The sequence below is a fragment of the Streptomyces aculeolatus genome (assembly GCF_020400605.1).
Lineage (GTDB): Bacteria > Actinomycetota > Actinomycetes > Streptomycetales > Streptomycetaceae > Streptomyces > Streptomyces aculeolatus.
Genome location: NZ_JAINRD010000017.1, coordinates 55,565 through 167,201, shown reverse-complemented (window position 1 = coordinate 167,201; position 111,637 = coordinate 55,565). Strand labels below are relative to the sequence as shown.

The 111,637-nt window shown below is 71.5% G+C and carries 115 protein-coding genes and 2 pseudogenes (2 of these 117 cut by a window edge); 74 read left to right on the top strand and 43 right to left on the bottom strand.

Features of this window, described 5'->3' with window-relative positions:
* The 4 genes from LG396_RS25775 to LG396_RS25760 form a co-directional block, all read left to right on the top strand.
* Positions 1-364, top strand: partial view of an MFS transporter gene (locus tag LG396_RS25775; RefSeq protein ID WP_225796582.1) — the end only. It extends 974 nt beyond the left edge of the window; 364 of the gene's 1,338 nt are visible here — the last part of the coding sequence; its start codon lies off the left edge, out of view; it ends in the stop codon at positions 362-364.
* A 131-nt stretch (positions 365-495) separates the two neighbouring features.
* Positions 496-1,329: an NAD(P)H-binding protein gene (locus LG396_RS25770; RefSeq protein WP_018840250.1), complete on the top strand. Its 834-nt coding sequence runs from the start codon at positions 496-498 to the stop codon at positions 1,327-1,329.
* 120 nt (positions 1,330-1,449) lie between these two features.
* Complete coding sequence (locus LG396_RS25765) at positions 1,450-2,460, top strand: sigma-70 family RNA polymerase sigma factor (RefSeq protein WP_225796581.1); 1,011 nt, start codon at positions 1,450-1,452, stop codon at positions 2,458-2,460.
* Positions 2,457-3,062, top strand: coding sequence for a TIGR03086 family metal-binding protein (locus LG396_RS25760; protein WP_225796580.1), 606 nt, complete (start codon positions 2,457-2,459; stop codon positions 3,060-3,062). Before LG396_RS25765 ends, LG396_RS25760 begins: the two co-directional genes overlap by 4 nt.
* A 48-nt stretch (positions 3,063-3,110) precedes the next feature.
* Here the strand turns inward: LG396_RS25760 and LG396_RS25755 are convergent, their stop codons facing one another.
* Positions 3,111-3,920 (bottom strand): AraC family transcriptional regulator, encoded by an 810-nt coding sequence (locus tag LG396_RS25755; RefSeq protein ID WP_225796579.1) that lies wholly within the window; start codon positions 3,918-3,920, stop codon positions 3,111-3,113.
* Between the two features lie 64 nt (positions 3,921-3,984).
* Here LG396_RS25755 and LG396_RS25750 point away from each other — a divergent pair, with 64 nt between their 5' ends.
* On the top strand, positions 3,985-4,599 hold the full coding sequence (locus LG396_RS25750) for a TIGR03086 family metal-binding protein (protein ID WP_225796578.1): 615 nt from the start codon (positions 3,985-3,987) through the stop codon (positions 4,597-4,599).
* Between the two features lie 13 nt (positions 4,600-4,612).
* Here the strand turns inward: LG396_RS25750 and LG396_RS25745 are convergent, their stop codons facing one another.
* Positions 4,613-5,014, bottom strand: coding sequence for a cupin domain-containing protein (locus LG396_RS25745; protein ID WP_225796577.1), 402 nt, complete (start codon positions 5,012-5,014; stop codon positions 4,613-4,615).
* A gap of 97 nt (positions 5,015-5,111) precedes the next feature.
* Between LG396_RS25745 and LG396_RS25740 the strand changes: the two genes are divergently transcribed.
* Both LG396_RS25740 and thrS read left to right on the top strand, forming a co-directional pair.
* Positions 5,112-6,257: a helix-turn-helix domain-containing protein gene (locus LG396_RS25740; protein WP_225796576.1), complete on the top strand. Its 1,146-nt coding sequence runs from the start codon at positions 5,112-5,114 to the stop codon at positions 6,255-6,257.
* 158 nt (positions 6,258-6,415) lie between these two features.
* The gene (thrS, locus tag LG396_RS25735) at positions 6,416-7,693 is read left to right on the top strand and encodes a threonine--tRNA ligase (RefSeq protein WP_225796575.1); all 1,278 of its coding nucleotides are present in this window, start codon (positions 6,416-6,418) and stop codon (positions 7,691-7,693) included.
* 107 nt (positions 7,694-7,800) lie between these two features.
* On the opposite strand, the gene LG396_RS25730 is transcribed toward thrS, so the two are convergent.
* From LG396_RS25730 to hemL, 9 genes are all read right to left on the bottom strand, one after another.
* Positions 7,801-8,592, bottom strand: coding sequence for a phytanoyl-CoA dioxygenase family protein (locus LG396_RS25730; RefSeq protein WP_225796574.1), 792 nt, complete (start codon positions 8,590-8,592; stop codon positions 7,801-7,803).
* A 101-nt stretch (positions 8,593-8,693) separates the two neighbouring features.
* A complete protein-coding gene (locus tag LG396_RS25725; RefSeq protein ID WP_037748797.1) occupies positions 8,694-8,987 on the bottom strand; it encodes a hypothetical protein in 294 nt (97 codons plus the stop codon).
* Positions 8,988-8,992: 5 nt separating this feature from the next.
* Entirely contained in the window at positions 8,993-9,352 is a 360-nt protein-coding gene (locus tag LG396_RS25720) for a cupin domain-containing protein (RefSeq protein ID WP_100299408.1), read from the bottom strand.
* An 87-nt stretch (positions 9,353-9,439) separates the two neighbouring features.
* Positions 9,440-10,537, bottom strand: coding sequence for a c-type cytochrome biogenesis protein CcsB (gene ccsB, locus LG396_RS25715; protein ID WP_100299407.1), 1,098 nt, complete (start codon positions 10,535-10,537; stop codon positions 9,440-9,442).
* Positions 10,534-12,417, bottom strand: a complete 1,884-nt coding sequence (gene resB / locus LG396_RS25710; RefSeq protein ID WP_225796573.1) for a cytochrome c biogenesis protein ResB — start codon at positions 12,415-12,417, stop codon at positions 10,534-10,536. The genes ccsB and resB overlap by 4 nt, the downstream gene beginning before the upstream one ends.
* A gap of 4 nt (positions 12,418-12,421) precedes the next feature.
* Positions 12,422-13,177, bottom strand: coding sequence for a cytochrome c biogenesis CcdA family protein (locus LG396_RS25705; protein WP_037748803.1), 756 nt, complete (start codon positions 13,175-13,177; stop codon positions 12,422-12,424).
* A 9-nt stretch (positions 13,178-13,186) separates the two neighbouring features.
* Positions 13,187-13,786, bottom strand: a complete 600-nt coding sequence (locus LG396_RS25700; protein WP_037748805.1) for a TlpA family protein disulfide reductase — start codon at positions 13,784-13,786, stop codon at positions 13,187-13,189.
* Positions 13,787-13,904: 118 nt separating this feature from the next.
* Positions 13,905-14,615 (bottom strand): histidine phosphatase family protein, encoded by a 711-nt coding sequence (locus LG396_RS25695; RefSeq protein WP_051103126.1) that lies wholly within the window; start codon positions 14,613-14,615, stop codon positions 13,905-13,907.
* Position 14,616: 1 nt separating this feature from the next.
* The gene (gene hemL / locus LG396_RS25690; RefSeq protein ID WP_225796572.1) at positions 14,617-15,975 is read right to left on the bottom strand and encodes a glutamate-1-semialdehyde 2,1-aminomutase; all 1,359 of its coding nucleotides are present in this window, start codon (positions 15,973-15,975) and stop codon (positions 14,617-14,619) included.
* 204 nt (positions 15,976-16,179) lie between these two features.
* On the opposite strand from hemL, the gene LG396_RS25685 reads away from it, so the two are divergent.
* The 3 genes and pseudogenes from LG396_RS25685 to LG396_RS39950 all read left to right on the top strand — a co-directional run.
* Positions 16,180-16,662 (top strand): hypothetical protein, encoded by a 483-nt coding sequence (locus LG396_RS25685; RefSeq protein WP_018841948.1) that lies wholly within the window; start codon positions 16,180-16,182, stop codon positions 16,660-16,662.
* A 106-nt stretch (positions 16,663-16,768) separates the two neighbouring features.
* Entirely contained in the window at positions 16,769-17,083 is a 315-nt protein-coding gene (locus LG396_RS25680) for a MazG-like family protein (RefSeq protein WP_225796571.1), read from the top strand.
* A gap of 38 nt (positions 17,084-17,121) precedes the next feature.
* Positions 17,122-17,223 (top strand): annotated as a pseudogene (locus tag LG396_RS39950) (phosphorothioated DNA-binding restriction endonuclease); the annotation flags it as partial.
* Between the two features lie 92 nt (positions 17,224-17,315).
* Here LG396_RS39950 and LG396_RS25675 read toward each other — a convergent pair.
* A complete protein-coding gene (locus tag LG396_RS25675) occupies positions 17,316-18,782 on the bottom strand; it encodes a DEAD/DEAH box helicase (protein WP_225796570.1) in 1,467 nt (488 codons plus the stop codon).
* A 194-nt stretch (positions 18,783-18,976) separates the two neighbouring features.
* Positions 18,977-19,180: a cold-shock protein gene (locus LG396_RS25670; protein WP_018840231.1), complete on the bottom strand. Its 204-nt coding sequence runs from the start codon at positions 19,178-19,180 to the stop codon at positions 18,977-18,979.
* 303 nt (positions 19,181-19,483) lie between these two features.
* On the opposite strand from LG396_RS25670, the gene LG396_RS25665 reads away from it, so the two are divergent.
* Both LG396_RS25665 and LG396_RS25660 read left to right on the top strand, forming a co-directional pair.
* Positions 19,484-20,377, top strand: a complete 894-nt coding sequence (locus LG396_RS25665; protein ID WP_225796569.1) for a phosphorothioated DNA-binding restriction endonuclease — start codon at positions 19,484-19,486, stop codon at positions 20,375-20,377.
* 107 nt (positions 20,378-20,484) lie between these two features.
* Positions 20,485-21,276 carry a DUF5995 family protein gene (locus LG396_RS25660; protein WP_225796568.1) on the top strand — a complete coding sequence of 264 codons (792 nt, stop codon included), beginning with the start codon at positions 20,485-20,487 and terminating at the stop codon, positions 21,274-21,276.
* A 100-nt stretch (positions 21,277-21,376) separates the two neighbouring features.
* On the opposite strand, the gene LG396_RS25655 is transcribed toward LG396_RS25660, so the two are convergent.
* From LG396_RS25655 to LG396_RS25625, 7 genes are all read right to left on the bottom strand, one after another.
* Positions 21,377-22,189 carry an SAM-dependent methyltransferase gene (locus LG396_RS25655; RefSeq protein WP_037748827.1) on the bottom strand — a complete coding sequence of 271 codons (813 nt, stop codon included), beginning with the start codon at positions 22,187-22,189 and terminating at the stop codon, positions 21,377-21,379.
* Complete coding sequence (locus LG396_RS25650) at positions 22,186-22,356, bottom strand: hypothetical protein (protein WP_225796567.1); 171 nt, start codon at positions 22,354-22,356, stop codon at positions 22,186-22,188. The genes LG396_RS25655 and LG396_RS25650 overlap by 4 nt, the downstream gene beginning before the upstream one ends.
* A 43-nt stretch (positions 22,357-22,399) precedes the next feature.
* On the bottom strand, positions 22,400-22,750 hold the full coding sequence (locus tag LG396_RS25645; RefSeq protein WP_225796566.1) for a hypothetical protein: 351 nt from the start codon (positions 22,748-22,750) through the stop codon (positions 22,400-22,402).
* Positions 22,751-22,870: 120 nt separating this feature from the next.
* Positions 22,871-23,872 (bottom strand): RNA polymerase sigma-70 factor, encoded by a 1,002-nt coding sequence (locus tag LG396_RS25640; protein WP_225796565.1) that lies wholly within the window; start codon positions 23,870-23,872, stop codon positions 22,871-22,873.
* Positions 23,869-25,161 (bottom strand): NAD(P)/FAD-dependent oxidoreductase, encoded by a 1,293-nt coding sequence (locus tag LG396_RS25635; protein WP_225796564.1) that lies wholly within the window; start codon positions 25,159-25,161, stop codon positions 23,869-23,871. The genes LG396_RS25640 and LG396_RS25635 overlap by 4 nt, the downstream gene beginning before the upstream one ends.
* A gap of 203 nt (positions 25,162-25,364) precedes the next feature.
* Positions 25,365-25,787: a PLD nuclease N-terminal domain-containing protein gene (locus LG396_RS25630; protein ID WP_225796563.1), complete on the bottom strand. Its 423-nt coding sequence runs from the start codon at positions 25,785-25,787 to the stop codon at positions 25,365-25,367.
* A gap of 71 nt (positions 25,788-25,858) precedes the next feature.
* Entirely contained in the window at positions 25,859-26,296 is a 438-nt protein-coding gene (locus LG396_RS25625) for a PLD nuclease N-terminal domain-containing protein (protein WP_225796562.1), read from the bottom strand.
* 189 nt (positions 26,297-26,485) lie between these two features.
* On the opposite strand from LG396_RS25625, the gene LG396_RS25620 reads away from it, so the two are divergent.
* Both LG396_RS25620 and mqnP read left to right on the top strand, forming a co-directional pair.
* On the top strand, positions 26,486-27,931 hold the full coding sequence (locus LG396_RS25620; RefSeq protein ID WP_225796561.1) for a menaquinone biosynthesis decarboxylase: 1,446 nt from the start codon (positions 26,486-26,488) through the stop codon (positions 27,929-27,931).
* A complete protein-coding gene (mqnP, locus tag LG396_RS25615; protein ID WP_225796560.1) occupies positions 27,928-28,848 on the top strand; it encodes a menaquinone biosynthesis prenyltransferase MqnP in 921 nt (306 codons plus the stop codon). The genes LG396_RS25620 and mqnP overlap by 4 nt, the downstream gene beginning before the upstream one ends.
* An 11-nt stretch (positions 28,849-28,859) precedes the next feature.
* Here the strand turns inward: mqnP and LG396_RS25610 are convergent, their stop codons facing one another.
* From LG396_RS25610 to LG396_RS25600, 3 genes are read right to left on the bottom strand one after another with little or no spacing between them, the layout of a single operon-like run.
* A complete protein-coding gene (locus LG396_RS25610; RefSeq protein WP_037748843.1) occupies positions 28,860-29,111 on the bottom strand; it encodes a type II toxin-antitoxin system RelE family toxin in 252 nt (83 codons plus the stop codon).
* Positions 29,108-29,359: a type II toxin-antitoxin system Phd/YefM family antitoxin gene (locus tag LG396_RS25605; protein WP_018841952.1), complete on the bottom strand. Its 252-nt coding sequence runs from the start codon at positions 29,357-29,359 to the stop codon at positions 29,108-29,110. Before LG396_RS25605 ends, LG396_RS25610 begins: the two co-directional genes overlap by 4 nt.
* 32 nt (positions 29,360-29,391) lie before the next feature.
* On the bottom strand, positions 29,392-29,964 hold the full coding sequence (locus LG396_RS25600; RefSeq protein WP_372483566.1) for a rhomboid family intramembrane serine protease: 573 nt from the start codon (positions 29,962-29,964) through the stop codon (positions 29,392-29,394).
* A gap of 168 nt (positions 29,965-30,132) precedes the next feature.
* Between LG396_RS25600 and LG396_RS25595 the strand changes: the two genes are divergently transcribed.
* From LG396_RS25595 to LG396_RS25555, 9 genes are all read left to right on the top strand, one after another.
* Positions 30,133-30,867, top strand: a complete 735-nt coding sequence (locus LG396_RS25595) for a UbiX family flavin prenyltransferase (protein WP_018840219.1) — start codon at positions 30,133-30,135, stop codon at positions 30,865-30,867.
* 83 nt (positions 30,868-30,950) lie between these two features.
* Entirely contained in the window at positions 30,951-31,403 is a 453-nt protein-coding gene (locus LG396_RS25590) for an Lrp/AsnC family transcriptional regulator (protein WP_018840218.1), read from the top strand.
* Positions 31,404-31,466: 63 nt separating this feature from the next.
* A complete protein-coding gene (locus tag LG396_RS25585) occupies positions 31,467-32,081 on the top strand; it encodes a hypothetical protein (RefSeq protein WP_372483561.1) in 615 nt (204 codons plus the stop codon).
* A 7-nt stretch (positions 32,082-32,088) separates the two neighbouring features.
* Entirely contained in the window at positions 32,089-32,616 is a 528-nt protein-coding gene (locus LG396_RS25580) for a GNAT family N-acetyltransferase (RefSeq protein WP_037748849.1), read from the top strand.
* Positions 32,617-32,704: 88 nt separating this feature from the next.
* Positions 32,705-33,016: a DUF4229 domain-containing protein gene (locus tag LG396_RS25575; RefSeq protein WP_018840215.1), complete on the top strand. Its 312-nt coding sequence runs from the start codon at positions 32,705-32,707 to the stop codon at positions 33,014-33,016.
* A 307-nt stretch (positions 33,017-33,323) separates the two neighbouring features.
* Positions 33,324-34,685, top strand: coding sequence for a dicarboxylate/amino acid:cation symporter (locus LG396_RS25570; RefSeq protein ID WP_225796559.1), 1,362 nt, complete (start codon positions 33,324-33,326; stop codon positions 34,683-34,685).
* 189 nt (positions 34,686-34,874) lie between these two features.
* The gene (locus LG396_RS25565) at positions 34,875-35,792 is read left to right on the top strand and encodes a phosphotransferase enzyme family protein (RefSeq protein WP_225796558.1); all 918 of its coding nucleotides are present in this window, start codon (positions 34,875-34,877) and stop codon (positions 35,790-35,792) included.
* Positions 35,793-35,902: 110 nt separating this feature from the next.
* Positions 35,903-37,405, top strand: coding sequence for an RNA-directed DNA polymerase (locus tag LG396_RS25560; RefSeq protein ID WP_225796557.1), 1,503 nt, complete (start codon positions 35,903-35,905; stop codon positions 37,403-37,405).
* On the top strand, positions 37,402-38,004 hold the full coding sequence (locus tag LG396_RS25555) for a hypothetical protein (RefSeq protein ID WP_225796556.1): 603 nt from the start codon (positions 37,402-37,404) through the stop codon (positions 38,002-38,004). Before LG396_RS25560 ends, LG396_RS25555 begins: the two co-directional genes overlap by 4 nt.
* A gap of 19 nt (positions 38,005-38,023) precedes the next feature.
* On the opposite strand, the gene LG396_RS25550 is transcribed toward LG396_RS25555, so the two are convergent.
* Positions 38,024-39,388: an NsdA family TPR-like regulatory protein gene (locus tag LG396_RS25550; RefSeq protein WP_225796555.1), complete on the bottom strand. Its 1,365-nt coding sequence runs from the start codon at positions 39,386-39,388 to the stop codon at positions 38,024-38,026.
* Between the two features lie 244 nt (positions 39,389-39,632).
* Here LG396_RS25550 and LG396_RS25545 point away from each other — a divergent pair, with 244 nt between their 5' ends.
* Together LG396_RS25545 and LG396_RS25540 are read left to right on the top strand one after the other, a co-directional pair.
* Positions 39,633-40,145, top strand: a complete 513-nt coding sequence (locus tag LG396_RS25545; protein ID WP_225796554.1) for an ATP-binding protein — start codon at positions 39,633-39,635, stop codon at positions 40,143-40,145.
* Positions 40,146-40,465: 320 nt separating this feature from the next.
* Complete coding sequence (locus LG396_RS25540) at positions 40,466-40,762, top strand: hypothetical protein (RefSeq protein WP_372483560.1); 297 nt, start codon at positions 40,466-40,468, stop codon at positions 40,760-40,762.
* A 407-nt stretch (positions 40,763-41,169) separates the two neighbouring features.
* On the opposite strand, the gene LG396_RS25535 is transcribed toward LG396_RS25540, so the two are convergent.
* Entirely contained in the window at positions 41,170-41,955 is a 786-nt protein-coding gene (locus LG396_RS25535; protein WP_225796552.1) for a GntR family transcriptional regulator, read from the bottom strand.
* Positions 41,956-42,126: 171 nt separating this feature from the next.
* Here LG396_RS25535 and LG396_RS25530 point away from each other — a divergent pair, with 171 nt between their 5' ends.
* From LG396_RS25530 to LG396_RS25515, 4 genes are all read left to right on the top strand, one after another.
* A complete protein-coding gene (locus tag LG396_RS25530) occupies positions 42,127-42,471 on the top strand; it encodes an SCO3933 family regulatory protein (protein WP_225796551.1) in 345 nt (114 codons plus the stop codon).
* Complete coding sequence (locus LG396_RS25525; RefSeq protein ID WP_225796550.1) at positions 42,468-43,769, top strand: FtsK/SpoIIIE domain-containing protein; 1,302 nt, start codon at positions 42,468-42,470, stop codon at positions 43,767-43,769. The genes LG396_RS25530 and LG396_RS25525 overlap by 4 nt, the downstream gene beginning before the upstream one ends.
* Positions 43,766-43,963 carry a hypothetical protein gene (locus tag LG396_RS25520; RefSeq protein WP_225796549.1) on the top strand — a complete coding sequence of 66 codons (198 nt, stop codon included), beginning with the start codon at positions 43,766-43,768 and terminating at the stop codon, positions 43,961-43,963. The genes LG396_RS25525 and LG396_RS25520 overlap by 4 nt, the downstream gene beginning before the upstream one ends.
* Before the next feature lie 269 nt (positions 43,964-44,232).
* Positions 44,233-45,627, top strand: a complete 1,395-nt coding sequence (locus LG396_RS25515) for a replication initiator (RefSeq protein ID WP_225796548.1) — start codon at positions 44,233-44,235, stop codon at positions 45,625-45,627.
* A gap of 608 nt (positions 45,628-46,235) precedes the next feature.
* Here LG396_RS25515 and LG396_RS25510 read toward each other — a convergent pair.
* The gene (locus LG396_RS25510; RefSeq protein ID WP_225796547.1) at positions 46,236-47,663 is read right to left on the bottom strand and encodes a recombinase family protein; all 1,428 of its coding nucleotides are present in this window, start codon (positions 47,661-47,663) and stop codon (positions 46,236-46,238) included.
* A 73-nt stretch (positions 47,664-47,736) separates the two neighbouring features.
* Here LG396_RS25510 and LG396_RS25505 point away from each other — a divergent pair, with 73 nt between their 5' ends.
* Positions 47,737-47,877 carry a hypothetical protein gene (locus tag LG396_RS25505; protein ID WP_225796546.1) on the top strand — a complete coding sequence of 47 codons (141 nt, stop codon included), beginning with the start codon at positions 47,737-47,739 and terminating at the stop codon, positions 47,875-47,877.
* Between the two features lie 135 nt (positions 47,878-48,012).
* A pseudogene (locus LG396_RS39945) lies at positions 48,013-48,270 on the top strand (transposase); the annotation flags it as partial.
* Positions 48,271-48,297: 27 nt separating this feature from the next.
* Here LG396_RS39945 and LG396_RS25495 read toward each other — a convergent pair.
* A complete protein-coding gene (locus tag LG396_RS25495) occupies positions 48,298-49,023 on the bottom strand; it encodes a hypothetical protein (protein ID WP_225796606.1) in 726 nt (241 codons plus the stop codon).
* Positions 49,024-49,818: 795 nt separating this feature from the next.
* Between LG396_RS25495 and LG396_RS39405 the strand changes: the two genes are divergently transcribed.
* Positions 49,819-49,947, top strand: a complete 129-nt coding sequence (locus tag LG396_RS39405; protein WP_263979585.1) for a hypothetical protein — start codon at positions 49,819-49,821, stop codon at positions 49,945-49,947.
* A gap of 277 nt (positions 49,948-50,224) precedes the next feature.
* Positions 50,225-51,961 (top strand): AIPR family protein, encoded by a 1,737-nt coding sequence (locus LG396_RS25490; RefSeq protein ID WP_225796545.1) that lies wholly within the window; start codon positions 50,225-50,227, stop codon positions 51,959-51,961.
* Between the two features lie 167 nt (positions 51,962-52,128).
* Here LG396_RS25490 and LG396_RS25485 read toward each other — a convergent pair whose 3' ends face one another.
* Positions 52,129-52,497, bottom strand: a complete 369-nt coding sequence (locus LG396_RS25485) for a PIN domain-containing protein (RefSeq protein ID WP_263979608.1) — start codon at positions 52,495-52,497, stop codon at positions 52,129-52,131.
* A 5-nt stretch (positions 52,498-52,502) separates the two neighbouring features.
* Positions 52,503-52,760 carry an Arc family DNA-binding protein gene (locus tag LG396_RS25480; protein ID WP_225796543.1) on the bottom strand — a complete coding sequence of 86 codons (258 nt, stop codon included), beginning with the start codon at positions 52,758-52,760 and terminating at the stop codon, positions 52,503-52,505.
* A gap of 183 nt (positions 52,761-52,943) precedes the next feature.
* Between LG396_RS25480 and LG396_RS25475 the strand changes: the two genes are divergently transcribed.
* The 4 genes from LG396_RS25475 to LG396_RS25460 all read left to right on the top strand — a co-directional run bounded on the left by LG396_RS25475 (position 52,944) and on the right by LG396_RS25460 (position 56,498).
* Entirely contained in the window at positions 52,944-53,369 is a 426-nt protein-coding gene (locus LG396_RS25475; RefSeq protein ID WP_225796542.1) for a hypothetical protein, read from the top strand.
* 46 nt (positions 53,370-53,415) lie between these two features.
* Positions 53,416-53,886 (top strand): GNAT family N-acetyltransferase, encoded by a 471-nt coding sequence (locus LG396_RS25470; RefSeq protein ID WP_225796541.1) that lies wholly within the window; start codon positions 53,416-53,418, stop codon positions 53,884-53,886.
* 76 nt (positions 53,887-53,962) lie between these two features.
* Positions 53,963-54,391 carry a hypothetical protein gene (locus LG396_RS25465; protein WP_225796540.1) on the top strand — a complete coding sequence of 143 codons (429 nt, stop codon included), beginning with the start codon at positions 53,963-53,965 and terminating at the stop codon, positions 54,389-54,391.
* Between the two features lie 130 nt (positions 54,392-54,521).
* Positions 54,522-56,498, top strand: coding sequence for an AMP-dependent synthetase/ligase (locus LG396_RS25460; RefSeq protein ID WP_225796539.1), 1,977 nt, complete (start codon positions 54,522-54,524; stop codon positions 56,496-56,498).
* Positions 56,499-56,640: 142 nt separating this feature from the next.
* Here LG396_RS25460 and LG396_RS25455 read toward each other — a convergent pair whose 3' ends face one another.
* Together LG396_RS25455 and LG396_RS25450 are read right to left on the bottom strand one after the other, a co-directional pair.
* Positions 56,641-57,699 carry a phosphotransferase gene (locus LG396_RS25455; protein WP_225796538.1) on the bottom strand — a complete coding sequence of 353 codons (1,059 nt, stop codon included), beginning with the start codon at positions 57,697-57,699 and terminating at the stop codon, positions 56,641-56,643.
* A 93-nt stretch (positions 57,700-57,792) separates the two neighbouring features.
* Entirely contained in the window at positions 57,793-57,996 is a 204-nt protein-coding gene (locus LG396_RS25450) for a cold-shock protein (RefSeq protein ID WP_018840208.1), read from the bottom strand.
* A gap of 228 nt (positions 57,997-58,224) precedes the next feature.
* Here LG396_RS25450 and LG396_RS25445 point away from each other — a divergent pair, with 228 nt between their 5' ends.
* The 5 genes from LG396_RS25445 to LG396_RS25425 all read left to right on the top strand — a co-directional run bounded on the left by LG396_RS25445 (position 58,225) and on the right by LG396_RS25425 (position 64,342).
* A complete protein-coding gene (locus LG396_RS25445) occupies positions 58,225-59,091 on the top strand; it encodes a menaquinone biosynthetic enzyme MqnA/MqnD family protein (protein ID WP_018840207.1) in 867 nt (288 codons plus the stop codon).
* A gap of 119 nt (positions 59,092-59,210) precedes the next feature.
* Positions 59,211-60,998 (top strand): serine/threonine-protein kinase, encoded by a 1,788-nt coding sequence (locus LG396_RS25440; RefSeq protein ID WP_225796537.1) that lies wholly within the window; start codon positions 59,211-59,213, stop codon positions 60,996-60,998.
* Positions 60,999-61,084: 86 nt separating this feature from the next.
* Positions 61,085-62,281: a cyclic dehypoxanthinyl futalosine synthase gene (gene mqnC / locus LG396_RS25435; protein WP_225796536.1), complete on the top strand. Its 1,197-nt coding sequence runs from the start codon at positions 61,085-61,087 to the stop codon at positions 62,279-62,281.
* A complete protein-coding gene (locus tag LG396_RS25430; RefSeq protein WP_018840722.1) occupies positions 62,278-62,973 on the top strand; it encodes a demethylmenaquinone methyltransferase in 696 nt (231 codons plus the stop codon). Before mqnC ends, LG396_RS25430 begins: the two co-directional genes overlap by 4 nt.
* 82 nt (positions 62,974-63,055) lie before the next feature.
* A complete protein-coding gene (locus LG396_RS25425; protein ID WP_018840721.1) occupies positions 63,056-64,342 on the top strand; it encodes a geranylgeranyl reductase family protein in 1,287 nt (428 codons plus the stop codon).
* A 263-nt stretch (positions 64,343-64,605) separates the two neighbouring features.
* Here the strand turns inward: LG396_RS25425 and LG396_RS25420 are convergent, their stop codons facing one another.
* Positions 64,606-65,373: a C40 family peptidase gene (locus LG396_RS25420; protein WP_225796602.1), complete on the bottom strand. Its 768-nt coding sequence runs from the start codon at positions 65,371-65,373 to the stop codon at positions 64,606-64,608.
* Between the two features lie 812 nt (positions 65,374-66,185).
* Here LG396_RS25420 and LG396_RS25415 point away from each other — a divergent pair.
* The 14 genes from LG396_RS25415 to nuoN are packed head-to-tail and all read left to right on the top strand — an operon-like array spanning position 66,186 to position 82,259.
* Positions 66,186-66,545, top strand: a complete 360-nt coding sequence (locus tag LG396_RS25415) for an NADH-quinone oxidoreductase subunit A (protein WP_018840719.1) — start codon at positions 66,186-66,188, stop codon at positions 66,543-66,545.
* A gap of 12 nt (positions 66,546-66,557) precedes the next feature.
* Entirely contained in the window at positions 66,558-67,112 is a 555-nt protein-coding gene (locus LG396_RS25410; protein ID WP_018840718.1) for a NuoB/complex I 20 kDa subunit family protein, read from the top strand.
* A gap of 20 nt (positions 67,113-67,132) precedes the next feature.
* Positions 67,133-67,849: an NADH-quinone oxidoreductase subunit C gene (locus LG396_RS25405; protein WP_372483565.1), complete on the top strand. Its 717-nt coding sequence runs from the start codon at positions 67,133-67,135 to the stop codon at positions 67,847-67,849.
* Positions 67,846-69,174, top strand: coding sequence for an NADH-quinone oxidoreductase subunit D (locus tag LG396_RS25400; RefSeq protein WP_225796534.1), 1,329 nt, complete (start codon positions 67,846-67,848; stop codon positions 69,172-69,174). The genes LG396_RS25405 and LG396_RS25400 overlap by 4 nt, the downstream gene beginning before the upstream one ends.
* Positions 69,175-69,221: 47 nt before the next feature.
* The gene (nuoE, locus tag LG396_RS25395; protein WP_372483564.1) at positions 69,222-70,070 is read left to right on the top strand and encodes an NADH-quinone oxidoreductase subunit NuoE; all 849 of its coding nucleotides are present in this window, start codon (positions 69,222-69,224) and stop codon (positions 70,068-70,070) included.
* On the top strand, positions 70,070-71,416 hold the full coding sequence (gene nuoF, locus LG396_RS25390; protein WP_018840714.1) for an NADH-quinone oxidoreductase subunit NuoF: 1,347 nt from the start codon (positions 70,070-70,072) through the stop codon (positions 71,414-71,416). The genes nuoE and nuoF overlap by 1 nt, the downstream gene beginning before the upstream one ends.
* The gene (locus LG396_RS25385; protein ID WP_225796532.1) at positions 71,413-73,872 is read left to right on the top strand and encodes an NADH-quinone oxidoreductase subunit G; all 2,460 of its coding nucleotides are present in this window, start codon (positions 71,413-71,415) and stop codon (positions 73,870-73,872) included. The genes nuoF and LG396_RS25385 overlap by 4 nt, the downstream gene beginning before the upstream one ends.
* Before the next feature lie 52 nt (positions 73,873-73,924).
* On the top strand, positions 73,925-75,307 hold the full coding sequence (gene nuoH, locus LG396_RS25380; RefSeq protein ID WP_018841963.1) for an NADH-quinone oxidoreductase subunit NuoH: 1,383 nt from the start codon (positions 73,925-73,927) through the stop codon (positions 75,305-75,307).
* A complete protein-coding gene (gene nuoI, locus LG396_RS25375) occupies positions 75,300-75,914 on the top strand; it encodes an NADH-quinone oxidoreductase subunit NuoI (protein WP_018840711.1) in 615 nt (204 codons plus the stop codon). The genes nuoH and nuoI overlap by 8 nt, the downstream gene beginning before the upstream one ends.
* Positions 75,911-76,798 (top strand): NADH-quinone oxidoreductase subunit J, encoded by an 888-nt coding sequence (locus LG396_RS25370; protein ID WP_225796531.1) that lies wholly within the window; start codon positions 75,911-75,913, stop codon positions 76,796-76,798. Before nuoI ends, LG396_RS25370 begins: the two co-directional genes overlap by 4 nt.
* Positions 76,795-77,094, top strand: coding sequence for an NADH-quinone oxidoreductase subunit NuoK (gene nuoK / locus LG396_RS25365; protein WP_018840709.1), 300 nt, complete (start codon positions 76,795-76,797; stop codon positions 77,092-77,094). Before LG396_RS25370 ends, nuoK (LG396_RS25365) begins: the two co-directional genes overlap by 4 nt.
* Positions 77,095-77,106: 12 nt before the next feature.
* The gene (nuoL, locus tag LG396_RS25360) at positions 77,107-79,008 is read left to right on the top strand and encodes an NADH-quinone oxidoreductase subunit L (protein ID WP_100299367.1); all 1,902 of its coding nucleotides are present in this window, start codon (positions 77,107-77,109) and stop codon (positions 79,006-79,008) included.
* A gap of 4 nt (positions 79,009-79,012) precedes the next feature.
* On the top strand, positions 79,013-80,623 hold the full coding sequence (locus LG396_RS25355; protein ID WP_225796530.1) for an NADH-quinone oxidoreductase subunit M: 1,611 nt from the start codon (positions 79,013-79,015) through the stop codon (positions 80,621-80,623).
* On the top strand, positions 80,616-82,259 hold the full coding sequence (gene nuoN / locus LG396_RS25350; protein ID WP_037748886.1) for an NADH-quinone oxidoreductase subunit NuoN: 1,644 nt from the start codon (positions 80,616-80,618) through the stop codon (positions 82,257-82,259). The genes LG396_RS25355 and nuoN overlap by 8 nt, the downstream gene beginning before the upstream one ends.
* A gap of 47 nt (positions 82,260-82,306) precedes the next feature.
* Here nuoN and LG396_RS25345 read toward each other — a convergent pair whose 3' ends face one another.
* Entirely contained in the window at positions 82,307-83,533 is a 1,227-nt protein-coding gene (locus tag LG396_RS25345) for a fumarylacetoacetate hydrolase family protein (protein ID WP_225796529.1), read from the bottom strand.
* Positions 83,534-83,722: 189 nt separating this feature from the next.
* On the opposite strand from LG396_RS25345, the gene LG396_RS25340 reads away from it, so the two are divergent.
* The 4 genes from LG396_RS25340 (at position 83,723) to LG396_RS25325 (ending at position 87,392) form a co-directional block, all read left to right on the top strand.
* Positions 83,723-84,733, top strand: coding sequence for a polyprenyl synthetase family protein (locus LG396_RS25340; RefSeq protein WP_027744680.1), 1,011 nt, complete (start codon positions 83,723-83,725; stop codon positions 84,731-84,733).
* A 222-nt stretch (positions 84,734-84,955) separates the two neighbouring features.
* Positions 84,956-86,173 carry a LolA family protein gene (locus LG396_RS25335; protein WP_225796528.1) on the top strand — a complete coding sequence of 406 codons (1,218 nt, stop codon included), beginning with the start codon at positions 84,956-84,958 and terminating at the stop codon, positions 86,171-86,173.
* A 141-nt stretch (positions 86,174-86,314) separates the two neighbouring features.
* Positions 86,315-86,884, top strand: coding sequence for a TetR/AcrR family transcriptional regulator (locus LG396_RS25330; protein WP_225796527.1), 570 nt, complete (start codon positions 86,315-86,317; stop codon positions 86,882-86,884).
* Between the two features lie 115 nt (positions 86,885-86,999).
* Complete coding sequence (locus LG396_RS25325) at positions 87,000-87,392, top strand: ester cyclase (protein ID WP_225796526.1); 393 nt, start codon at positions 87,000-87,002, stop codon at positions 87,390-87,392.
* A 65-nt stretch (positions 87,393-87,457) separates the two neighbouring features.
* Here LG396_RS25325 and LG396_RS25320 read toward each other — a convergent pair whose 3' ends face one another.
* Complete coding sequence (locus tag LG396_RS25320; RefSeq protein ID WP_225796525.1) at positions 87,458-87,913, bottom strand: VOC family protein; 456 nt, start codon at positions 87,911-87,913, stop codon at positions 87,458-87,460.
* A 20-nt stretch (positions 87,914-87,933) separates the two neighbouring features.
* Here LG396_RS25320 and LG396_RS25315 point away from each other — a divergent pair, with 20 nt between their 5' ends.
* On the top strand, positions 87,934-88,551 hold the full coding sequence (locus LG396_RS25315) for a CGNR zinc finger domain-containing protein (RefSeq protein WP_225796524.1): 618 nt from the start codon (positions 87,934-87,936) through the stop codon (positions 88,549-88,551).
* 13 nt (positions 88,552-88,564) lie between these two features.
* Positions 88,565-89,020: an NUDIX domain-containing protein gene (locus tag LG396_RS25310; protein ID WP_225796523.1), complete on the top strand. Its 456-nt coding sequence runs from the start codon at positions 88,565-88,567 to the stop codon at positions 89,018-89,020.
* A 4-nt stretch (positions 89,021-89,024) separates the two neighbouring features.
* Here LG396_RS25310 and LG396_RS25305 read toward each other — a convergent pair whose 3' ends face one another.
* From LG396_RS25305 to LG396_RS25290, 4 genes are all read right to left on the bottom strand, one after another.
* The gene (locus LG396_RS25305; RefSeq protein ID WP_225796522.1) at positions 89,025-89,834 is read right to left on the bottom strand and encodes an APH(3'') family aminoglycoside O-phosphotransferase; all 810 of its coding nucleotides are present in this window, start codon (positions 89,832-89,834) and stop codon (positions 89,025-89,027) included.
* On the bottom strand, positions 89,831-91,297 hold the full coding sequence (locus LG396_RS25300) for a hypothetical protein (RefSeq protein WP_225796521.1): 1,467 nt from the start codon (positions 91,295-91,297) through the stop codon (positions 89,831-89,833). The genes LG396_RS25305 and LG396_RS25300 overlap by 4 nt, the downstream gene beginning before the upstream one ends.
* A 29-nt stretch (positions 91,298-91,326) precedes the next feature.
* Entirely contained in the window at positions 91,327-92,367 is a 1,041-nt protein-coding gene (gene rarD / locus LG396_RS25295; protein ID WP_018840696.1) for an EamA family transporter RarD, read from the bottom strand.
* Positions 92,368-92,462: 95 nt separating this feature from the next.
* Positions 92,463-93,353: an NAD(P)H-binding protein gene (locus LG396_RS25290; RefSeq protein ID WP_225796520.1), complete on the bottom strand. Its 891-nt coding sequence runs from the start codon at positions 93,351-93,353 to the stop codon at positions 92,463-92,465.
* A gap of 75 nt (positions 93,354-93,428) precedes the next feature.
* Between LG396_RS25290 and LG396_RS25285 the strand changes: the two genes are divergently transcribed.
* Positions 93,429-93,842 (top strand): winged helix-turn-helix transcriptional regulator, encoded by a 414-nt coding sequence (locus LG396_RS25285; protein WP_225796519.1) that lies wholly within the window; start codon positions 93,429-93,431, stop codon positions 93,840-93,842.
* Between the two features lie 80 nt (positions 93,843-93,922).
* Here the strand turns inward: LG396_RS25285 and LG396_RS25280 are convergent, their stop codons facing one another.
* The 5 genes from LG396_RS25280 to LG396_RS25260 form a co-directional block, all read right to left on the bottom strand.
* Positions 93,923-94,999, bottom strand: coding sequence for a 2-oxoacid:ferredoxin oxidoreductase subunit beta (locus LG396_RS25280; RefSeq protein WP_225796518.1), 1,077 nt, complete (start codon positions 94,997-94,999; stop codon positions 93,923-93,925).
* Entirely contained in the window at positions 94,992-96,869 is a 1,878-nt protein-coding gene (locus LG396_RS25275) for a 2-oxoacid:acceptor oxidoreductase subunit alpha (RefSeq protein ID WP_225796517.1), read from the bottom strand. Before LG396_RS25275 ends, LG396_RS25280 begins: the two co-directional genes overlap by 8 nt.
* Positions 96,870-97,128: 259 nt before the next feature.
* A complete protein-coding gene (locus tag LG396_RS25270; protein ID WP_026276710.1) occupies positions 97,129-97,788 on the bottom strand; it encodes a response regulator transcription factor in 660 nt (219 codons plus the stop codon).
* A gap of 247 nt (positions 97,789-98,035) precedes the next feature.
* Positions 98,036-99,352, bottom strand: coding sequence for a sensor histidine kinase (locus tag LG396_RS25265; protein ID WP_018853504.1), 1,317 nt, complete (start codon positions 99,350-99,352; stop codon positions 98,036-98,038).
* A gap of 138 nt (positions 99,353-99,490) precedes the next feature.
* On the bottom strand, positions 99,491-100,699 hold the full coding sequence (locus LG396_RS25260) for a sensor histidine kinase (RefSeq protein ID WP_037748908.1): 1,209 nt from the start codon (positions 100,697-100,699) through the stop codon (positions 99,491-99,493).
* A 291-nt stretch (positions 100,700-100,990) separates the two neighbouring features.
* Between LG396_RS25260 and LG396_RS25255 the strand changes: the two genes are divergently transcribed.
* The 11 genes from LG396_RS25255 to htpX form a co-directional block, all read left to right on the top strand.
* Positions 100,991-101,383: an NADH-quinone oxidoreductase subunit A gene (locus tag LG396_RS25255; RefSeq protein ID WP_037729848.1), complete on the top strand. Its 393-nt coding sequence runs from the start codon at positions 100,991-100,993 to the stop codon at positions 101,381-101,383.
* Positions 101,374-101,958, top strand: a complete 585-nt coding sequence (locus LG396_RS25250; protein ID WP_225796516.1) for an NADH-quinone oxidoreductase subunit B — start codon at positions 101,374-101,376, stop codon at positions 101,956-101,958. The genes LG396_RS25255 and LG396_RS25250 overlap by 10 nt, the downstream gene beginning before the upstream one ends.
* Entirely contained in the window at positions 101,955-103,217 is a 1,263-nt protein-coding gene (locus tag LG396_RS25245) for an NADH-quinone oxidoreductase subunit C (RefSeq protein WP_225796515.1), read from the top strand. The genes LG396_RS25250 and LG396_RS25245 overlap by 4 nt, the downstream gene beginning before the upstream one ends.
* A complete protein-coding gene (locus tag LG396_RS25240; RefSeq protein ID WP_225796514.1) occupies positions 103,214-104,173 on the top strand; it encodes a complex I subunit 1/NuoH family protein in 960 nt (319 codons plus the stop codon). Before LG396_RS25245 ends, LG396_RS25240 begins: the two co-directional genes overlap by 4 nt.
* 44 nt (positions 104,174-104,217) lie before the next feature.
* Positions 104,218-104,727 carry a 4Fe-4S binding protein gene (locus LG396_RS25235; RefSeq protein ID WP_186543223.1) on the top strand — a complete coding sequence of 170 codons (510 nt, stop codon included), beginning with the start codon at positions 104,218-104,220 and terminating at the stop codon, positions 104,725-104,727.
* Positions 104,724-105,314, top strand: coding sequence for an NADH-quinone oxidoreductase subunit J family protein (locus tag LG396_RS25230; RefSeq protein ID WP_018841977.1), 591 nt, complete (start codon positions 104,724-104,726; stop codon positions 105,312-105,314). The genes LG396_RS25235 and LG396_RS25230 overlap by 4 nt, the downstream gene beginning before the upstream one ends.
* The gene (nuoK, locus tag LG396_RS25225) at positions 105,314-105,745 is read left to right on the top strand and encodes an NADH-quinone oxidoreductase subunit NuoK (RefSeq protein WP_225796513.1); all 432 of its coding nucleotides are present in this window, start codon (positions 105,314-105,316) and stop codon (positions 105,743-105,745) included. The genes LG396_RS25230 and nuoK (LG396_RS25225) overlap by 1 nt, the downstream gene beginning before the upstream one ends.
* Positions 105,742-107,787 (top strand): NADH-quinone oxidoreductase subunit 5 family protein, encoded by a 2,046-nt coding sequence (locus tag LG396_RS25220; protein WP_225796512.1) that lies wholly within the window; start codon positions 105,742-105,744, stop codon positions 107,785-107,787. The genes nuoK (LG396_RS25225) and LG396_RS25220 overlap by 4 nt, the downstream gene beginning before the upstream one ends.
* An 8-nt stretch (positions 107,788-107,795) precedes the next feature.
* Entirely contained in the window at positions 107,796-109,364 is a 1,569-nt protein-coding gene (locus tag LG396_RS25215; RefSeq protein ID WP_225796511.1) for a complex I subunit 4 family protein, read from the top strand.
* Positions 109,364-110,911: an NADH-quinone oxidoreductase subunit N gene (locus tag LG396_RS25210; RefSeq protein ID WP_225796510.1), complete on the top strand. Its 1,548-nt coding sequence runs from the start codon at positions 109,364-109,366 to the stop codon at positions 110,909-110,911. The genes LG396_RS25215 and LG396_RS25210 overlap by 1 nt, the downstream gene beginning before the upstream one ends.
* A gap of 140 nt (positions 110,912-111,051) precedes the next feature.
* A protein-coding gene (gene htpX, locus LG396_RS25205) for a zinc metalloprotease HtpX (RefSeq protein WP_018834937.1) crosses the window boundary here: on the top strand, positions 111,052-111,637 show its 5' portion. 284 nt of this gene lie beyond the right edge of the window; 586 of the gene's 870 nt are visible here — the first part of the coding sequence; its start codon is at positions 111,052-111,054; its stop codon lies off the right edge, out of view.

Genomic DNA, 111,637 nt, shown 5'->3' with positions numbered 1-111,637 from the left:
CTCCCAGTTCGCGTGCGGCTGCGGCGTCGCGGTGATGGACATCTCCGCGAACAGCTACCTGATCGCCGTCATCCCGCCCACGCTGCGCTCGCGCGTGATGGGCGTGATCCAGACGTCGAACTTCGGCGTACGGCCCGTGGGCGCCGTCCTCGCCGGCACCCTGGGCGCGGCCCTCGGCCTGCGGCCGACGATGTGGATCGGCACGGTCGGCGCCGTGCTGAGCGTGCTGTGGGTCCTGCCGTCCGGACTGCGGTACGTCACGGCCCTGCCGACGGCGTCCGGCGCCCCGCCGCCCGACGCCACCCCGGCCGACACCCCGGCAGACAACCCGGCCGGCAACCCGGCGAAGGTGCCCGCGGAGTGACGCCGGTGCGCCCGCACGCTGCCCCCGCGCGCCCGGCCGTGCACCTGTCCACGGCGTAGGACATGCTGCACAGCGGGGGTACCGGCGTGCAACGCTGTGGGCCTGCGGACATCGGCCGGAAGGGGTGCCGGATGTATCTGGTGGCGGGTGCGGGCGGCAACGTCGGGTCCGAGGTGGTCAGGGCGCTGGCCGAGCAGGGCGCAGAGGTCCGCGCGCTCAGCCGCGGCGGCGAGTTGCCCGGGCTGCCCCCGCGCGCCACCGCCGTGGCCGGCGACCTCGACGACCCCGAGTCGCTCGCCGGGCCCCTCGCCGGCGTCGACGGCGTCTTCCTGCTGCCCGGCTACCGCGACATGCCCGGCCTCCTCGCCCAGGTCGTCCGCGCCGGGGTGGCCCGCGTCGCGCTGCTCTCCGGCCGCTCCGCCGCCAGCGGCGACATGGGCAACGCCGTCACCGCGTACATGGTCCGCTCCGAGGAGGCCGTCCGCGCCGCCGGCATCCCCTGGACCGTCGTCCGCCCCAGCGCGTTCGCCGCCAACGCCCTGCGCTGGCTGCCGCAGCTGCGCTCCGGAGACCTCGTGCGCGGCCCCTTCGCCGACGTGCCGGTCGCCTGCATCGACCCGTACGACGTGGGCGAGGTCGTCGCCGACACGCTCCTCGGCGACGGCCACGAGGGCAGGGTCTACGAGCTGTCAGGGCCCGAGCCGCTGCTGCCCGGCGAGCAGGTCGCCGTCCTCGGCGACGTGCTGGACCGGCCGCTGCGCTTCGAGGCGCTGGACGACGTGGCCGCGCGCGCGGAGATGGCGGCGGCCATGCCCGAGGAGTACGTGGACGCCTTCTTCGACTTCTACCGCGGCGGCGCGCTGGACGAGTCGCCGGTGCTCCCCGCGGTGTATGACATCACGGGGCGCGAGCCCCGTACGTTCGAGCAGTGGGCGCAGGCCCACGCCGACGCCTTCGCCGCCTGACCCGGCGCCGCCCGGTCCCCAACGCCCCGTAACGCGGCGGCCGGCGATGAGTTTTCGTGCATCACGCAGTCAGTACTCGTAGCGGGTGCCGCGGAAGCGACCAGAGAGGGCGGATCGGCGATGGCTACGGTGAACACGGAGGCCGGGGAGGACTTCCTCCGGCTGTCCGACCCCTACCGGCGCGAGCTGCTGGCGCACTGTTACCGCATGCTCGGCTCCGTGCACGACGCCGAGGACCTGGTGCAGGAGACGTATCTGCGCGCCTGGCGCTCGTACGGGACCTTCGAGGGCCGCTCCTCGCTGCGCACCTGGCTGCACACCATCGCCACCCGGGCCTGCCTCACCGCCCTGGAGCGGCGGCAGCGCCGCCCCCTGCCCACCGGCCTCGGCGGCCCCGGCGACGACCCGGCCGGGCAGCTCACCGAGCGGCCCGAGGTGCCGTGGCTGGAGCCGGTGCCGGACGCGCTGGTCGAGACGGAGGGGGCGGACCCGGCGGCGGTCGTCGGGTCGCGGGAGTCCGTGCGGCTCGCCTTCGTCGCCGCCCTGCAGCACCTGCCGCCCCGGCAGCGCGCGGTGCTGCTGATGCGCGACGTGCTGCGCTGGAAGGCGGCGGAGGTCGCCGAGCTGCTGGATACGTCGACGGCGTCCGTCAACAGCGCATTGCAGCGCGCCCGGGCGCAGTTGGAGAAGGCCGCGCCGAGCGAGGAGTCGGTCGAAGAACCGGCCGACGCGGCACGGCGCGAGTTGCTGGACCGCTACGTCGAGGCGTTCGTGACCAAGGACGTGACGGAGATCGTGCGCCTCTTCACAGAGGACGTGGTCTGGGAGATGCCGCCGATCCCCGAGTGGTTCCGCGGGCCGGAGCAGGTGGCGACGCTCGTCACCGTGCAGTGCCCGTACGCGCCCGGGGACGCCCGGCTGCTGCCCGTGGGCCTCAACGGGCAGCCGGGCTACGCCCTTTACACCCGCGGCGCGGACGACGCCCCCGGCGTCCACCGGCCGTTCGCGCTGCACGTGCTGACCCTCGCGCCCGGCGGGGGCGCCGTCTCGCACGTCGGCTGCTTCTTCGACACGTCGCTGTTCGCCGTCGCCGGCCTGCCGGCGGTCCTGACCGACGGGGGGCGCCGATGAGGCCCGACGGGAGCGCGCCCACGGCGCTGCTCGGCGGCGTGGCGCTGCTGGAGCGGTCGGTGACGTACGCCCTGGGCGTGCTGCACCGGCTCGGCCCCGGCGACCTGCGGCGGCCCACGCCGTGCGCGCAGTGGGACCTCGGGCAGCTCCTCGCACACGTCGGCGACTCCCTCGCGGCGCTCAACGAGGCCGCGGACACCGGCCACGTCGCCCTCAAGCCGCAGGCCGCGTACAGCCTCGCCGACCCGGTCAAAGCGGTACGGGACCGGGCCACCCGGCTGCTCGGCGCATGGGCGGCGGTGCGGCGGCGGGAGCTGGTGACGGTCGGCAAGCTGCCGCTGGCGGCGGCGGTGGTGACGTGCACGGGCGCGCTGGAGGTTGCGGTGCACTCCTGGGACCTGGCCCGCGCCAGCGGGCAGCGCGAACAGGTGCCGGCGGCGCTGGCGGAGGAACTGCTGCAGCTGGCACCGCTGTTCGTGGCGGACGAGGACAGGCCGCTGCGGTTCGCGGCGGTGCAGTGGGTGCGGGAGGGCGCGGAGCCGGGGGAGCGGCTGGTGGCGTACCTGGGCCGCAGGCCGGACTGGGCGGGCTTAGAAGGCTGAGGGGGCCGCGAGGGCGGACGGGACAGGGCGGGCTCAGGGGGCCCGCCCTCAGTCCTGCGTGCCCTCCGCGTACCGCGACGGCGGGGCGCCCACCGTCGCGGTGAAGTCCCGCGTCAGATGGGCCTGGTCCGCGTACCCCAGGTCCGCCGCCAGCGCCGCGAGGTCCAGCGCCGCCCCCGCATCGGCCCGCGCCGCCGCCTCCTGGAGCCGGGCCCGCCGCAGCACCCACTTCGGGCTCGCCCCGACGTACTCCGCGAACAGCCGCTGCAGCCGCCGTACGGACATCCCCGCCCCCGCCGCGACCTGGTCCACCCGCAGCAGCCCCGGCTCCGCCGCGATCCGCTCCACCGCGGCCGCGGCCTCCTCGGCGGCCGGGTCCGGCGCGACGGGCAGCAGCGGCCGGAGGAACTCCTCCGCGAGGGCGCACATCGCCGCCGCGCCGTCCGCCCGCAGCACCGCCCGGCCCATCTCCGCCACCCCCGGCCCGAACAGCTCCGCCGCCGGCACCCGCCGGTCCGCCAGCTCCGCGACGGGGCCCGCCGCCAGCGCCCGGAAGCCGCCCGGCCGGAACCGCACCCCGAGCACCTGCCCGGCGCCCGCCAGCCGGCGCTCGAACAGGTCGCGCTGCACCCCGTACACCAGCGGTTCCGGCTCCTCGAAGACCAGGTGCACGTTCGGGTGCGTGAGCACCTTCGTGTCGTACGTGGCCGCGCCCGGCAACCGCCAGCACACATGCCAGTACCAGTCGACGAACGGCGCCACCGCGGCGCCGGGGTCGTGGCGGTCCAGCGAGGCGAGCCGGGCGTGCTCGCCGGGGTGCAGGACCCCGCGGGCGTCGTCGAATCCGGAGCCGGGCATACGCGCAGCGTAGCTGTCGCGTTTGTTCAAGACCGGTCGCGCCGCCCGCCGTACGTTCGCCCCTATGAGCAGCGAGAACAGCCGGAACACAGCCACCGACGCCGACGTGTACGCGCTGATGGAGGAGTGCGCCGCCGAGGCGGCGCGCGTCGCCCGCGGCGTACGTCCCGAGCAGCTGGCGGGGCCCACGCCCTGCGCGGACTGGGACGTACGCGCCCTCGTCAACCACTGGGTCTGCTTCACCTCCCACGGCCTGGAGCACCGCGCCCACCGCACCCCGCTCCCCGAAGAGCTGCCGAAGCGCGACTTCGCCGCGGAGCCCGGCTGGGCGGAGGCGTACGCCGCGCAGCTCGACCGCGCCCTCGCCGCCTGGGCGGCGCCCGCGGCCTGGGAGGGCGACGTCGACCTGGGCTTCCTGGCGATGCCGGCGCCGGAGGTGGCGGCGGTGATCGTCAAGGAGATGGCGGTGCACGGCTGGGACGTGGCGCGGGCGACCGGGCAGGAGTTCCGCGCGTCGGCCGGGATCGCGGCGCTGGTGCTGCGGGTCGCGGAGGACCACGGCGAGATGTACCGGCAGTACGACGGCTTCGCCGACCCTGTGCCCGTACCGCCGGACGTCCCGGACTTCGACCGCGCACTGGCCGCGACGGGACGCGACCCGCGGCGCCCGGCCGCCTGACCCCGGGCCGCCGCTACGCCAGTTCGAAGCCGGTCGTCGACGGGATGTGCGCCGGCACCGCCTCGTGGCGGTCGCCGACGTTCACCGTGCCGGCCGGCTCGAACATCATGATCGCCGTCCCGGGCGCGGCCACCGGCCGGTGCTCGACGCCGCGCGGCACGGTGAACACCGTCCCCTTCGGCAGCGTGACCGTGCGCTCGCCGCCCTCCTCGCGCAGGCCGATGCGCAGCTCGCCCTCGACGACGAGGAAGAACTCGTCGGTGTGCTCGTGCACGTGCCACACATGCTCGCCGGAGGCGTGGGCGATCTTGACGTCGTAGTCGTTGACCCGCGCGACGACGTGCGGGCTCCACGGCTCCGCGATGCGCTCCAGCGCGACGGGGAGTGCGGTGGGCTCGGCGGGGTGGATGCTCACGGTGGGCTCCTCGCTTCCGGCGCCGCGGGGGTGCGGCGGCCTCTCCCCCGCCATCCTGCGCGTGACAGGCGGGCGCCGGGAGTGCTACGAATCGCACATGCCGCAAGGATCCTCGCACCCGGATACGGCGGGCAGGGCGCACCGGATCGCCATGCTCGTGGACGCCGGCTCGAACCCCTTCGAGATGGGTATCGCCACCGAGCTGTTCGGGCTGCGCCGCCCCGAGCTGGACATCGCGTGGTACGACTTCACGCTCTGCGCCCCCGCCAATGGGGGTACCCCCGCCAATGAGGGCGTAGCCGGCGGGGGAGGCGTGCGCATGCACGACGGGTTCTTCACGCTCTCCGGCGTCCCCGGCCTGGCCGCCGCCGACGCCGCGGACACCGTGATCGTCCCCAACCGCCCCGACGACACCCCGCCCACCGCCGCCGTCGTCGCCGCCATCCGCCGCGCCGCCGACCGCGGTGCCCGGCTCGTCAGCTTCTGCACCGGCGCGTACGCCCTGGCCGCCGCCGGTGTGCTCGACGGCCGCCCGGCGGCGATCCACTGGCGCTGGGCCGACCGCTTCGCCGCCCGCCACCCGGCCGTACGGGTCCGGCGCGACGTGCTCTTCGTCGACGACGGCGACGTGCTCACCGCGGCCGGCAGCGCCGCCGCCCTGGACCTCGGGCTGCACCTGATCCGCCGCGACCACGGCGCCGAGGTGGCCAACCACGTCAGCCGGCGGCTCGTCTTCGCCGCCCATCGCGACGGCGGCCAGCGGCAGTTCATCGAGCGCCCGGTGCCCGCGGTGCCGGACGCCTCGCTCGCCCCGGTGCTCGCCTGGGCGGCGGCGCGGCTCGACCGGCCGCTGACCGTCGCCGACCTGGCCGGGCAGGCCGCCGTCAGCCCCGCCACGCTGCACCGGCGGTTCGTCCGCGAGCTGGGCACGACGCCGCTGGCGTGGCTGACGGGGGAGCGGGTGGCGCTGGCGTGCCGGCTGATCGAGCGCGGGGAGCACCGGCTGGAGGTGGTGGCGCGGACGAGCGGGCTGGGCACGGCGGCGAACCTGCGGACGCAGGTGCGGCGGCGCACGGGGCTGAGCCCGTCGGCGTACCGGGCCCGCTTCGGCCCGGCGGGCGCCGCGGGCGCCGCGGGCGCCGGCGGGGGCCCCGGCCTCGGCCCCGGCCCCGGTCCCGCACCGGACCCCGGCCCCGTGCCCGTACCCGAAAACGGGTCGGGATCCGCGCCCCGCCCCTGCTAGCCTCCTCCGCATGAAGCGCGCTGTGCAGACGACGACGCCGGACACCGTCCCGGCGCGCTGACCCACGACCCAGCCGAAGCCCCGGGGCGATCGCCCCGGGGCTTCGGCGTGCACGACCCCGCGGGCGGCCCCCGACCCGACCCGCGAGGAGCCCCACCGTGAAAGACCACCGCCGCCTCGGCCGTGAACTCGGCCTCTTCGGCACCGACCCCCTCATCGGCGCCGGCCTGCCCTACTGGCTGCCCGCCGGCGCCGCCGTCCGGCAGGCGCTGGAGGAGTACGTCTCCGACATCGAGCGCCGCGCCGGCTACCAGCGGGTCTACTCACCCGTGCTCGGCAAGCGCGAGCTGTACGAGCTCTCCGGCCACTGGGAGCACTACCGCGACGACATGTTCCCGCCCATGCGCCTCGGCGGCGGCCCGGACGGCGGCCCGGCCGGCGATCCGGCCGGTGAGGAAGTCGTGCTCCGCCCCAGCCTCTGCCCCCACCACGCCCTCATCTACCGCTCCCGCGAGCGCAGCTACCGCGAGCTGCCGCTGCGCCTCGCCGAGCTGGGCGGGATGTACCGCGCCGAGCTGTCCGGCGTCCTCGGCGGCCTCACCCGCGTACGCGCCATCCAGCTCAACGACGCACACGTCTTCTGCACCCTGGAGCAGGTCGCCGACGAGGCGCTGGCCGCGCTGCGGCTGATCCGCGAGGCGTACGCGGCGATGGGCCTGGACGCCGCCCGCTACCGGCTCTCGCTGCCGGGCCCCGGCGCCAAGTACGTGCGCGACCCCGGGCTGTGGCAGCGGGCCGGGGCGCTGCTGGAGCAGGCCCTCGCCGCCGCGGGGATCGCGTACGACGCGGAGGAGGGCGAGGCGGCGTTCTACGGCCCGAAGATCGACGTACAGGTGCTGGACGCCGCGGGCCGCGAGGCGACCCTGTCCACCGTGCAGGTCGACTTCCACCAGCCGGCGCGCTTCGGCCTCGCGTACGTGGGCGCGGACGGCGCACGGCACCGCCCGGTGATGGTGCACCGCTCGGTCGTCGGCAGCGCGGAGCGGGCGGTGGCGCAGCTCATCGAGGTGCACCAGGGCGCGTTCCCGCCGTGGCTCGCGCCGGTGCAGGCCGTGGTGCTGCCGGTGGGCGAGGCGGAGGCGGCGCCGGCGGAGGCGCTGCTGCGGCGGTGCGTCGAGGCGGGGCTGCGGGCCGAGCTGGCGGGACCGGAGCGGGGCACCCTGGGCGCGCGGGTACGGGCCGGGCGGCTGGCCCCGTACCAGGTGGTGGTCGGCCCGCGGGAGGCCGCCGGCGGGGCGGCGGCGCTGCGGCTGCGCGACGGGCGGCGGCCCGCGCCGCTGCCGGCGGCGGAGGCGGTGGCGCGGATGGCGGCGGCGGTGGCGGCGCGGCGCCCGGAGCTGTGGCCGCCGGACGAGGCGGAGCGGGCGGCCGGCTGACCGGAGGCCGTAACGGAGCAGGCCCGAAGCGGGCCTCGGAGCCGGTCCCGGAGTCCGTGCCGGAGGCCCGCTGTCGCCCGCTCCCGGAGTCCGCGCCAGCGCTGGTCTCAGAGCCCGTCGAGGTCGTGCCAGTGCTCCTGCCAGCGCCAGTCGATGGCCTGGTCGGCGCGCTGGTAGCGGATGTCGGTCGACAGCCGGTACGTGTCCGCGGTGTTGTCCAGCGAGGCGTGCACCATGTGCGCCGAGTGGACGACCATGTCGCCGGCCGCGTAGTCCGCGAGGAGCCACCGCGCGTCGTACTCCTCCGCCAGCGCCGGCAGGTCGGCCGTGAGCGAGGCGGCCGGGCGCTTCAGCGTGCCGGCCGCCTCCTCCGCGAGCACCCGCACGTGGCTGGCCTCCAGATACACCAGCCCGCCCAGCTCCACGGGGCAGTCGCCGAGCGGGATCCACGAGCTGAGCACCCGGTCCGTACCCTCGCGGAGGTACACGAGGTCGTAGTGCGCCTGCGTGGCCGTACCGATGCCGGCCTCGCCCGGCCGGGTGTGGCGCAGGATCTTGCGCCGGTGCAGGAAGGTGTCGCCGCCGAGGAACCAGGCGTACCAGTCCCGCACCGCCGGCTGCGCGCAGAACTCCGTGTACTCCGGCCCCGGCACGACCCGCCCGAAGAGCGCGGCGCGCTGCTCGCCGCGGGGCAGCTCGGGGTCGACGTGCGCGAAGTAGTGGCGGCGGAACTCCCGTACGCCTTCGGGGTCGAGGGCCCCGCGCAGCCACAGGTACCCGTCCCGCCGCAGCCGCGCCCACAGCGCGTCGCGGTCCGCGCGCTCGGTATCCGGCACCGGGCGCAGTTCACCGAGGCGGCGGGGGGACTCGTCGAGGACGTAGCCGTTGGAGGTGACCATGGCCCCAGGATGACCGCGGAGGGCCGTCCGGGGCCAGGGGCCGTCATCCACCACGCCGTCCCGGCGCGGTTCGCGGGAGCGGCTCTTCTCGTCCGCGGGCGTCAGGAGCGGTCGCCGACGACCTCCAGGTTCACGAACCTGGGCTCGTTGCTGCACAGTTCGCGGAAGCGCTCCGCGGTGCGCTTCGTCTCCGGCAGGTCGTTGTTGACCATCGCCTGCTCGTACGACGGGAATTCGACGATGTCCACGTAATGCCGGCTGTCGCCCCGGTCCTGCGTGTGGATTTCCCGCGACATCGTGCGCTTGCCCTCCGTCGCGCGCATCCAGTCGTCCATGGCGCGGTCCATTTCCTCGCCGCGGTCCGTCTCGTACTCGATGAGCTGCACGAACGTCATCGTCCTCAGCTTCCCTTCGCGTATTCGGTCGCCATGGCGCCGGCGAAGTCGTAGAGGATGACCTGTTCGTCGCCCACGACCCAGGCGTCGTGCCCCGGCGGGCAGACGAATGCGTCGCCGGCCTGCACCTCGGATTCCTGGCCGCTGTCCATGAGGATGTGCATGCGGCCCTGAACGACGTAACCGTTGTGGTGCACCATGCAGGTCTCGGTACCCGCCAGGGGTTTCACCGACTCCGACCAGCGCCAGCCCGGCTCGAAAGTGGCGATCGCGAAATCCAGGCCGGTCATGTGCAGCGCTTCGAGGTGACCGCGCGGGAAGTCGCGTCGTTCGTCCGGCTTCTCGATGGTCTTTACTTCCAGCATTGCGATACCTCCCTCCTTCACCCTTCCAGTGTGCGCTTCACGCGGGGAGGGCGGCAAAAGAAGGAGGGAGGTATGCGGGCGGCGCGCCTATACGCCGGAGTAGGAGTGCAGGCCGTCGACGAACATGTTGACGCCGTAGTAATTGAAGAGGAAGCACAGGAACGCGACGATCGCCAGGTACGCGGCCTTGCGGCCCTTCCACCCGGCCGTGGCGCGGGCGTGCAGGTAACAGGCGTAGGCGACCCAGGTGATGAACGACCAGACCTCCTTGGGGTCCCAGCCCCAGTAGCGGCCCCAGGCGCTCTCCGCCCAGATCGCGCCCGCCACGATGGTGAAGGTCCAGAACGGGAAGACCGCCGCGTTCACTCGGTACGCGAACTTGTCCAGCGACGACGCCGCCGGCAGCCGGCTCAGCACCGAGCGCGCGAACGAACCGGGCTGCGGGCCCTTCGCGTCCGCGAGCTTCGCCTCGTAGCGGTCGCGGAAGAGGTAGAGGATCGTCGAGACCGCGCCGAGGTAGAACAGCGCCCCGCAGGCGATGGCGAGCGAGACGTGGATCCACAGCCAGTACGAGTCCAGCGCGGGCACCAGCTGGTCGCTGTCGGTGTAGAGCACCGACACCGCGAGGCCCAGGTCGAGCAGGACCGTCGTGACCAGCGGCAGGCCCATCCAGCGGATGTTCTTGCGGGCCGCCAGGAAGCCGAGGTACGCGGCCACCGCGACCATGGAGAAGGTCGTGGAGAACTCGTACATGTTGCCCCACGGCGCCCGCTGCACCGACAGGGCGCGGGTCAGCACCCCGGCCGCGTGCAGCGCGAAGGCCAGCACCGTGAGGGAGACGGCGACGCGGCCGTACATGTCGCCCTGCTCGTCACCGCCAGAGGCGCCCGGCCCGTCGGGGACGTCCGCGGCGCCGGAGGAGGTCCGGGTGACGACCTTCGGCCGCTCCAGCACGGCGGTGCCGCCGCCCCGCTTCTTGACCGTGACGGTCACGGCGGGCGCGTCCGCGCCGGCCGCCTGCCGCGGCGTGAGCGCGGCGGCGGTCGTGGCCACCCGGCTACGGCTGCCGAAGACCCACTCCCCGACATGCGCGAAGAAGGCGAGGGCGTAGACGGCCATCGCCGAGTAGATGAGGACGTTGCTGATGTCCGCCAGGTTCTGGTTGGTCGCGGCAGCGATGTTCACGCGCGCGCTCCTTCATCGGGCTTGGCTTCGGGCCCTTCGGGCTCGTCGGGTTCGTCGTACTCGGACTCTTCTGACGTGGCTTCCGCGGTGTCCGCGGCTTCCGCGGGTTCTGCGTGCTCCGCGGTTTCGGACTCTACGGACTTCGTACGGGCCGCCGCGGACCCACCCCCGGCCGCGTCGGACTTGTCCCCGGCGGTGTCATCGGTGTCGGTGTCGGTGTCTGCGGCGTCGGCCACCGCCGGCGCCCCGTCCGTCTGCAGCGCCACCGCCAGGTCCGCCAGCTCCTCCGGCAGCCGGGCGCTCTCGCTGCGCCCCAGCCCCGCCAGCTCCACGACCGTGCGGCCGTCGGCTCCCGCCGCCGTACGCACCCACACGCGCCGGCGCTGGATGAACAGCGACCCGGCGAGGCCGACGATCGCGAGGATGGACCCGCCCAGCGCCCAGTAGTTGCCGGGCTGCTGGGAGACCTGGAAGCTGGCCCAGCGCTCCAGCCGCTCGAACTCCAGCGACCCCGCCCCGTTCGGCAGGGTGAAGGTGTCACCGGGCCGCAGCGCCTTCTTCAGCGGCTCGCCCTTCTTGTCCTTGAACTGCTTCAGCCGCTCGGTGTCGAGCTGGTACACGTTCTGCGGCACGCCGGAGTCCACGCCGAGGTCGCCGCGGTAGGCGTTGAGGAACAGCGCGGGGTACTCGGGCCCCGGGAACTGCGAGACCATGCCCTCCTTGCTGTAGCCGCCGAAGGTCGGGGTGAAGAAGCCCTGGAAGGCGATCTGCGTCTTCTCGCCGTTCTCGTCCCGGTAGTCCGGGACCTTGATCGCGCCGGTGGAGGTGTGGTTCCCGTCCTGCGGCAGGAACGCGACCGGGCCGGTGAACGCCACGTCGCCCTGGCCGTCGCGGACCGTCACGACGGGCGCGTACCCGTGGCCGATCAGGAAGATCTTGGTGTCGCCGATCTGCAGCGGGTGGTTGACCTCGACGCGCTCCTGGTGCTGCTCGCCGTCGGCGCCCTCCCACCAGGTGACGTCGGCGTAGAACTCGCGCGCCGTGCCTCGCTGCGGCCCGTCCTTCTCGAACGTCGCCGTGAAGTCGTCCAGCGTGAAGCCGAACGACTCGAGGTCGGCGCCGAACGTGGAGTCCTGGAAGTCGTCGTACTGCGTGAGGGTGTTGGCGAAGCCGTCGCCCTCGACGATCAGCTTGCCGCCCTCGACGCGGAAGAGGTTCCCGGCCGCGAAGGCGACGAGGAGGACGAAGAGCGCGATGTGGAACAGCAGGTTGCCGGCCTCGCGCAGGTAGCCCTTCTCGGCGGAGATCGCGCCCTCGTCGCCGACGGGGGCCACGGCGTAGCGGAACCGGCGGCGCCGGAAGATCCGCTCCGCGGCCTCGCGCACCTCGGCCGCGTCGGCCTCGGTCTCCCAGGTGGTGTACGCGGGCAGCCGGGTCAGGTTGCGCGGGGCCCGCGGCGGGCGGGCGCGGAGCTGGCCGACGAACTGCCAGGAGCGCGGGATGATGCAGCCGGCGAGCGAGACGAACAGCAGGATGTAGATCGCCGAGAACCACACCGAGCTGTAGACGTCGAAGAGCTGGAGCTTGTCGTAGATCGGCGCCAGCGTCCCGTGCCGCTCCCGGAACTGGGTCACGGCGATCTCGTCGACCGAGTTCTGCGGGATGAGCGAGCCCGGAATGGACCCGAGCGACAGCAGGAACAGCAGTATCAGCGCCACGCGCATCGACGTGAGCTGCCGCCAGAACCAGCGCGCCCACGCCACCAGCTCGCGCCCGAACGAGCCGCCCTGCGGCAGCGGGCTCTGCGGCGAGTCCTCGATCGGCGCCGTGGACAACTGGGACGCGGCGGCGGTCAGCTCGCGCTCGTCGGTCGTGGTCATGGGCTCAGATCCCCACCGTGTAGTTCGACGTCCAGACCTGCATCTCGTTGATGATGCGGTCCCAGGCGCCCGTGAGTAGCAGGATGCCGGTCACGACGAGCATGCCGCCGCCGATTCGCATGACCCACACATAGTGCTTCTTGACCCAGGCGAACGCCCCGAGCGCACGCCGGAAGGCGATGGCGGCGACGATGAACGGCAGCCCCAGGCCCAGGCAGTACGCCACCGTCAGCAGTGCGCCGCGGCCGGCGCTGGCCTCCCGAGTGGACAGCGCGAGCACCGACATCAGCGTCGGCCCGATGCACGGCGTCCAGCCGATGCCGAAGACCATGCCGAGCATCGGCGCCCCGGCGAGCCCCACCGCGGGTCGCTTGTGGAGCCGGAACTCCCGCTGGGTGAGCCCGCCGAGGGTGCGGCCCAGTATCCCCATGAACGTCAGCCCGAGCAGTATCGTCAGGGCGCCGACCACCTTGGAGATCGTCTCCCGGTGCAGCAGCAGGTTGTTGCCGACGCTGCCGAAGAACGCGCCCGTCGAGACGAAGACCGCGGTGAAGCCGAGGACGAAGAGCGCGGCGCCGGCGGCCATCCGGCCGCGGCGGGCGTTCTCCAGGTCGGTGCCGCTGACCCCGGTGACGTAGCTGAGGTAGCCGGGGACGAGCGGCAGCACGCACGGGGAGAAGAAGGACACCAGGCCGCCGAGCACCGCGACCGGCAGGGCCAGCAGCAGGGCCCCGGTCAGCACGGTCTGGTTCGGCTCCATGGCGTTACGTCACTTCTCCTCGATGACCGGTTCGAGCGCCTTGCGCAACTCCTCCTCGGAGAGCGGCTTGAGGGCCCGTACGGCGATCCTGCCCTCCCGGTCGAGGATGAGCGTGGAGGGGATGGCCTGTGGCGAGAGGCTGTTCTCGGGGAACTTCAGGATCAGCTTCCCCGACGGGTCGTACAGGCTCGGGTACTCGATCTTGAACCCGCGGTCGAACGCCTGGGCGTTGGCCACGTCGAGGTCGCGGGTGTTGATGCCGACGAACTGCACGCCGCGGTCGGCGGTGTCCTCGGAGACCTTGCGCAGGTTCGGCGCCTCGGCGCGGCAGGGCGCGCACCACGAGCCCCACACGTTGAGGACGACGACCTTGCCGCGGTAGTCGGCGAGCGCGAGCTCCTCGCCGTCGGTGGTCTCGCCGGAGATGTCCGGTGCGGCGAGGCGGTCGCTCGCCTTGACCACGGTGAGCTGGCCGGTGCCGCTGACGAACTGGGTGTTGCCGCCGGACGACGTCGCGTCCTCGCCGCACGCGGTCAGCGCCAGGGCGCCGGCCACGGCCGCGGCGGCGGCCGCGAGTGTCCGGCGGTGGAGCCTCCTCGCAGAAATCATGTGAAAAGTTTCGCATGGGCCGGAGGGGGATCTTCTCCACCCCCCTTTAGCGCCGTGCGGCGGGCGGGAGGGGCTGTTCAGGGGGTGCGTACGGGCCGGGCCCCGCCCCCTGCGCGCGCTACGCCCGGGGGGCGTTGGCGGCCGGCCCGCGGATGGCTCCGCGGCCGAACTTGCGCTGCGCCCCGGCGAGCAGGTGCGGCGGCACCAGGTCGCGGGCCGGCTCGCTGTAGCCGACGGAGACGATGTCGTCGCCGGCGAACGTGAACGACGTCAGCGACGCCAGCGTGCACTGCCGCGACCGCGGGTCGTGCCACAGCCGCCGCCCCTCGGCGAAGCTGCGCAGGATCCAGATGGGCAGCTGGTGGCTGACGCAGACGGCCTCGTGGCCGCGGGCGGCCTCCCGCGCCGACTGCAGGGCGCCCATCATCCGTACCACCTGCTCGATGTACGGCTCGCCCCAGGAGGGGCGGAAGGGGTTGGTGAAGTACTTCCAGTTCGCCGGCTTGCGCAGCGCGCCGTCGCCGACGCCGAAGGCCTTGCCCTCGAAGACGTTGGCCGCCTCGATGAGCCGGGCGTCGGTGGCGATCTCCAGGCCGTGCGCCTTCGCGACGGGCGCGGCGGTCTCCTGCGCGCGCTCCAGCGGGGAGGCGACGACGTGGCGGACGTCGCGCGTGGCGAGGTGCTCGGCGACGCGCTCGGCCATCCGCTGCCCCAGGTCGGAGAGGTGGTAGCCGGGGTTGCGCCCGTAGAGGACGCCGTCGGGGTTGTGGACCTCACCGTGGCGTACCACGTGCACGACGGTGAGATTCTCTTCATCTTTACCGCGCATGTCAGCCATTTTGGACGTCCCGCTCTCCACCCGCCGACCCGCCCCCGGCTTCGGCCGCGGCGCGGGCGGCGACGGGCAGCGCGGCGGCGACCCGCTCCATCGCGCCCTCGTCGAGGGCGGTGGAGACGAACCAGCACTCGAAGGCGGACGGCGGGAGGTACACGCCCTCGGCGAGCATGGCGTGGAAGAAGGCCGTGAACTGCTCCGTACGCTGCGCCTTCGCGCCCTCGTAGTCCGTGACGGGGGAGTCGGAGCCGGTGAAGAAGACGGAGAACATGTTGCTCGCCGTCTGCACCCGGTGCGCCACGCCCTCCTTCGCCAGCGCCTCCGTGACGAGCCCGCGGAGCTGCCGGGAGACGGCGTCCAGCGTGTCGTACGCCGCGTCGTCCAGGAGCCGGAGCTGCGCGAGCCCGGCGGCGGTGGCGACGGGGTTACCGGAGAGCGTGCCCGCCTGGTACACGGGTCCGGCGGGCGCGAGCCGCTCCATGACGTCCGCCCGGCCGCCGAACGCGGCGGCGGGGAAGCCGCCGCCCATGACCTTGCCGAACGTCATCAGGTCCGGCGTCACGCCGTCGACGCCGAACCAGCCGGCCCTGGAGGTACGGAAGCCGGTCATCACCTCGTCGGACACGTACAGCGCGCCGTACTCGGCGCACAGGTCCTTCAGTCCCTGGTTGAAGCCGGGCAGCGGCGGCACCGCACCCATGTTCCCCGGGGACGCCTCGGTGATCACGCAGGCGATGTCGCCGGGGTGTTCTTCGAACGCCGCGCGGACGGCTGCCAAATCGTTATACGGCAGCACGAGCGTCTCCCCGGCCTGCGCGCCGGTGACCCCGGGCGTGTCCGGCAGCCCCAGGGTGGCCACCCCGGAGCCGGCCGCGGCGAGCAGCGCGTCCACGTGCCCGTGGTAGCAGCCGGCGAACTTCACGACCTTCGCCCGCCCGGTGAACCCGCGCGCCAGCCGGATCGCCGACATCGTCGCCTCGGTGCCCGAGGAGACGAGTCGTACCTGCTCAGCGGGGGTCACCCGGGAGGCGATCTCCTCCGCGAGCGCCACCTCACCGGCCCCCGGAGTGCCGAACGACGTCCCGCGCGCCACGGCCTCCTGCACCGCGGCGGTCACTTCCGGGTGCGCGTGGCCGAGGATCATCGGCCCCCACGAACAGACGAGGTCGACGTACTCGCGGCCGTCGGCGTCCGTCAGGTACGGACCCTTCCCCGACACCATGAACCGGGGCGTACCGCCCACGGCGCGGAACGCACGCACCGGAGAGTTCACGCCGCCGGGCGTCACGGCGGCCGCACGGTCGAAGAGCTTCTGCGAGACTGGAGCCTGGTACGGATAAGTCACGCAAGCCATGGTCTCAGAGTCGCAAGGCGACCCGCGTCGGGGTGTTTCGCGGGCCCGCTGCTGGGGAGGTAGCTGAGACGATGATCGGGTTGCGCGGCGGGGGCAGTGCACATCTGAGAGCAGTCGGGTGGAGATATGCATCGCGGTGGCGAACTGGGCGAGGGGACCGATGACCGAGGGCCCCGGCGCGCCAGGTCGGGACGCCATCGCCGGGTGAACCACGGCGGCGAGGGCGTGAACAAGAACGACGGCCGATCGGGCGGCGTGACATACAAGTACTTCGGCGCGCCCGACGGCGCGACGGCGGCCCGCGTGCCGATCTCCATGCGCCCGGAGGAACTCGGCGGCGACGAACTCGGCCAGGGCGGCCTCTTCGCCAAGGTGAAGCCCGAGACGATGTCCGCGATGGTCCTCACCGGCATCGAGGGCATACCGCTCCACAAGGTCCCGCCCCTGGAACTCGTCGTCCTCCACCCCGACTACGCCGTGGTGCGCCTCCCCATGACGGTCGTCGACCCCCTCCGCGGCATCGGCGAGGAGGAAGTCGGCGCCGCCGCCTTCATCTGGTCCACGGTCCCCGACCGCGGCGGCCCCCGCGACGCCTTCGACGTCTACCGGATGCTCCACGAATGGCAGGAGTTCGCCGACCGCCTCCACGAGGCCGGCCACCAGCCGTACTGCCTGGTCTGGCCCTGACCTGCGCTTCCACGGACTCAGGCGCTGATCAGTCCGCCGGGGCACACCGAGGGCACACGCCGGCACGATCTCCAACAGCGGTGAGAGAACACGGAGCACCCCCCCCATGCGTGACACCTGGGAGACCATTGACCGGCTTGTCGAGTGGCTGGACGCGGAAAGCCGCGTCTCACCCGAGATGGCCCGCATCCTGCGCGTACTGAAGATCAGCGAGGAGGCCGGCGAGGTCGCCGAGGCCATCCACGGGGTGACCGGCTCCAACCCCCGCAAGGGCAACAGCCACACCTGGGACGACGTCCAAGCCGAACTCTGCGACGTCATCTTCACCAGCATGGTGGCCCTACGGACTATCACCCCGGAAGCCGAGAAGATCTTCGCCGAACGCCTCCACCACGTCGCGGAGCGCTCCTTGAACTGCTGAGTGACTGGGGTCTCCGTGTTGGCGGCTGGTGCTGCACCGTCCTGCATAGGACGGGCCGGCCACTCGTCACTTCGGGGCCCGCCGCTCGCCCTGTTGCCGCAACTCCCCGCGACTGGCATCCGCGGCAGGTCTTCCGCGGGGGCGTTGTCGGCGTCACCCAGCGGTACGGGCCCCTTGGCCCCCTACTACAGCCCGGCCCCCGTGGGTGTGGTGGCCGGGCTGCGTTGTGGTGTTATGCGGCCGCTCGGCGTGACGTTGCCTTCTCCGGGAAGCGGGTGCGCGAGGAGCCGCGTCGGGTCGGGGCATTGCCGCCGCGGCGGCCGCCGCGTCCTCCTCCGGAGGGCTTGCGCCTGACGGGGCTCGCAGGGGCTGCGCCGAGGGTGACGGGGACGCCGGAGGGGGTGCGGGCGCCGGTGATGCGCGCGAGTTCCTCGCTGCCGGGCTGGATGCGGGTGGTGTGTGCGGTGATCCCGGCGGTGGTGGTCAGGCGGGTCATCTCGCGGCGCTGGTCGGGCAGGACGAGGGTCACGACGCTGCCGGACCCGCCGGCCCGGGCGGTGCGCCCGCTGCGGTGGAGGTAGTCCTTGTGGTCGGCCGGCGGGTCGACGTTGACGACCAGGTCGAGGTCGTCGATGTGGATGCCGCGGGCGGCGACGTTCGTGGCGACCAGTGCGGTGATGTCCCCGCGCTTGAACTGTTCGAGCGTGCGGGTGCGCTGGGCCTGGGACTTGCCGCCGTGCAGCGCGGCGGCCCTTATCCCGTTGGCCAGCAGGTGCCGGGTCAGCCGGTCGGCGCCCCGCTTGGTGTGCACGAACAGCAGCACACGGCCGTCCCGGGCGGCGATATGGGTGGCGGCCGTCCGCTTGTCGCCGTCCGCGACGTGCAGCACGTGGTGCTCCATCGTCGTCACGGTGGCGGCCGACGGGTCGACCGAGTGGACGACCGGGTCGGTGAGGAAGGCCCGTACCAGCCGGTCGACGTTGTGGTCCAGCGTCGCCGAGAACAGCATCCGCTGGCCGTCCGCCCGCACCTGCCGCAGCAGGGCGGTGACCTGGGGCAGGAAGCCCATGTCGGCCATCTGGTCGGCTTCGTCGAGCACGGTGATGCGCACCTCGTCCAGGTGGCAGTCGCGGCGGTCGATCAGATCCCGCAGCCGTCCCGGGGTGGCCACGACCACCTCGGCGCCGTCGCGCAGCGCGGCGGCCTGCCGGGTCAGGGACGTACCGCCGACGACAGTGGCGAGCCGCAGATGCGCCGCCCGGGCGTAGGGGGTGAGTGCGTCGGTGACCTGCTGGGCCAGTTCGCGGGTGGGTACGAGGACGAGCGCGAGCGGGTGCCGGGGGGTCGCGCGCCGGCCCGCAGTACGGGCCAGCAGGGCCAGGCCGAAGGCCAGGGTCTTGCCCGAGCCGGTGCGGCCGCGGCCGAGGACGTCCCGGCCGGCCAGGGAGTCGGGGAGGGTGGCCGCCTGGATGGGGAACGGCACGCTCACCCCCTGGTGGTGCAGCGTCGTCAGCAGCGCGGCCGGCATGTCCAGGTCGTCGAACGACGCGGCCGGGGGCAGAGCGGGAGTGGTGCTCGCCGGCTGCGCGAACTCGCCCTGCGCGGCGGCGGGTTTCCGGCGGCCCGGCCGGCGCGGGTTCTGCCCACGCGAACGGCGGCGGGCGGGGTCGTCGGGGGCACGACGCGTACTGCGGTTCATGGGGACCTCCTCGTCACGGCGCGTGTCGAGGAGATCCCGGCGGAAGTGAGCCGCACGGGAGCCGCAGGAACGGGCCGGGGAATGGGCGAACGGCGGCGCGGTGCGCAGAGCGCTCCGGCCGCGGGGCACGGGTCCGCGCGGTGCAGCCGCGCGGACCCGTGCTGGTGACTTGCGCCACGTCCTCGGATCAGGGTTCAGATGACGGTGATGTTCTCCGCCTGGAGGCCCTTCTGCCCCTGGGTGGCGTCGAACTCCACCCGCTGGCCCTCGGCCAGCTCGCGGAAGCCCTGAGCGTTGATGTTGGAGTGGTGGGCGAAGACGTCGGCGCCGCCGTCGTCCTGGGCGATGAAGCCGAAGCCCTTTTCACTGTTGAACCACTTCACGGTGCCGGTGGCCATGTCTTTTTCTCCTTCTGATGGCTGTGCCGGAGATCCGCACGGTGCGCGATCCCGCGTCGCCGCGGTGATTACCAGGTCCGGAAAGCACCGAAAAAGAGAAATGCGCCTGAAGGTCAAGGCCAGCAGGCGCACACAAAATACATGGGAACCACAACTGCAACTTCGGCCAGCCTAGCACGGGTGACAGCCCCTCCTCTCGATCGACGCGCACCACCGAATCCCGGCAGCGGCTGCTCCGCACCGGTCCGCGACGGGGATCCGGCCGCCGGGGCGGCGGTCAGCGCCCCTCTACGATCAGTCGTCATGGACTGGCCGGAGCGGATCGCCAAGCTGAGGCAGTGGAGCAGGAGTGGCACGCGCGCACCGCACAAGCCGCTGCTGCTCCTCTATGCTCTCGGCCGGTTCCAGGAGGACGCCGACGGCGGTCTGCGGTACACCGCCGTCGAAGGCGACCTCCAGCGCCTGCTGACCGAGTACGGCCCGCCCCACAGGACGACGCCCGCCTACCCCTTCCACCACCTGGTCAGCGACGGCGTATGGGAAGTCCGCACCGACAACGGACCGGGCAGCCCCGGCACCCTCGTACGGGACCTCCGCGAGGCGGGGGCCACCGGGCGGCTCGCCCCGGACCTGAGGGCGGCGCTGCGGCGTGAACCGGAGTTGCTCGGCAGGCTGGCGCGCCTGCTGCTCGACGCGCACTTCCCGCCCTCCCTGCACACCGAGCTGTGCGAGGCCGTCGGCCTGGGACCGGACCCGGCGGAGGCCCTGCCGCCCTCGGCGGTACCCAGGCAGCGCGACCCGCGGCTGCGCGAACTCGTGCTGACCGCCTACGAGTACCGGTGTGCCTTCTGCGGATACGACGGCAGGATCGGCGCGGTTCCGGTCGGGCTGGAGGCCGCCCACGTGCGTTGGTGGTCGTTCGGCGGGCCCGACGAGATCGAGAACGGGCTGTGCCTGTGCTCGCTGCACCACAAGCTCTTCGACAAGGGTGTCCTCGGCGTGGGAGACGACCAGCGCATCCTGGTCTCCCAGCGCTTCGTCGGCCATAGTCCGGCCGCCCGCGAGTACGTCGTAGCCCTCGCGGGCCGGCCGCTCATCGGTCCGCAGCCCGGCGCGCGCCCCGTTGCCGCAACTCACCGCGACTGGCATACGCGCCAGGTCTTCCGCGGTGAGCCGCGCCCCGCCGCGACTGCCTGAGCGCCGCGCCGCTCGTACCCGCGGGTCCGTCCCGGGTCCCCTCCCCGGCGGGCGGTGGTAGGACGGTTGCGGCCGGACGAGGGCCCGCGGAGAGGGAGTTGGGTGTGGTGGCGGAGAACATCGACGAGGTTGTGGACGGGCTGGCCGGGATCGTGCGGGACGCCCGGCGGGACGGTGACCGGGTCGGGTACTTCGCGGCGTTGTACCGGCAGGTGACCGTCGAGGTGCGGCAGGCCATCCGCGACGGGCAGTTCGACGACGGGGCCCGGATGGACCGCTTCGACACGCTCTTCGGCAACCGGTACTTCGACGCGTACGACGCATGGCGCCGCGACCGGAGCGGGCCGCGCTGCTGGCGCGAGACGTTCGGGCTGCTCGACGACGACCGGACCATCATCGTGCAGCACCTGATCCTCGGGGTGAACGCGCACATCAACCTCGACCTCGCCGTCGCCGCGGCGCGGACCTCCCCGGGCGAGGACATCCAGTCGCTCCGGCGCGACTTCCTCCTGATCAACGACATCCTCGCCCGGGTGGTCCTGGCCGTGGAGGACTCGGTCGGCGCCCTGTCGCCGCTGCTGTCGCTGCTGGACGAGATCGGCGCCCGTACGGACGAGCAGATCCTCGACTTCTCCGTCCGCCAGTCCCGCGAGGAGGCGTGGCACAACGCCGTCCTGCTCGCCGGCCAGAACGAGGAGGAGCGCGCGGCGACCATCGAGCGGCTCGACATCCGCGCCGCCGTACTCGCCCGCCTGATCGCCCGCCCGGGCGGCCTCGTCCAGCCGGCGCTCCAGCTGATCCGGAGCACGGAGAGCGACGACGTACCGGCGGTCATCGCCCATCTCGACAGGGCCGTGGAACAGCCCGCCGCCGGTCCTGGGGCGTCGGTCGAGGGGTGACCTCGGCATCCGCGCGGAGTGGGACCCGGTCGCCTCCGTACGCCCGGGGGCCGAGGGACCGCGCGCGTCGAGGGACGGCGCGCGCCGAAGTACCGGGTGGCTACCGGACCTTGCGGGCCACCGCGCCGAACTGCGGGACCTCCGGGGAGTCGTCCGTGCGGCCCGGGGGCGGGTGCCAGCGGGTGCAGGAGACCAGGCCCGGGGGGAGGAGGGCCAGGTCGTCGAAGAACCCCTCCACCTCCGCGCGGCCGCGGGCGGTGATCGGCGGGGTGGCCTTCGCGTTCCAGAAGCGCATCGCCGCCACGTTGCCCTCGCCGCCCAGTTCCGTCGTGGGGTGCGTGAGCGCGAGGTAGCTGCCCGGCGGTACGGCGTCCATCAGCCGGCGGACGACCCGGCGCGCGTCGTCGGTGTCGAGGACGAAGTTGAGGATGCCCAGCATCATGACCGCCACCGGCTCCTCGAAGTCCAGGGTGCGCTTGGCGCCGAGCAGGATCGCCTCCGGGTCGTGGGCGTCGGCGGCGACGTACGCGGTGGTGCCCTCCCGGGCGCTGGTGAGCAGGGCGCGGGCGTGGGCGAGGACGAGGGGGTCGTTGTCGACGTAGACGATCCGGGCCGCCGGCTCCACCTGCTGGGCGACCTCGTGGGTGTTCTCCGCGGTCGGCAGGCCGGTGCCGATGTCCAGGAACTGCCGTATCCCCGCCTCGCCGGCGAGGTACCGCACCGCGCGCCCCAGGAACTCCCGGTCGGCGCGGGCCACGTCGCGTATGACGGGGAACATGCCCGCCACGTGGTCGCCCATCTCCCGGTCCACGGCGTAGTTGTCCCCGCCGCCGAGCCAGTGGTTCCACACCCGTGCGTTGTGCGCCACCGAGGCGTCCACCGCAACGCCCGGCCCCCGACCCGTGCCCATCATCCGCCCTCCGCCGCCCGCGTCCGCCGGCGGCCATTGTCCTCCGCGGGTCCTTCGCCGTCCCCGGCGAGGGGGGCGAAGGGCAGGGGGCAGCGCGGGTGGGAGGCGCAGGCGGCGAGGTCGTCGCAGCCCGCTTCGACGGCGGCGGCGAGCGTCGTACGGATCGTCACCGGGTCGGCGATCTCCGCGTCGGCCCGCTGCGCAGCTCCCCGCTCACCGGCGCCCCGCGGTGTCGATCCGGGCGGCGAGTGCGTCGAGGACCGCCGCGTGCGCGGGGTCCACGGCGATGTCCAGCGACATGCTGCCGGTGCCGTCCCCGTCATCGCCGTCGCGGTCCGTGGTGAACGTGAAGAACGAGCAGCACCCGCTCTCCCGCTCCGCCAGCTCCCGCACCCGCTCCGCGACCCCCGGCCCGTCCGCCAGCACCAGCCGCAGCCGCAGCGGCTCCGGCCGGGACACCGCGGCCGGCACCTCCGCGAACAGCGCGTCCCACTCGGCGACCCGCAGGGGCCGCTCGGCGGTGGGCAGCGTGCAGGACTGCGGCACCCACGCGAGGTCACTCATGGCGCTCACTCCCGTCGTCGGCGTCCCCGGGGCGGGGACACCTCCGACGGTAAGCCCGTACCCGGGTACCGGTTGCAAGCCCGGACGACCGGCCGACGGGGGCCGCGGCCCGTGCCGCGCCTACCGCGGCGTGCGGCCGGCCGGTGGCCCTCCGGGTGCCGGGCCGTGCACGCCGCGGAGTTTGGCGGGGTTCAGCTGGATGTGCAGGTGGCGTACGAGGCCGTCGGTGAGGTCGTACGACAGCGAGCCGATCACCGTGCCGGACTGGTCGATGAGGATCCCCGGTGCGGCGTTGATCGTCGCGGAACGCAGCCGTACGCCCGCGGAGATCGGCTTGCGCAGGACGCCGAGGAGCCAGCGGGCCACGTGGTCCGCACCGTGCAGCGGGCGGCGGGCGGCGGTGACCACGCCGCCGCCGTCGGTCCAGGCGGTGACGTCGGGGGCGAGGAGTTCCATGACCGCGTTGAGGTCGCCGCCCGCGGCGGCGGCCAGGAAGCGGGTGGTGACCTCGGTACGGCGGTCGGCGTCGGCGTCGAAGCGGGGGCGGCGGGCGTCCACGTGCGCGCGGGCGCGGTGGGCGATCTGGCGGACGGCCGGCTCGGGGCGGTCGAGGAACCCGGCGATCTCGGCGTGCGCGTAGCCGAACGCCTCGCGGAGCACGAACACCGCGCGCTCGACGGGCGAGAGTGTCTCCAGCACGACGAGCATCGCGGTCGAGACGGTGTCCGCCAGCTCGGCGTCGTCGGCGATGTCGGGCGTGGTGAGCAGCGGCTCGGGGAGCCAGGGGCCGACGTAGCGCTCGCGGGTGGCGCGGGCGGAGGTGAGGCGGTTGAGCGCGAGGTTGGTGACGGTGCGGACGAGGTACGCGCGCGGGTTGCGGACGGCGGCGCGGTCGGCCCGGTGCCAGGCCAGCCAGGCGTCCTGGAGTACGTCCTCGGTGTCGGCGACGCTGCCGAGGAGGCGGTACGCGGTGCCGTAGAGGAGCCGGCGGTGGTCGGAGAAGGGGTCCCCGGGGGACGTGCCCCCCGCCGGATCCCCTGCCGGGGGCACGGTCCCCGGCGGCGTCGCGGCCTCCGGCTCCCGCGCCCGCTTCCCCTCCCGCCCCTGCTCCCTCTCGGTCATCGCCCCATGCTCTCCGCCCTCGGACCCCGCGGCAACGGCGTTTCGGCCCGCCCGCCGGCGCCCGCCGCACCCCGCGTGGCCCGTCCGCCCCGCGACAGCACCGCGGTCACGTTCATCCGCCTGCTCAGCCGGTACATCACCAGCGGGCTGGAGCTGACCAGTTCCTTGTACGCCACCGCCCACCGCCCCCGCAGGTACAACCGCCGCGGCGCGTCGTCCGCGTACGTGAACTGGATCACCGCGTCCCGCCGCCCCAGACTCACCGGCTGGTGGAAGTACCCGAACCGGAACCGCCGCACCTCCCGCCCCCGCAGCGTCCGCGCGATCGCGTCCGCGACGTGCTGCGCCGTGGGGAGCCCGCTCTGGCACGTGCCGTGGACCTGCCCCCACGCCTGCCGTACGGCCGCCGCGTCCCCGATCGCGTACACCTCCGGGTGCGAGACCGACCGCAGCCGGTCGTCCACCACGACCAGCCCGCGCGCGTCCGTCTCGATCCCGGCGCGGGCAGCGAGGTCAGCCACCCGCACGCCCGCGGTCCACAGCGTCAGATCGGACGGCAACTGCCGGCCGCCCGCCAGTTCGACGCCGCCGGGCAGCACCTTCCTGACGTCGGCCCCGGTGCGTACCGTCACGCCCAGGCGCGTCAGTGCGCGGTCCAGATGGGCGCGCGCCCGGTCGCCCATCATCGCGCCGGGCACGCCGCGGCTGAGGAGCGTGACGTCGAGCCCGGGGTGGCGCTCGGCGAGTTCGGTCGCGGCCTCGACGCCGGTGAGGCCGCCACCGCTGACGACGAGCCGGCCGCCGGCGGCGGCCAGGGCGGCGAGGCGGCCGCCGAACTCGTGGGCCGCACGCGGGTCGTCGAGGGTCACGGCATGCTGGTCGGCGCCCGGGACGCGGGTGGTGTCGGTGCTGCTGCCGAGGGCGTAGACGAGGGTGTCGTACGGAATGCCGACGGCCCCGCGACCCGCCTCCGGCCCCTCGCCGGGGCCGTCCGCGGGGCTCCGTTCGACCGTCACCCGCCGCGTCTCCGTGTCGATGGCCACGGCGCGGCCCTGCACGAACTCGACGCCGGTGCCGGCGAGCAGGTCCGCGATGCGGTGGTGCGCGAGCCGCCGGCCCGCGGCGACCTGGTGCATGCGCAGCCGCTCGGTGAACCGTGCCGAGGGGTTCACGAGCGTGATCCGGGCGCCGAGGCGGCGGGTGCGGCGTGCGGTGCGTACGGCGGCGAACATGCCGGTGTAGCCCGCGCCTACGACGACGATGCGGTGGCCGGGGGGCTGGGTGGTCATCGGGGGCCTCCGGTGGTGCGTTCCGTCCGGGGCTCCCGCGGGGTGCGGGAGCGACCATGGGACAGGGCACCCGGCCGATACGTGACAGGGGTGGATGTGAGCCGCGTCACGGTGCGGGGGCGGGCGCTCCGCGCGGCTACCCGAGAGCGGGGGTTCGCGGCGGCGACCGGAGAGCGGCGCTCCACCTGTCTGCCGGAGACGCGTCACTTCAGACGCGGGCCGCCGTCCCGCTTGCCGTCGGCGTCGCCCTCGTCCTCGTCGCCGTCCGCGTCGCGGTCCCGGGTGTCGTCGCCGTCCCGGGAGTCGTCCCCGTCGCCCTCGGCGCCCTTCGCGTTCTCGTCGCCCAGCTTCTTCAGGAACTCCGGGTTGTCGTCCGGCGCCACCCACGTCGTGCGCCGCCCGCCCCCGGTGCCCCCGGTGCCGCTGCCGCCGCCGGCCGGCGGGCGGCGGCGGTTCCGGCCCGCGATCAGCCAGCCGATCGAACCGAGCAGCGGGAACAGGACGATGAGGATGAGCCACGCGACCTTGGGGAGGTGCTTGGCGTCTTCCTTCTTCGTGGTCGCGCAGTCGATCAGCGCGTAGATCACCATGCCGAGGAGGACCATGAACGGCAGGTAGCGGAGCACGCGGCAAACCCCTTTGATTGTCGCGGGGCTACGGCCTCGGCCCCCACTCGTCTCCGCGTCAGGTTAACGTCTCAGCGCCGGTCCTCGTCGGGTCCCTGGCGTCCTTCCGGGCCTTCTTCGTCCCGCTCCCGGCCGCGCTCGTCCTTCGGCTCCTGCTGCGGCTCCTGCCGCGGCTCCTGCTTCGGCTCCTGCCGTGGTTCGTCCTTGCGCCGGTCCTCCCCCAGCGAGCGGAGGAAGTCCGGGTTGTCGTCGGGCGCCACCCACCCGCCGCGGCGCGGGCGGCGTCCGCCGCTGCCCGCACCCTCGCCGGCGATCACCGGGCGGCCCCGCGGCCGGCCGCCGATGAACCACGCCAGCGGGCCGAAGAGCACCGAGCCGAAGAGCACGATGATCGCCACCCAGACCAGCTTGGGCAGATTCCGTACGTCCTTCTCCGGGGTGTTCAGGCAGTCGATGAACGCATAGATCCACACCGCCAGGACCAGGAGAAACGGTAGATACCTGAGCATGAGCGGCCCTTCGACGTGCGGTGGCGCGGCGGTGCGGCGGCCTCCCGCGCCGGTTTCGGTGCGGCTCCCGTACGGACCCCGCGGTCCGTCCAGGGTAAGCCGTGGCGCAAACGCCCCCACGACCCCGCCCGCGCCCCGCCCGCACCCCCTTCGCGAATCGCGCCCGGCGCCTGGCGGATACTGGGGCGCATGGCTTACGACGATCTCCGCTCGCTGCTGCGGGCCCTGGAGCGCGACGGCGACCTCAAGCGCATCAAGGCCGAGGTCGATCCGTACCTCGAAGTCGGCGAGATCACCGACCGCGTCAACAAGGCCGGCGGCCCCGCCCTGCTCTTCGAGAACGTCAAGGGCTCCGGCATGCCGCTGGCGATGAACGTCTACGGCACCGACCGCCGGCTCCTCAAAGCCCTCGGCCTCGAGTCGTACGCGGAGATCGGCGAGCGCATCGGCGGGCTGCTCAAGCCCGAGCTGCCGCAGGGCTTCACGGGCGTACGCGAGGCGTTCGGCAAGCTCGGCACCATGGCGCACGTACCGCCGCGGAAGGCGAAGGACGGGCCCGTCCAGGAAGTCGTGCTCACCGGCGACGAGGTCGACCTCGACGCGATCCCCGCGCTCTTCACCTGGCCGCAGGACGGCGGGTCCTTCTACAACCTCGGCCTCACCCACACCAAGGACCCCGAGACCGGCGTCCGCAACCTCGGCCTCTACCGCCTCCAGCGCCACGACCGCCGCACCATCGGCATGCACTGGCAGATCCACAAGGACAGCCGCAACCACTACCAGGTGGCCGCCCGCCGCGGCGAGAAGCTGCCGGTGGCCATCGCCTTCGGCTGCCCGCCGGCCGTGACGTACGCGGCGACCGCGCCGCTGCCCGGCGACATGGACGAGTACATGCTCGCCGGCTTCATCGGCGGCAAGCGCGTCGAGATGGTCGACTGCAAGACGGTGCCGCTCCAGGTCCCCGCGCACGCCGAGGTGGTGCTCGAAGGCTGGCTGGAGCCCGGCGTGGAGCTGCCCGAGGGCCCGTTCGGCGACCACACCGGCTTCTACACCCCGCAGGAGCCGTTCCCCGCGCTGACCATCGACGCCGTCACGATGCGCCGCCGCCCGCTGCTCCAGTCCATCGTCGTCGGCCGCCCGCCGACCGAGGACGGGCCGCTGGGGCGGGCCACCGAGCGGTTCTTCCTGCCGCTGCTGAAGGTGATCGTGCCGGACATCGTGGACTACCACCTGCCGGAGGCGGGCGGCTTCCACAACTGCGCGATCGTGTCGATCGACAAGAAGTACCCGAAGCACGCGCAGAAGGTGATGTCCGCGATCTGGGGCGCGCACATGATGTCGCTGACCAAGCTGATCATCGTGGTCGACGCCGACTGCGACGTCCACGACCTCCAGGAAGTCGCCTGGCGGGCGCTGGGCAACACCGACTACAGCCGCGACCTGTCCGTCGTCGAGGGCCCGGTCGACCACCTCGACCACGCCTCGTACCAGCAGTTCTGGGGCGGCAAGGCCGGTATCGACGCCACCGCGAAGCTGCCCGAGGAGGGCTACGCGCGCGGCTGGCCGGACATGGTCGTCTCCGATCCGGACACGGCGGCGAAAGTCGACGCGCGGTGGCGGGAGTACGGCCTGTGACGGCCGCCGGGAGCGTCGTCGGTCCCGGCCCCGCCCGGTCGGGCAGCGGGGTACGGGCGTTCCTGCGGCTGGTGATGATCGAGCACTCGATCTTCGCGCTGCCGTTCGCGTACATCGCCGCGCTGACGGCCATGCTGGTCGACGGCGACGGGTCGATCGAGTGGGGGACGCTGCTGATCGTCACGGTCGCGATGGTGGCGCTGCGGACGTTCGCGATGGCCGCGAACCGGATCATCGACCGCGAGATCGACGGCCGCAACCCCCGCACCGCCCACCGCGAGCTGGTCACCGGCGCCGTCTCCGTCCGCTCGGCGTGGACGGGCGCGCTGATCGCGCTGGCGGTCTTCCTCGGCGCCGCGGCGCTGCTGAACCCGCTGTGCCTGGTGCTGGCGCCGGTCGCGGCGGTGCCGATGGTGGTCTATCCGTACGGCAAGCGGTTCACGACGTACCCGCACGCGATCCTCGGTCTCGCGCAGGCCATCGGCCCGATCGGCGCGTGGCTGGCGGTCACGGGGGAGTGGTCGTGGCCCGCGGTGCTGCTGGGGCTCGCGGTGGGGATCTGGATCGGCGGCTTCGACCTGATCTACGCCTGCCAGGACGTCGACACCGACCGCGCCCAGGGCATCCGCTCGGTCCCGGCCCGCTTCGGCATCGCCGGGGCGCTGTACGGGGCGCGGGCGGCGCACGTCGTGACGATGGCGCTGTTCGCCTGGTACGCGCTGGCGACGGACGCGGGTGCGCTGTTCTGGGTGGGGCTCGCGGCGGTGGCGGGGGTGTTCGCGTACGAGCACAGCATCGTGCGCCCCGACGACCTGAGCCGGCTGAACCGGGCGTTCTTCACGCTGAACGGCGTGATCGGCATCATCCTCTTCTGCTGCGCGGCGGCGGACCTCCTGGTACGCGACCTGAGCCTGTGACCCGCCGGGGGTCACACCCCCGCGCGGCCTACGTGGAGCACGAGCACGGTGACCCTGCCGTCGTCGATTCGGTAGACCGCCCGGTAGCGGCCGACGCGGAGCCGGCGGTGGTCGGTGCCCCAGGGAGCCGAGTTCTTCGGGCGCTGCTCCGTGGCGAGGGCGTCGATGCCGTCGACGAGTGCCCGCAGTCCGGCGGGGTCGTCGGCGAGGAAGCCCGCGGCGGCGTTCACGGCGTCGGTCTCCCAGACGACCTCGTGGCTCACGTGTCGAGCCCCAGGCGCTTGCGCACTTCGTCGTGGGGCACGTACGTGTCCTCGCCGCGGGCCTTGCGGGCTTCGTACTGCGCGACGGCAAGGGCGTCTTCGAGGTCTTCGATGTCCCCTATGCCGACGATCATCGCGGCCGGTTCACCGTGGTCGGTGATGACGGTGCGCTCGCGGCCCAGAGCGGCACGGCGGACGAGCGCGCCGAACTGGCTGCGTGCCTGCGCGATGGGCAGTGTCTCACTCATGCATCAACTGTACAGAAGATGACACCGCTGTCTCAGCCCGCCCGGAGGCCGGCCCGTCTGCGGTCGCTGAAGTAGAACGCCGCCAGCACGCCGCCCACGAGGCCGAAGAGGTGGCACTGCCAGGAGATCGACTGCTCCACGACCTGGTCCGTCGGCAGGGCGCCCCACACCATCGAGCCGTACACCAGCGCGACCACGATGCCGATCAGCACGTCGGCCATCCGCCGGTCGACGAAGCCGCGCACCACCACGTAGCCGAAGAGGCCGAAGACGACGCCCGATGCGCCCGCCGTGTGCGACCCCGCGGGCGAGACCAGCCACACCCCGAGCCCGCTCACCAGCATGATCAGGGCGGCCACGCCCGCGAACCGGCCGATCCCGCGCATCGCCGCGATGAAGCCGAGCACCAGCAGCGGACCCGTGTTCGCCGACAGGTGGTCCCAGCCGAAGTGCATGAACGACGCCGGGATCACGTCCCGCAGCTCGCCGAACTGCCGGGGCGTGATCGCGTACGTGTCCAGCTTGTTGTCGCCCGCCTGGTCGACGGCCTCCAGCACCCACAGCAGCGCCACCCACGCGAGCATCACCACCGCGGCGCGCTTCACGTATATTCGCCCGCGCGGCGGCCGTGCCGCCCGCGCGGGCCGCGCGGCGGGGGTGCCGCGCCCGTAAGGTTCGTACATCACCCGAGCCCCCTTCGGACCAGTGTGTCCTCCCTGAGGGAAACGCAGGCGGCCTGCGCCGCGGTTCCCGGCGCCGGATAGGCTCGCCGCGTGGAGCCGCCGCACCAGACGCCGTACGAGGACCCGGACGGGCAGCCGTACGAGGAGCCGTACGCCGACCGCCCCGGCCGGGGCCGCCGGCCCTGGGTCGTCGGCGTCTCCGGCGCCTCCGGCACCCCGTACGCCGCGGCCGTGCTGCGCGCGCTGCTGCAGGCCGGGGAGGCCGTCGACCTCGTCGTCAGCCGGGCCGCGCGGCTGACGCTGCTGGACGAGACGGGGGGCCCGTTCCGCGACGCGCACTGGCGCGACGACCTGCGGCGCTGGCTCGCCGCGGGCGCCGACGGCCGGCCGGACGCCTTCGCCGGGGCGGCCGACCTGGGTGACGTACGGCACTGGGCGGCCGGCGATCTGGCGGCAGGACCGTCCTCCGGTTCGTACCCCGCGAAGGGCATGATCGTCGTGCCGGCGTCGACGGCCGCGGTGGCGGGCATCGCGCTCGGGCTCTCCAAGGACCTCCTCCAGCGCACGGCGAGCGTGACGCTGAAGGAGGGCCGGCCGCTGGTCGTCGTGGTACGGGAGACGCCGCTGCCCGGGCCGACGCTGCGGCAGATGGTGGCCCTGGACGAGGCGGGCGCCGTGGTGCTGCCCGCCGCCCCCGCCTTCTACGCGGGGGCCACCGGCATCCAGGACCTCGTGGACTTCGTCGCCGGCCGCGCCCTCGATGCCGCGGGCGTGGCGCACAAGCTCTATCGCAGATGGGAAGGGGAGCTGGGGCGCTCCCGCTGACACAGCGGAAACCGCTGGACAGCCGACACAGACGACACAGCTGACACAGCTGACACAGCCGCACGGAAGGCTTGAGAACGCACATGGACGCCGTCGACAGGCAGCTCATCCAGGCCCTGCGGGAGAACGGCCGGGCCTCGTACGCAGAGCTGGGCAGGCTCGTGGGGCTCTCCGGGCCGAGCGTCACGGACCGGATCAACCGCCTGGAGGCCGCCGGGGTGATCACCGGCTACCGCGCCACCGTCGACGCCGCCCTGCTGGGCCGCGGCGTCACCGCACTCGTCGGGATCTCGCTCTCCGAGGCGGTGGACCACGACGACGTCGCGGACCGGCTGCGGGACCTGCCGGAGATCGAGGACTGCTTCTTCATCGCCGGGGCGGACTCGTTCATGCTCAAGGTGCGCGCGCCGGACGTGGACGGGCTGGGGAAGACGGTCAGGCGGATGTCACGCATCAAGGGCGTCTCGCACACGGCGACGACGGTCGTGCTGTCCACGATGTGGGAGAGCAGGGTGGGGGAGATCGCGGAGGAGTAGGCCGCGTAGGCTCGGATGCGCGCAGATGCGCAGGAACGTGACTTACGGGCTGGGAGGCGGCGCGTGGACGCAGGGCTCAGGCGCGAGCTGGCGGAGAAGGTGCGCGAAGGCGCGCGGCTGAGCCGGGAGGACGGCGTCGCGCTGTACGGGAGCGGTGACCTGGCGTGGCTGGGCGGGCTCGCGCACGAGGTGCGGACGGGGCGGCACGGGGAGCGCGTGTACTTCGCGCCGGCCGCGCCGTCGGAGGCCACGGAGGCGGTGGCGTACGGCGAGGGCTCCGTGGCGCAGACCGTCGACGCGCTGCTGGCCCTGCGCGACCGGCAGGACGCCGGCGCGGGGCTGCTGGCCGTCGTGCCGCTGGCGGCGGGGCGGGTCACGGGCGCGGAGGCACTGAAGGCGTTCGCGGTGGCGCGGCTGCTGCTGGACAACGTGCCGCACGTACGGGCCGCGTGGACCGCGTACGGCACGCAGACGGCGCAACTCGCCCTGCAGCACGGCGCGGACGACTTCGCCCCGGCACCGGGCGCCGACGACACCCTCCCGGCCGGCGAACTCGTGGAGCTGATCCAGGACGCGGGCCTGCGCCCGGTGGAGCGTGACGGAAGTTACACCGCGGTCCGCGAGCACGAAGGACCGGACCCGGAGCGGCGCGAGGCGCCGCAGCCGATGCGCTTCTGAGGACCCCATGACCTTGCGCTACGAGCTGGACCCCGCGGTCACCCCTGCCCTGCGGGACGGCATATGCACGCTCTGGGCCGACGTGAGCAACGCGGGCGGCGCCGTGGGCTTCGTACCCCCGGTGACGCCCGCGGACATCCGCCCGGAGCTGGTCAAGCACCTCGCGGCCATGGCGGAGGGCCGCACCCACCTGATCGCCGCCCTCGACGAGGCGGGCCGCCCGGCCGCCACCGCCTTCCTGACGCTCAACACCCACCGCCTGATGCGGCACTGGTGCTGGCTCTACACCGTCATGGTGCACCCCGACCGCCAGGGCACGGGCGAGGGCCGCCGCCTGATGGCCGCGGCGGCGGACGCGGCGCGCGGGCTGCCGGGGATGCGGGGGATCCGGCTGACGTGCCGGGGCGGGACAGGGGTCGACACGTTCTACGCCTCCTGCGGCTACAAGGAGGTCGGCCGCGTACCCGACGCGATACGCGTCGCCGAGGACGACTACCGCGACGACATCACGATGTGGCTGCCGCTGCATACTTGAGAGGCACCGCACGCACACGCCGCACCACCGCGTACCACCGCGCACCACCCTGACCGACGGAGCAGAGAGCAGAGAGAAGTTGTCAGCCGTGACCCCCAAGCCGAACCCCGCCGTCCGCTACACCGCCATGCGCCTCGGCGTCTTCGCCGCGTCCTTCGTGATCCTGGCCGTCCTGGTCCGGCTCGGCGCGCTCCCGGCAGGTCTGGGCGACTCGAACTACCTGTGGGTCATGCTGCTGGCGATCGTCGTCTCCGCGCCGCTGAGCTTCATCCTGCTGCGCAGGCAGCGGGACGAGATGTCGGAGCAGATCGTGGGCAAGGTGCAGAAGTCGAAGGACCGGCTGGCGGCGAACCGCAGCCGCGAGGACGAGGCGGACGACGAGGCGCGCGGTACGGCGTAGGGGCGTGCGGCGTCGAGGGTGACGGCTCTCACCAAAGCCGCACTATGGGAATGTCAAAGTAGGAGTGTTAGTCTTCTCGTCATGACGACGACGGTAGCTGCGCTTCGCATGCCTACGAGCCTCCGGCTCGTGGCGCGCCTGCACGTCGATCTGTGCCGCTGCCTGTCCGCGGCATGTCAGAGCAGCCAGTCCCGCGCGCTCTGACCGGTCTACGGACCACATTCCCCCAGCAGCAGCCGCGCGCCCCCTTTCCCCCGTCCCGCCACCGTGCGGACGAGGCCCGGCGCGCCCAGTCACGGAGACGCCCGTGTCCACACCCACCCCTGCCCCCACCGCGCAGCCGCGCAGCGGCTTCCGGATACCCAAGGTGCCCTTCTGGGCCCAGATCCTCGCCGGCCTCGTCCTCGGCGTGCTCCTCGGCTGGGCCGCCCGTACCGGCGACGTCGCCTGGCTGAAGGACACCCTGGACCAGATCGGCACCATCTTCGTCCAACTGCTCAAGCTGGCGGTCGCCCCGCTGGTGTTCTTCGCCATCCTGGTGTCGATCACCAACCTGCGGAACGTCAACAACGCCGCCCGCCTGGCGACCCGTACGCTCCTCTGGTTCTTCGCCACGTCCCTGATCGCGGTCGCCATCGGCCTGACCATCGGCCTGATCACCAACCCCGGCAACGGCACGGACCTGTCCCCGAAGGACGGCGCCGCCCCCGAGGACAGCGGTTCGTGGATCGACTTCCTCACCGGAATCATCCCGACCGACATCATCACGCCCTTCACCGAACTGAACGTGCTGCAGATCGTCTTCCTGGCGGCGGCCGTCGGCGTCGCCGCGCTGAAGCTCGGCGAGAAGGCCGAGCCGGTCCTCGCACTCAGCGAAACGATTCTGGAGCTGCTGCAGAAGGCGCTGTGGTGGGTCATCCGCCTCGCCCCGATCGGCACCGTGGGCCTCATCGGCTTCGCGATCGCCGACTACGGCTGGAACCTGATCAGCAAGTACGCGACCTTCACCGCCGATGTCTACATCGGCTGCGCCCTGGTCCTCTTCGGCGTCTACCCGCTCCTGCTGGCCACGGTCGCCAAGGTCAACCCCGTCCAGTTCTTCCGCGGCGCCTGGCCCGCGATCCAGCTCGCCTTCGTCTCCCGCTCCTCGGTCGGCACCATGCCGGTCACCAAGAAGGTCACCGAACGCCTCGGCGTCCCGCAGGAGTACACCTCCTTCGCGGTCCCCTTCGGCGCGACGACGAAGATGGACGGCTGCGCCGCGATCTACCCGGCCCTGGCGGCCATCTTCATCGCCGAGATCTTCGACGTCAGCCTGGGCATCCAGGACTACATCCTGATCGCCTTCGTCTCGGTCATCGGCTCCGCCGCCACCGCGGGCCTCACGGGCGCCACCATCATGACCACCCTGACCCTCTCCACCCTGGGCCTGCCCCTGGAGGGCGTGGGCCTGCTGCTGGCGATCGACCCGATCCTCGACATGGCCCGCACCGCGACGAACGTCGCTGGACAATCAGTATGCACGTTGATAGTCGCTGCGCAGGAGGGAATCCTCGACCGCGACAAGTACAACTCGGCAACGAGCTTCGACATCAACGACGTTGACGTCGACTCGATCGACTCGCTCGACTCCGACGGCCGGAAGGTGCCGGTCGCAGCCGCCGTCTGACGCTCCGTACGGCGGCACGTGGTGCCCGTACTCCCCGCGTGGCTGGGGGTGCGGGCACCACGTATGTGCGGCCTCGTCAGGGGTGCCTTCGGGTGGGTACGGTCTGAGTCGTGTCCGGCGTGCGTCGGGTTGGTCACCCGTAGTGCGTGCGCCGGTGGATCGCGCACGACTAGGGGAGCTGGTTCCGGCATGGCGTCTGACGCTGCTCGGTCATCGGAAGAGGGGTTCACGTCGACACGGGCGGCGCGGGTGATGGCCGCCGCGTGCCGGTCCGCCGGCCTGAGCGACACGGGCGCGGAGTTAATCCGCTTCGGCGAGAACGCCTTGTTCCGGCTTGCCTCCGCCCCGGTCGTCGTCCGGATCGCCCGCGGCCCGGAGTGGCTGTCGACGGCACGTAAGGAAGTCGCGGTGTCGCGCTGGCTGGCCGCCGAGGGCTTTCCGGCCGCCCGGGTGCTCGAAGACCTGGACCAGCCGCTCTCGATCGACGGCCACCCGGTCACCTTCTGGCACCTGATCGAAGAGGGCGACCGCAAGGCCACCTACGGCGAACTCGGCACGGCGCTCCGGGGCATCCACTCCCTGACGCTCCCCGCCGGCCTGGAGCTGCCGCCGTTCGAGCCCTTCGACAAGTGGGAGCTGCGCCTTGAGATGGCACCGATCCCGGAGGACGACAAGGCGTTCTTGCGGAAGAGGCAGCGGGAGCTACAGGACAAGTACGCGGAGCTGCGCTTCGAAACACCCAAGGGCCCGGTCCACGGCGACGCCCACGTGCAGAACCTCATGGTGAACCAGCAGGGCGAAGTGATCGTCATAGACTTCGAGGGCTTCTGCTTCGATCACCCGGAGTGGGACCTGATGGTTACGGCGGTAGAACACCACAGCATCGGCTGGCAAACGGATAAGCAATATGCCGAGTTCGTGTCCGCGTACGGCCGAGACCTGTACGAGTGGCCCGGCTACGCGACGCTGCGCGGCATCCAAGAGTTCGGCATGACGACGTGGCTCATGCAGAACGTCAACGAAAACGTGAGTGTCGCATCCGAGTACCGCCGCCGAATCGCTTCCCTGCGGGACGACGCCTCGCCGAGGAACTGGTGTCCATGGTAGACCGATCAGCGTTCATCTACAGGTTAGCATCCTTCGAATTCTCTGCAACATGGCGCCGCATCGCTGTATTCTCTACAGCGCTCCTATGCCCTTGAGTCCAAGGATCTACGATGCTGTCTCGCCACACCATGAACCAGCTCGATTTTGAGACTGCGCTCTCCCAGGAAATCGAATGGCAGCCTGATCTCGCCCCGAAGCAGATCGTGGATGATGCAGTGCCAGCCGATCAGGTCGGTGAGATTGCTGAATACCTCAAAGGGGTTTCGTTAGGCGAAAGCGAGACGCCCTACGCCGATCTCTTGACGGCGATTAAGTGGCGTAATGGGCGACGCCCAATCCATATCCTACCGCTACGCGAGCGGACGCTCTATCGTGCCACCGTCAACTACATGAAGGACGAACTGCCGGGACTCGATAGGAGCGCAGAAGCGTATGAGGGCTTCGAGAAAGGCCCTTTGGAAGATACTACGGCCAGCTATGTGATTAAGACCGACATTGCTAACTATTTCTCATCGATCGACCATTCGTTGATGCGAGATGAGATCATCGCCCGAACTGGAAGGGCCGAAATCGCTCGGCATCTCTGTGAATTTTGGAGGGCTATTTTTGGCCGTGATGTCGGAATTCCCCAGATGAGTGAGCCGAGTAAAATGATATCCGAGCTTCTTGTGGATAATCTGCACCGGAACCTGGTAAGAAGAGGGTTCAAGGTCTGGCGATATGCAGACGATTTCCGCATTACGGCCCAGTCTCGGCATCAGGCCGTCACGGCCCTGGATGCGGTACATGAAGAATCCCGGTCAATGGGCTTGTCGTTGAATGACTGGAAGACTCATCTGCTTTCGATCGGAAAGTACAAGGAGTTTGCCGACGAGGACGAGCGTAAGGAGGGAGAAGCGAGGAGTTCCGCCGAGCAAAACCTGATGCTCATGAACCTCTATGGGGATGCAGATTCTGAACCAGACTTGGATGAAGTTCTTGTGGAAACAGCCGAGCAGTTACTTCATGACTGGCGGGATGAAACACCTGACGCAATCATTGAACACAGTAGTCTGCTCCAGCAGCACAGGCTGATATGGGCAGCGCTTACGGTTCTTGAGGCGGCAGGAAGTACCGCAGGCATGGTGCACCTCAAAGAGATCCTTCTACGAGAGCCTCAACTGACTCCCACTGTATTTCGATACACTCGTAGCATGGGGGAACAGGCCGCGGCGTATGCTGGGGATACGTGTGTAGAAATCCTAGAATCTGGGATCCTGAACCGATGGCAGCAACTTTGGCTGTCATGGGCTCTGCAGGATCCGGAATTTGCCAAATGTGGAGTTGTGAGAGATCAGCCGGTGCTTCACTCGTTTCTCACTGGTCTCCTGTCGGACCGGTCGGAGTACGTCCGCAGTCAAGCAGCCCTATGCCTCGCCTTTAATGGAATGCTGGATAAAGCCGACTGGGCGTCGGTCGACGAGTCAACTGGCGCTCTCGGCGTCCCATACGTAGCAGCCTCCCTGGCTGGTGTGCAAGGGATTCGCGATAAAGAGCGCCAGATGCTACGCCCAGGTACGAAACTCGGTGTCATTTGTGCCGACTGGGGGGCGGAATGTATCCGCTCAATTTGACCGAGGATGCCGAAACCGCATGCCGGGCTTTAATGCGTATCTGTGCAGACTGGGAATCGGCGGCACATAATTTCCTGGCTGAGGAAGTCGACTCAGACCTGCTGGAGTCTAGCGTAAACTTTCTCTCCTTGACTCAAAGCGCCCAATGCCTCTCATATTTGGCGCGGATAGTCACTGAAGGCGAGAGGTTTACGTTTGCGAGAATTCGCGACTGCGTCGAATCGCATGTGGTGCAGATCAACAATCCCATGCTTACGCATCTATACGAGAAGAATAGAAGCTTGTTGGATTCGACGTGGGAAAAATCATTGAACTCTCTGCGTGATTGGATGCTGGTTGACCTTAGAGATGCGCGGGGGTGGCAGACGATGAAAGTTCTGATCGAACTTCGAAATGCTTCTGCGCATGGGGGTGGAAGATTCACCGATCGGCAGAGAAAGAACTCTCAGGAGTTCAAGAAGCTTGTTGTTGAGGTTAAGGCAATGGGGTACGAGATTCAGAATCTTCGCGTCATTGCATACCCTGACTCGGTAAGAGATGCCGCGTACGCGGTACGTGAGTTCATTCTTTCGGTTGATAGTTTCACGCAATTCGGTTGAATGGCTGTGCATTTCATGCCTAGTCTTCGTCCAGTCGGGCTACAGCGGAACGCACTCTCTCGTTGAATTCGGCCACAGCGCGGTTCCCGGCATGGATACTCACGTCGCTTTGGAAGTTTGTGATGTAGCGCTGGAAGCGGGCTGACTGGAGAGAGTCGCCCCCTTCTACGGCCAGGCTTGCCGTTGCGACGGCCGCCTCAAGCTCATTGTTGATCAGTTGGCTCTTTGCCAGCACCATACGGCAGAAGCCGAGGGTGCGGGCGTACTTAGGGTCCGTATCGTCTACGGCGCGTTGGGCGTGCTCGATGGCTTCGCGGCGTTGCTTGAGATCGCGGAAGCAGTGGCAGAACTCGCCCATCAGCTCGGCGGAGTCGAAGTAGCCCAGCCATTCGGGGTCTTCGGCGGTGTCGGCTTGCTCGAAGTGGCGCTCCGCCTCGTTCATCGCGCGGCCGGCTCCGATAGCGTCTCCGGCATTGGAGCAGGCGCGGGCTTCCATGGCGGCGAAGAGGGCCATGGCGCGGGGAGTGGATTTGCCCTTGCCGCCCTCGACGGCAGCGCGGCCTAACTGGATGGCCTGGGCGTGGTTGCCGAGGTAGTTCGCCTGGTGGCTGAGGTTGGACAGGATGCGAGCGCCGAACATGCGGTCGCCGGTTACCTGGGTGAGGCGGAGTGTGCCGGTCAGGTAGCGGTGCGAGAGGCGGTGATTGCCCGTGTCGTAGGCGGTCCAGGCGAGGAGTTGGGAGATCTCCGCGGCGGCGCTGAAGAGCGCGGTGCCTACCTTCTCGCTGTAGCTGGCGCTGAGGAGGGGGAGGACTTCGTGGCGGAAGTAGTGGCGTAATGCCTTGTGGCCGTGGCCGCCGCCGTAGAGGAAGTCGAGTTGCATGAACATGTCCGCGGCCGTGCGGACGGCGCGTACGTCGCGCATGCCGACGCGCTGGGAAGCCGGGCGGTCCGGCTGGAGACCGTCAGGGCGGGAGACCATCCACGACAGGACGGCGGCACTCGTGTCGGAGTCGGGGACGATGAGCTTGCTGGGGGTGTCGGCGCGTTCCTCGGTGGTCTCTTCGAGCATCGCCAGCGCGTCGGCGAATGTCTCCGGGTAGGCCGAGGTCGGCGGCGCTGCCGCTTCGTACGGGTCCGGGAAGCCGAGATCCCTGGGGGTGAGCCGCCGTCGGAGCTTGTTGCTCAGGACGTGTGCCATGGTGGCTGCCGTCTTCGGCTGGATACCGGCGCCATCGCGCCACCGCTGCACGGCGATGTGTGTCGTGCCGAGGTTGTCCCCGCGCTGCGCTGCGTGGTCTCGCATGCGCTTGGCCAGGCCCTTGTTCGAGACGCCGGCCTCGTTCATGACGGCGATCAACTGCGCGTTCGGCTCTCGGTTCATGCTCCCCTGCCCTAACCCGAGAATGACGGCAAGTCGTGATGCTGTCACAGATCGTAGGGCGGTGGGGGTTCATCGGTGAACCCCCTCTCTGGTCCCGGTGTTCACGTGAACCCCCTTGTGAACGCTCCCGATTTGACGGCCGGGGCCGTTCACTGGGCGGTGTTCGAGGAACCGAGAAGATCGCGGATAACCGGAGGACGCCATGGAGTGCGGGCCGATTGCTCGGATCGATGAGGTTCCATCGGTGGCTGTCGAGCGTGCTGCGGCCCTTGCCCCGCCGGTTGAGCAGTTCCGGGGGCTCACCCTGCACGCGGAAGCGTCCGATTCACTGCGGGCGGCGCGGAAGCTGGTCACGTCGGCGCTGGACGACTGGGGTCTGTCCTGGCTTGCTGATGACGCGGAGCTGGTGATCGGGGAACTGGTCGGGAACGTCGTCAACCACGCTGTTCCCGACGCGCGGCGCGCGCGGCCCGGCGGCTCCCGGCGTATCGACGTCACGCTGCGGAAGTGGCCCTCTGTACTGCTCGTCGGGGTGGCAGATGAAGACTCCGAGCCGCCGTGTGTACCGGGCGGGGAGCTGTTCTCGCCGGAGCTGGCGGGTGACTTCGTGGAGGTCCTGCTGCCGACTCACGGCCGTGGCCTGTCGATCGTTCAACAGTTGCCGGACGCGCTGTGGTGGGTGCCGGAGGCTGAGGGCGGTAAGACCGTGTGCTGCCGGTTCGACCTCGACGGCAAGCCCCACAGCAACGCGCCGTAGTCGCCGGTCCGTCGTCCGAGGACGCCCTTCCTAGCGATCGGAAGGAGGACGGCGGACCGGTACGGCCGGGGACTGACCCTCTCCGGCCAGGGGTGCGGCTCTCAGGCGCCCGCTGGCTCCCCATCGCGGATAGGGGGCCGCACCCTACCAACTTCAGACCGAGACCGGGCCACCCAACAGCCCTAGGAAGCGAAGGGTGGCCCGGCTGGGGACGCGACGGTCCCCGGTGCCAGATGGTACCGGGGCCGTCGCTCTGCGTTTTTGCCCTGGGCCAAGGAAGTTGACGATCCGTTACATAGATCGGGACAGAGGTGGATCACGTGTCCGGAGCTGGTGAGGACAGGCTGAACGACGGGTTGGACGTCTTCGCGCTCGATGCCGGGCTGTGGAACTCCAGCGTCGATTACGTGGCGGGCTGGCGTGAGGCAAGCCGGGCCGCGGACCGGCTGAACCGGGCGTTGCTGGCTGCCGGGCTGGAGCTGTCCCGAGTGCGGGCCGTGGCCGACGCCGACGCGAACGGGCGCGGTGTGGTGCGGCTGGCGGGGTGGCCGGCGGCGGTGGAACAGCTCGCGGTGCTCCTGGAGGACGCGACCGGTGACGCTGGTGGTGGGTCGTGATGCGGTTCGGTGGTCGTGTGTCCGGTCAGGGTGTGCGTCGTCGGCTGGAGAGGGTTTGGGCGGTAGCTGCCATGGGGCGAGAGAGCAGGGGGCCTTACGCTGGCCGAGCGAATCGGGCAGGTACCTGGCCTGCCCGTTGTTGTGCCCGATTGGCCCCCTGCTCTTCGAGGCTCGCCCCATGGGAGCTGCCTAAAGCCTCGGAAGCCGACGACCCCCAGCCCCGCGCACCCCGGCAGACCTCGGACGGTCAGCTTCTTCCCGAATCCTGCGCGCTGTGGGGTGGGGCGCTGGCCGTCCGGCCGGGACCGGCGGGCACGCCGCATGCCCGGCCGGGGCGGCACGGGCGCCCGGCGCGCCGCAGGCGCGCCCTTGAGGAAGTAGAGAAAGTTTCGACCGATCCCCGGCCCTCAGGCGTTGCGGCTGCTGCGGGTGGCTGCTGCTTTGTCGGCGGTGATCCGGTAGACGAGCTGGGCGCGGTCCGCTCCGGCGCGGAGTTCTTCGAGAATCAAGGGCCGGTCGTCGGTGCCGTGCGTGATGCGCGCCAGGTGCATGACCGGTGTGGCGTCGGGGAGTTGCAGGGCGGTCCGCTCGTCGGGCAGCGGCATACGGGCGCGTACCGTCTCGGACCACCACAGCGTGTGCCCGGCCTCGGAAAGCAGCGCGTAGATCGCATCCGGCTCGCGGTCCGGCGCCTCGGCGAGCGTGTCGATGCCCTCGGCGACTTCGAACGGGATGGTCGTGCGGTGCAACGCGCGGGTGCCGGTGGCCGGGTCGGTGAGAAGGCGGTCGCAGACGAAGACCGCTTCTTCCGCGTCCAGTCCGAGGAGTGCGCCGGTGGCCTGGGTGGTGTGGGAGCGGAAGACCGCGGGCGCTTCGGCGGTGGTCCACTCGATGCCGTCCGCCGAGGTGAATTGCCCGCCGCGGCTGCGAGTGACGCGCCGGTTGATGGTGAGCGCGGGGGTTCCGGTGGTGCGGACGAAGCTGCCTTTGCCGTGGCGGACTTCGATGAGTCCTTCGGCGCGCAGGGCGGCGATGGCGTTGCGGACGGTGGGGCGGGAGACCTGGTAGCGGGCGATGAGCTGGGTCTCGGAGGGCAGTGGTGCGCCGGCGGTGAACTCGCCGGACAGGATCGCTTCGCGGATGGCGGCGGCGACCTGCTGGTAGAGGGCTCCTGGGCGCTGGATCTCGCTCATCTCGGCACCTTCGTCTTCCCATCGTCGTAGGCACGTCGCACGCGCGACATCACTCGTCAGAATAAGTAGTTGCTTCCGCGCTGTACAGCTCCCCATACTCATAACTCGTCAGGACAAGTGACGTCAGGCGGATGGGTCTGGCGTCCTCAACAGGCCAGGGAGGCCGAAGCAATGCAGTCCATACCTGTGGACACCGGGCGGCTGGGCGTACTGCGGTGCGCCATCGCCCCCGAAGCGAAGATCGTCAACCCCGACACCAAGGAAGTCAGGAAGGACAAGGACGGCAACACCGTCTACACCGTGGCCGTCACCGTCCGCCAGGACGCCCGCCGCATCTCCGTCATCGAAATCGCCGTGGCCGGCGAACCGAAGGGGATCGAGGAAGGGCAGATCCTCAAGGTCACCGGACTCACCGCGTTCGCCTGGCAGATGGGCGACCGACACGGCATCAGCTTCCGCGCCGACACCATCACCCCCATGCCCACCACCCCGGCACGCGGCGGTGGTGCCGCATGAACACGATCCTGATCGCGTTAGCCGGGGCCGTGCTGGCGTGGGTGCTGGTCGTCGGCAACCTGCTCAAGCGGCACCGGCCGGCCTGGCACTGGTACCTCACCGGCTACCCGGTCACGGCATGCCGGGTGCTGGCCACCTGGCGCCGCGTCGCCATCCTCACCGACCTCGCCGTCTCCCACCGCCCGCCGCGCGGGCTCCTCGGCGACTTGATCGTCAAGGGCGAGGCACTGCGCCCGGCACCGCCGCGGATCTCCTTCCCGCGGGCAACCCGCCTGGGCCTGACCGTCATGGTGCGGCTCCACCCCGGTCAGACACCGGCCGTCTTCGTTGCGGCGGCTGATGCGCTGGCGCACGCCTGGAAGGTCCACGCGGTCCGCGTCACCTCCCCGCAACGCGGACACGTGCTGCTGACCGCAACCGCCACCGACCCCCTCGCGCGGCCGGGCCTGGTCACCGCCAAGCCCCGGCTGCTGACCGCGGTCCTCGGCGCGCTGGAGAGCGGCGGCGCGTGGGTGATGGACTTCCTGCTGCTGCCGCACTGGCTCATCGCCGGCGCCACCCGATCCGGGAAGTCCACCCTCCTCGCCCGCATCGTCGCCCAACTCGCACCCCAGCCCGTCGCCCTGGTGGGCGTCGACTGCAAAGGCGGCATGGAGCTGGGCCTGTTCGCCGACCGGTTGAGCGCGCTGGCCACTTCCCGCCGTGAAGCGGTGGCCGTCCTTGGCGCGCTGGTGGTCGAGACACAGGACCGTATGCGCATCTGCCGCACCGCGGGGGTCCGCTCGATCTGGGAGCTGCCGGGTAAGCAACGGCCCGTTCCGGTCGTCGTCCTCGTCGACGAACTGGCAGAGCTGTACCTGTCTGACGGCACCCGGGCCAGCAAGGCGGAGAGCGAACAGTGCTCCACGTACCTGCTGCGCCTGGCCCAACTCGGCGCCGCCCTCGGCGTCCACCTGGTCATCGCCGGCCAAAGGATCGGCTCTGACCTCGGTCCCGGCGCCACCGCCCTACGTGCCCAGCTCAGCGGCCGGGTCTGCCACCGCGTCAACGACCCCGGGACTGCGGAAATGGCCCTGGGCGACCTCAACAAGGACGCCGTGACCGTCGCCCAGTCCATCACCCCCGATGAACAAGGCGTCGCCGTCTGCGCCGGACCGGAGGGTGGCTGGAGCCGCGCCCGCTCACAGCTCACCACGACCGAGGAAGCCACCACCGCGGCGGCGAAGCACGCGCACGTGACGCCCGTGCTGCCCGCCCTCGACCGCGCCCTACAGGCGCTGAGGGGAGACGAGTCATGACCAGCGCGGGAACGGTCGTCTCGCTGGTGGTCCTGTTCGGGATCATCACCTTCCTTCTCGTCCGCTCCCGGGATGTACGCGCCTGGGAAGCGACCTGCATCGCCCTGTTCGGCATCTACCTCGGACAGACCCCGGTGATCCACACCGTCGACGGCTTCATGACCTGGATCACCAGCGGCTTCGCCCACTTCTAGGAGGGCTTCACGCATGCCTATGCCTCGTGTCAGGTGCCCGCACTGCAAGGGAGAGGGCGCCCGCACCACCTGGACCGGCCGACGGCGACGCTGCCGCGTCTGCCGGGGTGCCGGAACCATCCGCTGAACCATCCAGCCAATCGATCAACGAAGAGGAGCAACGACATGGACGACAGCGCGCCATTCCCCGCCAACTTGGCCGCTACCGCGGCCCACCCCGGAAGGTCACCACCATCACCCCCGACAACACCCGGGCTGACAGGCGCGCCGTGCTCGACGTGGCGGCGCGCCTGCGCCAGCTCTCCGACGCAGACCGCGACGCGATACGCCTCGCGCAAGACCCCAAGTTCCCCCGCTGGCTCCAGCAAGTCACTGCCACCGGCGGTTGTGCCCAACCCATCCACCTCTCCGGCGTCACCACCACACGCGACACGGTGACCGGCGAGATCCTGCACCACTACGACACCCGCAACGAACCCGGCGAACGCCTCCTCATCCGCTGCCGCAACCGCCGCGCCACCATCTGCCCGCCCTGCTCCCGCCTCCACGCTGGCGACACGTACCACCTCGTCCGCGCCGGCCTCCTCGGCGGCAAGAACACCCCCACCACCGTCCGCAACCGCCCCCGCCTCTTCCTCACCCTCACTGCACCGTCCTTCGGCGCCGTCCACCGAACCGGCGAACGCTGCCGCCCTCGGCGTGAGCTCGGCGAGTGTGAACACGGCCGTCCGCTAAGCTGCGGCGCCGTCCACGACCCGGCGGAATCCGTCGTCGGTCAACCGCTCTGCCCCGGCTGCTACGACTACACGGCACACGTGCTCTGGCACGCACACGCGGGCCAGCTCTGGGACCGCTTCGTCCGCGCCGTCCGGCGCCACCTCGCCACCGCAGTCGGACTCACACAGACGAGCTTCCCGGAACACGCACGTCTCTCCTTCGCCCGCGTAGCCGAGTACCAGCGACGCGCCGCCGTCCACGTCCACGCCGTCGTACGGCTGGACGGCCCCGCCGGACCGGACGACGAACCTCCCGCGTGGGGCAGTACAGAACGGCTCATTGAGGCTGTGCGTGCGGCGCAGCGGATCACGGTCGGTACTCCGTACAGCCCCGCCGTGGGCGAGCTGGTGCTGCGCTGGGGCGCCGAGGTGGACGCGCGGCCCTTGCGTGCGGACCTCGACGGACCGCCTGACGACGCCGTAGCCGCCTACGTCGCCAAGTACGTCACCAAAGGCGCAAGCGCCACCGGTGCCGGCACCGACTACCGGCTCACCGCCCGGCACGACATCGACGCGGCCCGCGTCAGCAAGCACGTTCGCACCCTCATGCGCACCTGCTGGCGCTTCGGCGACCTGCCGGAGTACGCACCGCTACGCCTGCACGCATGGGCCCACACCCTCGGCTACCGCGGCCACATCCTCACCAAGTCCCGGGCTTACTCGACGACCTACGCGGCCCTGCGTGCCGAACGGGCCCGGCACGAACGGGGCGACGGCACCAGCGACCATGCCCGCGTCTCGGACGCGGTGACCGACGTCCAATGGCGCTACGCCGATTCCGGCCACACGCCCGGCGCGATCCTTATCGCGGCCGGCGTCGCTGAGGACCTTGCCACCAACCGCGAGATCGCTCGTGAAGCGATTCGCGAAGGGGATGGGCGCCCTTGACCGATCCCGCCCCCTCGTCGCCTCCGGAGTGGATCGCACGGATCCTTGAGCGTTGGGTCCCTCCGGAGGATTACGACGATCGCCTGTCCGCGGTCGTGGACGAGTACGCCGCGGACAGGCGACATACGGAGCGGGAGGCTACGCGTCCCACCAGGACTCCGCGCCGCGCGGCGTGATGGGCTTCGTCGGCAGGACTGGAGTCGCAGGATCTATTGGGGCGCCGTGAGGACATCCGGCGGAGACGCCGCTTGCTGCCACCTCGCTTGGTCGACGGTCCTCGTCAAGCCTCAGAGCCGTAGTTTGGATTCGCCTGGTAGGTGCCAGTCAGCTCACCATCCTGGGCAACCTCCCATGCCCCGATGATGGCTGTCGGGGGCACCTCTCCGTTGGGGTCACTCACCATTGCGCCGTCGATTTCGTACACCCAACCGCCAGGATGTCGACGTGCCTCCGCCACCAACTCGGGCGGCGGTGTCCGCGAGAACCTAGCCTTGCTTCCCCGCCGTCTGAAGAAATTTGGCATTCCTTCTCCCCTCCTTGTGAGCCCACGAGGGCCGTCGTTCCGCCGACAGCTCTCGTGAATACCCGCTTGGCTGCTGCAACTTGGCCTATGCGGCGCCGTGCGGCGTGATCTGGATGGAGTCCAGCTCCGGCGGCTTGCGGCGGCCCCTGCCGACGCTGAAGACGTCAACCCTCTCAATCACACCGGCGGCGATGGTGCGGCGGCGCTCAAGGTTCTCCGGCCGGTCGTCCCGCCACACGGTGAGCGCGTCGACCTCTTCCCGGCTCTCGGCGACGGTGGCGGCGGCCTCACGCGCTCGTAGCTGCCGCAGCGTCTCTCGCAGATGGCCGAGGGAGTCGTAGTAGTCCTCGTCCTCCATCTGCCCGTCTTTCCACCGCTGCCGGAGATCCCTGACCCGGCGCTCCTGCCGCTCGATCTCGTTGCTCAGGTCGTCATCGACCGGCCGCGGGCGGGGCTTCGGCCGGCGCTTGAGGAGTGCGGCTTCTACAACCTCGTCAAGGCGGGCCTCGATCCAGTCGTACGCCCGGTAGACCTTGCCGCAGCCCGGTTCGCCTGTCTCCTTCACGATCTGGGAGGAGTTGCAGAACGCGCGGCGGCGACGCTTCCCATTGAGCGTCATCCACTGGACGCTCATCACCGAACCGCAGTGACCGCACCGTAGAAAGCCCCGGTAGAGGTGCTTGCGGCGGCCCGCTCCGCGGTGGGCCGGGGTGCTGCGTTCGTCCAGGACCGTCTGCACGTTCTCCCACTCCCGGCGGGTGAGGGGGTGCGGGTATGTGCTGTCTCCGACCTCCTGGCCCTGGTGCGTCACGATGCCGCCGACGCGCTCGGAGCGGTAGACGCGCTTCACCTTCTGGATCGTCCACGCCGTGCCCGTTCCGGATGTCCGTGCACCTCGCTCGTTCCACAGCCGCGCCACGTCGCCGGTGGTCTTCCGCGTCATCAGCATGCGGTAGCCCTCCCGGATTAACTCAACTTCCTCCGGGACGAGTCGCTGGAAGTTCGAGCCCTCCTCGAAGCCGAACACCCGTGGTCCACCCGCGTGCGGCTTTCCCTGCTCCCGGCGCTGGCGTAGAGCGGCGTTGACGCGCTCGGCCATGCGCTCGGTTTCGCCTTGGGCGACGGCTCCCTTGATAGAGAGGATCATGCGGCCGTTGGCCGTGGAGGTGTCCTCACCCTCGGTCGTGGCGAACTGGAAGCCGTGCGCCTTCTGCTCGTCCAGGAAGGCGGTCAGCTCGCTGAGACGCCGGGTGAGCCTGTCGATCGAGTAGACCACGACGGCATCTATGACGCCTGCGCGGGCGTCCTTCATCATCCGTGCGTACTCTGGGCGCTTCCGTCGGCTGGTGGTCGACGCTGACGTGTCGTTCTCGGGGTAGACCTTGAGTACGGGCCATCCCCGCTGCTTGCACAACTCCCGGCACGCCTTCTCCTGGCGCTTGATCCCGAGTTCCTGCCCCTTGGCGTCCTTGCTGATGCGTACGTAGATCCCGACGCGCTGCGGCTTCGCCATGTGCCCGACCTCCCTGCCCGGCCGGACCAACATACCTACATGAGGTCCGGCTGCGAACGTCGCGGGGCAGGCGGTGATCCCGGTGCTGGTCGCGTCGCAGGAGAAGATCCTGGACCGCGACATGTACGACAACGCCACCAGCTTCGACATCAACGACCCGGACCCGACACCCCCCACCCTGTCCACCCCCTCCAAAATCCCGGCAACAGCCTGAGACCGCCCACCCGAAAGCCGAACGCCCGCACCCCGAGAATCCCGGGGCCGCGGGCGTTCGCACGTGGTGGGCGCGGATTGAGCCGTTGTTGCCGGATCTGACTCCGAGGCGGAGTGCGCCACGACCCACCGGACGCCCCGGACCAGGCCGGACATGGTCTCGGGGACAATGCGTACTCGTCGCGGGCGATCCGTTCGGATCTGCGGCGCCCGCAATCGGCTGGGCGGTCGCGGTGGCAGGCCACCGGCCTTCGACCGCGGGCGCTACAAACAACGAAACGCGGTCGAGCGGACCATCAGCAAACTGAAGCAATGGCGCGGCCTGGCCACCCGCTACAACAAGACCGCCACCATCTACCTGGCCGGGCTACACCTCGCCGCCATCCACATCTGGTCTGCAAGTGAATCCCCAAGAAACGGCTTAGCCGTCTCCCATGAGGATCCGGTGGAAATCGGCTGGGTCGGTCGTGATCTGGTCGGCATCGGGAGGGGTGATCGCCATCGTGACGCCGAAGTCCCAGAACTCGGTGACCTTCCAGATCTGACGATTGCCGGCGGCATTCTGGATCGCGATCCGGCGCGCTAGGCCCGCGTCGTCCAGCCACACCTCTGCCGGCAGCTCGCGCAAGTGGCGGAATGACCCTTCCGGCACTTTGATCCCCGTGGGCAGGAGTTCGTCCGCTGCCGGGATATCGAGGGTGAGCCGATAGTGAGTGGTAGTGGCGTCACGGATGGTGCCCGTACCGGCCTCGATGATGTCATCACTGGCACCGAACAGGGCATCCAGTGGCCAGAGCGGATCGTGATGGCTGCGCGGGCCATCCCGGTCAACGTCGTCGGGGGCGGCTAACCAGGAATCGCCCACACGCATCAACCTGGTCGCTCCGTCGTAGAGGTTCTCGTGCGGTTTGGTGATTGCCTCTGGCGCGTTCTGCATGCCATTCCGGACATGTGCGGGCAAGAGAAACTCAGAGACCTGCGCCTGACGGGCTGCGAAATCGACCACGCCCTCGCCGTCCCACTCCTGCTCCTCGAGTGTGGGCGCACCGAAATGTAACCCATACGACAACCGCGCCGAACCCGCCGCCGAGGTACGCGCAGCAGCGGTCTGCACGCGAGCAGTGACGTCCTCGGGACTCCCTGTCATGATCCGATCTCCTCGTCGCGAGTAACCCAGGCTACCCGGCTGGGAGTTCGCAGAAGAGCCCCGGCGCACGCCGGACATGAGCAGCCCACATCCTGCTCCGGTGATCCTGGTTTGGCGAGAACTCGCTGGAACCGATTTCGTGATCAACCAGATGGGGCCACAACTCGTCCGAGGGTGGGGCCAGGTCACAGGCTAGGAGTCAGACTCCGCGCCGCGCGGTGTGACTTGGAGGAGTCCAACTCCGGCGGCTTGCGGCGGCCCCTGCCGACGCTGAAGACGTCAACCCTCTCCCATCGCACCGGCGGCGATGGTGCGGCGGCGCTCAAGGTTCTCCGGGCGGTCGTCTTGCCACACTGTGAGTGCGTCGACCACTTCCCGGCTCTCAGCGATGGTGGCGGCGGCCCCGGTGCGTCACGATGCCGCCGACGCGGTCGGAGCGATAGACGCGCTTCACCTTCTGGATCGTCCACGCCGTCCCCGTACCGGACGTCCGTGCGCTTCGCCCCTTCCACAGCCGCGCCAGTCGCCGGTCGTCTTCCGCTCCATGAGCATGCGGTAGCCCTCCCGGATCAAGTCGACCTCCTCCGGAACGAGTCACTGGAAGCTGGACCCCGGCTCGAAGCCGAACACGCGCGGCCCGCCCGCGCGCGGCTTGCCCTGCTCCGGGCGCTGGCGTAGAGCGGCGTTGACGCTCTCGGCCATGCGCTCGGTCTCGCCCTGGTCTCGGCTCCCTGCCGGACCAACCTACCTACATGAGGTCCGGCGACGAACGTCGCAGGGCAGGCGGTGATCCCGGTGCTGGTCGCGTCGCAGGAGAAGATCCTGGACCGCGACATGTACGACAACGCCACCAGCTTCGACATCAACGACCCGGACCCAACACCCCCCATCCTCCACAAACCCCCGGTAACAACAGCAGCCTGACGACCCCCACCCCTCACGCGACGCCCGCACCTCGCACACCCGGGGTGCGGGCGTCTGCGCAACCGCACGACTGCGTCGGCATTCTGATCAAACTGCTGTGCGGCTGGAAGGGAATGCAGATACTGTTCGATCAGCCAGGAAATTCTTCCCCTCATGCTCCCTTGCGGACAGCAAGTTGACGGGCTAAGAAGAGTATGAGCGCGCATTGGGGAGTCGCTTCAGCCACGCTGGTGGAGACGTGAACGCGTCCATGAGGTCGGCGATCAAGGGGCATGACGTGAAGAAGCTCTGGATCAGGCATGTCAAGGAAGCGCTGCACAAAGGCTTTGCCGATCACATCGACATGAGCGACTATGCGAGAGCAAGTGACTCGGTGCGCGAAAAGGCATTTCTGAGCCGCTCCTTGGCAGCGCTTGCAGTGCAGAGATTTACGGAACTCTCCACGGCGGCCGCCGCATCTGCTGTTGTTGACGGAAGTCATGATAACGGCATCGACGCAATCGCTGTCGATCCTGCGCAGCACAGGGTAATACTCGTCCAATCGAAATGGGATGGTTCTGGCGACGGCACCCTCGGGTTAGGCGACTCTCGTAACTTTACTGCGGGTTTCAAAGATCTGTTGGATACGAAATTCGATCGTTTCTCCTCGCGGCTTCGAGCTCGAGAGGAACAGATAACCGCTGCCCTCGATGATGTCGATGTAACCTTTGTCCTGGTCATTGCGACTACCGGCAGAACCGACTTGGCGACACCCTCTGCCGGAGTATTTGAGGACGTACTGCAAGAGATGAACGAAACTCAGCCGCTCGTGTCGGTTGAATTGCTTGGGCTCAACGAGTTCCATGCGTTTGTCGCGGATGGGCTTGGAGAGCCCCGTATCGATTTTCAAGCGCAGTTGGAGAACTGGGGTGTTGTAAGCGAACCGTATGAAGCATACTACGGTGTAGTAACTGCCTCGAGCGTGGCAGAATGGTATGAGAGATTCGGTGATCGGCTGTTCTCCCAGAACATTCGAATGGCATTGGGAAGTACAAGCGTAAATGAGTCGCTGACTCGTACGATTCAAGAGGACCCACACCATTTCTGGTACTTTAACAACGGCGTTACTGCGCTTTGTGAGAGCATCAAGAAGACGCCTCGGGGTGCCGCTAGTCGCACTTTTGGTGACTTTGCGCTCACCGGCGTGAGTGTGGTCAACGGGGCCCAGACTGTAGCCAGTATCCATCAAGCTGCACACCGAGCTGAGAGTGGCCTGGAAGATGCCATGGTTTGGGTTCGGTTCATCAATCTTGAGGGCTGCCCGGATGATTTTGCAGCGGCAGTGACTCGGGCAACAAATACCCAGAACGCAGTAGAGACCAGGGATTTCGTCGCCCTTGACCCTGTCCAAGACAGATTGCGCACAGAGCTAGTTCTGTCCCTAAAGAAGACGTATGCGATAAAGCGTGGTGAGCCGGTGCCGCGACCCGAAAATGGCTGCACTGTGGTGGACGCTACGGTCGCACTTGCCTGTGCGAATAGGGAACCCAGTCTGGCAGTGCTGGCGAAAAGTAAGGTCGGGAGTCTCTGGGAGTCGACGAAAAAAGGTCCGTACCGAACGCTCTTTCACTCAGGAGTAGGCCCATATCGTGTTTGGAGGTGCGTTGAGGTAATGCGTTGCGTGGACGACACGCTTGCTGACCTCAAGAGGCAGCTCGACGGGCGTCCGCGTTCTGTGTGTCTCCAGGGTAACCGACTTGTCCTACACCTGGTATTCCGGCAGCTCGACTTGCAAGGTATCGAGGATGCCGATTGTGAGTGGTCGACTCAAATGAGGCGGGTCCCCGTACTTACGGAGCGAGCGCTGATGTCGCTTGCGAAGCATGTGGATGATGCCTACGCAAGCAGCTACGTCACCAGCCTCTTCAAGAACATAACGAAGTGCCGCGACCTCGTTCATCGTGTTCGTGGCGAATGGGATAGCAATCCCGCTACGGACGGCGCGAGGAGAGGGACAGCCAAGTCCACAGAATAATATGGATGGCATCCTGGTTTTCGGGGAGCTGGCTGTCCTTTAACTCCCGCCGTTCACGACCAGAGCCGCGGCCACTTGGCCGCGATCCTCTCCTTACCCCTGAGCGAATTCGGTCTGTGGTCTCCCGCGGATACTGGTTCGCGCGGGTGCAGCAGGGTGTGTGGTGGTCAGATGCTGAGGTCCAGGACTCGTACCCGTTGGCCCTCCCACCGTTTCGGGTCGGTGGTCGCCAGCACTGCCCCGTCGGGACGTTCCGGGGTGGGCTGGGCCGCGTGGCTGCTGTGGGCTGCGGCCCAGGTCCTCTGCTTCGCCACCGCCAGGGCGGCGGGCAGATCGAGGTCCAGGACGGTGATGCCGGGCAGGGCCGCGAGGTGCTCGGCCGTTCCCGGCCGGCTGCGGTCGGCTTCCACGAGCGCACACGCCGGGGCGTAGAGGAACCACCCCGGCTCGGCGTGAGCCCGGTGGATGAGCCGGGAGGCGAGGACGTTGCCCTGGCCGGCCGCTGTCATCGCGGTGTCGTCCAGGACGATGTGCAGGTCGGTCACGAACCGACTACCTCGTCCAGGCGCCGGTCCAGCTCAGTGTCGAGGTTCCGCTGCTCGGCCGCGGTGGGCGCGTATCCGTTCCAGGCCTTGAGCGCCTCGCGGGCCTTCTCCGCCCGTTCGGCACGCTCGGCCGGTGTGAGCAGGCCCTCGGCGAGGCGGGCCAGGTAGGCGCGCAGGGACATCCCTTCGGCCGCCGCGACGGCGGCGAGCCGGTCCCTGGCTTCCTCGGGGATGCGGACGTTGGCATCGGGCATCAGCAGACTCCTTCCCACCGCCCCAGGGTACGGGTACGCACCCGTACCCGTACGCCAAAGAGTCGCTCCGGTACCTGCCGTTGAGCAGCCTGACCACCACCAACGTGCCGCGTGCGCCCCGGTCCGGGGTGCCGCGGGTCGCGGGGTGCGCAACCTTTCGGTCGGGTTCGGTGTCGTATCGGCGTGGGGGACAACACATGGCCGTGGGGCCGCTTTTGGCCCGCCTTCTTGCTGGCGCCGCTGACCGGAGTGGGTTGCGGGGTTCTTGCCTGCTGGCTCATCCTGCGTGCGCGCGCCTCCTGCGACACCGCGCAGGCACCGGGGGACGGATTCGGGCTCCTCTTCCTCGAACTCCCGCTCCTCCTGCTCGTCAGCGCGCTCGCCTCTCCGATCGCCGCCGGGGTTCTGTGGCGCCTCGTGCGGCCCGGCTCCTGGAGGGCGGCCGTCTTCACCGTGGTGCCGATCGCCCTGGAGGTCGCCCTGCTCGTCGGATGGGCGGCGTTCGCCGTTATCGGCACGCCGGACGGATACCCCCGGTACCCCGGAGACCCCGTCCTCTGCCCGGCGGGCAACATCCCGCCGTGGTGGCCCTCGTGGATACCCGCCTGACCACATCGGCCCCCGTCGGCCGCCGCGCTCCTGCCAGACTGTCGCCGTGATCGTCAGACTTGCTGAGGAACGGGACTTCTCCGGGTTTCTTGCGCTTGCCGCCGGGGTCGAGCGGTGGTTCGGGCCCATGGTCGGGGAGGCCGGGTTCCACGATGCCGTGCGGGGGGCCGTCCGGCGGGGGCGCGCGCTCGTCGCCGATGCCGGCGGCGGCGTTGCCGGGGGGTTGCTGTTCGGGGGTCAGGCGCCGGTTTTCCGGGTGGACTGGCTCGTGGTCTCCGAGGACGTGCGGGGGCAGGGCGTCGGGCAGGCGCTGATGGGGGAGGCGGAGCGGCGGTTCGTACGGGGGCGGGGGCCCGGGTGCGTGGAGGTGGTGACCTTCGGGGCCGACCACCCCGGCGCCGTCGACAGCGGGGCCCGAATCTTCTACGAGCGGCTGGGGTTCCGGTCCGCCGGGCCCGCCCCCGACGGGCCCGAGGGCGGTTCCCGGGAGCTGTTCCGGCGGCCGGTGGGGGAGTGAGGGGGCGGGTTCGTACTCAGGCGGGGTGAGTACTTGTGCTCTGGTTCCCCGCCCGGTGCGGCGGGAGCGTGGGGGCATGCGTCGTGTGCTGCGGATTCTTCTCCTTCAGGTGCTCTCCTTCGTCCTCCTGGCCGGCGCCGTCGCCGGGGCCTGGGCCGCGTGGCTGGGGTGGGACCAGGAGCGCGACGAGTTCGGCGACATCGAGGCCGACCCGTACGAGGCGTGGCAGGTCGGCGGGTTGGTGCTGTCGGTGCTCGTCGCCGTGGTCGTCGTCGCGTACGTGCGGCACTTCGTGCCCGCCGTGCTCGGGTCCACCACCGGGCTGACCTTCGCCTCGTTCTACGACTGGTCGGAGGACGCCAGCGGGCTCTTCGCCGTCGGGGTCGCGCTGATCCTGATGGGGACCTTCGTCGGCTCCGCCCTCGTCGCCGTCGCGGTCGGGGCGCTGCGCGGGGAGCCGGGGGAGCCCGGGGCGGGGCGGCAGGTCTTCACCGCCGTCCGCTGACGGCGCAAGCGGAACCGGGGAAACCGGGTGCGGCGTCCTCTGGCGGGGCGGCCGGGTGTTCGCGAGAATGCGGCGTCCGTTGCCGCCCGGCGAGCCGTACGAAGCCGACGCGAACGTCACGGAGTCCCCCATGACGCATTCCGCACCACCGCAGCAACACCCGGCGCCACCTCCCCAGTCGCAGTACCTGAAGGAGATCAACTCCAGACTCCGCCCCGGCACCGCCGTCCCCGCGCTGCTGCCGCCCGCCGTCCGCGCCGACGCCCGCGGCGTCCGCGAGGCGGAAGTACCCCCCGCCGCCCCGCATCCCCAGCAGGGCTCCCTCGCGGACATCCCCTTCGACAACGCCGCCCACGCCCCCGAAGAACCCGCGCTCGCCCGCCCGCGCGCGGACGGGACCTGGGCCGACGTCACCGCCGCCGAGTTCGCCGAGCACGTCCTCGCGGTCGCCAAGGGCCTCATCGTCTACGGGCTGCGCCCCGGCGACCGGATCGCGATCATGTCGCGTACGACGTACGAGTGGACCCTGCTGGACTTCGCCGCCTGGGCCGCAGGACTGATCACCGTCCCCGTCTACCCCACGTCTTCCGCCATCCAGGCCCGCCACATCCTGCACGACTCCGGCTCCCTCGCCTGCGCCGTGGAGAGCGTCGACCAGGCCCGGCTGATCAGCGGCCGGCGCCAGGACCTGCCGCACCTCGCCCACCTCTGGCAGCTCGACACCGGCATCCTCGGCCAGCTCGCCGCCGCCGGCCGCGACGTCCCCGACACCCTCGTCCGCCAGCGTCGCGCCGGCCTCGGCCCCGGCAGCGTCGCCACCGTCATCTACACCTCCGGCACCACAGGCCTGCCCAAGGGCTGCGTCCTCACCCACGGCAACTTCCTCGCCGAGGTCGACAACGCCATCGAGCTGCTCTACCCCCTCTTCACCGCCGTCAGCGAGGACCCCGCCGCCACCCTCCTCTTCCTCCCCCTCTCCCACGTCCTCGGCCGCATGACCGCCATCGGCTGCCTCCGCGCCCGCGTCAAGCTCGGCCACGCGCCCAGCATCAAGACCGACGACCTGCTGCGCGACCTCGCCGGCTTCCGCCCGACGTTCGTCGTCGGCATCCCGTACGTCCTCGAAAAGGTCTACAACACCGGCCGCGCCACCGCCGAAGGCATCGGCCGCGCCGCCTCCTTCGACCGCGCCGCGAAGGTCGCCGTCCGCTACGCCGAGGCCGTCGAGGCCGAACTGCACGGCGAGGGCCCGGGGCCCGGGGCGCGCCTCAAGGCCCTGCGCAAGCTCTACGACGTGCTCGTCTACCGCCGCATCCGCGCCGCGCTCGGCGGCCGCGTCAGATACGCGATCTGCGGCGGCTCCCCGCTGGGCCGCCGCCTCGCCGCCTTCTACGCGGGCGCCGACGTCACGGTCTTCGAGGGGTACGGGCTCACCGAGACCACCGCCGCCGCCACCGTCACCCCGCCGCTCAAGCCCCGCTTCGGCACCGTCGGCTGGCCGCTGCCGGGCACCGGGATACGCATCGCGCACGACGGCGAGGTGCTGGTCCGCGGTGGGATCCTGTTCTCCGGCTACTGGGACGCCGCGGCCGGCGTCACCCGGCTCGACACCGACGACGGCTGGTTCGCCACCGGCGACATCGGCGAGCTGGACGCCGACGGCTACCTGACGATCACCGGCCGCAAGAAGGACCTCATCGTCACCGCCTCCGGCAAGAACCTCGCCCCCGCGCCGCTGGAGGACCGGCTGCGGGCCCACCCGCTGGTCAGCCAGTGCCTCGTCGTCGGCGACGACCGCCCGTACGTCGCGGCGCTGCTCACCCTCGACCCCGAGGGGCTCCAGCACTGGCGGATGATGCGCAAGCGCGAGTACGTCCCGGCCGCCGACCTCGTACGGGACCCGGTGCTCCGCGCCGACCTCCAGCGGGCCGTCGACGAGGCGAACGAGCTGGTCTCGCGCGCGGAGTCGATCCGCCGGTTTGCCGTGCTGCCCGCGGACTTCACCGAGGAGGGCGGGCACGTGACGCCGTCGCTGAAGCTGCGGCGGACGGCGATCGTACGGGACTTCGGGCAGGTCATCGACGACCTGTACGCGGCCGAGAGCTGACCCCGGGTCCGGCCGGGGCCGGCCCGGGTGCGGCGGGCGGGGCGGGAGTCGGGGGCCGGGGCCGGGGGCGCGGCCGGCCGCGGCCCGCTGCGGCGTTCCCTGTACGGGAGTTCGGGCGCCGCCCCGCGTTCCTCCCCTGCTCCTATCCCCGGTCCGCCGTCGCCAGCAGCCGGTGCAGCGACGCCTTCGCCGGCGGGCCCCACGTCGCCTTGCCGCCCGGCCGGCCCCGCACGCCCGCCTCCCCGACGAGCAGCCCGACCAGCGCGCGCACCACCGCGATGCCGCGGGCGCGGCGCAGCGTCGCCGCGTCGGCCCCCGGCCCGTACGCGGCGTGGAAGCGGTCGGCGGCGGCGTCGTCGGGGAGCAGGGTCCACGTGGCGGCGAGGTCGAGGGCGGGGTCGCCGCAGCACAGGTCGCCGAAGTCGACGACGCCGCACGGGGTGCCGTCCGCGGTGAGGACGTTCGCGGGGTGCAGGTCGCCGTGCTGCCACAGCGCGGGTCCCGTCCACGCCGGTGCCGCGACGGCGTCGTCCCAGACGGCCCGTACCGCGTCCGGGTCCGGGAGCAGCCCCAGCCCGGCGGCCTCGGTGAGCTGCTGCTCGACCCACCCGGCCGCCTCGACCAGCGGCCCGCCGCGGCCCCGCCCGGTCGGCGCGCCCTCGGGGGCGGGCCGGTGCAGCGCGGTCAGGAACGCGGCCAGGGCGTCGGCGGCGGCCGCGCCGCGGGTGACGGGGGCGCGGTCGGCGGGCGTGCCGGGCACCCAGGTCGTGACGATCCAGGGGCGCGGGAAGCGTGCGGAGGGCTCGCCGAACCGCTGCGGTACGGGCACGGGCAGCGGCAGGAGCGGGGCCAGCCCGGGGAGCCAGGCGTGCTCCTTGCGGAGCAGTTCGTCGGAGGACTCCGTCGCCCACGGGAGGCGGACGGCGAGGTCGTCGCCGAGCCGCCACAGCTGGTTGTCCCAGCCGAGGGCGCCGAGGGCGAGGGGGTGGTCGGCGAGGTCGGGGTGCTGGTCGCGCAGCAGTTCGCGGATCAGCTGCTCGGTGATCCCGGGCCGGTCGGTGTCGTCCGCGGCGGCTCCGGCGGCGAGTTCGGCGGCGGCCTCGTCGGCCTGCCCGCTCCCTGCGGCGTCCGCCTGCGCGCCCCCGGCAGCCCTGTCCGCTGTGTCGTGCTCGGGCTCCGTGCCCGTCTCCACGTCGCTCATATGGGCCCACCGTATCCGCCCCCGCCGACACCCGGGCATGAGAAAACCCCCGCCAGGCGGACGGGGGTTCCTCAGGTCAGCGTGGGGCGTGCGTCACGACGGGGAGACGTTCGCCGCCTGCGGACCCTTCGGGCCCTGCTGCACGTCGAAGGTCACCTGCTGGTTCTCTTCGAGCGAGCGGAAGCCTTGGGCGTTGATAGCGGTGTAGTGGACGAAGACATCGGGACCGCCGCCGTCCTGGGCGATGAAGCCGAAGCCCTTTTCAGCGTTGAACCACTTGACGGTTCCGGTAGCCATGAGCCCTCCTTGGGCCAAAGGGTCGCCCTGCCCCAGAGCCTCGAAGAAGCCTGAAAACGACACATGCCTGCGGCGTCACAATCTCCGCAGGCACGGTACTGCAAGGAAACCAAACTGCAACTTGCGGTTGAGCCTAGCACGCGCGGGCCCGCCCCGGTAGAGAGAAGATCACCCTCCGGTGAGCCCCCGTACCCGCGTGCGGTCGGGGCTGGGGCTAGCCTCGGAGCCGTGACAGCACCACCTCCTGACGCAGGAGCTCGGCGCCGGCCACGAGTCGGCCACATCCAGTTCCTGAACTGCGTCCCCCTCTACTGGGGCCTCGCCCGTACGGGCAGCCTGCTCGACCTGGAGCTTTCGAAGGACACCCCGGAACGGCTCAGCGAGCAGCTCGTCGACGGGGAGCTGGACATCGCCCCCGTCACCCTCGTGGAATACCTGCGACACGCCGACGACCTGGTCGCCCTCTCCGACATCGCCGTCGGCTGCGACGGGCCCGTGATGTCCTGCGTGATCGTCTCGCAGCGGCCGCTGGCGGATCTGGACCGGGAGCGCGTGGCGCTCGGTTCCACCTCCCGCACCTCCGTGCGCCTGGCCGAGCTTCTGATCGACGAGCAGTACGGCATCGCGCCCGACTACTACTCCTGCCCGCCCGACCTCTCACTGATGATGCGCGAGGCGCAGGCAGGAGTGCTCATCGGGGACGCCGCCCTGCGCGCCTCGCTGCACGACGCCCCGCGGCTCGGGCTGCACGTCCACGACCTCGGGCAGATGTGGAAGGAGTGGACCGGGCTGCCGTTCGTCTTCGCCGTGTGGGCGGTACGCCGCGACTTCCTCGCGCGCGAACCCGGGCTGGTGGCGAACGTGCACCGGGCGTTCCTCGACTCCCGCGACCTGTCGCTCGCGGAGGTCGACAAGGTCGCGGAGCAGGCGGCGCGGTGGGAGTCGTTCGACCCGCCGCTGCTCGAACGGTACTTCCGCACGCTGGACTTCAGGCTGGGCCCGGCGCAGCTGGAGGGCATCGACGAGTTCGCCCGCAGGGCGGGCTTCCCGGACGAGGCACGGGTACGGCTGCTGCCGGCGGCGGGGGCCGCCTAGGGCCTGTCGTTCGGGTCCCGCCGCGAGCCCGGCGAAGATCCAAACGACAGGGCCTAAGCTGGGTCGGCCACAGGACGGGTGTACGAGGGACCGTGGAGAGGCGGGTCCGGGGGGATTCCATGCAGCCAGTACAGAGCGGTGATCCGGAGGCCGTAGGACCGTACCGGGTGCTCGGCAGGCTCGGCTCCGGCGGCATGGGCCGGGTCTTCCTGGGCCGCAGCCCGGGCGGCGCCACCGTGGCCGTCAAGGTCGTCCACCCGCACTTCGCGCACGACGACGAGTTCCGCACCCGGTTCCGCCGCGAGGTCGAGGCCGCGCGCCGCGTCGGCGGCGCGTGGACCGCGCCCGTGCTCGACGCCGGTCCCGACGACGACGTGCCGTGGGTCGCCACCGGGTACGTCGCCGGGCCCAGCCTCAGCGACGCCGTCGCCGAGCACGGGCCGCTGCCCGAGGAGACCCTGCGCCCCATGGGCGCGGGGCTCGCGGAGGCGCTGGCGGCGGTGCACGGACTCGGGCTCGTCCACCGCGACGTCAAGCCCTCCAACGTCCTGCTGACCCTCGACGGCCCCCGGCTCATCGACTTCGGCATCGCCCGCGCCACCGACGGCACCGCCTCGCTGACCGCCTCCGGCGCCTCGGTCGGCTCGCCCGGCTACATGTCGCCCGAGCAGATCCTCGGCCGGCCCGTCACCGGCGCCGGCGACGTCTTCAGCCTGGGCGCCGTGCTGGTCTTCGCGGCCACCGGGCGGTCGCCGTTCCCGGGCGACAGCGCGCCCACGCTGCTGTACCTGGTGGTGCACGAGGAGCCGCAACTGCACGGCCTGACGGGCGAGCTGCGGGACCTGGCCCTCGCGTGCCTGTCGAAGGACCCGGCGGCGCGGCCGGAGCCGGCGGAGCTGGTGCGCGGGCTGACGGAGGGCGGCGAGGCGGCGCACCTCGTACGGCCCGGGTGGCTGCCGCCGCCGGTGACGGAGCAGATCAGCCGGCGCGCGGTGGAGCTGCTGGCGATGGAGGCGCAGCCGGCGGCGGCGCCGGAGCGGCGGACCGACGGGCCGCCCTCGGGGCCGGTGCCGCTGCAGTCGGCGGAGTACGGGCCGGGGACGTTCGGGCCGCCGCCGGTGCTCGACGGTACGGCGGCGGGGTCGGGGGCTCCGGGTACTCCGGGCACGGGGATGCCCGCGCCGGACGGCGCGACGCCGCCGGGCGGGGCGGGATCCGGGGCCGGGGCCGCCGGAGGCGCCGGCTTCGGCGCCGTCGCGGCGACCGCGCCCGAGCGGCGTGCGGAAGTCGGCCTGCGCTCGCGCCGGTTCAGCTGCACCCTGGTGCTCTCCGTCGCCGGCGCGCTGGCGGCGCTGATGATCGGCCTGTTCTTCATACCCGGACTGCTGGACGGTGGCGCGGAGAACTCGCAGGCCGGGGACACCCCCACCCGAGGCGCTGTCGACAGCGGCGGCAACGGCAACGAGGAGAACAACGGTGGCACCGGCGGCTCCGACTCGGGGACCGAGAGCCCTTCCGAGGAGCCGACGGGGGCGGCGGCGGACGGCGTACCGGAGAAGTTCGCCGGCGGCTGGAAGGGCGAGATCGTCCAGGAGAACGGGGTGCCGAACGGCAGCGTCAGCGTGGAGATCAAGGAGGGTGGGAAGGGCGAGTACGTTGCGTACTTCGACTACTCCGTCTACGACGTCGCGCACTGCTACAGCCGCGCCAAGCTCACCGCCGCCACCGACACGACCCTCACCCTCCACGAGGAGGACGACCCGGCCAGGGAGAACACCGAGGGCCTCTGCGCTCCCGGCGAGTCGACGGTGACCCTCACCCACAAGGGCGGCGAGACGGTCGAGTACCGCTCCGACGCGGACGCCTCGGGCAACCCGCGTTCGACCCTGTCGAAGGACCCGGGCTGACGGAGAGGCCCGGCCGGAGCCGGCGACCCGCTCCGCGTAGGCTGGGGTTCGCTCGTACGCACCACTCGCGGAAGGGGCCGGTCACCGTGACCACCGATCTGCAGGCAGTCCTGGACCGCGCCGCCGCGGGGGGCCGCGTCACCCCCGGCGAGGCCCTCGACCTGTACCGCTCCGCCCCGCTGCACGCGCTGGGCGCCGCCGCCGACGCCGTACGCCGTACGCGCTACGCGGGGACCGAGCACATCGCGACGTACATCATCGAGCGGAACATCAACTACACCAACGTCTGCGTCACGGCCTGCAAGTTCTGCGCGTTCTACGCCCCGCCCACCGCCAAGGACAAGGGCTGGATCCGCGGGCTCGACGACATCCTGCGCCGCTGCGAGGAGACCGTGCAGCTCGGCGGCACGCAGATCATGTTCCAGGGCGGGCACCACCCCGACTTCGGCGTGGAGTACTACGAAGAGCACTTCTCCGCGATCAAGAAGGCGTACCCGCAGCTCGTCATCCACTCCCTCGGCGCCTCCGAGGTCGAGCACATGGCGCGCATCTCCGGCACCACCGCGGAGGACGCCATCCGCCGCATCCACGCCGCCGGCCTGGACTCCTTCGCCGGCGCCGGCGCCGAGCTGCTGCCGGCCCGGCCGCGGCAGGCCATCGCACCGCTGAAGGAGAGCGGCGAGCGCTGGCTGGAGATCATGGAGACGGCGCACGGGCTGGGCGTGGAGTCGACGTCCACGATGCTGATGGGCACCGGCGAGACGAACGCCGAGCGGATCGAGCACCTGCGGATGATCCGGGACGTACAGGACCGCAGCGGCGGGTTCCGGGCGTTCATCCCGTACACGTACCAGCCGGAGAACAACAAGCTGAAGGGCCGCACCCAGGCGACCACGCTGGAGTACCTGCGGATGATCGCCATCGCGCGGATCTTCCTCGACAACGTCGCGCACATCCAGGGCTCCTGGCTGACCACCGGCAAGGACGCCGGCCAGCTGACGCTGCACTACGGCGCGGACGACCTCGGCTCGGTGATGCTGGAGGAGAACGTGGTGTCCTCCGCCGGGGCGCGGCACCGCTCGAACCTGCGCGAGATCATCGAGATGATCCGCGGTGCCGACAGGGTGCCCGCGCAGCGGGCGACAACATATGAGCATCTCGTGGTGCACGACGACCCGGCGCACGACCCCGTGGACGACCGCGTCGTCTCGCACCTGTCGTCCACCGCCATCGACGGCGGTACGGCGCACCCGGAACTGACGCTGGTGGAGGCCGACCGGTGACCCGCGCGACCCTGGAGAAGCAGCCCCACGAGGTGGCGGCGATGTTCGACGACGTCGCCGCGAACTACGACCTCACCAACGACGTCCTCTCCCTCGGCCAGGCGCGGTTGTGGCGCAGGGCGGTCGCCCGCGCGGTCGACGCCCGGCCGGGGCAGCGGGTGCTGGACCTGGCGGCGGGTACGGGCACGTCGTCGCTGCCGTTCACGGCGGCGGGCGCGTACGTGGTGCCGTGCGACTTCTCGCTGGGGATGCTGCGCGAGGGCAAGCGGCGCCACCCGCGGCTGCCGCTGACGGCGGGGGACGCGACGCGGCTGCCGTTCGCGGACGGGGTGTTCGACGCGGTGACGATCTCCTTCGGGCTGCGCAACGTCCAGGAGACGGCCGCGGCGCTGCGCGAGATGCGGCGGGTGACGCGGCCCGGCGGCCGGCTGGTGATCTGCGAGTTCTCCCACCCGACGTGGGCGCCGTTCCGGACGGTCTACACGGAGTACCTGATGCGCGCGCTGCCGCCGATCGCGGAGCGGGTGAGCAGCAGCCCGGACGCCTACGTCTACCTCGCGGAGTCCATCCGCGCCTGGCCCGACCAGCCCGGCCTGGCGGCCCGGCTCGCCGACGCCGGCTGGACCCGCCCCGCCTGGCGCAACCTCAGCGGCGGCATCGTCGCCCTCCACCGCGCCTACGCCCCGAGCTGACGCCCCGCCCCGGGGCGGGCGCAGCGGTGTCGGTGGCGGCACTTAGACTGCGGGGAACGACCCGCGTTACCTGGGAGCCGCCGTGACCGACGCCTCTGAGTCCACCCGCACCGCCGATGTGATCGTCGTCGGGGCCGGGCCGGGCGGCTCGACGACCGCGTACTACCTCGCGAAGGCGGGGCTCGACGTCCTGCTGCTGGAGAAGACGGCGTTCCCCCGCGAGAAGGTCTGCGGCGACGGGCTCACCCCGCGGGCGACGAAGCAGCTCATCGCCATGGGCATCGACGTCTCCGAAGAGGCCGGCTGGCTGCGGAACAAGGGCCTGCGCATCATCGCCGGGGGCAACAGGCTGCAGCTCGACTGGCCGGAGCTGGCCGCCTACCCCGACTACGGGCTGGTGCGCAAGCGCGACGACTTCGACCAGCAGCTCGCCCAGCAGGCCCAGAAGGCGGGCGCCCGGCTGTACGAGCGGTGCAACGTCGGCCAGCCCGTCATCGACGAGCGCACGGGCCGGATCACGGGCGTGCACGCGAAGCTCGGCGAGGAGAAGACGCCCGTCACCTTCCACGCCCCGCTGGTCATCGCCGCCGACGGCAACTCCTCGCGGCTCTCGCTCGCCATGGGCCTCCACCGCAACGAGAAGCGCCCGATGGGCGTGGCCGTGCGGACGTACTTCACCTCCCCGCGGCACGAGGACGACTACCTGGAGTCCTGGCTGGAGCTGTGGGACAAGCGCGGCCCTGAGGACCGGCTGCTGCCCGGCTACGGCTGGGTGTTCGGCATGGGCGACGGCACGTCCAACGTCGGCCTCGGCATCCTCAACTCCTCCTCCGCCTTCAAGGAGCTGGACTGGCGGGACGTGCTCAAGGCCTGGTGCGCCTCGATGCCGGAGGAGTGGGGCTACACCCCGGACAACATGACGGGCCCCATCCGCGGCGCCGCCCTGCCCATGGCCTTCAACCGCCAGCCGCACTACGACCGCGGCCTGCTCCTCGTCGGCGACGCCGGCGGCATGGTCAACCCGTTCAACGGCGAGGGCATCGCGTACGCGATGGAGTCCGGCCAGATCGTCGCGGACGTCGTCGTCCAGGCCCACGGCCGCGCGACGTACGCGCAGCGCGAGCTGGCCCTGAAGCGCTACCCGAAGGTCCTCAAGGACACCTACGGCGGCTACTACCAGCTGGGTCGCGCCTTCGTCCGCCTCATCGGCAACCCGAAGGTCATGCGGCTGGCCACGGAACGCGGCCTGACCCACCCGGTCCTGATGCGCTTCACCCTGAAGCTGCTGGCGAACCTCACGGACCCCCAGGGCGGCGACGCCATGGACCGCATCATCAACGGCCTGACGAAGGTCGCCCCCCGCGCGTGACCGTCGGGCCGGTCGCGGCCGGTCACCCGCGGGCCCGCGGGTGCGGCCGTTCTTGAGAAACCGCGCACAAGGCGCCGCGCACCTCTCCGCGAGAGGGGCCCCGGGACGGGCGACCACGGCGGGCTCGCCCGCAAGCTGTGAGGCCCTCCGGGGCGCGCCCGCGCCCGGGCTTGAGAATTCGTGCACACACGGCTGAGCGCGCACGGCAGAGCCCCCGCCGGGGAAGCCGGCGGGGGCTCTCGCGTCGTGCGGACGGTACGGGGTCAGAGGACCCGGGCGGCCGACGTGGGCATGTAGTACGACATCTCCTGGATGACGACGCCCTTCGACGGGTTGGCCGCGTCCAGATACTTGCCGTCGCCGATGTAGACGGCCACGTGGTACGCCGAGCCGGTGCCGCCCCAGAAGACCAGGTCGCCGGGCTGGACGTCGGAGACCGCCACCGGGGTGCCGACCGTGGACTGCTCCGCGGCCGTGCGGGGGAGTTCCACGCCCACGGTGCGGAAGGCGGCCTGGGTCAGGCCCGAGCAGTCGTACGACGACGGGCCCGTGGCGCCGAGCACGTACGCCTTGCCGACCTGGGCGTTGAGGAAGTCCAGCACCGTGCCGACGCTGCCCGACGCGGCCGGGGCCGCCGCGGGGGTCTCGGCGGCCGGGGCGGAGTCGGCGTCGGGGGCGGAGGAGGCCGAGGCCGCGGCCAGCTCCTCGCGCTCCGCGGCGCGGGCCGCTGCGCGCTCCTGGGCGCGCTCCTCGGCGGCGGCGCGGGCCTCCGCCTCCTTCTTGGCCTTCGCGGCCGCCTTGTGGGCGTCCTGGGCGGCCTCCTGCGCCTGCGTGCGCAGTTCGAGGCGCATGGCCGCGGTCTGGGTGGCGTCGGCGCTCTGCTCGACGCCGGTGGCGAGCGCCGTGTTCACGCCGACGGCGGGAAGCTCGGCGGTCACGGCGGGGAGTTCGGCGGTCGACTCGGTGGCCGTCGACCCGGCCGTCTTGCTGCTGTCTGCGAGGGCGGGAGCGGACGCCGCCGTCGCGACCATGGTGCCGAGGGCGCCACCGGCGACTCCGGTGCGGACGACCCACGCGGGGGTCTGCCGGCGCCGGGGCTTCCGGTGGCTGGGTATGTGCGGTTTACGGGACATGAACACCAGCGCTATCAGGGGGAAGGTCCGTCTTTCAACAGTCGTGGGATGCGCCACACTTGGCGGCCCTGTCCGCGAAATGGGGCATTTGGGCGGTCTGTTCCTCCGTCGCCGCCCGGCCCCCGGCTTCCCGTCCGCCGTTACCCGGCCGATACGCACGGCATTTGGGCCGCCCGCCGAACGTTGCCGGACGGTTATCACTTCTCCCGCCGCAAACCAAGCAAGGGCCCTTGTTGCGGAACCCGTGCTGTGGCCCAAATCACTCCGGTCCGTTTCCCCGCCCCGCCCTCCCCGCGGAGGCGCTTGAGAGGGCGTACGCACGTGCGCGTGGCCCGCAATAACAATTGAGCGTGCGGGCGCTCGAATTTGCCTCCCGCCGTCCCGCGGCGAAAAGGCCCGCCCGCGGAGCCCTGTTCGCGAGCGCGCCGCTGACCTGCGGCTGCCCGCCGGCGGCGGCGATCCGGTGATCGTTCCTTCGCACCGCGTGAGCCCTCCGGCAGGCATTCGATCGTCCGATCGATCGCCGGGTGGTTAAGATCACAAAGCCGTAGGGGACCCCCGTGTCACAGATCACAGAGCAGTGGGCATAAGATGCCCATCAGTAGGGCTTGTGAACTGCCTCACATGTGCGCGATCTTGGTGGGGCAGGAACGCGAGTCCGGTGTGGACTGGCAGGCAGTCATCGTCGACTGGAGAGGAGCGGGGCAGCGGTGAACGTATACACGCCGATCCTCGTGCTCGGAGCCATTGCGGCGGCCTTCGCGGTGTTCTCCGTGGTCGCGGCGGCGCTCGTGGGTCCGAAGCGCTACAACCGGGCCAAGCTCGAGGCGTACGAGTGCGGCATCGAGCCGACTCCGATGCCGCCCGGCGGGGGTCGCTTCCCGGTCAAGTACTACCTGACGGCGATGTTGTTCATCATCTTCGACATCGAGATCGTCTTCCTCTACCCGTGGGCCGTCTCGTTCGACGCCCTCGGGATCTTCGGGCTCGTGGAGATGCTGCTCTTCGTGCTCACCGTCTTCGTCGCGTACGCCTACGTGTGGCGCCGCGGCGGACTGGAATGGGACTAGGGGGCACCACGAATGGGACTTGAGGAAAAGCTCCCGAGCGGGTTCATCCTGAGCACGGTCGAGGAGGCCGCCGGACTGGCGCGCAAGTCGTCGGTCTTCCCGGCGACGTTCGGCCTCGCCTGCTGCGCGTTCGAGATGATGACCGCCGGCGCCGGCCGCTACGACCTGGCGCGCTTCGGCATGGAGGTCTTCCGCGGCTCGCCCCGCCAGGCCGACCTGATGATCGTCGCGGGCCGGGTGAGCCAGAAGATGGCGCCGGTGCTGCGACAGGTCTACGACCAGATGCCGAACCCCAAGTGGGTCATCTCCATGGGCGTCTGCGCCTCGTCCGGCGGCATGTTCAACAACTACGCGATCGTGCAGGGCGTCGACCACGTCGTGCCGGTCGACATCTACCTGCCCGGCTGCCCGCCGCGCCCCGAGATGCTCATGGACGCGATCCTCAAGCTGCACGAGAAGATCCGCCACGAGAAGCTCGGCGTGAACCGCGAGGAGGCCGCCCGGGAGGCCGAGGAGGCCGCGATGAAGGCGCTGCCGACGATCGAGATGAAGGGTCTTCTCCGGTGAGTGGGGAGAACGCGGACGGGGTGAACCCCGACCAGGACGTGAACGCGGAGAACCTGCCGGGCCGGCGCGGCGATCACGGCGAGACCATCCGCGTCCAGCGCGGCATGTTCGGCTCCGAGGACGGCGGCGACACCTCCGGCTACGGCGGCCTGGTGCGCAGCGTCCGGCTGCCCGGCGAGTCCGTGCGCCCCTACGGCGGCTGGTTCGACGAGGTCGCGGACGAGCTGGAGGGCGCTCTGGAGGAGCAGGGGCTCGTCCCGGAGAACGTCATCGAGAAGACCGTCGTCGACCGCGGCGAGCTGACCTTCCACATCGACCGGGCCCACCTGCTGCGCGTGATGCGGACCCTGCGCGACGACCCGGCGCTGCGCTTCGAGCTGTGCACCGGCGTCTCCGGCGTGCACTACCCCGGCGACAAGGGCCGCGAGCTGCACGCCGTGTACCACCTGCGCTCGCTCACCCACACCCGGCTGCTCCGGGTCGAGGTCAGCGCGCCCGACGCCGACCCGCACATCCCGTCCGTCGTGGAGGTCTACCCGACCAACGACTGGCACGAGCGCGAGACGTACGACTTCTTCGGCATCGTCTTCGACGGGCACCCGGCGCTGACCCGGATCTTCATGCCGGACGACTGGCAGGGCCATCCGCAGCGCAAGGACTACCCCCTCGGCGGCATCCCCGTCGAGTACAAGGGCGCCCAGATCCCGGCTCCCGACCAGCGGAGGTCGTACCGATGAGCACCACCCACGCGACCGGGGCGGCCCGGGAGACCACCGAGGGCACCGTCTACACGGTCACCGGCGGCGACTGGGACGAGGTCGTCGAGTCGGTCCACCGGGCCGACGACGAGCGGATCGTCGTCAACATGGGCCCCCAGCACCCCTCCACCCACGGCGTGCTGCGGCTCATCCTGGAGATCGACGGCGAGACCGTGACGGAGTGCCGCTGCGGGATCGGCTACCTGCACACCGGCATCGAGAAGAACCTCGAATACCGCACGTGGACCCAGGGCTCCACCTTCGTGACCCGCATGGACTACCTGACCTCGTTCTTCAACGAGGCCGGGTACTGCATGGCGGTGGAGAAGCTGCTCGGCGTCACCGACGAGGTGCCCGACCGGGCCACCGTCATCCGGGTCATGCTGATGGAGCTGAACCGGATCGCCTCCCACCTGGTGGCCATCGCCACCGGCGGCATGGAGCTGGGCGCCACCACGGTCATGGTCTACGGCTTCCGCGACCGCGAGATGGTCCTCGACCTGTTCGAGCTGATCACCGGCCTGCGCATGAACCACGCGTTCATCCGCCCCGGCGGCCTCGCCCAGGACCTGCCGCCCGGCGCGGTCGACGCCGTCCGCGAGACGATCAAGTCGCTCCGCAAGAACTTCCCGGAGTACGACAAGCTCGCCACCAACAACCCGGCGTTCAAGGCCCGGATGCAGGGCATCGCGCATCTGGACCTGGCCGGCTGCATGTCGCTGGGCGCCACCGGACCGATCCTGCGCGCCACCGGGCTGCCGCACGACCTGCGCAAGACGGACCCGTACTGCGGCTACGAGACGTACGACTTCGACGTCCCCACCGCCGACACCGCCGACGCCTACGGCCGCTTCCTCATCCGGCTGGAGGAGATGCGCCAGTCGCTGCGGATCGTCGAGCAGTGCGTGGACCGGCTGGAGCCCGGCCCGGTGATGGTCGGCGACAAGAAGATCGCCTGGCCCGCGCAGCTCGCGCTGGGGCCCGACGGCCTCGGCAACTCGCTGGACCACATCAAGAACATCATGGGCACTTCCATGGAGGCCCTGATCCACCACTTCAAGCTGGTCACCGAGGGCTTCCGGGTGCCGCCGGGGCAGGCGTACGTGGCGCTGGAGTCGCCCAAGGGCGAACTCGGCGTACACGCCGTCAGCGACGGCGGCACCCGTCCGTTCCGGGTGCACTTCCGCGAGCCGTCGTTCGTGAACCTGCAGGCCATCGCGGCCATGACCGAGGGCGGCCAGGTGGCCGACGTGATCGTGTCGATCGCATCCATCGACCCCGTGCTGGGAGGCGTCGACCGATGACGACAGCAGAACGTGACGCGGGGGCCCAAGCGGCCGTCTCGCTGGGCATGCCCCAGCTCCCCGCCCCCGACTACCCGGCCGAGGTGCGCGAGCGGCTCGCCGCGGACGCGCGGGAGATCATCGGCCGCTACCCGGACAGCCGGTCGGCGCTGCTGCCGATGCTGCACCTGGTGCAGTCGGAGGAGGGGCACGTCACCCGCACCGGCATGCAGTTCTGTGCGGAGATGCTGGACCTGACCGCCGCCGAGGTGACCGCCGTCGCCACCTTCTACACCATGTACCGGCGCAAGCCCTCCGGCGACTACCAGGTCGGGGTCTGCACCAACACGCTCTGCGCGGTCATGGGCGGCGACGCCATCTTCGACGAGCTGAAGGAGCACCTGGGCGTCGGCAACCAGGAGACCACCGAGGACGGCATGGTCACCCTGGAGCACATCGAGTGCAACGCCGCCTGCGACTTCGCCCCCGTGGTGATGGTCAACTGGGAGTTCTTCGACAACCAGACGCCCGAGTCCGCCAAGCGGCTCGTGGACGACCTGCGTGCGGGTGCCGAGGTGCACCCCACCCGCGGCGCGAAGCTGTGCACGTTCAAGGAGACCGCCCGCATACTGGCCGGCTTCCCCGACGAGCGCCCCGGCGCCGTCGCGGAGTCCGGCGGCGCGGGCCCCGCCTCGCTCATCGGGCTGCGCATGGCCAAGGGCGAGGAGCCCGCGGCGCGCGTGGTCAGCCAGCGCAGCGAGCCGCACCCGGAGAACCCGCCGCCGGACGCGCTGGAGGACCAGCCGCCGGCCGGCCACCCCAGTTCGCACGACGCGCCGCAGCAGACCTCCGCGTCCGACCCGGCGCACCCGTCCACCGCGTCCGCGGATGAGCCCACCGAGGAGGAGGGCGCGTGATGACCGTCGACTCGCCGGAGAAGCTGCTGACCCCGGTGCTCTCCGCCTTCTGGGACCACCCCGAGTCCTGGACCCTGGACACGTACCGGCGCAACGAGGGCTACGAGGGCCTGCGCAAGGCCCTCGCGATGTCGCCCGACGACGTCATCGCGTACGTCAAGGACGCCGGCCTGCGCGGCCGCGGCGGCGCAGGCTTCCCCACCGGCATGAAGTGGCAGTTCATCCCGCAGGGCGACGGCAAGCCGCACTACCTCGTCGTCAACGCCGACGAGTCGGAGCCGGGCACCTGCAAGGACATCCCGCTGCTCTTCGCCAACCCGCACTCCCTCATCGAGGGCATCGTCATCGCCTGTTACGCGTTCCGGTCCAACCACGCGTTCATCTACCTGCGCGGCGAGGTCGTGCCGGTGCTGCGCAGGCTGCACGAGGCGGTCCGCGAGGCGTACGCCGCGGGCTTCCTCGGCAAGAACGTCCTCGGCTCCGGGCTCGACCTGGACGTCACGGTGCACGCCGGCGCCGGCGCGTACATCTGCGGTGAGGAGACCGCGCTGCTCGACTCGCTGGAGGGCCGCCGCGGCCAGCCCCGGCTGCGTCCCCCCTTCCCGGCCGTCGAGGGCCTCTACGCCTGCCCCACTGTGGTGAACAACGTCGAGTCCATCGCCTCTGTTCCCGCGATCATGAACAAGGGCAAGGAGTGGTTCCGCACGATGGGCAGCGAGAAGTCCCCGGGCTTCACGCTGTACTCCCTCTCCGGCCACGTCGCCCGCCCCGGCCAGTACGAGGCGCCGCTCGGCATCACCCTGCGCCAACTGCTCGACATGGGCGGCGGCATGCGCCCCGGCCACCGGCTGAAGTTCTGGACCCCCGGCGGCTCCTCCACCCCGATGCTCACCGAGGAGCACCTGGACGTCCCCCTCGACTACGAGGGCGTCGGCGGCGCCGGCTCCATGCTCGGCACCAAGGCGCTCCAGTGCTTCGACGAGACGACCTGCGTGGTGCGGGCCGTCACCCGCTGGACCGAGTTCTACGAGCACGAGTCCTGCGGCAAGTGCACGCCCTGCCGCGAGGGCACGTACTGGCTCGTCCAGCTGCTCCGCGACATCGAGGCCGGCAAGGGCTCCCTCTCCGACCTCGACAAGCTCAACGACATCGCCGACAACATCAACGGCAAGTCCTTCTGCGCCCTCGGGGACGGCGCCGCCGCGCCGATCTTCTCCTCGCTGAAGTACTTCCGCGAGGAGTACGAGCAGCACGTCACCGGCGGCGGCTGCCCCTTTGACCCGGCCAGATCCACCGCCTGGGCCGACACCCCCGGCTCCACGACCCACCAGGAGGTGACCGCGTGACCGTCACGGAGCCGGAAAAGGCACCCGAGAAGACCGATCTGGTCACGCTGACCATCGACGGCGTCGAGGTCAGCGTGCCCAAGGGCACCCTGGTCATCCGGGCCGCCGAGCAACTCGGCATCGAGGTCCCGCGGTTCTGCGACCACCCGCTGCTCGACCCGGTCGGCGCCTGCCGCCAGTGCATCGTCGAGATCGAGGGCCAGCGCAAGCCGTCGGCGTCCTGCACCATCACCTGCACCGACGGGATGGTGGTCAGGACCCAGCTCACCTCCGACGTCGCCGAGAAGTCGCAGCGCGGCGTGATGGAGCTGCTGCTCATCAACCACCCGCTGGACTGCCCGGTCTGCGACAAGGGCGGCGAGTGCCCCCTGCAGAACCAGGCGATGTCCAACGGCCAGGCCGAGAGCCGCTTCGACGGCCAGAAGCGCACCTTCGAGAAGCCCGTGCCGATCTCGACGCAGGTGCTGCTCGACCGCGAGCGCTGCGTGCTGTGCGCGCGCTGCACCCGGTTCTCCAACCAGATCGCGGGCGACCCGATGATCGAGCTGCTGGAGCGCGGCGCGCTGCAGCAGGTCGGTACGGGCGAGGGCGTGCCCTTCGAGTCGTACTTCTCGGGCAACACCATCCAGATCTGCCCGGTCGGCGCGCTCACCTCGAAGATGTACCGCTTCCGCTCGCGCCCCTTCGACCTGATCTCCTCGCCGTCCGTCTGCGAGCACTGCGCCGGCGGCTGCGCCACCCGCACCGACCACCGCCGCGGCAAGGTCATGCGGCGCCTCGCCGCCAACGACCCCGCGGTCAACGAGGAGTGGATGTGCGACAAGGGCCGGTTCGGCTTCCGCTACGCGCAGCTGCCCGACCGGCTCACCCACCCGCTGGTCCGCGACGAGAACGGTGAACTGCAGCCGGCGAGCTGGCCCGAGGCGCTGCGCGCCGCGGCCGCCGGGCTCGCGGCGGCCCGCGGGCGGGCGGGGGTGCTCACCGGCGGGCGGCTGACGCTGGAGGACTCCTACGCGTACGCGAAGTTCGCGCGCGCCGCGCTCGACACCAACGATGTCGACTTCCGCGCCCGGGTGCACAGCGCAGAGGAGACCGAGTTCCTGGCCGCGCGGGTCGCGGGCAGCGGCCTCGGCGTCACCTACGGCGCGCTGGAGAAGGCGCCCGCGGTGCTGCTCGCCGGCCTGGAGGCCGAGGAGGAGGCGCCCGGCGTCTTCCTCCGGCTGCGCAAGGCGTGGCGGAAGAAGGGCCTGAAGGTCTACTCGATCGCACCCTTCGCCACCCGCGGCCTGACGAAGGCCGGCGGCACGCTGCTGCCGGCCGCCCCCGGCACCGAGCCGAGCTGGCTCGACGCCCTCGGCTCCGGCGCCGGGCTCGGCGAGGACGGCAAGGCCGCGTCCGACGCGCTGCGCCAGCCGGGCTCGGTGATCCTCGTCGGCGAGCGGCTGGCGGGCGTACGCGGCGCGCTGTCCGCGGTCGTACGCACCGCGGAGGCCACCGGCGCCACCCTCGCCTGGATTCCGCGCCGCGCCGGCGAGCGCGCCGCGATCGAGGCCGGCGCGCTGCCCGGGATGCTGCCCGGCGGGCGGTCCGGCACCGACGCCGAGGCCCGCCGCGAGACCGCCGCCGTGTGGGGCCTGGCCGAACTGCCGCGTTCGCGTGGCCGCGACACCGGCGGGATCCTCGACGCCGCGGCGGCCGGGGAGATCGGCGCGCTGCTCGTCGGCGGCGTGCAGGTCACCGACCTGCCGGACCCGGAGAAGGCCCGCGGGGCGCTGGACCGGGCGGAGTTCGTCGTCAGCCTGGAGCAGCGGCCCAGCGAGGTCACCGAGCGGGCCGACGTGGTCTTCCCGGTGGCCGCGGTCGCCGAGAAGCAGGGCACGTACATCAACTGGGAAGGCCGCGTCCGGCCGTTCGAGGCCGCGCTGAAGCCGGACCAGATGACCCGCCGGCTCGCGCCCGCCGACCAGCGGGTGCTGCACATGCTCGCCGACGCCCTCGACGTCCACCTGGGCCTGCCCGACGCCCGTACGGTACGGGCCGAGCTGGACCGCCTGGGCGTCAGCACCGGCGGCCCGCGCCCCACGCCGCCGGACGAGCGCGCCGCGCCGCTGCCGCAGCCCGGCCCCGGCGAGGCGGTGCTCGCCGGCCACCGGCTGCTGCTCGACGAGGGCCGGCTCCAGGAGGGCGACGCCGCCCTGGCCGGCACCCGCCACGAGGCGGCGGCCCGGCTCTCGCCGGCCACCGCGGAGGCCACCGGCGCCGCCGACGGCGACCCGGTCGCGGTCACCGGCCCCGCCGGCACGGTGACGCTCCCGCTGCGGATCACCGCGGAACTGCCCGACCAGGTCGTCTGGCTGCCCCTGCAGTCGACGGCCCCGGGCGTGACGGCGGCGACGGGCGCGAACCCCGGCGACCTGGTCCAGGTTTCCGCCGTATCCAAGGAGGTCGAAGCGTGACTGCGATGCGGACGCGAACCTGTGTAGCTGCGTATACGACGGAGGCACGACGGTGATCGCAAGCGCACCCGCGGCGCACGGCGCGAGCGTGCTCGCCGCGGAGGACCTCAGCTACTTCGGGGGCGACCCCTGGTGGCTGATCCTCCTCAAGGCGGTCTTCTGCTTCGCGTTCCTGATGGTGACGGTCCTCGTCGCGATCGTCTTCGAGCGCAAGGTCCTGGGCTGGATGCAGCTGCGCATCGGCCCGAACCGGCACGGCCCCTGGGGCCTGCTGCAGTCGCTCGCCGACGGCGTGAAGCTGATGTTCAAAGAGGACATCATCGTCAAGGGCGCCGACAAGGCGGTCTACATCCTGGCGCCCCTGCTGGCCGCCATCCCCGCCTTCATGGCCATCGCGGTCATCCCCTTCGGCCCCGCCGACAACCAGGTGTCGATCTTCGGCGAGCGCACGGCACTGCAGCTGACCGACCTCCCGGTCGCCATGCTGTACGTGCTGGCCACCGCCTCCATCGCCGCCTACGGCGTCGTCCTCGCCGGCTGGGCGTCCAACTCGACGTACCCGCTGCTCGGCGGCGTCCGCGCGACGGCCCAGGTGATCTCGTACGAGGTCGCGATGGGCCTGTCGTTCGCCGCGGTGTTCCTCTACTCCGGGTCGCTGTCGACCTCGGAGATCGTCGCGGCCCAGGACGACCGCTGGTTCGCGGTGCTGCTGCCGGTCTCGTTCCTCGTCTACCTCATCGCGATGGTCGGCGAGGCGCACCGGCTGCCCTTCGACATGCCGGAGTCCGAGGGCGACCTGGTCTCCGGGTACTCCACCGAGTACTCGTCGATCAAGTTCGCGATGTTCATGCTCTCCGAGTACGTGCACATGGTGACGCTGTCCGCCGTGGCCGTGACGCTCTTCCTCGGCGGCTGGCGCGCGCCCGCGCCGATCAGCACCGTGTGGGAGGGCGCCAACACCGGCTGGTGGCCGATGCTCTGGTTCACCGGCAAGGTGCTCGTCTGCCTGTTCCTCTTCGTCTGGCTGCGCGGCACGCTCCCACGGGTGCGCTACGACCAGTTCATGAAGCTGGGCTGGAAGGTCCTCATCCCGGTCTCCATGGTGTGGCTGATGCTGGTCGCCACCGTCCGGGCGCTGCGCAACGAGGACGTGGACTTCACCGAGATCGTGCTCTACATCGCCGGCGGGCTGCTGGTGATCCTGCTGCTGTCCTTCGTCGTAGACATCTTCCGCGACCGCAAGGACAAGGAGGAGGCGGCCCGCGAGGCGGCCAAGCCCAAGCCGGAGTTCGACCCGACGGCGGGCGGCTACCCCGTACCGCCGCTGCCCGGTCAGACCCTCCCGCCCGCGCCCCGCCGCCCCTCGCGCCGCGAGCGCGAGCTGGTGGGCACGAACGGTCCCGGGGGCGACACTGAGGAGGCCGACAATGGCTGACGAAAAGAAGGACAAGCAGGGGTTCGTCAACCCGGTGGCCGGCTTCGGCGTGACCTTCAAGGCCATGTTCAAGAAGCGGCTGACCGAGCAGTACCCCGAGTACAAGAAGCCGACGGCGCCCCGCTTCCACGGCCGCCACCAGCTCAACCGGCACCCGGACGGGCTGGAGAAGTGCATCGGCTGCGAGCTGTGCGCCTGGGCCTGTCCGGCGGACGCGATCTACGTCGAGGGCGCGGACAACACCGAGGAGGAGCGCTACTCGCCGGGCGAGCGCTACGGCCGCGTCTACCAGATCAACTACCTGCGCTGCATCCTGTGCGGACTGTGCGTCGAGGCGTGCCCCACCCGGGCGCTGACCATGACCAACGAGTACGAACTGGCCGACCGCAGCCGCGAGTCGCTCATCTACACCAAGGACGAGCTGCTCGCGGGCCTGACGGAGGGCATGGTCGACTCGCCGCACGCCATCTACCCGGGGATGACCGAGAAGGACTACTACAGCGGCCTCGTCTCCGAGGCCGCCCCGGGTACGGAGCGCCAGGTCGCCGTCAGCAAGGGTGAGTCGGCGCCGGAGCCGGAGCCGCACTCCGAAGGAGCCCAGGCATGAACGCCCTCGCCCAGGCCGGCTACACCACGTCCACCGGGGAGGCGACCCAGTTCTGGGTGCTGGCCATCTTCGCCGTCGCCGGTGCCCTGGGCACCGTGATGATGAAGAAGGCGGTGCACTCGGCGCTCTGCCTCGCCGGGACGATGGTGATCCTGGCGGTCTTCTACCTCGCCAACGGCGCGTACTTCCTCGGCGTGGTCCAGATCGTCGTCTACACCGGCGCGGTCATGATGCTCTTCCTCTTCGTGCTGATGCTCGTCGGCATCAGCGCCGCGGACTCGCTGAAGGAGACCATCAAGGGCCAGCGCTGGCTGGCGATGCTCTGCGGCATCGGCTTCGGCGTGCTGCTGATGGCCGGCATCGGCAACGCGAGCCTCAGCAGCTTCGAGGGCCTGGAGGACGCCAACTCCGGCGGCAACGTCCACGGCCTGGCGGCGCTGATCTTCCGCGACTACGTCTTCGCCTTCGAGCTGACCGGCGCGCTGCTGATCACCGCGGCGGTCGCGGGCATGGTCCTCACCCACCGCGAGAAGACCGAGGCCACCCCGACCCAGCGCGAGCAGGCCGCCCAGCGCGTACGCGACGGCGTCCAGGTGCCGCCGATGCCCGCGCCCGGCGTCTACGCCCGCCACAACGCGGTGGACATCCCGGCCCTGCTGCCCGACGGCACGCCGTCCGAGCTCACCGTCAACCGCACGCTGCGCGACCGCGGCCAGATCCGGGACGTCTCCGCGCAGGCGCTGGCGGATCTCGCCGCCATAGAGCAGCGCACCGCCGACTACCAGGGCAAGGCCCTGGAACCGGACACCGGCGACGACGCCGAGCCGAACGGCTCCGTCAGCGCGAACGCCGGCGGGAAGGCCGGAAAGGGAGAGGGCGAGTGAACCCGGTCAACTACTTGTATCTCGCCGCGCTGCTGTTCACCATCGGCGCGGCCGGGGTGCTCATCAGGCGGAACGCCATCGTGGTGTTCATGTGCATCGAGCTGATGCTGAACGCCTGCAACCTGGCGCTGATCACGTTCTCCCGGATGCACGGGAACCTCGACGGCCAGATCGTCGCCTTCTTCACCATGGTCGTCGCCGCCGCGGAAGTCGTGGTCGGCCTGGCGATCATCGTGTCGTTCTACCGCTCCCGCCACTCGGCCTCGGTCGACGACGCCGCTTTGATGAAGCTGTAAGGGGACGCACCAGTGGAGTCACTCATCGGATTGCTCGTCGCGGCGCCGCTGCTCGGCGCGGCGGTGCTGCTGTGCGGCGGGAGGAGGCTGGATCGTACGGGCCACTGGCTCGGTACGGGCCTGGCCTTCACCTCCTTCGTCCTCGGCCTGGTCCTCTTCGCCGACATGCTCGGCAAGGACGGCGAGGAGCGGGCGCTGCACAGCCACCTCTTCACCTGGATTCCGGTCGAGGGGTTCCAGGCGGACGCGGCGTTCCAGCTCGACCAGCTCTCGATGACGTTCGTGCTGCTGATCACCGGCGTCGGCTCGCTCATCCACGTGTACTCCGTGGGCTACATGGAGCACGACGAGCGCCGCCGCCGGTTCTTCGGCTATCTGAACCTCTTCCTCGCGGCGATGCTGCTGCTGGTCCTCGCGGACAACTTCCTGCTGCTGTACGTCGGCTGGGAGGGCGTCGGCCTCGCGTCGTACCTGCTGATCGGCTTCTGGCAGCACAAGCCGAGCGCGGCGACGGCGGCGAAGAAGGCGTTCATCGTCAACCGCGTCGGCGACGTCGGCCTGTCCATCGCGATCATGCTGATGTTCGTCACCTTCGGCACCTTCGCGTTCGAGCCGGTGATGAACTCGGTCGGCGAGACCGGCGAGGGCAAGCTGACGGCGATCGGCCTGATGCTGCTGCTCGCCGCGTGCGGCAAGTCGGCGCAGGTGCCGCTGCAGTCCTGGCTGGGCGACGCGATGGAGGGCCCCACGCCGGTCTCCGCGCTGATCCACGCCGCGACGATGGTGACCGCCGGCGTCTACCTGATCGTCCGCTCCGGCGCGATCTTCGACGCGGCGCCGGACGCGCAGCTCGTCGTCACGATCGTCGGCGCGGTCACGCTCCTCTTCGGTGCGATCGTCGGTTGCGCGAAGGACGACATCAAGAAGGCGCTGGCCGGCTCGACGATGTCGCAGATCGGCTACATGATCCTGGCCGCCGGGCTCGGCCCGATCGGCTACGCCTTCGCGATCATGCACCTGGTGACGCACGGCTTCTTCAAGGCCGGGCTCTTCCTCGGCGCGGGCTCCGTCATGCACGGCATGAACGACGAGGTCGACATGCGCAAGTACGGCGGCCTGCGGAAGTACATGCCGGTCACGTTCGTCACGTTCGGCCTCGGCTATCTGGCGATCATCGGCTTCCCGGGGCTCTCCGGCTTCTTCTCCAAGGACCTCATCATCGAGGCCGCGTTCGCCAAGGGCGGTACGCAGGGCTGGATCCTGGGCGGCGCGGCGCTGCTGGGCGCGGCGCTCACCGCGTACTACATGACGCGCGTGATGCTCATGACGTTCTTCGGCGAGAAGCGCTGGGAGGCGGACGCGAAGGGCGACATGCCGCACCCGCACGAGTCGCCGAAGACGATGACGATCCCGATGATCGTGCTGGCGATCGGCTCGGTCGGCGCGGGCGCGTTCTTCGACATCGGCGAGCGGTTCGTGCACTGGCTGGAGCCGGTCACGGGCTTCGAGCACGGGCACCTGCCGGACGGCCTGAGCGTCCCCATGGTCACCGGCGCCACCGTCGCCTGCATGGTGCTCGGTGTCGCGGCGGCCTGGCTGCAGTACGGCCGCCGCCCGGTCCCCGCCGCGGCACCGCGCGGCTCCCTGCTCACCCGCGCCGCGCGGCGCGACCTGCTGCAGGACGACTTCAACCACGTGGCGCTGGTCAAGCCCGGCGAGTACCTGACCCGCGGCCTGGTCTACCTGGACCACAAGCTGGTCGACGGCATCGTCAACGGAACCGCGGCGGCGTTCGGCGGGCTCTCCGCCCGGATGCGGCGGGTCCAGAACGGCTACGCCCGCAGCTACGCGGTCTCGATGTTCGGGGGCGCGGTGGTCCTCATCGCCGCCACCCTGCTGATGAGGGCGGTCTGAACCCATGGCTGATTCTTCCTTCCCGCTGCTGACGCTCACCGCGGCGGTCCCGGCCGTGGGCGCGATCGCCACCGCCGCGGTGCCCGCGGCCAAGCGCGAGCTGGCCAAGCGGCTCGCGCTGGGCGTCTCGCTGGTGACGCTGGTGCTGGCCGCGGTGATCGCGGTCCGCTACGACCCGAACGGGGACCGCTTCCAGCTCACCGAGTCGCGGTCGTGGATCGCCGACTTCGGGGTGAGATACGAGCTGGGGGTCGACGGCATCGCCGTCGTGCTGGTGGCGCTGACGGCGCTGCTGATCCCGTTCGTCATCCTCGCGGGCTGGCACGACGCGGACCCGACCGGGAAGCAGTCCTCGCGCTGGCGTCCCACCCAGGGCTTCTTCGCGCTGATCCTCGCCGTCGAGGCGATGGTGATCGTCAGCTTCCTGGCCACGGACATCTTCCTCTTCTACATCTTCTTCGAAGCCATGCTCATCCCGATGTACTTCCTCATCGGCGGCTTCGGGGACAAGGCCCACGAGCACGGCGAGGAGGAAGCCGCGCGGCAGCGCTCGTACGCGGCCGTGAAGTTCCTGCTCTACAACCTGGCCGGCGGCCTCATCATGCTGGCCGCGGTCATCGGGCTGTTCGTCGTCACCAACGACCAACTGGGCGCGGGCACGTTCTCGCTCCAGGAGATCCTCCAGGCCCGTGCCGACGGCGACCTGGAGATCTCGACGAACACCGAGCGGCTGCTCTTCCTCGGCTTCTTCTTCGCCTTCGCCGTCAAGGCGCCGCTGTGGCCGCTGCACACCTGGCTGCCCAACGCCATGGGGGAGTCGACGGCCCCGGTCGCCGTGCTCATCACCGCGGTGGTCGACAAGGTCGGCACGTTCGCGATGCTCCGCTTCTGCCTCGGGCTCTTCCCCGAGGCGAGCGACTGGGCGACGCCGGTGGTGCTGGTGCTCGCGCTGGTCAGCATCCTGTACGGGGCGCTGCTCGCGATCGGGCAGCGGGACATGAAGCGGCTGATCGCGTACGCCTCGATCTCCCACTTCGGCTTCATCGTGCTCGGCATCTTCGCGATGACGAGCCAGGGCCACGCCGGGGCGACGCTGTACATGGTCAACCACGGCATCTCCACCGCCGCCCTGATGCTGGTCGCCGGCTTCCTCATCTCCCGGCGCGGCTCGCGGCTCATCGCCGACTACGGCGGCGTGCAGAAGGTGGCGCCGGTGCTGGCCGGCACGTTCCTGATCGGCGGTCTGGCGACGCTGTCGCTGCCGGGGCTCGCGCCGTTCGTCAGCGAGTTCCTGGTGCTGGTGGGCACGTTCAGCCGCTATCCGGCGATCGGCATCATCGCCACCGTGGGTATCGTGCTGGCCGCGATCTACGTCCTCGTGCTGTACCAGCGGACGATGACGGGGCCGGTCGCCGAGAAGGTGGCGAAGCTGCCGGACCTGCGGGCCCGCGAGATGCTGGTGGTCGCGCCGCTGATCGCGCTGCTCATCGGCCTCGGGGTGTACCCGAAGCCGCTCACCGAGATCGTCAACCCGGCCGTCGAGCACACCATGTCCGACGTGCAGAAGTCCGACCCCGAGCCGGACGTGAACCCTGTGGAGGCCGCGCATGAGTAGGGGTGTCCACAGCCTGTGGATGGCGCAGGACGGCATTGACAAGATCAAGGCGCCGCACATCGAGTACGACCTGCTGGCGCCCACGCTGATCGTGATCGGCGCGGCCGTCCTGGGCGTGGCCATCGAGGCGTTCGTCCCCCGGCGGCACCGCTACACCGCCCAGGTCGGGCTCGCGGTGCTCGCCATGGCCGGCGCGTTCGGCGCCGTCATCGCCCTGGCCGTCTCCGGCAAGGGCACGGACGAGGCGCAGATCGCCGCGATGGGCGCGCTGGCCGTCGACGGCCCCGCGCTCTTCCTCCAGGGCGTCATCCTGCTGGTCGGGGTGCTCGCGGTGTTCACCTTCGCCGAGCGCAGGCTGGACCCGGTCGCGCACGGCAAGCAGGTCGACTCCTTCGCCGCGGAGGCCGCCGCCGTCCCCGGTGGCAAGGCCGAACAGGCCGCGGTCAAGGCGGGGTTCACCACCACCGAGGTGTTCCCGCTGCTGATGTTCGCGACCGGCGGCATGCTCATCTTCCCCGCCGCGAACGATCTGCTGACGCTCTTCATCGCGCTGGAGGTCTTCTCCCTGCCGCTGTACCTGCTCTGCGCCGTCGCCCGCCGCAAGCGGCTGATGTCGCAGGAGGCAGCGGTGAAGTACTTCCTGCTGGGCGCCTTCTCGTCGGCGTTCCTGCTCTTCGGCATCGCGCTGCTGTACGGCTACTCGGGCAGCGTGCGGTACGCGGAGATCGCCGACGTCGTCGCGGGCAACCCGCAGAAGATGACCCCGGCCCTCGCCGACACCATGGGCAACGACGCGCTGCTGCTCATCGGCGGCGCGATGGTGCTGCTCGGCCTGCTCTTCAAGGTCGGCGCCGTGCCGTTCCACATGTGGACCCCGGACGTCTACCAGGGCGCCCCCACGCCCGTCACCGGCTACATGGCCGCGGCCACCAAGGTCGCCGCGTTCGGCGCGCTGCTGCGGCTGCTGTACGTCGTGCTGCCGGGCCTGAAGTGGGACTGGCGCCCGGTGATGTGGGGCGTGGCGATCGTCACGATGGTCATCGGCGCGATCCTCGCGATCACCCAGACCGACGTGAAGCGGCTGCTGGCGTACTCCTCCATCGCGCACGCCGGGTTCATCCTCGCGGGTGTCACGGCGGCAAACGAGGAGGGCATCTCCTCGGTGCTGTTCTACCTGGCCGCGTACGCGTTCGTGACGCTCGGCGCGTTCAGCGTCGTCACGCTGGTGCGCGACGCGGGCGGCGAGGCGACGCACCTGTCCAAGTGGGCGGGGCTCGGCCGGCGTTCCCCGCTGGTCGCGGCGGTCTTCGCGGTGTTCCTGCTGGCGATGGCGGGCATCCCGCTGACCAGCGGCTTCGCCGGGAAGTTCGCGGTGTTCAAGGCGGCGGCGGAGGGTGGCGCGACGCCGCTGGTCGTCGTCGGCGTCATCGCCTCGGCCATCGCCGCGTTCTTCTACGTCCGCGTCATCGTGCTGATGTTCTTCAGCGAGCCGCGGCCGGAGGGCCCGGCGGTGACCGTGCCGAGCGCGTTCACCGTCACGGCCATCGCCGTCGGGCTGGCCGCGACCCTGGTGCTGGGCGTGGCGCCGCAGTACTTCCTGGACCTGGCCGGGAACGCGGGGGTGTTCGTCCGCTGAGCGGCGGGGGTCCGGGGCGCCGCCCCGGACCCCCGGGCCGCCGGGTGCTACTGGCCTGTCCAGCCGGCCGGCTGCACCTGGCCGGTCACCGTGCCGAGGGCGATCCGCACCCCGTGCGGGCCGGGGGCCCAGCCGTCGATCTCGACGACGTCCCCGTCCGCCAGCCACGGGCCCTCGCCCTTCGTCAGCTCCAGCAGCGAGCCGACCTGGTCGGGTTCCGGCCCGCTGACGGTGCCGGAGGCGTAGAGGTCGCCGGTGCGCACGGAGGCGCCGTTGACGGTCATGTGCGCCAACTGCTGCGCGGCGGTCCAGTACATGGAGGCGAACGGGGGGCGGGAGACGGTCTCGCCGTTGATCCGGACTTCGAGCCGCAGGTCGTAGCCTTCGTGCCGCGCGTCCGCGCCGGTGTCGTCGAGGTACGGCAGCAGCGGGTGCGTCCGCTCCGGCGGGGCGACGCGGGCGGCTTCCAGGGCGTCGAGGGGGGTGATCCAGTTGCCGATGGACGTGGCGAAGGACTTCGCCTGGTGCGGGCCGAGGGGCCGCTGCTCCCAGGGCTGGACGTCGCGCGCGGACCAGTCGTTGACCAGGCAGACGCCGAACACGTGGTCGCGGAAGGCGGTACGGGGCACGGGCGTGCCCATCCGCGACGGTACGCCGACGACGAAGCCCACCTCGGCCTCGATGTCGAGGCGGATGCTCGGGCCGAACGCGGGGCCGGGCTGCCCGGGTACGGAGTCGCCGGCGGGGCGCATGCGCTGGCCCGCGGGGCGTACGACGGGGGTGCCGGCCGGGACGATCGTGCCGGAGCGGCCGTGGTAGCCGATGGGCAGGTGCTTCCAGTTGGGCGTCAGCGGCTCCTCGGCGGGGCGGAAGATGCGGCCGACGTTGGCGGCGTGGTGCTCGCTGGAGTAGAAGTCGACGTAGTCGCCGACCTCGAACGGCAGGTGCAGCGTGACGCGGTCCACCGCGTGCAGGTGCGGCTCGGCGGCCGCGCGGTGCGCCGGGTCGGTCAGCCAGGCGGTCACCTCGGCCCGTACGGCCTGCCACACGGGCCGGCCCGCGGCCATCAGCGGCGCCAGCGTCGGTGCGGCGAGCAGTGCGGCGTGCGGGGAGCCGAGGGCCGCCGCGACGGCGGCGGTGTCCAGCACGGAGTCGCCGTAGCGCACGCCGACGCGGGGGTCCGCGGCGGCGGGCGTGGAGAAGACACCGTACGGAAGGTTGTGCGGCCCGAAGGGATCGCCTTCTGGCACGTCGAGCGGGCTGTGCTCGGACATCGCGGAGTCCTGCCTCATCGTGGTCGGCGGGCTGGGGACCTCAGGTTACGACCCCCAGGTCGGGCTAGGGGAAGCCGCCCGACGTGATCGTCGCGTGACCGGCTACGCTGCGAACGTGGTGCATGGTGGTGGCTAACGACACATCGACAATCTGTTCCACGTGAACGTCTGCAGACAGGAGGAGCCCTCGTGACCGTGGTCGCGCCCTTGGGGCTCAGCGTTCAGGACCGGGCCTTGGAAGCCGATGTCGAGGCCGGACTCGCGGCCGTCGAGGAAGGGCTTCTGGAGGCCACGAAGAGCGATGTGCCGTTCATCACCGAGGCCGCGCGGCATCTCGTCCGTGCGGGCGGCAAGAGATTCCGCCCCCTGCTGGTCATGCTGGGCGCGCAGTTCGGCGATCCGTACGCGCCGGGCGTCGCGCCCTCGGGCGTCGTCGTCGAGCTGACGCACCTGGCCACGCTCTACCACGACGACGTGATGGACGAGGCCGCCGTACGCCGCGGCGTCCCCAGCGCCAACAGCCGCTGGGCTAACTCCGTCGCGGTCCTCACGGGCGACTTCCTCTTCGCGCGCGCCTCGCGGCTACTCGCCGACCTGGGCCCCGAGATGGTCCGTATCCAGGCCCAGGCGTTCGAGCGGCTGGTCACCGGGCAGATCCTGGAGACCGCGGGGCCGGCCGAGGGCCGCGACCCGGTCGACCACTACCTGGACGTGCTCGCCGGCAAGACCGGCTCGCTCATCGCCGTCTCCGGCCGCTTCGGCGCGCTGACGGCGGGCGCGGACGAGTCGGTGGTGGAGGTGCTGACGCAGTACGGCGAGCGCATCGGCATCGCCTTCCAGCTCGCGGACGACCTCCTCGACATCACCAGCGACGGCACCGAGTCCGGGAAGACCCCGGGCACGGACCTGCGCGAGGGCGTCGCGACGCTGCCGGTGCTGCACCTGCGCGCCGCCGCGCAGCGCGACCGCAGGCCGGCGGACCTGGAGCTGGCGGCGCTGCTCGCCGGCGACCTGACGGACGACGCACGGCACGCGGAGGCGCTGGCCCGGCTGCGGGTCCACCCCGCGGTGGAGCAGGCCAGGCGGGACACCGTGCGGTACGCGGCGGAGGCGCGGGCGATCCTGACGGCGCTGCCGGCGTGCCCGGCGCGGACGGCGCTGGAGGGCCTGTGCGACGCCGTGGTGGACCGGGCCGGGTAGCGGTCACGGGACGCCGCTTCCGGGGGCGCCCGACAAATGGATGGCCCGTACACAGATCAGGGATGAGTCCCGTCTCGCGGCGGATGCCGTCATACGACAGGAGTAATCGAAGCTGCACCCACGGGCTGACGCCCCGGCCCTTCCGATTTGGTGAGATGGGTGGGAAGCCGTGACGCAGCGATTGATTTTCCGCGAATCACCGCGGAGACGGAGGTACTTCCCATGGCACTGATCCCACCGGAGCGACCCGCCGACGAGGCCGAGGACCGCGCCGCGGACCTCGCCGCGGCCCGGCGCAGAAAGGCGGTGCGGTACGGGGTGCCCCTGGGCATCGCGGGACTTGCCGCGGCCACCATCGGCCTGGTGCCCGCGCTCGCCCAGGACGACGGGCCGAGCGCGGACGACGTGACCGCGAAGGAACTGATCGCGAAGGCGCTGTCGTCGGAGGTCGAGTCGGTCGACGGCACGGTGAAGGTCAGCACGGACCTGGGCCTGCCGTCGATACCGTTCGGCGGCGGCGGCGAGGGCGCGGACCTCTCGCAGCTGCTCGCCGGCGAGACCAAGCTGCACGTCGCGGCGGACGGCCCGGAGAAGCAGCGCGTCACGCTGGCCGGCTCCGACGGCGACCGCACGGTGGTGCACAACGGCAAGGACGTGTGGACCTTCGGCGGCGACTCGGACGAGGTCTTCCACTCGACGGTGCCGCAGGACGGCGGGAAGGACTCCGCGAAGCACGACGGCTTCGCCCTCCCGAAGGACCTGGCGGACGCCACCCCGCAGGAGCTGGCGGAGCGGCTGCTTGAGGCCGCGGACGACACCACGGACGTGACGGTCGCCGGCACGGCGCAGGTGGCCGGGCAGGACGCGTACGAGCTGCGGCTGACGCCGAAGCAGGACGAGTCGACGGTCCGGGACATCACCGTCGCGGTGGACGCCGACAACGGCGTGCCGCTGCGGGTGGCGCTGACGGCGGACGACGGCAAGGCGGTCGTGGACGTCGGCTTCACGAAGGTCGACTTCAACAAGCCGGACGCGGACCTGTTCGCGCCGCCCGCGGGCGCCGAGGTGACGGAGAGGGACCTCGGCGAGGACTTCGGCGGCGGCCTCGGCAAGGGCTTCGGCGGTGACTTCGGCAAGGGCTTCGGCGGCGACTGGGCCGGCGGGGACTGGGCCGGCGGCGGTGACCGGGCCGGGGGCGGCACGTCCTCCGGCCTGGAGGACGTCCAGGTCCACGGCAAGGGTTGGGGCTCCATCGCCGAGCTGCCGCTGCCCGGCGGCGCGCTGGGCGAGGAGGGGGTCGGAGCCGCCCTCGACTTCTTCACCGACAAGACCGACGCCGGCCGGGTCTTCGAGAGCCGGCTGGTCAACGTGCTCATCACGGACGACGCGGTCTACGTCGGCGCCGTCACCCCGGAGGCACTCCAGGCCGCGGCGGACTGACCCGCGCGGCCACCGACAGGCCGCCGCCCGCCGACCCGGCAGGCGGCGGCCTTCGTGCGTGCCCGGCAGTTTTAGACTTTCGAATACAGAACTGTTACTGTCGTCTCCATGGGCAGGCCACGATCCTTTGACGAGACCGCAGTGCTCGACGCCGCGGCGGCGGAGTTCCGGGTGTACGGCTTCGCCGACACCTCGACCGAGCAGCTCTGTGCGGCGGCGGGGGTGCGGCGCAGCAGCCTGTACAACGCCTTCATCTCGAAGGACGAGCTGTTCGTGCGTGCGCTGGAGCGGTACGCGACCGTGTTCCGTGAGCGCCGGGCGCAGGTGGTCGCCGACGTCCGACTCAGCGGGGCTGAGCGGCTTCGCGTCTTGATGGAGGACGTCGTCGGGGAGGAGTGCGCGGCGCGTGAGCAGGGGCATGCGGCCGGATGCATGTTCGTGCAGACCAGGATGGCCCCGGGTCTGCGCGAGCGGGACGAGCGCGTGGTCCGCATCCTCGATCGGGACCAGCGCGAATTCCTGGACGCTCTTGAGGGGGTGATCCGGGCCGGGCGTCTCGACGGCAGCATCCGGGCGGATGCCGACCCGCACGAAGGGGCCTTGCTGGTGGCGACGGTCATCTCGGGGCTGCGTGTCACCGCGCAGGCCGGGGTCGAGTACGGACTGCTGCGGCGGATCGCACTCAACGGCCTGCACTCACTCCTCGGCTGAGAACGAGCGTCGCTGCCGCGCGGGCATGCGCTTGCCCGCATTTTGTATTCCAGAATACAGAAAGCATCGCCAACCGAGCACACGCCCCGATGGGCGCGGCGACAGAGAGGCAGTCATGTCCGACTTCAACCTGCGCGACTTCTACGCGCGCTACATCGAGGCGCTCAACGCGCACGAGTTCGACCGCATGGACGAGTTCGTCCACGACAGCATCGTCATGCACAGCGAGCCCAGCTCACGCGCGGACCTCGTCGCGCAGCTGCACAGCATCACTGACGCGGTCCCCGACTTCCACTGGGAGACCCGGGAGCTCGCCATCAACGGCGACAGCATCGCCGCCCGTCTGAGCAACACCGGTACTCCTGCCAAGGAATGGCTCGGCGCGGCCCCCACCGGCAAACCCATCGAGATCATCGAGTACGCCATCTACCGGGTCCGCGACGGCAAGTTCCTGCACATGTCGGCCATCCACGACGCCGAAGCGCTGCGGAAGCAGCTCGCAGGCTGAGCCGCCACGGGTCGGCGCGGACGCCGAGGTGAGCGGGTGCCCCGCGCTTCTGCCGGGGCACCCGCTCAGTGCACGCAGAACTCGTTGCCCTCGGGGTCGGTCATGACCGTCCACTCCCCGCCCTGCTCCTTGACGTGCCGGACGACGTCGGCCCCCAGCTCCGCCAGCCGGGCCGTCTCCTCCTCGCGCCGCCCCGACTCGGGGTGGAGGTCGAGGTGCAGGCGGTTCTTGACCGCGGGCTTGGGCTCGGGGACCTGGTTGAAGAGCAGCCGCCGGCCGAGGCCGGCGCCGGAGGTGGCGTCGTACGGGTCGTCGGGGTGCCGGACCGCGGCGGCGGTGCGCCAGGCGCGGCGGTCGTGGTGGCGGGTCAGCACGTCCTCGGGGACGGCGCCGGCGGTGAGGAGTTGCTCGATGAGCGGGCTGTTGTCCTCCACCACGTAGCCGAGGGCGGCGGCCCAGAAGTCGGCCTGGGCGTGCGGGTCGGTGGCGTCGATGACGAGTTTCCAGTGCGTGGCAACCATGTACCGGTTATACTGGTTACATGGTGGACGAGGCAAGCTCCCGCGCCCCGGGTATCGAGATGCGGCCCCCGGACGGCCAGGTCTTCCGCTTCGACCCGGGCGCGCTCAGCCTGGAGTTGCTGACGACCGGCGGCCCCGGACCCTTCGCGCGGTACGAGGTGCTGCACACCCCCGCGGACGTCGCCGCCTGGGCGGCGGCCAGCAGGCTGCGCCCGCCGCCGGAGCTGGCGGTCGCGGACGACGACGTGGCGGCCGTACGCAGCCTGCGCGACGCCCTCTTCCGCCTCACCCGGGCCCGCGCCCATGCCGCCCCCCTGCCCGCCGCGGACCTCGCCGCCCTCAACGCCGCCGCCGCGGAACCGCCCCTGGCCCCCCGCCTCACCCCCGACGGCACCGCGGCCTGGTCCCCGGGCCCCGCACCGACGGCCCGGCTCCTCTCGACGGTCGCCCGGGACGCGGTCGACCTGTTCTCGGGCCCGTACGCCCAGCGCATCCGCGAGTGCGCGGGTGACCGCTGCTACCTCCTCTTCGCGGACACCTCCCGGCCGGGCCGCCGCCGCTGGTGCTCGATGGAACGCTGCGGCAACCGCCACAAGGTCCGTACGCTCAGGGCCCGTCGCGAAGCGGACCGCTCCTGAGAAGATGCGGCATATGAAGAGAGTCGTCGCCCGGGCCTGGAAGCTCCTGCGCGGTCCTCTGCAGTGGCGCATCCTCTGGCTCACGCAGGCGAAGTTCATGGTCGGCGTCACGGGAGTGGTGCGGAACGACCGGGGTCAGGTGCTGCTGCTCAAGCACCGGATGTGGCCCGACGCCCGGCCGTGGGGGCTGCCGACCGGCTTCGCCCTCAAGGGCGAGGAGTTCCCGCAGACCGTCGTCCGCGAGGTGCGCGAGGAGACCGGCCTCGACGTCGTACCCGGCCGGCTGGTCCAGGTGACCAGCGGCTACCGGCTCCGCACGGAGATCGCGTACGAGGCACGGCACGTGGGCGGCACCCTCCGGCTGGACGGCTTCGAGATCCTGGCGGCGGACTGGTTCAGCCCGGACGCCCTGCCGGAGGGCCTCCAGGAGGCGCACGTCCGGCTGATCAGGGCGGGCGCGGCGGCGTGACGCCTCAGCCCCAGGTGAGGGGGTCGAGGTGGAGGTAGAAGCGGAGGCGGTCGGGGTCGGGGGCGGTGCCGTAGCCGGCGGCGAAGTCGGCGTCGCGGGCGCGTGCCTCGGCCTCGTCCGGCCATGTTTCGCGGGCGTGGGTGAAGAGAAGGGCCAAGTCGGTGTGGCGGTCTGCGAGGCCGAGGCGGCCCAGGTCGATGAAGCCCGCCACGCTTCCGGTGTCCGGGTCGAGGACGATGTTCGGCAGGGTCAGGTCGCCGTGGCAGACGACCGTGTCGTCGGCCGCCTCCTTCCGGCGGCGCGGCAGTTGCGGTTCGAGGCGGGCCAGCAACTCCTCGGGTGGGGTGCCCTGCTGCTCCTCGGGAAGGAACTCCGGGTGCACCGCACCGCGGGCGACGACATCGCGGGCCAGGGCCATCACCGCATCCAGGTCCCAGCGGTACGGGCAACTAGCGGCCGGGAGCGCGTGCAGGGCGCGTACGGCCTCCGCGATACGGCCCCAGGAGGCCCGCAGGTCCTCGGGCGGCAGCCGGTCCGCGGGCACGCCCGCGACGGCGGTGGTGACCAGGCGGGCGCCGGTGTCGTCGGCGTGGAAGTCGAGGACGCGGGGGCCCGGCACGCCCTGGCCGGCCAGCCACGTGACCCGGTCGCGTTCGGCGGCCAGTTCGGCGACTGTTCCGGTGGTGCCGGTCGCGTCCGTCGCGGAGACGCACTTCGCGTACCGGGAGCCGTCCGCGCTGCGGAAGACGGCGGCGCCCGACTCGCCCGTGGTGACCGGCGTCCAGTCGCCGGGGCCCGGGCCGGGGAGGTTCATGGCTTGCGGTCCATTCGGTAGTGCAGGACGAGGAAGGGGATGCCGAAGACGGCGAAGGCGTGTTCCGCGCGGAGCCGGCCGTCACCGGTGACGTACACGTCGAGGTGCTCGGCGAAGCCGTGCACGCCGAGGGTGGTCAGCTCGCGGGTGTCCGGGTCGATGTACGTCAGGTAGTGGCCGGGGTGGTCGGTGCCGGCGTCGTCGTCCGCGTGGCTGGTGAGTGTCAGGCCGCCGCCGGGGCGGGCGCGGGGGAGGAGGGTGGCGGTGAAGCTGGCGTGGGGGAGGGGGAACCCGACGCTGACGTAGCCGCGGTCGCCGTGCCGGTACGTGGTGTAGATGCCGACGTAGATGGGGTCGTCGGTGTCCGCGAAGGACCGGATCCAGCCGCGGACGGCGATCTCCCCGGCGGCGGCCTTGTCCGGTGGCGGGGTGATCGTGTCGATGCGGCTGCGCATGCCGCGCTGCACCTCGCGCTGGTTCATCGGCACGTTGGCCTGGCCGAGGGGCTGGGCGACCAGCGCGCGGTAGAGGAGGTAGCCGGGGCGGACCCACAGCCGCCAGCGGGGTTCGATGTCGAGGGTGAAACGGGCGGTGTGCTCGTAGAACTCCCGTACCCGCGGGTCCACTTCGGCGGGGTCGAAGCCGGGCCCGGCCAGGGCGTCGAGCGACGCGACGATGCCGACACCGGGCGCGTCGGCGGTGTACGTGCCGCCGAGGACGCCCGCGAGGTCGCGTACGTACGAGGTCCCGACGTACGCGGACCGCGCTTCGAGCGGCACGACGAACGGCAGGTCCTCGGTGGTGGCGTCCTCGGCGAGGAGACTGATCTGCTCCTCCCGGAACACGAGCGCGGACACGACCCGGAACGCCACGACGGCACCCGCCGCCACGGCGGCGCCCCGAGCGGCGACGGCGGCAGGCGAAAGCCCCGCGTCCGCCGCGGCGGAACCCTCCGGGCGCCACGCCGACCCGAGGCCGTGCGCCACCACGCGGCCCGCGGCGCCTCCGGCGCGGGGCCGCCACGGGGCCGAGGCGAGAACACTTGCGGGGGTGCCGCTGCCGCGTCCGCGGAGCGCGGCCGCGCCGCCCACCGCCGCGCCCACCACCGGTCCCAGCGCCACCTTGTGCGGCCGTATGCCCAGCGCCCCCGCCGCCGCGCCGGCCACCGTGCCCACCGCCACCGGGCCCGCGCCCGTCAGCCGGGCGCCCGCCCAGCCCACGGCGGCGGCCAGCGCGCCGCTCGTGGCGATGCGCTGCCACAGAGCCGGGATCTCGCCCGGCCGCTGCCGTATCCGGGAGACCACCTCGGCCGCCCCGAGCCCGACCGCTCCGACCGCGGCGCCGGTGACCGCCGCACGGGCACCCCGCCCGCCGGCCAGCGCGGCCCCGGCGAGCGCGCCCATGACCCCCGCGGTCCCGACCTGTTCACGCAGCTTCGCCCGGTCCACCCGCTCACGCCCCATCCCCGCAGCCTACGTGCGCCCGTCCGGCCTCAGACGGGACGGGCCGGGTCCGCGGCCTGCGCCGCGCCGCCCGCCTTGGCCCCCGGGTCCACCGGGTCCGCCGGGTCCACGGCCGTCGCCGCCCGCGCCGCCTCCGCCGCCGCCCGGCGCAGCTCCAGCCGCCCGCGGCGGGCGGTGCGCAGCGCGTCGTACGTGAGCAGGGCAAGCGCCAGCCACACCAGCAGGAAGCCCGCCCAGCGCTCCGCCGGCATCGACTCGCGGAAGTACAGCACTCCCAGCACGAACTGCAGCGTCGGTGCCAGGTACTGCATCAGCCCGATCGTCGACAGCGGCAGCCGCACCGCCGCCGCGCCGAAGCAGATCAGCGGGAACGCCGTGATCACCCCGCAGCTCGCGAGGAGCAGCGCGTGGCCGACGCCCTCCGTGTGGAACGTCGAGTCGCCGCGGGCGCCGAGCACCAGCATGAACACCAGCGCCGGCAGGAACTGCACCGCCGTCTCCGCCGCGAAGGACTCGACGCCCTCAAGACCGATCCGCTTCTTGATCAGCCCGTACGTCCCGAACGAGAAGGCCAGCACCAGCGCGATCCACGGCAGCCGCCCGTAGCCCACCGTGAGGACGACCACCGCCGCCGCGCCCACCGCGACCGCGATCCACTGCAGCCCGCGCAGCCGCTCGCGCAGCAGCAGCACGCCGAAGGCGATGCTGACGAGGGGGTTGATGAAGTAGCCGAGGGCCGCCTCGACGACGTGGCCGGAGTTGACGGCCCAGATGTAGACGAACCAGTTGACGGTGATCGTCGCCGCCGCCCCGGTGACCAGCGCCAGCCGGCGCGGCTCGCGCAGCAGCGGCCGGATCCAGGACCAGCGGCGCAGCACCAGCAGGAGCAGCACGCACGCGACCAGCGACCACACCATCCGGTTCGCCAGGATCTCCGCGGGGCTCGCGGGCTCCAGCAGCGGCCAGAACAGCGGGATGACGCCCCAACTGCCGTACGCGGCGAAGCCGTAGAGGAGCCCGAGCCGGGCCTCGCCCGCCGCGCGTGCCGGAGCTTCACCTGATGACCCCACGGCCGCCCTCCCGTCCGCCGTCCCCACGGCTTGCGCCGCGACGACGGTAGCGGGCGGGAGAGCCTGTTGTCATATCTGTATCAGCATTTGGGTCCTTACGGATGCCGGGTCGCGGCCTCCGCCGGGCGGGCCGCCGCGAGCCCCGCCGCCACCGCCTCCGCCAGCGGCGCCGTGGGCCGGCCGATCAGCCGCGACAGCTCGCCCGTCGTGCCGGCGAGCAGCCCCCGGGAGACCGCCGCGTCCACGTCGACCAGCACGTCGGCCAGCGGCTCCGGCAGCCCGGCGCCGACGAGGACCTGCCGGTGCTCGTGGGGCGGCAGCTCGCGGTAGCGGACCGGCGTGCCGGACTGCCGGGCGACCTCGGCGGCGTACTCCTCGAAGCTCCACGCTGTGTCGCCGCTCAGCTCGTACGCCCGGCCCTCGTGCCCCTCGCCGGTCAGCACCGCGACGGCCGCGGCGGCGTAGTCGGCGCGGGCGGCGGAGGAGATCCGGCCCCCGCCCGCGCTGCCGAGGACGGCGCCGTGGTCGAGGACGGTGGCGAGGTGCTCGGTGTAGTTCTCGTGGTACCAGCCGTTGCGCAGGAAGACGTACGGCAGGCCGGAGCCGAGGACGAGTTGCTCGGTCGCCTTGTGCTCGTCCGCCAGCAGGAAGTCCGCCTCCGGCCCGCCCAGGATGCCGGTGTACGCGAGCAGCCCCACGCCCGCCGCCGCGGCGGCGTCGACGACGGCCCCGTGCTGCGGCACCCGCCGCCCGACCTCGCTGCCGGAGATGAACAGCACCCGCTCGCCCGGGCGGAAGGCGCCCGCGAGCGAGTCCGGCTCGTCGTAGTCGGCGACCCGCACCTCCACGCCGAGGGCCGCGAGGTCCACGGCCCTGTCCCTGGTGCGTACGACGGCGGCCACCCGCTCCGCGGGTACCTGCTCCAGCAGGGCCGCGACGACGAGGCGGCCGAGATGTCCGGTGGCTCCGGTGACGGTGATCTTCATACCCGCCACCGTAGGATGCATACTTACGAAGAGAAAGTACCCACTTCTACGTAAGGTACTGATGTGGAGGTAAGCATGCAGGCAGGGGCGCAGACGACGGCCCAGGGGGCGGAGGAGTCGCGGCTGCCGGGCTTTCCCGACGTCATCACGGCCGACTGCCCCGCGCGGAACATCATGGAGCACGTCGTCAGCCGCTGGGGCGTGCTGGTGCTGCTCGCCCTGCTGGAGGGGACGATGCGGTTCAGCGCCCTGCGGCGGCGCATCGGCGGGGTGAGCGAGAAGATGCTCGCCCAGACGCTGCAGACCCTGGAGCGCGACGGCCTGGTGCTGCGCGAGGCGAAGCCCGTCATCCCGCCGCACGTGGAGTACTCCCTGACCCCGCTCGGCGAGCAGGCGGCGCTGCGGGTGCGGCCGCTGGCGATCTGGGCGAACGACAGCGTGGCGGCGGTCACCGCGGCCCGCGAGGGGTACGACGAAGCCCGGGCCTGAGGTGCACAGGCCCGGGCTGCGGGTCGTGGCGGCGGGGGACCGGCACTCGCGCGACCGTCGGTCCGCTGCCGGCCCCCGGCTCAGCCGAGCACGGTCCAGGTGTCGCCGCCTGCGAGCAGCCCGGCCAGGTCGCCCTTGCCCTTGCGCTGCACCGCCTCGTCGAGCTGCTCCGCCATCTCCGTGTCGTACACCTGCCGCTGCACGTTCCGCAGGATGCCGATCGGCGTGTGGTGCAGGGTGTTGGGGTCGGCCAGCCGGGAGAGCGCGAAGGCCGTCGTCGGGGTGGCGGCGTGGGCGTCGTGGACGAGGACGTCCGCCTCGTTCTCCGGCGTCACCTCCACGATCTCCAGGTCGCCGGTGGCCGCGTTGCGCACGACGCCCTTGTGCTCGTCGGCACCGAAGCGGATCGGCTTCCCGTGCTCCAGCCGGATCACTGCCTCCTGCGCCTGCTCGCGGTCCTTCAGCACCTCGAAGGCGTTGTCGTTGAAGATGTTGCAGTTCTGGTAGATCTCGATCAGCGCCGTGCCCGGGTGGGCGGCGGCCGCCCGCAGGGTCTCGGTGAGGTGCTTGCGGTCCGAGTCGACCGTACGGGCCACGAACGACGCCTCGGCGCCGAGCGCCAGCGAGACCGGGTTGAACGGCGCGTCGAGCGAGCCCATGGGGGTGGACTTGGTGACCTTGCCGACCTCGGAGGTCGGCGAGTACTGCCCCTTGGTCAGGCCGTAGATCCGGTTGTTGAAGAGCAGGATCTTGAGGTTGACGTTGCGGCGGAGCGCGTGGATCAGGTGGTTGCCGCCGATGGACAGCGCGTCGCCGTCGCCGGTGACGACCCAGACGGACAGGTCGCGCCGGGTGCTTGCCAGGCCGGTGGCGATGGCCGGGGCGCGGCCGTGGATGGAGTGCATCCCGTACGTGTTCATGTAGTACGGGAAACGGGAGGAGCAGCCGATGCCGGAGACGAAGACGATGTTCTCCTTGGCCAGGCCGAGTTCGGGCATGAAGCCCTGCACCGCCGCCAGGACGGCGTAGTCGCCGCAGCCCGGGCACCAGCGCACTTCCTGGTCCGTCTTGAAGTCCTTCATGGACTGCTTGGCCTCCGCCTTGGGGATCAGCGAAAGCGCTTCGATCGCCGGTCCCCCGGCGGTCGTCTCAGCCATTGTCGATGGCCTCCTTGAGGGCGGTGGCAAGCTGCTCGGCCTTGAAGGGCATGCCGTTGACCTGGTTGTACGAGAAGGCGTCCACGAGGTACTTCGCGCGGACCAGGGTCGCGAGCTGGCCGAGGTTCATCTCGGGGACGACGACCTTGTCGTACGCCGCCAGCACCTCGCCGAGGTTGGCGGGGAACGGGTTGACGTAGCGCAGATGGGCCTGCGCGATGTGGTCGCCGGCGCGGCGCACGCGGCGTACGGCCGCGGTGATCGGCCCGTAGGTCGAACCCCAGCCCAGCACCAGCGTGCGCGCCTTGCCGTCGGGGTCGTCGACCTCGATGTCGGGCACCTCGACGCCGTCGACCTTCGCCTGCCGCGTGCGCACCATCAGGTCGTGGTTGGACGGCGAGTAGGAGATGTTGCCGGAGCCGTCCTCCTTCTCGATACCGCCGATGCGGTGCTCGAGACCGGGGGTGCCGGGGATCGCCCAGGGGCGGGCGAGGGTCTGCGGGTCGCGCTTGTACGGCCAGAAGACCTCGGTGCCGTCGGCCGTCGTGTGGTTCGGCTGGGAGGCGAACTGCACCCGCAGGTCCGGCAGTTCGTCGACCTCCGGGATGCGCCAGGGCTCGGAGCCGTTGGCGAGGTAGCCGTCGGAGAGCAGCATCACCGGCGTGCGGTACGTCAGCGCGATCCGGGCCGCGTCCAGGGCCGCGGTGAAGCAGTCGGACGGCGTGGCCGGGGCGACGATCGGCACCGGCGCCTCGCCGTTGCGCCCGAACATCGCCTGCAGCAGGTCCGCCTGCTCGGTCTTGGTGGGCAGTCCGGTCGAGGGGCCGCCGCGCTGGATGTCCACGATCAGCAGCGGCAGCTCCAGCGACACCGCAAGGCCCACGGTCTCGGCCTTGAGCGCGACGCCGGGGCCCGAGGTCGTCGTCACGCCGAGCGCGCCGCCGAAGGCCGCGCCGAGCGCGGCGCCGATGCCGGCGATCTCGTCCTCGGCCTGGAAGGTGCGTACGCCGAAGTTCTTGTGCCGGCTCAGCTCGTGCAGGATGTCGGAGGCCGGGGTGATCGGGTACGAGCCGAGGAACAGCGGCAGGTCCGCCTGCTGCCCGGCGGCGATCAGGCCGTACGCGAGGGCCAGGTTCCCGGAGATCGAGCGGTACGTGCCGGCGGGGAACGCGGACTCGGCCGGGGCGACCTCGTACGAGACGGCGAAGTCCTCCGTCGTCTCGCCGAAGTTCCACCCCGCCTGGAAGGCGGAGATGTTGGCCTCGGCGATGTCCGGCTTCTTGGCGAACTTCGTCCGCAGGAACTCCACCGTGCCCTCGGTGGGGCGGTGGTACATCCAGCTCAGCAGGCCGAGGGCGAACATGTTCTTGGAGCGGCCGGCGTCCTTGCGGGACAGCCCGAACTCCTTCAGCGCCTCGACCGTCAGCGTGGTCAGCGGCACCTCGTGCACGCTGTACCCGTCGAGGGAGCCGTCCTCCAGGGGGCTCGCCTCGTAGCCCACCTTTGCCATCGCGCGCTTGGTGAACTCGTCGGTGTTGACGATCACCTCCGCGCCGCGCGGGACGTCGCCGATGTTCGCCTTCAGGGCGGCCGGGTTCATCGCCACCAGCACGTTGGGCGCGTCGCCCGGGGTGAGGATGTCGTGGTCGGCGAAGTGCACCTGGAAACTGGAGACCCCCGGCAGGGTGCCTGCGGGGGCCCGGATCTCGGCGGGGAAGTTCGGGAGCGTCGACAGGTCGTTGCCGAACGACGCGGTCTCCGAGGTGAAGCGGTCCCCGGTCAGCTGCATCCCGTCTCCGGAGTCGCCGGCGAACCGGATGATCACCCGGTCCAGGCGCTTGACCTCTTTGCTGTTGACCTCGCTGGTCACCTTCGTGGACCTCCCTCGCGGCGGCCGATCGGGAACGGGATTCCGGCCGCCTTGCCCAAGGAACATCGTACGTCGGTTAGGTATGCCTTCCTGAGTGGGTCCACGAAATGGACGGTGGTGAGACGTCGGATTATGTCCGCGTTTGTCGCCATCTACCGCCCGCCCGGAACCGGCCACGGGTGTGACAATCCCTTGTTACGGAGCGCGGGGAGGCCAGGTCACAGCGCGGCCAGAAGCGGTCGGGCCCGTCCAGGATCGGTCAGGAATTGAGGTATGTGAGGACCGCGAGCACCCGGCGGTGATCCCCCTCACTCGGCGCCAGGCCGAGCTTCATGAAGATGTTGCTCACGTGCTTCTCCACCGCGCCGTCGCTCACGACGAGCTGCCCGGCGATCGCCGAGTTCGTCCGCCCCTCGGCCATCAGGCCCAGCACCTCGCGCTCGCGGGGGGTCAGCCCGGCGAGCACGTCCTGCTTGCGGCTGCGGCCCAGCAGCTGGGCGACGACCTCCGGGTCGAGCGCCGTGCCGCCCTCGGCCACGCGGACGACGGCGTCGACGAACTCGCGGACCTCCGCGACCCGGTCCTTCAGCAGATACCCGACCCCGCGGCTGGAGCCGGCGATCAGCTCGGTGGCGTACTGCTCCTCGACGTACTGCGAGAGCACCAGCACGCCGACGTCCGGATGGTCGCGCCGCAGCTGGACGGCGGCGCGGACGCCCTCGTCGGTGTGCGTCGGGGGCATGCGCACGTCGGCGACGACGACGTCCGGCGCGCTGCCCTCGGCGGCCAGCTCCCCGACCGTCTTGACCAGCGCCACCCCGTCGCCGACACCGGCGACGACCTCGTGTCCCCGGTCGGTGAGCAGCCGGGTGAGCCCCTCCCGGAGCAGCACCGAATCCTCGGCGATGACCACCCGCACGCTGTCCTCCACCGTTGCCTGCCCCCCATACGAAGATGTGTAGACCTCCAGCATCCCAGCATTCGGCGCGGGGGGAGGCGCCGGAGGCGGATAACGGCAGGTAAAGGGTGGGAAACGGCTCTCGCCGGGGCGCACGGGACGCGCCCGCGCCCCCGGCCGCGGGGGCAGGCACGGGAAGCGCCGGGCGTACGGGCACGCGTACGGGGACGGGACCGGCCGCGGGCCGCCCCCGTCCCCGTACCCGCGCTCACGCCCGCCAGGGCAGCTCCGCCGTGACCACCGTCGGGCCGCCGGGCGGCGAGTCGACGACCAGCAGCCCGTCCACCGAGCCCAGCCGCTCCGCCAGCCCCGAGAGCCCCGAGCCCGCGTCCAGCCGCGCGCCGCCGTTGCCGTCGTCCGTGACCTGGATCATCAGCCGGCCCTCCGCCCGCCACAGGTCCACCATGGCCCGGCTCGCGCCGCTGTGCTTGCTGATGTTCTGCAGCAGCTCGGAGGTCGTGTAGTACGCGATGCCCTCGATCGACTGCGCCGGCCGCTCCAGCAGGTCCACCGTCACCGACACCGGCACCGTGCAGCGGGCGGCGACGGCCGAGAGGGCGGGGCCCAGGCCGCGGTCGGTGAGGATCGCCGGGTGGATGCCGCGGGCGAGGTCGCGCAGCTCCTGGAGGGCGAGCTTCACCTCGCCGTGCGCCTCGTCGACCATGTGCGCCGCCGCCTCGGGGTCCTCCAGCAGCTTCTCCTTCGCCAGCCCCAGGTCCATCGCCAGCGCGACCAGCCGGGCCTGCGCCCCGTCGTGCAGGTCGCGCTCGATGCGCCGCAGGTCGGCCGCGGCCGTGTCCACCACGACCCCGCGGTCGGTCTCCAGCTCCTGCACCCGCGTCGCCAGCTTCGACGGGCCCAGCAGCCCGACGACCATCGCCCGGTCCACGTACGACAGGCCGCGCACCACCCACGGGGAGGCCAGCAGGCAGACCGCGCCGACGCCGACCGCGAACAGCTGCTCCAGCGGCGAGTCCAGGTACCAGCCCTCGCCCTGGGCGTTCCCGTACACCTGGAGGCCGTCCTGGCCCCAGTGCGCGGGGAAGACCCACTGCCACAGCGGGTACGTGACCATCGACCAGCTCCAGAACATGACGGCCAGCGAGACGGAGAACGAGAACACGGCCCAGAACATGTGCAGCAGCCCGTAGAGCATCGTCCGCCACGACTCACCGCTGCGGAAAAGCGACCCGACCCAGCCCATGAAGCCGGAGGCCCGCCGGCGCAGCGGCTCCGGGTCCTCGATGCGCACGCCCAGCAGCAGCCGCGCCCGGGTCCGCTCGAAGTAGCCCATGCCGCGGCAGCCGGCCAGCATCGCGGCGAGCACCGGGACGCCGAGGAACGTGATCAGCAGGCCGACGCCCAGCGACAGCATCGTGATCGTGTAGACGAAGAACACGATCGACACCGGCAGGCTGAGCAGGTGGTAGAGGAACTCGCGCCAGGTGCGTGCCTCGAAGGGCGCGCGCAGGGCGAGGGGGAGCCGCGGGCGGCGGGCCTCGGGGGCGTACGCGGTGCTGTCCATCGTCGGAAGTCCTTCTGCCGGAGCGCTGGTGACGGGTCTGTCGACCTTGTGCCTCCAGCCTCCTCCGCGGGGGCGAGGCGGGCCATGGAGCAGGTCGGTCTGTCGGTACGGGGGAAAACCCCACCCCCTGCGGTGGGGCTACGCGCGCGCCTGCGCCCGGGACTCGCGGTCGCGCCAGGGCAGTTCGGCCGTGACGACCGTGGGACCGCCGCTCGGCGACTCCACGACCAGCAGCCCGTCCACCGAGCCCAGCCGGTCCGTGAGACCCGAGAGCCCCGTGCCGCCGTCCAGCCGGGCGCCGCCCTTCCCGTCGTCGGTGACCTGGAGCATGATGCGCCCCTCCGCCCGCCACACGTCGGCGCTCGCGGTCTTCGCGCCGCTGTGCTTGCTGATGTTCTGCAGCAGCTCGGAGACCGTGTAGTACGCGATGCCCTCGATGGCCTGCGCCGGGCGCTCCTTGAGGTCGACGGTCACCGCGACGGGCACCGTGCAGCGGGCCGCGACGGCCGAGAGGGCGGGGCCCAGGCCGCGGTCGGTGAGGATCGCCGGGTGGATGCCGCGGGCGAGGTCGCGCAGCTCCTGGAGGGCGAGCTTCACCTCGCCGTGCGCCTCGCCGACCATCTCGGCCGCCGCCTCCGGGTCCTCCAGCAGCTTCTCCTTCGCCAGGCCGAGGCCCATGGCCAGGGCCACCAGCCGGGCCTGCGCGCCGTCGTGCAGGTCCCGCTCGATGCGCCGCAGGTCGGCCGCGGCCGTGTCCACCACGACCCCGCGGTCCTCCTCCAGCTCCTTGATCCGCCGCTCCAGCGGGTCCGACGGCGCCAGCAGCCCGCGTACCATCGCCCGGTCCGCGTCCGCCAGACCGCGCGCCAGCCACGGCAGCAGCGGCCACAGGACGAACAGCGACACCAGCGTCACGGCGAACGTGAGGATCCCCCAGGGCAGCCGGATCACGCTGTACAGCGTCGTCCGCCAGCCCACCGGGTCCTTCAGCGTCGCCCACAGCCACGGCAGGAAGCCGCCGTACGTGCTGCGCCGGATCGGCGTCGGCGCGTCGACGTGCACGCCGAGCAGCGCCCGCGCCCGCGCGCGCTCCCACGAGCCGAGCAGGCGGGCGCCGGTGAGCCCGCCGGCCAGCAGCGGCAGGCCGATGACGGTGATCGACAGCAGCGCGCCGGCGTACAGCCAGACCGAGACGTAGGTGAAGGCGAAGAGCGCCATGGGGAGGTTCACCAGCAGGTGCACGACCTCGAGCCAGGTCGTGCCGCTGAGCGGCGGGCGCGGCGGGGGGAGCGGCTCGTCGCCGCGCGGCTTGGCCAGCGGCTCCGCACCAGGGCGGCTGTGGGTCATCCTCCCAGGGTGCCGCGCCCGGGCGGGGGCGCGCCATGGGGGGTGTACCGGGGAACGTACGGGGGTTAACCCCACCCTTTGCGGAGAAGTCTCCGTTTCTGTCGCGGCCGTGGGTCCCATGGGGCGGGCGTGACGTCCGCGGCGCGCAGGAAGTGGCGTACACGGGATGGCCACAGCGCGCGGGGCAGGGCCTACACTCCTTGCCCGTACAGGTCGATGCCCTGACCGAATGCGCACGGGTCAGCCGGCAATCCAGCCACAGCAGTCAGGAGCGGAGCGGACGTGCCGGACATGCTCGCCGCCGACGCCCTCGCCGCCGGGTACTTCGACGGCTACGGGGTGGTCGGCCTCGTCGCCGTGCTGGGCCTGCTCTTCGTCGCGGTCGCCTTCGGCGGCGCCCGGCTGCTGCGGCCCGCGGTGCCGACGCCCGAGAAGCTGCTGACGTACGAGTGCGGGGTGGACCCCGTCGGGGAGGGCTGGGCGCACACGCAGGTCCGCTACTACGTGTACGCCTTCCTGTACGTGATCTTCGCGGTCGACGCCATCTTCCTCTTCCCCTGGGCGACGGTCTTCGCGGCGCCGGGGTACGGGGCGGTGACCCTCGTGGAGATGTTCATCTTCCTCGGCTTCCTCGCCGTCGGCCTGCTCTACGCCTGGAAGAAGGGCGTCCTCGAATGGACGTGACCCCCGCGCGGCCCGCGCAGAGCCTCGGCGTCCTGCAACGGCTGGCGCCCCAGCCGATGAAGGTGGTCCTCAACTGGGGCCGCCGCTACAGCCTGTGGGTCTTCAACTTCGGCCTCGCCTGCTGCGCGATCGAGTTCATCGCCGCGTCGATGGCCCGCCACGACTTCATCCGCCTCGGCGTCATCCCGTTCGCCCCCGGCCCGCGGCAGGCGGACCTGATGGTGGTGTCCGGCACGGTGACGGACAAGATGGCGCCGTCGGTGAAGCGGCTGTACGAGCAGATGCCGGAGCCGAAGTACGTGATCTCCTTCGGCGCGTGCTCCAACTGCGGCGGGCCGTACTGGGACTCGTACTCGGTGACGAAGGGCGTGGACCAGATCATCCCGGTGGACGTGTACGTGCCCGGCTGCCCGCCGCGGCCCGAGGCGCTGCTCCAGGGGATCCTGAAGCTGCAGGAGAAGATCGCGCGGGAGTCGCTGGAGGAGCGCTACGGGAACGGGCCGGGCGGGTCGTCCGGCGCGTCGGTGGAGGCGCTGACGAGCGGGCTGGTGAAGCCGCCGGAGGACGCCGGATGACGGAGGAGCAGGGGGAGGGCTGGCTCCCGCGGACCGCCGCGGAGCTGTTCGGCCCGGAAGCGGTGGCGAAGGAGGCGTACGGCGTCCTGACGGTGGACGTACCGGCCGCGTCCTGGACCACGGCGCTGCGGACCGCGCGCGACGAGCTGGGCTGCACGTTCTTCGACTGGCTCAGCGCCGTCGACGAACCGGCCGAGGGCTTCCGCGTCGCCGCCCACGTCGTCGCCGTCGGCACCCCGCCGCGCCGGCTGCTGCTCCGCACGACGGTGCCGCACTCGGCCCCGGTGCTGGCCACGGCGACGGACGTGTACGCGGGGGCGGCGTGGCACGAGCGGGAGACGCACGAGATGTTCGGCGTCGACTTCCCGGGCCACCCGCACCTGGCGCGGCTGCTGCTGCCGGAGGAGTTCGAGGGCCACCCGCTGCGGAAGGACTTCGTCCTGGCGGCGCGGGTGGCGAAGGCGTGGCCGGGCGCGAAGGAGCCGGGCGAATCCCACGCGGGCGGCCCGAAGCGGCGCCAGATGCAGCCCCCGGGCGTCCCGGACCCGAACGACTGGGGCCCCCTGAAGGGCACCCTCCCCCCGGCCCCGACGCGCCCCACCCGCCGCGGAGCCCCACGAACGGACGGCCCCCCCGGCCGCACCCGCCCGGCACGGCAAGGGGCTGCCGATGGGCCGGTGCCCCCGAGGGACGAGGGCCACGACGGCAACGGCACGGGTTCCGGGGCCGACGCTGCGCAGACGCAGCCCGGCGCTGGCGCCGGGGGAGGTGCGCCCCGCGGCGCACGCCGCACCCGCTCGGCGAGCGGGGGTTCGGCTTCGCAGCGTGCCGCCGACAGTGGGCCGGTGTCGGAGGACGAGGGGGCACAGCCCCGGCGGGACGAAACGCACGACGAGAACGGCCCGGGTGCCGGGGCCGACGCCGCAGAGGCGGCGCCCGGCAGTGGCGCCGAGGGCGATGCGCCCGGTGCCGGGGGCGGGGCTCCCGGCGAAGCGGGTGCCGCCCGCCCGCCGCGCGGCGCGCGCCGCGCGCGCTCGGCGAGCGGGGGCTCGGCGTCGCAACGGGCCGCCGGCGGCGGGCCCGCCGCGGCGGGCGCGGAGCCGCGCCCCCGTACCCGTACGCCCGACGCCCCCTGGCAACGCCCCCGCCCCGACGGGGAGTCGACCCCACCAGAAGAGCCCCCCGCCCCGGCCGAGCCCGCCGCAGGCGAGACCCCAAGCCCCGAGCCCGCCGCAGGCGAGGACGGTGAGGCCTCGTGAGCGACGTGTGGGAGGTCCTGCTCACCCTTCTCGGCGTTCTCGTCGTGTTTCTGCTCTTCCCCCTCGTCGTCGGGCAGACCGAGCACAAGGTCATGGCCCACATGCAGGGCCGCGTAGGCCCCATGTACGCCGGCGGCTTCCACGGCTGGGCCCAACTCGTCGCCGACGGCGTCAAGTTCGTGCAGAAGGAAGACGTCGTCCCCGCCGGGGCCGACCGGCGGGTCTTCCAGCTCGCCCCCGCCGTCGCCCTCCTCCCGTACCTGGTCGTCCTCGTCGCCATCCCCTTCGCCCCCGACGGCGGCGTCGGTGAGGCCCTGGACGCCGGGATCTTCTTCGTGCTGGCCGTCATGGGCGTCGGCGTGCTCGGCTCCCTCATGGGCGGCTGGGCGTCCGCCAACAAGTACTCGCTCCTCGGCGGCCTCCGTACCGCCGCCCAGCTTCTCGCCTACGAGCTGCCCATGCTGCTCGCCGCCGCCTCCGTCGCCATGGCCGCCGGGACGGTGTCGCTCGTCGGGATCGTCGACGGGTTCGAGTGGTGGTGGCTGCCGTGGCAGCTCGTCGGCGGGGTGGTGTTCTTCACCGCCGGGCTCGCCGAGCTGCAACGTCCGCCGTTCGACGCCCCCGTCGCCGACTCGGAGATCATCTTCGGCGCGTACACCGAGTACTCCGGTCTGCGCTTCGCGCTGTTCCTGCTCGCCGAGTACGCCGGCATCGTCGTCCTCAGCGCGCTGACCGCCGTGCTCTTCCTCGGCGGCTGGCACGGCCCGTACGCCGACGGGCTCGGCTGGCTGTGGACGCTGCTCAAGACCGGGATCCTCGCCTTCGCCGTGATCTGGCTGCGCGTCACGTACCCGCGGCTGCGCGAGGACCAGATCCAGCGCTTCGCCTGGACGACCCTCATCCCGCTCGCCCTCGCGCAGATCGCGCTGACCGGCATCGTGAAGGTGGTGATCTGACGGTGAAGGGGCTCGCCAAGGGGCTCGCGGTCACGCTGCGCACGATGACGCGGCGTTCGCACACCGCGCACTACCCCGACACCCTGCCCGCGCTGCCGCCGCGCAGCCGCGGCGTCATCGCGCTGTTCGAGGAGAACTGCACGGTCTGCATGCTGTGCGCCCGCGAGTGCCCGGACTGGTGCATCTACATCGACTCGCACAAGGAGACCGTGCCGCCCGCCGCCCCCGGCGGGCGCGAGCGCAGCCGCAACGTGCTCGACCGGTTCGCGATCGACTTCGCGCTGTGCATGTACTGCGGGATCTGCATCGAAGTCTGCCCGTTCGACGCGCTCTTCTGGTCACCGGAGTTCGAGTACGCGGAGACCGACATCCACGAGCTGACCCACGAGCGGGACCGGCTGCGGGACTGGATGTGGACGGTGCCCGTGCCGCCCGCGCCCGACCCGGCGGGGGAGGAGCCGAAGGAACTGGGCGCGGCGCGCAAGGCGGCCGAGAAGGCGGAGGCGTCGGCCCGGGCGGGCGAGTCCGCCGCCGGGGAGGGCGACGGCACATGACCCTCGCCGCCGAGACCCACGGCTTCCTGTCGCCCACCGGCGTCGAGATCGTCTTCCTCCTCACCGGTCTGGTGACCCTCGGCGCCGCCGTGATCACCGTGACCACGCGGCAGCTGGTGCACGCCGCGCTGTGGCTGGTGGTCGCGCTCGGCGGGCTGGCGGTCGAGTACCTGCTGCTGACGGCCGAGTTCGTGGCCTGGGTGCAGGTGCTGATCTACGTCGGCTCCGTGGTGGTGCTGCTGCTCTTCGGGCTGATGCTGACCCGGGCGCCGATAGGCCGCTCGCCGGACGCCGACTCGGGCAACCGGTGGGTGGCGCTGGGTGTGGCGGGGGCGGCGGCGGTGCTGCTGGTGACGCTGGTCGTGGACGCGTTCCGCACGACGTGGATCGACCTGGACGAGCCGAAGGGCACGACCGACCTGCTGGGGGCGAGCGTCTTCCGGCACTGGGTGCTGCCGTTCGAGGCGCTGTCGGTGCTGCTGCTGGCGGCGCTGGTGGGGGCGATCGTGCTGTCCCGCAAGGACGGCGGGGCCGCGGAGGAGCCGGTCGAGGACCCGGCCGCCGCCGACGACGGCGGGGAGGGCTGATGCATCTCGCGTATCCGGCGGTGCTGGCGGTGCTGCTGTTCTGCGTCGGCCTCTACGGCGTGCTGGCGCGGCGCAACGCCATCCTGGTGCTGATGTCCGTGGAGCTGATGCTCAACGCCGTCAACCTCAACCTCGTCGCCTTCGACGTCGCGTTCCGCGACGTCCTGCGCTCCGGGCAGTCGTTCACGCTGTTCATCATCGCGCTGGCCGCGGCCGAGATCGGCATCGGGCTGGCCATCGTGCTGATGGTCTACCGCAACCGGGGCACCTCCGCCGTCGACCGCCTGCGCGACCTCGCGGACACGGACGCGGGCGGCACCGGCGCCGCGGCGGACCCGGCGGATCCCGCAGACCGACAAGACCCACAAGGCGCAGGAGACGCCGCCGGCGGGCCGGCGACCGCGTCGAAGAAGGCCGAGGCCACCGCGTGACCACGACCACCCTCGCCGCACTCGTCCCCCTGCTGCCCTTCCTCGGCGCCGTGGCCACCCTGCTCCTCGGGCGCCGCTCGCCCGGCATGGTGCAGCCGCTGGCCGTGCTGCCCGCCGTGGCCGCCGCCGTGCTCGCGGCCGTCGTCGCGGCCCGGCAGGGCGGCGACGAGCCGGTGACCGCCGCCACCGAACTGACCCCGACCGGCTCCGTGCCCATCGACCTGGCGCTGCACCTCGACGGCATGGCGGTGCTGGTCGCCGTGCTCGTCGGCGTCGTCGCCACGTGCGTGCAGATCTACTCCACGGGCTATCTGCGCGACGATCCGCGCTACGCCTCGTACGCCGCCCTCGTCTCCCTCTTCACCGCCGCGATGCTCCTCGTCGTCTACTCCGGCGACCTGCTGGTGCTGCTGGTCGGCTGGGAGATCATGGGCATCTGCTCGTACTTCCTCGTCGGCCACTACTGGGACACGGAAGTCGCACGGGCCGCCTCGCTCAAGGCGTTCCTGGTCACCAAGCTGGGCGACGTCCCCTTCCTCTTCGGCATCTTCGCGCTCGCGTCCGAGGCCGGCACGTTCCGGATCAGCGGCATCCTGACCGCCGCCGGCTCCGGCGAAGGACTGGCCCACCCCACGCTCATCGCGCTGCTGCTGCTCGCCGGGGTCGCGGGCAAGTCGGCGCAGTTCCCGCTGCACACCTGGCTGCCCGACGCGATGGCCGGCCCCACGCCGGTCTCTGCGCTGATCCACGCGGCGACGATGGTCGCGGCCGGCGTGTACGTCGTCGCCCGGCTGCTGCCCGTCTTCGCCGCCTCGGCCGCCGCGCTGGTGGTGCTGGCGGTGATGGCCGCCGTGACGATGGTCGGCTCGGCGCTGGCCGCGCTCGCGCAGGACGACATCAAACGCGTGCTCGCGTACTCGACGGTCGGGCAACTCGGCTACATGACCGGCGCGCTGGCCGTCGGCTCCCGGGACGCGGCCGTCTTCCACCTCCTCTCCCACGGGGCCTTCAAGGCGCTGCTCTTCCTCGCCGCCGGCGTCGTCATCCACGCCGCCGGCACCAACTCGCTGGCCGCGATGGCCCGGATGGGCGGCCTGCGTGCGCGGGTGCAGGACGCCTACTGGACGATGACCGCCGCCCTCCTCGCCCTCGCCGCCGTCCCGCCCTTCGCCGGCTTCTTCTCCAAGGAAGCCGTCCTCGGCGCCGCGGAGGCCGCCATCACCGGGCATGGCGCGACCGGTCACGGCATCCCCGGCGCCGCGGCCTGGACCGTGCTGGTGGCCGGGCTGGCCGGCGCGCTGCTCACCGCCGCGTACGCCGCGCGGCTGTGGCTGCTCGCCTTCCACGGCCGCGGCGAACCCGTCCCCGACCACGGCCCGCAGCCGGTGGTCATGAACGCCGTGCTGTGGCTGCTGCTCGTGCCCACCGTGGCGTTCGGACTGACCGTCTGGACGCTGCCCGACTGGCTCGGCGGCCACGACCTCACGCCGACGCTCACCACCACCGTCCTCGGCACGGGCCTGGCACTCGTCGGCATGGCGGCCACGTACGCGGCGTGGAAGCAGACCGCGGGGCTCGCCGCCCGCGTCCCCGCCGGCGCGGTCACCGCCCACCCCGGGGAAGAGCCCGCGCTCACCGAGGCCGAGGCGGAGGCCAGCCACGAGGCGGTGTACGGCAGCCCCGCGGAGGAGGGCACCCCCGCGTCGGGCGCCGCCCCCGACGGCACCGCGACGGACCCCGGCCGGATCCTGCTCGGCCCCGCCCTCTACCGGCACGCCGGCAGCGGATTCCACGTCGACGCCCTGTACGCCGCGCTGTTCGTCCGCCCGGTACGGGCCGCGGCCCGCCTGGTCCGCTTCCTGGACCGGGAGGTCGTCGACACGTACGTACGCGGCGCGGGCACCGCGCCCCGGCTGCTCGGCGCCGCCGTCCGCCGCGCGCAGACCGGCAACGTGCAGAGCTACCTCAGCGCGCTGCTCGGCGGCGCGCTCGTGCTGGCCGTCGCCGTCGTCGTCGCCACCACGTCGGTCACGGGAGGCTGACGCCGCATATGGACCACACCGCGATGCAGCTCGTCCTCGGCGCCATCGTCGTACTCCCCCTCCTCGGCGCGCTGGCCGCCCTGTTCCCCGCGCCGCCCGGCCTGAAGGGCAAGAGCCCCGACCAGGCGGTACTGCGCCACGGCGTCACCGTCACCGGCGCCGTGTTCGTCCTGTCCGTCGTCCTGGCCGCCGGCTTCGACTACGGTGCCGACGGTCCAGCCACCATGCAGGCCGACTCCGACGTCAGCTGGATCCCCGCCCTCGGGATCCGGATCCACCTCGGCGTCGACGGCGTGTCGCTGCCCCTGCTCGTCCTCACCGCGCTGCTGACCTTCCTCTGCGCGGTCTACGGCTACTTCGTCATGCCCGCCGGGCCGTCACCCCGGGCGTTCGTCGCGCTGCTGCTCGTCCTCGAAGGCGGCATGCTCGCCACCTTCGCCGTCCTCAACCTGCTGCTGTTCTTCCTGGCGTTCGAGATGGTGCTCATCCCGATGTACTTCCTCATCGCCCGCTGGGGCGGCGCCGGACGCACCGCCGCCGCCTGGAAGTTCATCCTCTACACGCTGCTCGGCTCGGTCGTGATGCTCCTCGGCCTCCTCCTCGTCGGGTTCCAGGGCGGCACGTTCGACATGGTGGCACTCGCCACCGACAACGGCTCCGGTCTCACCCACACCACGCAGCTCGTCGCCGTCCTCGCCATCGGCATCGGCCTCGCCGTCAAGACCCCGATGTGGCCGCTGCACAGCTGGCTCCCCGACGCCCACACCTCGGCTCCCACCGTTGGCTCGGTCCTCCTGGCCGGCGTGCTGCTGAAGATGGGCACGTACGGCTTCGTGCGCGTGCTGCTGCCCATCGCCCCCGACGGCATGGAGACGTACGCGCCCTACCTCGCCGCCTTCGGCGTCACCGGCATCCTCTACGGCTCCCTCGCCTGCCTCGCCCTCGCCCGCACCGGGGCCCGGGGCGACCTCAAGCGGCTCATCGCGTACTCCTCCGTGGGCCACATGGGCTTCGTGCTCCTCGGCATCTCCACCCTCACCCCCACCGGCGTCAACGGCGCGCTCTTCGCCAACATCGCCCACGGCCTCATCACCGGCCTGCTCTTCTTCCTCGTCGGCGCCCTGAAGGAACGCACCGGCACCACCGACCTCGACGCCCTCGCCGGCCGCACCGGCGCCGCCCTCTACGGCAGCGCCCCGCGCCTGGGCGCGCTGCTCGCCTTCGGCGCCGTCGCGTCGCTGGGGCTGCCGGGGCTCGCCGGGTTCTGGGGCGAGATGCTGGCGATGTTCGCCGCGTACGACCCGGCCGCCGGGCTCCCGCGTCCCGCGTACCTGGTGTTCATGGCCGTCGCCGGCTTCGGCACCCTGCTCACCGCCGCGTACCTCCTCGTCGTCGTACGCCGCGTCTGCATGGGCGACAGGACCGGCGACCGGCCCGCCCTCGGGGACGTACGCCGCTACGAGATCGCCGCCTGGAGCCCGCTCGTCACGCTCACCGTCCTCGCCGGCCTCTGGCCCGCCGCACTCCTCGGCCTGACCGACCCGGCCGTGCAGAAGCTCCTCACGGGAGGCAGCTGATGACGTACGCAGACGGGACCGCGGACTCCGCCGTCCTGGCCGAGTCCGTCGTCCAGTCCGTCGACTGGCTCGCCGTCGCGCCGCCCACGATCGTCGCCGTGGCCGCCGTCGCGCTGCTCGTCGCCGACCTCTTCGTTCCCGAGCGCGCCAAGCACCTCCTCGGCTGGGGCGCGGTCGCCGCGCTCGCCCTGTCCCTGCTCGCGCTGCTGCCGCTGCTCGACGGCGACCGCACCACCTTCTGCCTCACCGACGGCCCCGGTGTCTGCAGCTACACCGCCGACCGCTTCGCGCTCGTCGTGCAACTCCTGGTGCTCGCGGGCGCGCTGCTCGCCGCGCTGCTGTCCGTGCACGACGTGCGCGCGACGAAGCTGCCCGCGGGGGAGTTCTGGTTCCTGCTGCTGGCCTCGGCCGCCGGCGCGGCGCTGCTGCCCGCGGCCCGCGACCTGGCGACGCTCGTGATCGCCCTGGAGGTCGCCTCGCTGCCGGCGTTCGCGCTGGTCGGCCTGCGCCGCGGGGACCGGCTGTCGTCCGAGGCGGCGCTGAAGTTCTTCCTCTCCTCCGTCACCGCGACCGCCGTCATGCTCCTGGGCGTCAGCTTCGTCTACGCCGCCGGGGGCAGCCTGCACCTGGCGCGGCTGGCCGACGGGCTCGCGGACGCGCCGGAGCAATTGGAGACGCTGGCGGCCGCGGGGGTGGTGCTGACGCTGGTCGGGTTCGCGTTCAAGACGGCTGCGGTGCCGTTCCACTTCTGGGTACCGGACACCTACGTCGGCGCGCCGATCCCGGTCGCCGCGTACCTGTCGGTCGTCGGCAAGGCGGTGGGCTTCAGCGGGCTGATCCTCGTCACCGTCGTCGCCTTCCCGGCGTACGACCACGTGTGGGGCCCCGCGGTCGCGGTCCTGGCGGCGCTGACCATGACCGCGGGCAACGTCGCCGCGCTGCGCCAGCGCCTCGACGCCCCGCACAGCGCGGTCCGGCTGCTGGCCTGGTCCTCCGTGGCGCAGGCCGGCTACCTGCTGGTCCCGATCGCCGCCGCGGCCTACGCCGACGAGCCCGGGCGCGCCGTGGGCTCCACGCTGGCGTACGCGCTGATGTACGGGGTGGTGAACCTCGGCGCCTTCGCGGTGGTCGCCGCGGTGGCGGCGAAGGGCGGCCGCGGCGGCCGGATCGCCGACCACCGGGGCCTGGCGTCGACGCGGCTGCCGGTCGCCCTGGCGCTGGCGTTCTTCCTCATCAACCTCGCGGGGCTGCCGCCGGGGATCATCGGCCTGTTCGCCAAGGTGACCGTCCTGGGCGCCGCGGTGGACGCGGGGCTGGGGTGGCTGGCGGTGGTCATGGCGGCGAACGTGGTGGTGGGGCTGTACTACTACCTGCAGTGGACGGCGCTGCTGTTCCGCCCGGCGGCACCGGCGGCGGAGCCCACCGCGGTACGCACCACCCTGACCGCCCCGCTGCGCGGCGCCATCGGCCTGACCGCGGCGCTCGGCATCGCGCTCTCGGGCGCCCCGCAGCTCGTACTGCGCTTCGCGGGCGAAGCCCTGCTGTAACGCCGCCTCACCCGCCCGGCGCACAGGGAATCTGCGCTGACCAGGGAACTTACCCGGCAGGTCGGGCGTTCTGTGCGTGGGAGGGGTCCACTGGAGGGAGACGGCCGACACTTGCGGCGGCAGGCTTTGGAGGGCACACCGTGCACCGGTCGAACAACGGGCTGAAGACAGCCGCGCTCCTCGGCGGCATGTCTGCGCTGATCTTGCTCATCGGCAGCATTTTCGGCCGTACGGGCCTGGTCATCGCGCTCGTCGTGGCCATCGGCACCAACGCGTACGCGTACTGGAACAGCGACAAGCTGGCGCTGCGCGCGATGCGTGCCCGCCCGGTCAGCGAGATCGAGGCGCCGAACCTGTACCGGATCGTGCGCGAGCTGTCCAACGAGGCCCGCCAGCCGATGCCGCGCCTCTACATCTCGCCCACCCAGGCCCCGAACGCCTTCGCCACCGGCCGCGACCCGCGCAACGCGGCGGTCTGCGTCACCGAGGGCATCCTGCAGATCCTCGACGAGCGCGAGCTGCGCGGCGTCCTCGGCCACGAGCTGATGCACGTCTACAACCGCGACATCCTCATCTCGTCGATCGCGGGCGCGCTCGCCTCGGTCGTGATGTTCCTGGTGAACTTCGCCTGGCTGATCCCCAGCGGCGACCGCAACGGCAACGGCCCCGGCCCGTTCGGCATGCTCCTGGTCCTCTTCCTGGGCCCGGTGGCGGCGAGCATCATCA

What these genes read in the sequence shown, in the direction of transcription:
- LG396_RS25770 (WP_018840250.1), top strand. Translation starts at nt 496, where the DNA reads ATGTATCTGGTGGCGGGTGCGGGCGGCAACGTCGGGTCCGAGGTGGTC.
- LG396_RS25765 (WP_225796581.1), top strand. Translation starts at nt 1,450, where the DNA reads ATGGCTACGGTGAACACGGAGGCCGGGGAGGACTTCCTCCGGCTGTCC.
- LG396_RS25760 (WP_225796580.1), top strand. Translation starts at nt 2,457, where the DNA reads ATGAGGCCCGACGGGAGCGCGCCCACGGCGCTGCTCGGCGGCGTGGCG.
- LG396_RS25755 (WP_225796579.1), bottom strand. Translation starts at nt 3,920, where the DNA reads ATGCCCGGCTCCGGATTCGACGACGCCCGCGGGGTCCTGCACCCCGGC.
- LG396_RS25750 (WP_225796578.1), top strand. Translation starts at nt 3,985, where the DNA reads ATGAGCAGCGAGAACAGCCGGAACACAGCCACCGACGCCGACGTGTAC.
- LG396_RS25740 (WP_225796576.1), top strand. Translation starts at nt 5,112, where the DNA reads ATGCCGCAAGGATCCTCGCACCCGGATACGGCGGGCAGGGCGCACCGG.
- LG396_RS25730 (WP_225796574.1), bottom strand. Translation starts at nt 8,592, where the DNA reads ATGGTCACCTCCAACGGCTACGTCCTCGACGAGTCCCCCCGCCGCCTC.
- LG396_RS25725 (WP_037748797.1), bottom strand. Translation starts at nt 8,987, where the DNA reads ATGACGTTCGTGCAGCTCATCGAGTACGAGACGGACCGCGGCGAGGAA.
- LG396_RS25720 (WP_100299408.1), bottom strand. Translation starts at nt 9,352, where the DNA reads ATGCTGGAAGTAAAGACCATCGAGAAGCCGGACGAACGACGCGACTTC.
- resB (WP_225796573.1), bottom strand. Translation starts at nt 12,417, where the DNA reads ATGACCACGACCGACGAGCGCGAGCTGACCGCCGCCGCGTCCCAGTTG.
- LG396_RS25705 (WP_037748803.1), bottom strand. Translation starts at nt 13,177, where the DNA reads ATGGAGCCGAACCAGACCGTGCTGACCGGGGCCCTGCTGCTGGCCCTG.
- LG396_RS25700 (WP_037748805.1), bottom strand. Translation starts at nt 13,786, where the DNA reads ATGATTTCTGCGAGGAGGCTCCACCGCCGGACACTCGCGGCCGCCGCC.
- LG396_RS25695 (WP_051103126.1), bottom strand. Translation starts at nt 14,615, where the DNA reads ATGCGCGGTAAAGATGAAGAGAATCTCACCGTCGTGCACGTGGTACGC.
- hemL (WP_225796572.1), bottom strand. Translation starts at nt 15,975, where the DNA reads ATGGCTTGCGTGACTTATCCGTACCAGGCTCCAGTCTCGCAGAAGCTC.
- LG396_RS25680 (WP_225796571.1), top strand. Translation starts at nt 16,769, where the DNA reads ATGCGTGACACCTGGGAGACCATTGACCGGCTTGTCGAGTGGCTGGAC.
- LG396_RS25675 (WP_225796570.1), bottom strand. Translation starts at nt 18,782, where the DNA reads ATGAACCGCAGTACGCGTCGTGCCCCCGACGACCCCGCCCGCCGCCGT.
- LG396_RS25670 (WP_018840231.1), bottom strand. Translation starts at nt 19,180, where the DNA reads ATGGCCACCGGCACCGTGAAGTGGTTCAACAGTGAAAAGGGCTTCGGC.
- LG396_RS25665 (WP_225796569.1), top strand. Translation starts at nt 19,484, where the DNA reads ATGGACTGGCCGGAGCGGATCGCCAAGCTGAGGCAGTGGAGCAGGAGT.
- LG396_RS25655 (WP_037748827.1), bottom strand. Translation starts at nt 22,189, where the DNA reads ATGATGGGCACGGGTCGGGGGCCGGGCGTTGCGGTGGACGCCTCGGTG.
- LG396_RS25645 (WP_225796566.1), bottom strand. Translation starts at nt 22,750, where the DNA reads ATGAGTGACCTCGCGTGGGTGCCGCAGTCCTGCACGCTGCCCACCGCC.
- LG396_RS25640 (WP_225796565.1), bottom strand. Translation starts at nt 23,872, where the DNA reads ATGACCGAGAGGGAGCAGGGGCGGGAGGGGAAGCGGGCGCGGGAGCCG.
- LG396_RS25635 (WP_225796564.1), bottom strand. Translation starts at nt 25,161, where the DNA reads ATGACCACCCAGCCCCCCGGCCACCGCATCGTCGTCGTAGGCGCGGGC.
- LG396_RS25625 (WP_225796562.1), bottom strand. Translation starts at nt 26,296, where the DNA reads ATGCTCAGGTATCTACCGTTTCTCCTGGTCCTGGCGGTGTGGATCTAT.
- LG396_RS25620 (WP_225796561.1), top strand. Translation starts at nt 26,486, where the DNA reads ATGGCTTACGACGATCTCCGCTCGCTGCTGCGGGCCCTGGAGCGCGAC.
- LG396_RS25605 (WP_018841952.1), bottom strand. Translation starts at nt 29,359, where the DNA reads ATGAGTGAGACACTGCCCATCGCGCAGGCACGCAGCCAGTTCGGCGCG.
- LG396_RS25590 (WP_018840218.1), top strand. Translation starts at nt 30,951, where the DNA reads ATGGACGCCGTCGACAGGCAGCTCATCCAGGCCCTGCGGGAGAACGGC.
- LG396_RS25580 (WP_037748849.1), top strand. Translation starts at nt 32,089, where the DNA reads ATGACCTTGCGCTACGAGCTGGACCCCGCGGTCACCCCTGCCCTGCGG.
- LG396_RS25565 (WP_225796558.1), top strand. Translation starts at nt 34,875, where the DNA reads ATGGCGTCTGACGCTGCTCGGTCATCGGAAGAGGGGTTCACGTCGACA.
- LG396_RS25560 (WP_225796557.1), top strand. Translation starts at nt 35,903, where the DNA reads ATGCTGTCTCGCCACACCATGAACCAGCTCGATTTTGAGACTGCGCTC.
- LG396_RS25550 (WP_225796555.1), bottom strand. Translation starts at nt 39,388, where the DNA reads ATGAACCGAGAGCCGAACGCGCAGTTGATCGCCGTCATGAACGAGGCC.
- LG396_RS25535 (WP_225796552.1), bottom strand. Translation starts at nt 41,955, where the DNA reads ATGAGCGAGATCCAGCGCCCAGGAGCCCTCTACCAGCAGGTCGCCGCC.
- LG396_RS25530 (WP_225796551.1), top strand. Translation starts at nt 42,127, where the DNA reads ATGCAGTCCATACCTGTGGACACCGGGCGGCTGGGCGTACTGCGGTGC.
- LG396_RS25525 (WP_225796550.1), top strand. Translation starts at nt 42,468, where the DNA reads ATGAACACGATCCTGATCGCGTTAGCCGGGGCCGTGCTGGCGTGGGTG.
- LG396_RS25520 (WP_225796549.1), top strand. Translation starts at nt 43,766, where the DNA reads ATGACCAGCGCGGGAACGGTCGTCTCGCTGGTGGTCCTGTTCGGGATC.
- LG396_RS25510 (WP_225796547.1), bottom strand. Translation starts at nt 47,663, where the DNA reads ATGGCGAAGCCGCAGCGCGTCGGGATCTACGTACGCATCAGCAAGGAC.
- LG396_RS25495 (WP_225796606.1), bottom strand. Translation starts at nt 49,023, where the DNA reads ATGACAGGGAGTCCCGAGGACGTCACTGCTCGCGTGCAGACCGCTGCT.
- LG396_RS25480 (WP_225796543.1), bottom strand. Translation starts at nt 52,760, where the DNA reads ATGCCCGATGCCAACGTCCGCATCCCCGAGGAAGCCAGGGACCGGCTC.
- LG396_RS25465 (WP_225796540.1), top strand. Translation starts at nt 53,963, where the DNA reads ATGCGTCGTGTGCTGCGGATTCTTCTCCTTCAGGTGCTCTCCTTCGTC.
- LG396_RS25460 (WP_225796539.1), top strand. Translation starts at nt 54,522, where the DNA reads ATGACGCATTCCGCACCACCGCAGCAACACCCGGCGCCACCTCCCCAG.
- LG396_RS25455 (WP_225796538.1), bottom strand. Translation starts at nt 57,699, where the DNA reads ATGAGCGACGTGGAGACGGGCACGGAGCCCGAGCACGACACAGCGGAC.
- LG396_RS25450 (WP_018840208.1), bottom strand. Translation starts at nt 57,996, where the DNA reads ATGGCTACCGGAACCGTCAAGTGGTTCAACGCTGAAAAGGGCTTCGGC.
- LG396_RS25440 (WP_225796537.1), top strand. Translation starts at nt 59,211, where the DNA reads ATGCAGCCAGTACAGAGCGGTGATCCGGAGGCCGTAGGACCGTACCGG.
- LG396_RS25420 (WP_225796602.1), bottom strand. Translation starts at nt 65,373, where the DNA reads ATGGTCGCGACGGCGGCGTCCGCTCCCGCCCTCGCAGACAGCAGCAAG.
- LG396_RS25410 (WP_018840718.1), top strand. Translation starts at nt 66,558, where the DNA reads ATGGGACTTGAGGAAAAGCTCCCGAGCGGGTTCATCCTGAGCACGGTC.
- LG396_RS25400 (WP_225796534.1), top strand. Translation starts at nt 67,846, where the DNA reads ATGAGCACCACCCACGCGACCGGGGCGGCCCGGGAGACCACCGAGGGC.
- nuoE (WP_372483564.1), top strand. Translation starts at nt 69,222, where the DNA reads ATGCCCCAGCTCCCCGCCCCCGACTACCCGGCCGAGGTGCGCGAGCGG.
- nuoF (WP_018840714.1), top strand. Translation starts at nt 70,070, where the DNA reads ATGACCGTCGACTCGCCGGAGAAGCTGCTGACCCCGGTGCTCTCCGCC.
- nuoI (WP_018840711.1), top strand. Translation starts at nt 75,300, where the DNA reads ATGGCTGACGAAAAGAAGGACAAGCAGGGGTTCGTCAACCCGGTGGCC.
- LG396_RS25370 (WP_225796531.1), top strand. Translation starts at nt 75,911, where the DNA reads ATGAACGCCCTCGCCCAGGCCGGCTACACCACGTCCACCGGGGAGGCG.
- LG396_RS25355 (WP_225796530.1), top strand. Translation starts at nt 79,013, where the DNA reads ATGGCTGATTCTTCCTTCCCGCTGCTGACGCTCACCGCGGCGGTCCCG.
- nuoN (WP_037748886.1), top strand. Translation starts at nt 80,616, where the DNA reads ATGAGTAGGGGTGTCCACAGCCTGTGGATGGCGCAGGACGGCATTGAC.
- LG396_RS25345 (WP_225796529.1), bottom strand. Translation starts at nt 83,533, where the DNA reads ATGTCCGAGCACAGCCCGCTCGACGTGCCAGAAGGCGATCCCTTCGGG.
- LG396_RS25335 (WP_225796528.1), top strand. Translation starts at nt 84,956, where the DNA reads ATGGCACTGATCCCACCGGAGCGACCCGCCGACGAGGCCGAGGACCGC.
- LG396_RS25325 (WP_225796526.1), top strand. Translation starts at nt 87,000, where the DNA reads ATGTCCGACTTCAACCTGCGCGACTTCTACGCGCGCTACATCGAGGCG.
- LG396_RS25320 (WP_225796525.1), bottom strand. Translation starts at nt 87,913, where the DNA reads ATGGTTGCCACGCACTGGAAACTCGTCATCGACGCCACCGACCCGCAC.
- LG396_RS25315 (WP_225796524.1), top strand. Translation starts at nt 87,934, where the DNA reads ATGGTGGACGAGGCAAGCTCCCGCGCCCCGGGTATCGAGATGCGGCCC.
- LG396_RS25310 (WP_225796523.1), top strand. Translation starts at nt 88,565, where the DNA reads ATGAAGAGAGTCGTCGCCCGGGCCTGGAAGCTCCTGCGCGGTCCTCTG.
- LG396_RS25305 (WP_225796522.1), bottom strand. Translation starts at nt 89,834, where the DNA reads ATGAACCTCCCCGGCCCGGGCCCCGGCGACTGGACGCCGGTCACCACG.
- LG396_RS25300 (WP_225796521.1), bottom strand. Translation starts at nt 91,297, where the DNA reads ATGGGGCGTGAGCGGGTGGACCGGGCGAAGCTGCGTGAACAGGTCGGG.
- LG396_RS25290 (WP_225796520.1), bottom strand. Translation starts at nt 93,353, where the DNA reads ATGAAGATCACCGTCACCGGAGCCACCGGACATCTCGGCCGCCTCGTC.
- LG396_RS25285 (WP_225796519.1), top strand. Translation starts at nt 93,429, where the DNA reads ATGCAGGCAGGGGCGCAGACGACGGCCCAGGGGGCGGAGGAGTCGCGG.
- LG396_RS25280 (WP_225796518.1), bottom strand. Translation starts at nt 94,999, where the DNA reads ATGGCTGAGACGACCGCCGGGGGACCGGCGATCGAAGCGCTTTCGCTG.
- LG396_RS25265 (WP_018853504.1), bottom strand. Translation starts at nt 99,352, where the DNA reads ATGGACAGCACCGCGTACGCCCCCGAGGCCCGCCGCCCGCGGCTCCCC.
- LG396_RS25260 (WP_037748908.1), bottom strand. Translation starts at nt 100,699, where the DNA reads ATGACCCACAGCCGCCCTGGTGCGGAGCCGCTGGCCAAGCCGCGCGGC.
- LG396_RS25255 (WP_037729848.1), top strand. Translation starts at nt 100,991, where the DNA reads ATGCTCGCCGCCGACGCCCTCGCCGCCGGGTACTTCGACGGCTACGGG.
- LG396_RS25250 (WP_225796516.1), top strand. Translation starts at nt 101,374, where the DNA reads ATGGACGTGACCCCCGCGCGGCCCGCGCAGAGCCTCGGCGTCCTGCAA.
- LG396_RS25245 (WP_225796515.1), top strand. Translation starts at nt 101,955, where the DNA reads ATGACGGAGGAGCAGGGGGAGGGCTGGCTCCCGCGGACCGCCGCGGAG.
- LG396_RS25235 (WP_186543223.1), top strand. Translation starts at nt 104,218, where the DNA reads ATGACGCGGCGTTCGCACACCGCGCACTACCCCGACACCCTGCCCGCG.
- LG396_RS25230 (WP_018841977.1), top strand. Translation starts at nt 104,724, where the DNA reads ATGACCCTCGCCGCCGAGACCCACGGCTTCCTGTCGCCCACCGGCGTC.
- nuoK (WP_225796513.1), top strand. Translation starts at nt 105,314, where the DNA reads ATGCATCTCGCGTATCCGGCGGTGCTGGCGGTGCTGCTGTTCTGCGTC.
- LG396_RS25215 (WP_225796511.1), top strand. Translation starts at nt 107,796, where the DNA reads ATGGACCACACCGCGATGCAGCTCGTCCTCGGCGCCATCGTCGTACTC.
- LG396_RS25210 (WP_225796510.1), top strand. Translation starts at nt 109,364, where the DNA reads ATGACGTACGCAGACGGGACCGCGGACTCCGCCGTCCTGGCCGAGTCC.